Below are 113,875 nucleotides of genomic sequence, written 5' to 3' on the forward strand. Positions count from 1 at the left end.
TGCGAGCTTTGATAAAGTCGTTAAAAAATCAAGCTACTACTCGTTGGTTGATAGCAGAGAAGAGGTGGCTTCGCTTTTAAATTTCTATGACGGATACCGAGCCAAAAAGATGAGCGGTAGTAAAGGCGTAGACGAGAAATACCAAGAGGATAATCCGGAATTCTATAAATTTCTAGTTCCTAAAAACGATAAAGACGCAAAGCTTATAAACGGAGCTCTTAGAAAGCTATCAACCGGAAGAAATAAAATTTTAAGAGAGCAAAAAAACGACAAGATAGAAAGCTCGTTACTTGGCATGGCTGGTCGTGCACTTGAGCCTATATCACAGTTTGCGGGATTCGACTGGAAGATAAACGTAGCCTTTTTAAGCTCATTTGCAGCACGCGAATCAGCAGTCGCAACGCTTGGAAGTATATATGAGTCAAACAAAGACTCAAGCTCAATAGCAACCGTAAGTGACGATAGCAATACAACCAGCTCAACGATAGCCGATGAAAGCAGCTTAAGACCTGAAGAAATGATGGCTAAAAACAGCGGTTACACACCGCTTCATGCGGCTTCTATCATTATCTTTATGCTTTTAACGCCTCCTTGTATCGCAACCATGATTGTGGTTAAAATGCAAACAAACAGCTGGGCATGGATGTGTTTTGGGATATTCTTCCCGTTTGGCCTAGCTCTAGCCGTAGCCTCGCTCTTTTTTACCGTTTCAAGCATATTTGGCATTAGTGGTTTAGAGGCGATTAGCTGGTATTATTTCACGCTTTTATTTGCAGTTTTAGTGCTTTGGTTTTTACCTGAAAAGAGGAAAAACTGGAGTGGCGGCATAGTAAAAAATAGATAATAAATTTTAAAAAGGAGAGAGAATGAAAAAACTTTTATTTTCATCATTTTTAGTTGCTCTTATGAGCCAAGCAGCCCTTGCACATACGGCTCTTATGAGTTGTTTTGACAACGGAGACGGCACCATCACTTGCGAGGGTGGTTTTAGCGACGGCTCAAGCGCGGCTGGAGTTGAATTTAAAGCTATTCAAGGCGATAAAGTAGTTGCAGAGGGCAAATTTGATAAAGATAGTGCTTTTACTTTTAAAAAACCAGAGGGCGAGTATAAGGCTAGAATGTTTGCCGGCGAGGGTCACGAGGTTGTTATAAATTCAAAAGACATAGCAGAGTAAATTTCAAATCAATTCATCAAAAGGATAAAAATGAAAAAAATTCTTACTTCTTCGGTAGTTGCGGGGTTATTGGCTAGTTCGGCATTTGCGCACTTTCAAATGCTTTACACTCCAGAGTCGGCTCTTGAAAAAGGTACAAATTTAAATTTGAAATTAGTTTTCACTCATCCATTTGCAGATGAACACACCATGGATATGGGTCTTCAAGAAGATAAAAGCAGAGCTAATGTAGTTGACTTTTATGTAGTCCATAAAGAGAAAAAAACCGACCTAAAAGACAAATTAAAAGAGATAAAATTTAAAGGTAGCCACAACGAAGGTATAGGTTATGAGGCGGCTTACCAGGCAAGAGGCATGGGAGACCATGTGTTTGCGCTAACTCCTGCACCGTATTTTGAAGCCAACGAGGGCTCTTACATACAACAAATTACAAAAGCGGTAGTAAACGTTGCAGGACTTCCTACCAACTGGGATGCAGAACTAGGTCTAAAAGCCGAGATCGTGCCTTTAACAAAACCTTACTCTATCTGGGCTGGAAGCACTTTTACAGGTATCGTTAAGTCAGAGGGCAAGCCTGTTCCTTTTGCAGAAATAGAAGTTGAATACCTAAACCACGATATAGACGTTAAGAAAAACATGACAAACAAGACTGCAAACGTAGAAGCTCCTCAAGATAGCTTTGTAACACTTGGTATCAAAGCCGACGCTAACGGGGTGTTTACATTTGGTATCCCGAAAGCCGGTTGGTGGGGATTTGCAGCGCTTGGAGTAGGTCCTGATAACGAGTATAAAGGCAAAGAATTAAGCCAAGATGCTGTTATTTGGGTTCAAGCCAAGGATATGAAGTAAAATTTATCGGGCGAGCTTTCTCGTCCGAATTTAACCAAAAGGACAAAAGATGGCATGGTATGAATCAGTTATCTTAATAACAATCGCCGTAGCCGCAGGGTATTATCTTTACATAAAAGAATTTAAAAAAAGAGACTGTGGATGCGGAAATGGTAAAAACTGCCAAACTAAAACTAAAAAATACGACTAAATTTCACACTTATTTCATTCAAATTTAGGAGCGTTTAGCTTCTAAATTTATATTTATTTGTCTATAAATTTTATAAATAAAAACAAATTCACATTACAAAACGGTTCTTATCAAAAAGAAATAAAAATGATAAATGTTATCTTTAAAATCTATGAAATTTACTATAAATTTTATAGTTAGTAGGTTAAATTTACTGCTGGATGGTTAAAGAAATTTTGACAAGGTTAAACGACTTTTATCGCCTAACCCGTCAAATTTATATATTACAGACCAAAACCTGTGTTTCTTGTTAGAACACGTTTACGATAAACGTTTGAAACTTCGGTTGCGTCACCTACCAAAAGTGCATTTGTCGCACATATGGCAGCGCACATAGGCACTTTACCCTCTGCTATGCGGTTTTGTCCGTATAGTTCAAGCTCTTCATGAGAGAAAGTCTCCTCAGGACCACCAGCACACATTGTGCATTTATCCATCTCGCCCTTGATGCCAAAAGCGCCGTCTCTTGGAAACTGTGGCGCTCCAAAAGGACAAGCATAAAGACAGTAACCACAACCTATACACTTGTTTTTATCATGAAGCACGATACCGTCTTCGCGGATATAAAAGCAGTCCACCGGACAAACTTGCTCACAAGGTGCGTCCGTGCAGTGCTGACAGGCTATGGAAGTAGAGATCTCTTTGCCATGCACTCCGTCAAAGAGTGTAATAACCTTACGGCGGAAAATCCCTACCGGAACTTCGTGAGCCGAAGAACAAGCGACTTGACAACCAAAACAGCTTATACATCTGTTATTATCTACGTAAAATTTCATTCTTGCCATTGCTTGCTCCTTACTTTGCTATCTCATCTAAGAAATTTGTCTTAAAGCCCATTGCATCGGCTTTTTCTATACGACAAAGTCCCGCGTTAAACTCTGAAATTTGAGTAACAGGGTCAAAACCGTAGTTTACGATCGTATTTGAAGATTCGCCTATGACATACGGCTTAGTGCCTTCAGGATAGCGGTCGCTTATATCCACACCTTGCATGATACCGGCAAAGTTATACGGAAGACAAATTCTATCCGGTGTAACAGTCTCGTTGTGGTAGCATTTTACTTTTATCTTAGTGCCTTGCGGGCTGTGTATCCACATCATATCGCCGTCATTTATGCCTTTATCCATCGCAAGCTCAGGATGAACATACGCAAACATTTCAGGCGTTATCGCAGAAAGATATTTGCTCGTTCTTTCTATCATACCTGCGCCGCTTAAATTTACTAAGCGCATAGAGCTGATGATAGTAGGGAAATTTTTACTCCAGTCTTCTTTTTGCTGTTCACCTTTAAATTTAACCTCGACACGGAAATTTCTCTCCTGATCATCGATAGCAGGGTATTTTTGAACTAGATCCCAACGCGGTGAGTGGATAGGCTCGCGGTGTTTTGGAATTTGATCTATAAATTCCCAAACGATCGCTCTTGCTCTTGCATTTCCGTAAGGTGCAACTCCTGCTTCACGACATTTTGCAAGGATTATACCGCTGTAGTCTGTCGTCCAGTCATCACCCATTTTAGCCTTTTCCTCTTCGCTTAGAGTTATGCCAAGAACAGCCTCAATGTTTGCTTTAGTAATCTGCGGATATCCGCCCTCTACCTTAGCTCCTTTTATGGTTACGGTTTCATCAGCAAGCTGACTTACGCCGTTATGCTCGAGCCCAAAGCGATTTCTAAATCCGCTTCCGCCCTCCGTATACGGCACATCAGGACGATAAAGGATAGGAGTTCCAGGGTGTTTTTCATCCCAGCACGGCCATGGAAGTGAGTAATACTCGCCTTTGACATCCCCACCTATACCCTTAAGCGTATCTGGATCGAAATTCTCCCAGTTAGCTTGGTGACGTTTTAAGCGCTCAGGCTGCCAGCCTGTAAGTCCGATAGAGCGACCCATCCTAGCCATTTCACGAGTTGCGTCCTCAGGCCATTCAAATTTATCTTTTACTACTTTTAGTTCCCCGTCAACAACATCCATCATTAGTGACTTCGTATACTCTTCGTAAAAGCCCCATTTTTTAGCAAAAGCGAACATAACTTCATGGTCGGGCTTACTTTCAAATAACGGATCAACCACCTTGCTTCTCCATTGACCGCTTCTGTTTGTTGCTACGACCGTTCCGCTATTTTCAAACTGCGTTGCAACAGGCAGGATATAAACACCGTCTTTTCTATCGCTTAGTATCGCGACTTCGTTTACAAACGGCTCTGCAACAACTAGCAGATCAAGCTTATCAACGGCTTCTTGAATTTTTGTTAGATGGGCCATCGATGTTATACCTGTTCCTTGCACCCAAAGAACTTTAAGCTCACCACTTGAGAAAGTTTTCTCCTCTTTCAAGACGCCTTGCCACCATTTTGATAGTGACCAACCTTTTTCATTTCTCCAATTTCTATCTTCAGGATTTTTTGGGTTATGATAAAAATACTCTGTAAATTTTGTTCCTTTTACAGGTGCTCCGCCTTGTTTTGGCTCTTTAACAGATACCGCAAAGCGTTTTGTAAATTCATCAAAATCAACACCCCAGCCTTTACAGAAATATCTCCATGCTTTATCGCCAAGACCGTAATAAGTAGAAAGCGTATCGGCTAGGTTACCCATATCGGTTGCGCCTTGGACATTATCGTGTCCACGGATTATCTGGCAACCGCCACCAGGTTTTCCCATATTTCCTAATACCAACTGTAAAATAGATAAAATTCTTGTATTTGAACTACCTACAGAGTGTTGTGTGATACCCAAAGACCAAGCTATACAAGCAGGCTTTGTAGTAGCAAAAAGTTTTGTTACCTGTATAAGCTGCTCAGCCGGAACTCCCGTAACATCCTCAACCTCCTCAGGTGTCCACTTTGCCGCTTCTTCGCGGATCTCATCAACACCATAAGATCTGTGTTTTAAAAATTCTTTATCTTCCCATCCGTTTTTAAATATCAGATGAAGCATACCGTAAACAAAAGCTATATCCGTTCCCGGACGAAGACGCACATAATGATCGGCTTTTGCCGCTGTTTTTGTAAATATCGGATCCACGACTATAAGTTGTGCGTTGTTTCTATCTTTTGCTTGTATGAAGTGTTTCATGCCACCTACTGGATTTGCAACCGCAGGATTTGCTCCAAAAACCATTATAGCTTTTGAATTTGCCGCCACGTCTCCAAAGTGGTTTGTCATCGCGCCATAACCCCAAGTATTCGCCGCTCCGGCGACTGATGCGCTATGTCAAATACGTGCAACGTGGTCTATATTGTTTGAACCCCAAAATGCTGCAAATTTTCTAAAATACCAAGCTTGTTCGTTGCTAAATTTAGCCGAACCTAAAAACTCAACGCTATCTGGACCATGCTCTTTACGAATTTCAAGCATCTTGTCGCCGATCTCATTTACGGCAGTCTCCCAGCTTATGCGTTCCCATTTGCCGTTTACCTTTTTCATCGGGTATTTTATGCGTTGTTTGCTTTTTGTAAGATCGATCTGATCTATACCTTTACAGCAGTGGCTTCCTTGTGAAATCGGGTGTGCAACCGCCATATCCTGGCGCAACCAAACACCGTCTTTAACCTCGGCTTCTATACCACAGCCAGCCGAACATATCGAGCATATCGTTCTAACTCGTTTTGAGCCGGGATATTGCTCGCTTAAGCCGTCTGCTTTTTTAAGAGTATCATTCTGTGCTCCAAACGCCATAGTGCTACCGGCACCAAGGGCTGCGAGCTTTAAGAATGAACGTCTTGCGACTCTTACATTACTCATCTCATCTCCTAGTAAGCGACTTTATAGTATTGTTCCCACATTTGGGTTTTGCGGTAAAGAACTTCTTTTTTATTTGATTTTCCTTTTACCACGCCGTTGCCATCTGCATCATTTGGCATTTTTGAACTTGCTATAAGCGAAGTAGCCGTAAGTGCAGTAGCTGCCGTTGTTGCTTTTAAGGTTTTTTTGAGAAATTCTCTTCTGTTTTGTTTCATCTAAACAACCTTTCTAAATGAATTATGTAAATTTTGCATATTTTATGATTTGCCTCAGCGCATACACAAACATAAATATATAAAGCTACATAACAACAAGCCCTTGTTTTAGGGCAACTCCATTATTTTAGATATTTTATTTCAATATGCTAAAATTCCATATATGCAAATTTAGCATAATAAGTAGAAAAGTAAATTGATAATTATTAATTAGATATTATTTTTTATATTATTTTAATGATATTTGATCTACTTTGTATAAAATTTATACCAAAATATCGACTTTTGATAAAATTTATCCTTTAAATTTACTCAGGTTATAAAAGTGAAAGATGTTTGTAAATTTTCTGACAAAGTAATCAAAAAAGTATCAAATCCAATTTGAGACAGTCTTAAACCTTAAAAGGCATTATAAAGAATTTAAAAATGGAGACGAGGCTTAAATTTAAGCCCCTTTTCTCCTAAAAGGCAAGTGCTAAATGGTACTAAATTCTTCCCAATGTATTTTAGACTTAACTGTAGGCATTTTAGTTTTATACGGCTTGCGTCCAAGTGCCGCTTGTGCGGGAGTTTGCACGCTTTGGTCTATCACAGGAGCTTCTACGCCTTGCATGGAGCGCTCTAAAGCCATAAATGTCTCTAAGATCACAGCAAAAAATTTAAAGAATTTAGCCTTTTCATGCTCTAATATCATCTGTGTAAATTCATCTACAAAGCCGTTTATCACGCGCACAAAAAGTTCATCAGCAAAACTCTCTTTGTTGCTACTATCAGCTTCATCGCGTAAAAATGTCATCATAAGGAAAAATACAAATCCAACAAAATCCTCACTATCAGGGCATCTTAAAAGATCGCGTCTATACTCGCTTTTCTTTAAAATTTCTATCACTCTAAGTCTAGCAGCACCCTCATCCCTGCCCTCTTCATAAAAGCTAACGCTTAAAGGCACGTTTACATAACTTAGGTCAAAAAGTACTGAATTTTGCTCGTCCTTAAATTCATCAAAGCTTATCTTTTTTAGCTCATTAAATGCGTCTTCACACTCTTTTGAGAGTGGATTTTTAGCTAGTTCATTTAGCTGCTCTTGCCAAATTTTAAATTTCTTATCGTTTTCATAGAAAAAAAACGGCATAGCAAAAAATTCGTAGTAATACGACCTAGCTTTTAAGATATCTATGTTTTTATTCATAAATTTTTCCTTCGTGGGCTGCTGCGATCTGCGCTTTTATCATCACTTTAGCTTTACAGTCGCTACAGCAATAAAGCGTCTTTATCTTGTCGGGTTGATTAGCAAAACGTGGGGTCATAAGCGCTGCGATCTTCTCAACTGCTTTTTTAGTAGCAAATTCTTTACCGCACTCTACACACTTAAATAGCTCATCCTTTGCAAGCTCACTATACTCAAAGGTTTTTGGCGCAAGCTCGATCTTGCCACGTTTTAGCACGATAGTGTCCTTTTCGGCACAGCTTACCTCGCAATACCCGCAAGCCGTGCAAATGCTTGGGTTAAATTTTATAGAGTTATCAGATTTATCGGCGATAAGCGCATTTACGTTACAAGCGCCTACACAACTTAGACAAAGCGTGCACGTATCGCGGTTTATCTCGACAGCACCATACTCTATCGCATCATCGGCATATACCGTGCCTAAAGTATCCTCGCCTACTAAAGCTTGCAGACGATTAGCAAAAATTTCACGTTTAGCAAGAGCGTATTCGCTTACGCTTTGCTCGCTACCTTGGATAAATTTCGCCTTTTCTAAAGCGCTTTTTAACTCATCTTGGTTTTTAGCTACATAAACGGCTTTTTCTTTAAATTTTAGCTCGTAAATTTGGTTTAGCATGTCAACCGCAGAATTTAACGCCCTACTTCTTACGTTTGAGTAGATTATCAAATTTGCTCCGCTTTCTTGAAGCAGGGTTAAAAGATGTGTATGACTTAAGAATTTATCCGCTTCTACGGCAAACGGAACTACGTTTTGCGGTAGTGATATGTTTAAATTTTCAAGTAACATAGAGCGAGGGATGATTAAGGGAATTTTACCTTTATACATGCGAGCTAGCTCTATAAACGCCATGCGTGGCATAACAGAGTAGTCGATAGCGCCACTAGGGCATATACTCACACACTCTCCGCAGTTTGTGCAGTCGATATGTGAAAACACGAGATGTTTTTTCTCGTCCTCTTTTAGTATCGCTACCGTTGGACAGGCGTCGGCACATTTGGCGCAAATTTCAGATCTTCTCTCATGATACTGACATATACTTGAGTCGTAGTTTATAAAGCTTTTGTAAGGATAGTTTGGTGTGTGTGAAGTAAGAAAGTCTAAAATTTCATCATCGTTTTTACCTGATATCTCCATACAGCCACTTTGCTTAAGCATGTAGTCACGGGCATTTTCTACTAAGAAAAAGTCGCACTCTATATCAAACTCTCCCTCTTCTTTAAGCACGATAGCATTTAGTTCTCCAACCGCACCATATACAAATTTGATCTCAAAATGTGCAAGTTCGATAACCTTAAAGTCATTTTGTCTTAGTTTATTTGCCAGAGCTTCGCGTCCTGCGTTGCTTACGATTATGACGTTTTTACCGACTTTTTTGTCATAGTCGATATCCTTTGCCATATCAAAACAAGTCGCTCTAGCCTCATAAAGCATAAGTGTGTTTTTAGCCTTATCAAGCACACTATCGGTTGAATTTTTTATATAAAAGTCTATCTCGGGTGCGATTATATCGGCGTTTAGCCTTGATGAATTTGCTACTAAAAAGTGAGCATTTTCGTCTTTTGTGATCTCAATCTGCTCATTTAGCATAATACTTTCGTCTGTTTGGTTATAAAAACCGAATTCTTTCATGTTTTCGCCTTAAAATTTGAAAATTATCAAAATACTACTCTTTTTGTCTTTAAATAACAGTTAAGTTCAGAATTTAAAAATTTGATTTGATTTTATGAGGATAATGGCAATATCTGATATGATATAATTATCAAAACAAAAGGACAACCATGCAAACTACAAAAGAGAATATCCTAGAATATTTAAAAGAATTAAAGCCTACACTAGCAAAAGACGGTATAAAAAAAATAGGGCTTTTTGGAAGCTACGCAAAAGATGAAGTAGAAACAAACTCAGATATTGACATAGTTGTGCTTGTAAATAAACAAATGTTAGTTAAAAAGGGCGCATTTAAAACAGCTGGATATTTTAATGCCCTAAAAGATAAAATCTCAAATAAATTTAACAAATCAGTTGATCTATGTAGCATTTTTTCTCAAGAAAATTTGGATAGAAATAAGGATTTTTTCAAAGGAGCCATCTATGTATGACAAAACTATAAGACGCCTAAATAAAATCATATAAACGATAGAGCATATATGTAAACTATGTTATGTGATGAAAAAGTAGCATAATAAACGCTCTTGAGGACGAGTATCTATATCGCCCCGCCATTATGAAGCTTTTTGACTATATGTATGAGATAGCCGACAAGATCAGTAAAACAAACGATTATCAAATATTAAACGAGCTTTTAAAGGATGATATCAAAGGATTACGCGATGTAAGAAATTTCTCTGCTCATGATTATGAAGGCATAGATCTGTTTTTGATAGAGCATACCATAAAAGATGATCTGCCAAGATTTAAGAAAAACATAAAAGAAAGTATAAAAAAGCTAGGATAAAAGAGATATCCCCCGCGGGTGCGAGGGATATGGGAGCGCCTAAAATTATTGAAGTAATTTAAGCACGTTTTGTTGAACGCTGTTTGCTTGGCTCATAGCGTAAGCGCCTGATTGTGCCAAGATGTTGTATTTAGAGAAGTTTGCACTCTCTGCAGCGAAGTCAACGTCTCTGATCTGGCTTTCTGCTGATTTAACGTTTACTTGAGTTACTGTGATGTTATTTACAGTAGATACAAGTTGGTTTTGAACAGAACCAAGGTCAGAGCGGATAAGGTCAAGTGTTTTTTGAGCACTTTCAGCGATATCCATAACAGCCATAGCACCGCGTAAAGTCATAACGCCTGCTGCTTGGTTAGATGTTAGAGCGTTGCCAGACATTCTGTGAAAGCCCATAGCGGCAGCTATAGTTTTATCTATCTGACCGCGAACATCACGTAGAGCGACAGAGGCTTGAGCACCACCATTACTATTTGGCTTGCCTGCACTATAAGCAACAGATAGACCTAGCATTGTGCCAGCACCTGCAGCGCTTTTTAGGTTAATATCTCTACCGTCAAGTTTAACAAGGTTTAGTCTTCCAACAAACATAGTTGATAAGGCAGAGCCAGCTTTTGCTGCATCTTCGCCTTTACCACCATAACCAAATACAGTAGATATATTATTTGCAGCAGTTGTCTCATCTTTTGCATATTCAACTTTCATAGCACGACCGTCACGGCTTGTTAAAACAAGTTTGCCTTTATCTAGTGAGGCCTCTACGCCTGTTTGGTCTTTTACGGCATTGATAGCATTTATCAAAGTGCCGTTAGCATCGTTTGCTTGAACAGTCAAGTCGCCTATAATGATACCATTTATCTTAAGGTCTTTTAAAGATCCGGCAGCTACAGCAGTCTTGCCATTCCATGTAGTATCATAAGTAGCGCGAACGCCTGTTTGGTCTGATACTTTGTTGATGTTTTCAGCTAGAGCGCCAAGACCTTTACCTATGCCAGTAGAGATAATGGCAGACTGAACTTTTACGTTATTTACACCATCAACATTTACGAAAGTTATACTTACAGCACCTGCTCCTGTAGCAGAAAGAAGTTTAGAGCTCTCAAAGCGAGTTAGGCCTATCTTGTCAGATGTAGTAGCACCGATACTTGCTTTAACGGTTTGGTTAGAGTAAGCGCCTATTTGGAATTCTTTGTTAGAGAATGTTCCGTTTAGAAGCTGTTGACCGTTGAAAGAAGTTGTGTTGCCGATGTTATCTAGCTCTTCCATAAGGCGAACGATATCAGCTTGTAGTGCTTGACGAGACTGAGTAGTTTGACCGTCTTGAGCTGACTGAGTAGCTTTAACTTTGATAGTGTCAAGAATTTTTAGCTGCTCGTCCATAGCTTTATCAGCTACTTGGATGATACCGATAGCGTCGTTACCGTTTGCGATAGCTTGACCAAGGGCGCTAGCTTGGCTTCTAAGGCTGTCTGCGATAGCAAGACCTGAAGCGTCGTCAGCTGCTGTTTGGATCCTAAGACCGGAACTTAGCTTGCCTAAAGAGCCTGAAAGGTCTCTGTTGTTGCTAACTGCATTTGCGTGCGAATTTAACGCGTTGATGTTAGTGTTAATACGAAAACTCATTGTAAATCCTTTTGTTTTATTTAACGACATCATGTCGTATGAAAACTATATCGGAAGAAGTAAAAAAAAGTTTAGGGGTAAAAAGTAAAAAATAAAATTTCATATAAATTTGAGATCTTTTATCTTTACATATTAGTATAGTGTTAAATTTTTCTGCTACAATTACGTCAAAAATTTTCAAAAAAGGCTACAAATGAAAAATCTAATCATTGTAGAGTCACCCGCAAAAGCAAGAACTATAAAGAATTTTTTAGGCAAAGACTACGATGTTATCGCTTCAAAAGGACATATAAGAGATCTTCCTAAAACAAGCTTTGGCATAAAGATAGAAAATGATGAATTTAAACCAGAATACCGTGTAAGCATGGATCACTCAAAGATAGTAAAAGAGATAAAAGAACTAGCCAAAAATGCCGATAAGATATATCTAGCAACGGATGAGGATAGAGAGGGAGAGGCGATCGCCTTTCATATCGCAAACGCTATCGGCAAAGAGGCGACTTCACTACCTCGCATAGTCTTTCACGAGATAACTAAAAGTGCGATAGATACGGCACTGGCAAATCCAAGAACTATAAACATGGACAGTGTAAATGCGCAACAAACCAGACGTCTTTTAGACCGTATAGTCGGATACAAGCTAAGTCCTCTTTTAAATTTAAAGATACAAAAAGGGCTAAGCGCGGGTCGCGTGCAAAGTGCCGCACTTAAAATCATAGTCGATAGAGAAAGAGAGATAAGAGCATTTAAGCCCGTAGAATACTACAGCATAGATACGATGTTTAAAAAAGATCTTGAAGCGGAACTGATCAAATTTGAAGACCAAAAGATCGAAAAACTAACCATAACAAACCCGGATCGCGCAAAATACATAGTGCAAAATTTAGCAAATGAAAAATTTAGCGTAAGAAATATAGAAAGCAAAGACAGAAAAACGCAACCAAGTCCGCCGTTCATGACCTCAACACTTCAACAAAGCGCATCAAACGCACTTGGCTTTAGCCCTAAAAAAACAATGATGATAGCGCAAAATTTATACGAGGGTGTGCAAACTCATGAGGGCTTTATGGGTGCGATAACCTACATGAGAACAGACAGCCTAAACCTTGCAAAAGAGGCTATAGAGGCCGCAAGAGAGAGGATAATAAGCGAATACGGAGAAAAATATCTGCCAAGCAAGCCCGTGCTTTACGCAACAAGCTCAAAGGGAGCACAAGAGGCTCACGAGGCGATAAGACCTACAAATTTAGACTTTACACCGCAAATCGCAGCGAAATTTCTTGAAAAAGACGCGCTTAGGCTTTATACACTTATATACAACCGCTTCTTGGCGTGTCAGATGAGCGCTTGCATAAGCCAAACACAAAACATATACGTCGCAAGCCAAAAAGGGGAATTTAAGATAAGCGGAAGAAAGGTGCTTTTTGATGGATTTTATAAAGCTTACGGCGACATGGATAAGGATAAAATTTTACCAAACGTAAATGTCGGCGATGAGATGAGCTTGCAAAGCATAAAAGAGGAGCAGCACTTTACTGAGCCTCCCGCAAGATACTCTGAAGCTGGACTTATCAAAAAGCTTGAAAGCCTTGGCATAGGAAGACCAAGTACCTATGCGCCGACCATATCACTACTAACATCGCGCGAATACGTAAAGATCGAGAAAAAACAACTCGTACCTTGTGAAGTGGCGTTTAGTATGATAGGTGTTTTAGAGGAGCATTTTAGCAATATCGTAGATAGTGAATTTACTTCTCAACTAGAAGAAAAGCTTGACAAAATAGCCGAAAACGAAGCCGACTGGCAAAGAGTGCTAAGCGAGTTTTATCATCCTTTTATGGATAAAATTTCAAGCGGTAAAACAAATATAAAGAGCCTAAAAGTAACTGTCGCTATCGGAGAAAAATGCCCAGAGTGCGGTGGAGAGCTGGTAAAACGCAAAGGACGATACGGAGAGTTTATCGCGTGCGGAAATTTCCCAAAATGCAAATATTCAAGAAATATAAAAACACAAACAACCAATGAACAAACGACTAATGATCAAAAGCCAAAAAGAGAGCTTAAAAAGCTTGAAGTCCCATGTCCAAAATGCGGCGGCGAAATAGTCGAGAGATTTTCAAGGCGAGGGAAATTTTACGGATGTGGCAACTATCCAAAATGCGACTTTATAAGCAACTATGAGCCAGTAGCTCAAAAATGCGACGAGTGCGGCGGAGATATGGTAAAAAAAGAGCTCAAAAAAGGGACTTTTCACGAATGCACAAAATGCAAAAAAAAGGTGCAAGTATCAGACGCAGAGTGAAAATTCTATTTATAAAATGATAAAAGTCGGTATCATTTCAGACACTCACCAAAAAAGTAAAATCGCCCGTGAGGCGATAGAAATTTTAAAAACGCAAGGTGCTAGCTTGTTGCTTCACGCAGGAGATATCGAACAGATACAAACGCTTGAAGATATGAGGGATAGCAAAGTTAAATACATAGCAGTTTTAGGAAACAACGACTGGCATTTAAAATCCGAGTGCGATAAATTTGAGCTTTTTAACGAGCCGTATAAATTTGAATTTAAAGGCATAAATTTTAAGCTCATGCACCATCCTAGGTTTTTAGAAGCTGATAGCGATGTGATAGTATTTGGTCATACGCATAGCTTTACGATAGGGACTAAAGACGGTTGTCTTTTTATAAATCCCGGTGAAATTTGTGGAAGAAAATTTGAAAATTTTACATTTGCAATGTTGGAATTTAAAGATAATAGTCCAAAGGTATATAAATTTATAAAAGCGCCAAACGAGGCGGAATTTAAAAAGATAGAGGTTACAATTCAAGAGTTTTGACAGATCAAAAAACTCAAGATAAGTTATAAAAAGGGGAATTTGATGAAAACTATAATGCTATGCGCTATCTGCTCGGTAAGCTCGGGCAACTGCTCCGAGGACTGTGCCTACTGCACCCAAAGTGCAAAAATAGACGCAAGTATAGAAAAATACAAGATAAAAACAGTTGAGCAAGTCGTAACGGAAGCTAAAATGGCAGCAGCAAATCACGCGCTTGGCTTTTGTTTAGTAACCAGCGGTGCTAGGCTAAATGATAAAAAAACCGAAGAGATCGCGCGTATTGCAAGAGCCGTTAGCAAGGAAGTGCCACAACTCATGCTTATAGCTTGCAACGGCATGGCAAGCCTAGATCAGCTTAAAGAACTTAAAAATGCCGGCGTTTTTAGCTATAACCACAACCTTGAAACATCGCGTGAATTTTTTCCAAAAATTTGCTCTACACATAGCTGGGACGAGAGATGGCAGACAAATTTATATGCCAAAGAGGCTGGACTTGAGCTATGCACGGGAGGAATTTACGGTATCGGCGAAAGCCAAGAGGATAGAACAAGCTTTAGAAAAAGTTTGTGTGAGCTTAAGCCTTTTTCAAGTCCGATAAATTTCTTCATACAAAACGAGGCACTAAAGATAAAACAACCGCGTCTTAGCGTAGAAGAGGCACTAAAGATAGTTGACGACACGGTAAAGGCACTCCCTGGAGTTCGCATAATGATAGCCGGAGGAAGAGAGGCGGTTTTAGGCGATAGACAATATGAAATTTTTGATCACGGCGTATCGGCTGTAGTCATAGGCGACTATCTAACAACAAAAGGCGAAGTCGCAAGTCGCGATATCGAAAAATTCAAAAAAATGGGCTTTAGCTTCGCTACAAAATGCCATTAAATTTAGGAACTATACTTGCAAACAGACGGAACAAATGAGCTTGGCATACTTGTAACTTTAGCTTTTATTATATTTGCCTCGCCGTATTTTTCAAGAATTTTACGCATACCTATAGCACCTATAGAGATCACGCTTGGCGCCGTGGTTGGGTATTTTGGATTTATCGGGGAGAATGAAATTTTTAAGCTCATCAGCGAGGTCGGCTTTTTCTTTTTGATGTTTTTAGCAGGTATGGAGATCGATCTTAGAATGCTTATAAACGCAGATAGAAAAATTTTAAAACTAGGGATGATCTATATCTCTTTGCTTTATATCTTCTCTGCGATACTGACATTTAGTTTTAACCTAACTCCGCTTTTTATCATCATAATCCCACTCATGGCGGTCGGCATGATATTTACACTCTTTAAAGAGTATGGCAAGGATAGGGAGTGGCTAAATTTAAGCATGCTTATCGCCGCTATCGGGGAGTTAGTAAGTATCGTGCTTTTAACCTTTGCGGCGGCTTATTTGCAGTTTGGTGCAGGTCTTGAGCTTTGGGTAACGATATCATATCTTATAATATTTCTTGTGCTTAGCGTGCTTGGCTTTAAATTTCTTAATGTTTTATTTTGGTGGTATCCAAGCATAAAACTCCTACTTATGCCACACTACGATAAGGACGAGAAGGACATACGTTTAAGTATCGCGGTGTTTTTTGTGATGATAGCGCTTATGGTCTATCTACATCTTGAAGTTGCCTTTGGCGCATTTATAGCGGGTATGTTTATCACGACATTTTTTGACCATAAGAAGGATCTGCCACATAAATTAGCAAGCTTTGGATTTGGGTTTTTAGTGCCTACATTTTTTGTGTATATAGGCTCGACGTTTAAGCTAAACAACCTTTTTATCCCAGAAGTGATAAACAACGCCGCTTTCATCGTTGTTTCGATGATAGGCTGCAGGCTTTTGGCTAGTTTAGTGTTTTTAAATATCTTAAAACTTAAAAACACCGTCCTTTACGCACTTAGTCACTCGATGCCGCTAACACTTTTAATCGCAGTTGCTACCATAGCATACAAAACAGGCAATATAGATAAAAATTTTTACTCCTCTTTCATACTAGCAAGCCTAACACAAGCTATAATATCACTCATAAGTATTAAAATTTTAATCAACATAAAACCTAAATTTAAAAAGGATAGATGATGGCAAATACAGCAACACTGACCGATAACCGCAATGGAAAAAGTTATGAGTTTCCTATCTTACAAGGAACAATGGGTCCGGATGTGATAGATATATCGACCCTTTTTTCTGACACGGGCATGTTTACCTTTGACCGTGGATACACCTCAACGGCGATGTGCAGATCGCAAATAACTTACATAGACGGTCTTAAGGGCGAGTTGATGTATAGAGGCTATGATATAGCGTATCTAGCCGAGCAAAAGACATTTCTTGATGTAGCTTATCTGCTTTTAAACAAAGAGCTTCCTAATCCCGATCAATACGCGGCTTTCAAACTAGAACTTAAAAAACGCTCGTTTATCCACGAGGGTATGTTAAAAATTTTTGACGCATTTCCTGACAAAGCACATCCGATGGCTATACTTCAGGCTTCAGTTTCGGCTCTATCGGCATTTTATTCAGACCACCTAAACATGGATAAACCTGAAGAGTATCACGAAATGGCTATGCGTATTATCGCTAAAATTCCGACTATCGCAGCATTTAGCTATCGCTACTCACGCGGTCTTCCTATCATATATCCAAATTTAGATCGCGGATTTACAGAGAATTTCTTGTATATGATGAGAAGCTACCCTTACGAGCACGTCGATCTAAAACCGATAGAAGTTAAAGCACTTGATACGGTGTTTAGCCTTCATGCTGACCACGAGCAAAATGCGTCTACTACGACAGTGCGAACTGTCGGATCAACCCATGCGCACCCTTATGCTTGTATCGCAGCCGGTATTGGCGCTCTATGGGGCTGGGCTCACGGGGGAGCAAATGAAGGTGTTATACGCCAACTTGAAGAGATAGGATCGGTTGATAAGGTAGATCACTATATCGCAAGAGCTAAAGACAAAAACGATCCATTTAGGCTTATGGGATTTGGGCACAGGGTGTATAAAAACTTCGATCCAAGAGCAAAGGTGCTTAAAAAGATGCGAGACCAGCTAATTGATGAGATCGGTATCAACTCAGAGCTCATCAAGGTCGCAAACCGCATAGAAGAGATAGCTCTAAATGATGATTACTTCGTATCTCGCAACCTATATCCAAATGTTGATTTTCACTCAGGACTGATCCTAAAAGCACTTGGAATTCCAAATGATATGTTTGCAGTTATCTTTGTCATCGGCAGAACTCCTGGTTGGATAAGTCAGTGGATAGAACTAAAAGAGCAAGACACGATAAAAATAGTTCGTCCAAGACAACTTTATGTCGGGGAGACAAACCGAACTCCAAAATGCTAGAAAATTTAATAACCCTAGCCAAAAAAGCGGCACTTGCGGGCGGAGCGGAAATTTTAAAACACTATGACGACTTTAGCGTCAGTATCAAATCCGACAACTCTCCAGTAACAAGTGCCGACTTAGCTTCAAACGAAATAATATGCAAAATTTTAGGTGAAAGCGACTTGCCGATATGCTCCGAAGAAAACGAGCTAAAAGATACCGACTTAAAGAAATTTTGGCTTATAGATCCACTTGACGGAACAAAAGAATTTATCGATAAAAACGGCAACTTTTGCGTATGTATCGCACTTATCGAAAATTTACGACCCTCTATCGGGGTTATTTATATACCAACTAGCGATGAACTTTTTTACGCAAGCAGACTGGGAGCTTTTAAGCAAACAAAAAACGGAGTAGTAAATTTAAACAAAGAGCGTCAAAATGGCGGCGATCTAGTGCTTTTTAACACTCGCAACCAAAACAAAGCTCTAACAACCGTCATCTCAAAGCTAAATTTAAAAAGCAAGGATGTCGGCTCCGCGATAAAATTTTGTCGTCTTGCAGAAGGCAGCGCTGGAGTTTATATGAGATTTAGCCCATGTAGTATTTGGGATATAGCCGCAGGAGACGCACTGATAGAATTTAGCGGTGGGGTGATGTGCCAAGCCTATGACGGCAAAGATATAAAATACAACCTAAACAGCCTATCAAGTCCCCACTTTATCGCCCTTAGCAAAGAAAAAGCCCCTATCCTACAAAAGACACTTAGTATCATAGAAAACGAGAAAAAGTAACAACTCGCCACCTAGTCTGTGATATTATGATAAAATCACATAAAACTTTTGTGGGAGCATTCATGATACCTTACAGCAGACAACAAATCACAAGCGATGACATCACCGCAGTTACCGAAGCGCTAAAAGGCGACTTTCTAACAGGCGGGGCAAGAGTAGATGAGTTTGAGACGGCACTTCAAAACTACACTGGAATTAAGCATGTTATCGTGATGAATTCCGCTACTTCCGCACTTCACGTGGGGTATTTGGCTCTTGGACTAAAGGCGGGCGATGAAGTGATAACTACGCCTATAACATTTGCGGCAACAGCAAATGCGTCACTAATGTGCGGTGCAAACGTGAAATTTTGCGATGTGAAATTTGACGGAAATATCGATGAGAAAAAATTATCAGAGCTAATCAGCCCAAAGACGAAAGTGATAACGCCTGTTGATTTTGGTGGAAACGGCGTAGAGATAGAAGAGATAATTAAAATCGCCAAAAAGCACGGTATAAAGGTGCTTGACGACGCTTCACACGCACTAGGGAGCCAGATAAATGGCGTAAAAATAGGCAATCACGCAGACGCGACCGTCTTTAGCTTCCACGCTATTAAGCCCATAACCACCTTTGAAGGCGGCGCACTAGCCACAAACGATGATGAGATCGCACGTCTTGCTAGGCTTTACCGCTCACACGGTATCAGCAAAAAGCGCCTTTGGGATAGCGATATGAGCCATCTTGGATACAACTATCGCCTAAGCGACGTTGCGTGCGCCTTGGGCACGAGCCAGCTAAAAAGGCTTGACGAGATGATAGAGGTGCGTGAGAAGATCGCTAAATTTTACGATGAGAAATTTGAGAAAAACCCGTATTTTAGCACGATTAAGATCGCCGAAAACAAAAAGAGCGCACGCCACCTTTATCCGATTTTGCTATTTTCAAATTTTTGGTGCGCTAAAGAGGATATTTTTGAGGAGCTTCACAGGCGCGGTATCGGCGTGCAGGTGCATTACAAGCCGACATATCAGTTTAGCTTCTATAAGCAAATTTACGGCGAAATGGCTCTAAAAGTTGCGGAGGACTTTTATAGAGCAGAGCTTAGCTTGCCGTGCCACCAATCGATGAGTATGCAAGATGCCCGATTCGTCGCTACAAATTTGCTCGAAGTTCTAGCCAAATTTGACACTTCAAAAGAGTGTGGAGTTTAAAATGAAAAGCCTTTGTGTCATCCCGGCTCGCGGCGGAAGCAAGCGAATCCCGCATAAAAATATCAAGGTTTTTCTAGGCAAACCGCTCATCGCATACAGCATCGAAGCGGCGATAAATTCGGGCGTTTTTGATGAGATAATAGTAAGCACCGATGATGAAGCTATTGCCAAAGTCGCAAGGGAATTTGGCGCAAAGACGCCATTTATGAGAGAGCCAAAACTTAGCGACGACTACGCAACAACAAGTGCGGTGATAAAAGACGCTTGTATGAAAATGGGTGAAGAATTTAAGTGCATTTGCTGTCTTTACGCTACAGCTCCGCTTTTAACGGGTGAAATTTTAAAGCAAGCGCACACAAAATTTATAGGCGAAAATCCGGAGTTTTTATTCTCGGCTTGTGAGTTTTCCTTTCCTATCCAGCGCGCGATAAAGCTTGATGAAAATGGACGCGTGAGTATGTTTTATCCGCAGCACCTAAAAACTCGCTCGCAAGACTTAGAGCGTGCTTATCACGATGCGGGGCAGTTTTACTTCGGGCGGCGTGAGGCGTGGCTGGAAGATAAGGCGATATTTGCACCGCATTCACAGGCGTTTGTTTTAGAGCGAAATTTAGTCTGCGATATCGATACGATGGATGATTTTGAATTTGCTAAAAAGCTTTATAAAATAAACTATGTTTGAAAAACTCTCACACCTAAAAACACTTATTAGAGCCGATAGTAGCGCTGCTATCGGGCACGGGCACATTAGACGCGATTTGGTGCTGGCAAGCCATTTTAAGAATATTAGCTTCGCATGCGTGCGACTAAATGGCGATATCTTTGATGAGATAAATTGCCCCAAATTTGAGCTTGAAAGTCCTGATATAAAACACCTTATAAATTTAATAAATGAGCAAAAATTTAAGCTTCTTATCATCGACCACTACGGCATAAACGCAAAAGATGAGAAGCAAATAAAAGAGCAAACGGGAGTTAAAATTTTAAGCTTTGACGATGAGTACAAGGAGCATTTTTGCGATATTTTACTAAATGTTAATACTTTTGCCGACCCACAAAGATACGAAGCTCTCGTGCCAAGGGAGTGTGAAATTTGTTGCGGTGAAAATTTTATGCTTGTTCGTGATGAATTCTACAAGGAGCGTGAAATAAAACGTGAGAAAAAATTTGACTTTTTCATCGCATTTGGTGGAAGCGACGTGATGGATCTTAGCTTTAAAACCGCTCAAATTTTGCTTAATAAAGGGCGCAAAATTGCCGTTATCACGACATCTGCAAATCCAAATTTAAACGCACTTAAAGAGCTAGCTAAAAAAAACTCAAATTTAAGCCTTTTTATAAATTCAAAGCAGATCGCAAGGTTTATGAATGAAAGCCATGAACTAATAATTTCGGCAAGCTCTTTTGTCAATGAGGCCTTAGTTTTGGGCGCAAAATTTAGCGCCGTAAAGGTCGCCCAAAATCAAGATGAGATCTACAAATGGCTCGTTAAAAAAGGCTTTAAAGCTTTTAGCGGAGAAGAGATATGCAAGAAATTAGCCTGATAAATTTTACCGATCTAAATGAGCAAGAAAGGATGATGATCCTAGCTTGGCGAAACGATGAGCGAGTGGCTAAATTTATGAAAAACAGAAGCGTTAGCCAAGAGGAACATTTGAAATTTATAGAAAGCTTAAAAGAACGCGGGGATAAGCGGTATTTTTTGGTAAAAGAGGGTGAAATTTATATCGGCGTGATAGATTTCATAGATATCACAAAAGACTCTTGCGAATTTGGAATTTACGCCAACCCCAAGCTTAAAGGCAAGGGTCAAATTTTAATGCAAACTATTATAGATTACGCCACCAAAGCACTTAAAATCAAAGAGCTAAAATCGTGCGCTTACAACGAAAATGAAAAGGCGACTAATCTATACCGCAAATTTGGCTTTGAAATTTATGATAAAGATGAGCAAATGAGCTATATGTCGCTATATTTAAATTTGGCGTAAATTTACCACATAAACTCATATGCTCTGATCAAAACGAGCTAGCGCATTTGGTAGCCGTCGCTTGTTTAATACCTATATCTTAAGCTCAAACGAACTTGTTGTGCACTTTTTACAGCTCCAGGAGTTTTATCTACATCCATAGGCGTTCCCGTCCATCCAAAAAATGTGTCGCTACCGGTGTAGTCATAGTCTATGTAAGCATAACTAAGCCCTGCGACCAGGTTTTTGCCTGCGATCGGTTTTGTGTAATATGCCTCATACGCATTACCTCTAGCTGCAAGCTTAGAGCCTATCAAAGTATCTTCACCGTAAGTAAAGCTTCTCCAGTATTTACTTCCGCGGTTATACTCTAAGCCAAAGCGATCACCTTCAAAAATTCCGGGAGTTTGTAAGCCTAGATATATAGATGAGCCAAATTTACTATCTTGTGATCCCAACATCCCAGACATCGGACTTATGGTTCCCATAGGAGTTATAACGCCTAGTTTATTTGAGTTAGGGTCTGTTTTGCTAAACGCATAAGATGCGAAAAATATCGTATCATCTAAAAAGTCGCTCCAGCCATCGCCTATGCCATTTACTTGAAGAGATAGCGCACCGCCACTCATGTCGCCGACATCACTAAATTTAAAGTTTGGACCAGTAAGACCCATGCCGGTAATATCCATATCCATCAAATTCTTAGCTATGAAGTAATTACCCATGAGTTTATACTGTCCGTTATCATAAAGCTGTAAGATCAAGCCTGCTAAGTCCATGTTTGGATTTTGGTCTGCATTGATATAGCCAGGATTAAAGCCCATAATGCTCATGTTCATAGAGTATGCACCCGTGGTATCCGAAAAACCTCTACCTAGACACAATTTCGCATAAAAGCCGGGGATACCGGTTATCTTATCAAGATCAAATTTAAAGCTAGCGCCGTCAAATTCCATATTGATATTATGCCCTATAGGAGATTTTGGCTCAGCATTATCGGCACGTAAATTTGTTAAAAAACCATCCGTTGACGGGCGCCTTCCAAAGCTAACCGTATAAGGCATATCCCCGACTTCGTTCATATATAAAAAATACGCCTCTCTTAAACGAATGGCATTATCGCTTGGTTTTTGAGTACCATACCAGTCAAAATTCTGAAAATATGAATTTTGAGCCACGTTATTTTGCCCATAAATTTTATAAGCACCCAACGCCCCTCTAAACACTAAGTTATCTATCGGAGAAGCCGACATTCCCAGTATTAGCTTGTTTGTCCAAACTCCGTTATGCTTATCTCCTACACCATTTATCTTGTAGTCGAGATTATCGTAAGCTGTTCTAAAGTCGATATCCCATTTGACATTATCTCCTGCCGTATGTTTTTTGATATCGCCTACTTGTTTTTTTAGTAACGTTATATCATCGGCATTTTTCGTAACACTAACCTCTTTACCATCACCCATAGTAGAATTTGATAAAGATGCTTGCAAAGTACTAATCTTGTCTTGATTTGCCTTTAGAGCTTCTATCTGCGCTTGAAGCTGTTTTACTTGGAGCTCTAAAGTCTTGAGCGCGTCTGTATCGCTTTGCGCGAAAGATACAGAAAATACCGCTCCCAAAAGTAACGGATGGATGAATTTCATTTTATCTCCTTATGGTGTTAGCAAGAAGGGACTTTACCGCTATCAACGGCGTATTCGATACAAAAATCCTTAATATGGGTCATAGACTTTGGAAATTTGTCACTTTTTAGAAAATCTTGCAAAGCTGGATACTCTTTTGAGTATTTTTCTACAAACTTAGTCGCATCGCCCTCAAAAAGCTCTTGCCAGCCTGCTTGCGTTTGAAGACGAGCAAACTCGGCACCATTCATACCTGTGGCAGGTTTCATGAATTTAAGGTAGTATTTTTGACCTTTGGCGGCGTCCGCAAATGCGTTAGTGCTCACAAGGTTAAGCATTAAAAATGCACCTAAAACAAAAGAAAGTAACTTTCTCATATTAATCTCCTTTAAAATAGAATTGTAATTTTATATTTTAAGTTTCGAATTATAGTTAGTAATCTATCTTCTGTCTGCAACAAAGTCACATTTGTATTTATAAAAAGAAATAGCGTAAAAATACAAAAAATTATAAATCATACAAAGCTTAAACATCGCAAGACTATTTTTAAACGCAAACCTGCTATAATATGGCTAAATTTAAAAGGGCTTTTATGCAAGATATCACACAAGCCATAGTGATAAGCAGCGATGGAAGTTTTATGACTAAACGTGCATTAAAAGCCGTGTCACGTCATATCATATTTGGTTGATAAGAGCCTGGTTTTGATATTAGAAATTTATAAAGAAAACATTTGGATAATTTATGAAAATAGCAAATTTTGACACAAGCAAAAATGTCTTTATCATCGCCGAACTTTCCGCAAACCACTCTGGAAGTTTAGAAACCGCGATTAAAACCATAAAAGCGGCAAAACGTGCAGGAGCAAACGCCATCAAGCTTCAGACATACACTCCAGATAGTCTTACGCTAAACTCACGCAAGGAAGACTTTATGATACGTGGCGGACTTTGGGACGGAGCGAATTTATATGAACTCTACCAAGAAGCGCTAACTCCAAGAGAGTGGCACGCAGAGCTTTTTAGAGTCGTGCACGAAGAGGGACTCATCTGCTTTTCAAGCCCGTTTTGCAAAGACGATGTGGACTTTTTAGAGCAGTTTAACCCGCCAGCATACAAGATCGCAAGCTTTGAAGCGAACGATCCTGAATTTATCCGCTACGTGGCGAGCAAAAACAAGCCAATGATAATCTCAACAGGCATAATCACCGAAGATGAAATTTACGCTGCGGTATACGCTTGCAAAGTAGAAAACAACCATGATGTCGCGCTTTTAAAATGCACCTCAAGCTATCCCGCACCACTAAATGAGATGAATTTACAAACAATTGCGGCGATGAGAAATAAATTTAGCGCAGAAGTTGGCTTCTCCGATCACACGCTTGGTATCGTTGCGCCCGTGGTTGCCGTTAGCCTTGGCGCACGCATAATCGAAAAGCACTTTATCTTAGATAAAAGCGTGCGAAGTGTCGATGAGGCGTTTAGCCTTGATGAAAGAGAATTTAGTGAGATGGTAAAAGCGGTAAGAGATGCCGAAGCACTATTGGGCGAAGCAAAATTTGAGCTAAATCAAAAAGAGATAAAAAACCACAAATTCGCCCGCTCACTATACGCAAGTGCGGATATAAAAAAAGGCGAAAAATTCACGGAGCAAAACATAAGAAGCGTCCGCCCCGGATACGGCTTGCACCCTAAATTTAAGGCTGATCTAATAGGCAAAACAGCCAAACGCGATATAGAATTTGCAGATAAAATAACAAAAGAGGATTTTTAAAAGGAGAAAAAATGGCTAAAAAAACAGATACGCAAATCAATTCTTCAGCACTAGACGAAGTTCAAAACCCGATTTTTCGTAAAAATTTACAAGCTCTATTTAAGCAAGATGAAATTCTAGCCGTTCGGCTTTTAACATTAGGCGAGCAAAAGCAATACGAAGTTTTTGTCGGCAAAGACCCCATAGACATAAATATGATCGATAAAAATAGTTTTGAATACATATACGAAAAGCCTGCACGCGACACAGAACAGCTGCTCTCCACGATAGGTAATGAGAGCAAAAGATATCCTGTGATGTTTTTCTACGGTCTTGGCAATGGGGTGTTTTATAAAGCCATGTTACATAATCAAACCCATAAACACATAATTGTCATAGAGCCAGAGCTTGAAATTTTATATATTACTCTAAATTTAATTGATTTATCAGAAGAGCTTGCAAACGAACGACTTATACTTTTTTATTCTGATTTTGTTACGTATTCACAAATTTATCATCTAATGGTAAGACAAGTTTTTATGGTATATGCCAAAACATACACACTGCATATACACACGCCTTTTTATGATAAATTTGCAGATGACTACGCTAAAATAAATAAACACTTTACGCGCGCTATCGCCCAAGTGGTCGCCTCTCATGGCAATAGCGTAGCCGATATGCTTCAAGGTATCGATCAGCACATTAGAAATTTACCACAAACGATAAAAGGCTATGTTTATTTTGATCTAATCAAAAAACGTAAAGATCTAATGAAAACAGCAGTTATTGTAGCTACCGGACCAAGTCTTGATAAACAACTTGAAGCGCTTAAAAAATTTGCCCCTTATGTTACCGTAATAAGTCTTGATGCTTCATATCCGATACTAGCCAAGCACGGCATTAAGCCTGACTATGTCACATCAATAGAACGTGTTGTAGAAACTTCAAGCTTTTTTAAAAAAAGATACGGTGAATTTGATAAAGATATATATTTCGTCGTAGCATCGCTAACTCATTCACAAACTGTAAAAAACATATTGCCACGTCGCCTTATTCTTACCATACGTCCACAAGCCGAAAAATCTTTTAAGCTAGATAAGCACGGCTATCTTGGTCTTGGGCTAAGCACGGCAAATCAGGCGTTTCAACTAGCAAATGCCTTGGGTCATACAAACATAGTTCTTATAGGACAAGATTTGGCATTTGCATCAGACGGTAAGTCTCATGCTACAGGACACGCCTTTGTCCAGCAAGACGAGTATATCTACACTACTGCTTACGGCGGTAAAGGCGAAGTTCGCACAACATATGTTTGGGATAAATTTAAAAACCAATACGAATCAGACATCGAATCATTTAATAAAAAAGGCATAAAAACATTTAACTGCACAGAGGGTGGAGCCATGATCAAAGGAGCCATAGAACGACCTTTTATAGAAGTAATGACGGAACTTAGCCAAAATGCGGAAATTAAAAATTTACCACATATTGCTCTTCCAAAAGATCGTGTCGTTGAGAAAGAATTATTGCAATCTTATAATTTTATAGAGCGCAAATTAAAAGTCTTAAATCTTGTAAAAAACAAAATAGAAGAAGTATTCTTGGATGTTGTAGACGATATAGATAAAATGATCAAAATCCGCAATGAAGGCAATGTTAGCGAGAAATTATTTAAAAAATTAGTTGCCATTACAAACAAAATAGATAAAGCTAAAATGTTTGCAGGAAAAAAAGAATTTAGACTTTATATAGAATACATCCTATCCATTTCTGTTTATTATCAAGAACTTGAACTTGCTAAAATTTCAGTCGCCCCAAGTGAAACAACACTAGAAAAAACAAATAAATTAATAGAATGGGTCGAGATGCATAAATATTGGCTATTTTCCCTTGCCGGCGGCATAAATGCAGAGATCGAAACAACTAAAAAAGCTTCTAAGAATTTAATAAACGAAATGAAAAAAAGAAATTTACTTCCTATCAAATAACAAAAGAGACGAGAAATCGTCTCTAAAACTATCAGCCTATCATATCCAAAAGACCGTTTCTGTCAAGCCAAATTTTGTTCTTATCCGAACTATATTCAAATTCTTTTTCGACCGACTTGCCTTTTTCACCGATAGAATTTACCGCAAAATTTTGAGCCGTAGTAAATTGGATCGACGGGCTAATCACATAATGATCGTCAAATTCGTAAGTCAAATGCGCATCATCTTTGCCAACCATCACTTCATGCATCTTTTCGCCAGGACGTATCCCTATGATCTTTATGCCAAGTTCTGGCGCTAAAGCACGAGCTAGATCCATCATGGTCATGGATGGAATTTTAGGAATGAAGATCTCTCCGCCTTTCATTCGCTCGAAATTCTTAAGCACGAAATTTACGCCTTGTTCTAACGTGATCCAAAATCGCGTCATATCAGCATGCGTTATCGGAAGCTCTTTTGCGCCCTCTGCTATCAAGCGTTTAAACAGTGGCACCACCGATCCGCGAGAGCCAACGACATTGCCGTATCTTACGACACTAAAGCGAGTTTTTTTACTACCTGCGATGTTGTTTGCCGCGACAAAAAGTTTATCGCTAGCTAACTTTGTAGCACCATATAAATTTACAGGGTTGCAGGCCTTGTCAGTTGACAGCGCAATGACTTTATCTACTCCACACTCAAACGCCGCATCAATGACGTTTTGCGCACCGTTTATATTAGTTTTTATGCACTCCATAGGATTGTATTCTGCGATCGGCACATGCTTCATAGCAGCCGCGTGTATTACATAATCAACGCCGTTCATGGCAGTTTTTAATCTTTTCTCATCTCTTACATCTCCGATGAAGTAACGCATCGCTGCAGCATTAAAAACCTGAGCCATCTCGTATTGTTTTAGTTCATCGCGAGAGTATATGATGAGACGTTTTGGATTAAATTTCTTAAGTAGGATTTCTGTGTATTTTTTACCAAAACTTCCCGTTCCACCGGTGATCAAAATGTTTTTGCCGTTAAACATCGTCTTTATCCTTATTTGTGGCTTCTATTTTCCGCTATACTGCGTTGACAATTCGCTCATCTGCGGTCATTACCTATATGACAACTCCCTTGCTTTACTCATTTTCGCCTTGTCTTGCAAAAAACAGTTCGCCTTTTTATATTATTTTTAAAATTTAAGCAAAAAATATACCAAATTTAATAACAAGAAAAACAATAACAGAGAGATTGCGAAGTATTTAATAAAGATAAAGAAAACGTAAAACGCGAAGTATCGCAAAGTTAGACTAGGCGAAATTTAACAATCAAACGGAGTGTATATGTAATACGTGAGTATTGATTTTTAAATTTCAACAAAGTATAACAAAGCGAGACAAGCTACTTTAATATTCTAGGAAGTGTTATCCCCTCCTGTGCTTGATACTTGCCTTTTTTATCCGCATAAGTTACCTCACATGGCTCATCACCCTCAATAAAGAGCACCTGCGCGATACCTTCATTTGCATAAATTTTAGCAGGAAGCGGCGTCGTGTTTGAGATCTCTATCGTTATGTGCCCCTTAAATCCCGGCTCAAACGGCGTTACGTTTACGATGATACCGCATCTTGCATATGTGCTTTTACCCAGACAAATTGCCAGCACGTTATCAGGCATATTGAAATACTCAACCGTTCTAGCTAGTGCAAATGAATTCGGCGGCACAATACAAACATCGCCCACAAAATCCACCACGTTTTTCTCATCAAAATTCTTTGGATCGACTACCGTTCCGCCGATATTTGTAAAAATTTTAAACTCGTTTCCGACCCTGATGTCATAGCCATAGCTTGACACACCATAGCTTACTACGCCCTTGCCTACTTGTTCTTCTGCAAAAGGCACTATCATTTTTTCGTTTAAGCTCTTTTCTCGTATCCATTTATCGCTTTTTAAACCCATTTTTCATCCTTTTAAATTTTGGGCCAAATTTTAGCTAAAATAGGCTGAAATTTAAAAGGAGTGAAAATGCCTATCATAAAAGTAACAATGACAAAAGAGGATGGCGGACTAAGCGTAGAGCAAAAGGAGGCTTTGGCTAAAAAGCTAACCGATAGCTTCGTAGAAGTCGTAGGCCGAGGCGAAAAAACCTGTGTCGTTACCATAGACGAAATTTCGACCGACAACTATGCAATAGGCGGAAAAACAGTAAGTAAAATCAGACAAGAAAAGTAGCTAAATATAAAAAAATATCTTTTATAAATATATAAGAATATATTTAATATCATTTGCCAACATTAAATTTAAAAGGATAGATGATGAAAAAGATAGTTCTTTTGTTATTTACTACGGTTTTTATGCTAAGTGCCGATAGCTTGCTAGTAGGCGCCGGCGGTGGATATAAAAAGCCAATTAGCGCCGTGATAGATAATCTTAAAAAAGAAGGCGCAAACATCGACGGTGCCTTTGCAAATTTAGGACAGATAACTATCCAAGCCAAGGAAGGTAAGATGGCGATAATCGTTGGCGACGAGGCATTTTTAAACAAAACCAACCTTGATATCAAAGGATATGAGCGTATCGGAAAAGGTGCTTTGGTGCTTGTAACTCCCAAAAACAAGACTATAAAAGACGTTAACGATCTTAAAAATTTAAACCGTATCGCCATGCCTGACCCCAAAAAGGCTATTTATGGAATTCGTGCAACCGAGTTTTTACAAAACGCGAATTTAAAGAACAATCTTAGCGCTAAAATCTTACCCGTTGCAGGTGTGCCGCAAATAGTTGCTTACGTGATCAACAACGAAGTTGATGCAGGTTTTATCAACCCAACTGAAGCAAAAGCCAAAAAGGACGAATTTGGCTCGATTATTTACATTAACGAAAGTCTTTATAATTATGTTTATATCTCTGCCGCAAAGCTAAAAGCTTGCGAGAACAATGCCCTGTGTGAGAAATTTATAAACGAACTAAAAAGCGATCGTTCTAAAGAAATTTTTGCCAAATTCGGACTTAAGTAGTTAAATTTGAACGAGCTAAATTGGCTTATCCATCCGCTTATCTTAAGCACCAAAACGCTTGGGACAAGCTTTTTGCTTTTTATCCTTATAGGCACACCAATCGCTTATTTGTTGGCATTTTACAATGGTAAATTTAAAGCCTTTTTTGAAACGATAGTCATGTTTCCGCTTATTTTCCCTCCTATTGCAACTGGGTTTTTGCTGCTTTATCTACTTGGACGAAACGGGATCATCGGAAAAGCTCTAAATTTAGAGATCGCCTTTAGCTTTAATGCCCTTATCTTGGCTTCTTTTTTGGCTGGATTGCCGTTATTTGTAAAGCCCGTTGCAGCCGCACTTGAAAACTTTCCCAAAACTCTCATCGAAGCCGCACAAAGCCTTGGTAAAAACAGAGCCCATATCGCCTTTTTTGTAATGTTTCCAAATATTTTTAAAAGCGTTTTAGCTGCTCTTATCTTAGCTCTTGCACGCGGACTTGGAGAGGTTGGCATAACGCTAATGCTAGGCGGAAACATTGTCGGTAAAACAGATACCGTTTCACTTGCGATATTTAACGCTGTGTATGACGGTGAGAATGAGCAAGCGTTAATCCTAAGCCTTATTTTGGTAATTTTAAGCATTATAATGTTTGGTATAATAAATTTTTTAAACAGCCGCCGAAAGTAATTTGGCTGTTTATTAGTAAAATTTTGATACAATATAAATTATTTAAAATTTTTAGGAGAATTTTATGAAAAAAGAAGACATCAAGGAATTGATTGAATTTTTCAACGAAATGGATATGAATAAGATCAAGATAAAAGATGGGGATTTCGAGATCGAACTTGAGAAATTTGCAGACTGCTGCGAACTACCTAAGCCAACCCCTGCTCCAATAGCTCCGGCTCCAACTCCGGTAAATGTTGTAGTAAGCTCTGAAGTAAAAACATCTAATACACCTAAAAATACGATAAATTCACCTATGGTAGGTACATTTTACGCAGCTCCAAGTCCAGGCGCAGCTCCATTTGTAAAAGTCGGACAAAGAGTTCGCAAAGGTGATGTCATCGGTATAATCGAAGCAATGAAGATCATGAATGAGATAGAGGCTGAATTTGATTGTCAAATAACAGAAGCACTTGTTGCAGACGGACAGCCTATCGAATTTGCTATGCCGTTATTTGGCGTGGAGAAGATTTAATGCAAATCAAAAAAGTTTTAATCGCAAACCGAGGCGAAATCGCACTCAGAGCTTTGCGAACGATAAAGGAGATGGGCAAAGAGGCGATCGTGGTTCACTCAACCGCCGATCAAGACGCACTTTATGTTAAATACGCAGATGCTTCAATTTGCATCGGTGCACCTCGATCAAGCGACAGCTATTTAAACATACCTGCGATTATTTCAGCTGCCGAAATTAGCGGAGCAGACGCGATATTTCCTGGATATGGCTTCTTAAGTGAAAACCAAAATTTCGTTGAAATTTGCTCACATCATAAAATAAAATTTATAGGACCAAGCGTTGAGGCTATGGCCTTAATGAGTGATAAAAGTAAAGCAAAACAGATGATGCAACGCGCAGGCGTGCCTGTTATCCCTGGATCTGACGGTGCTATCAAAGATATAAAATTTGCCAAAGATTTAGCTAAAAAGATCGGCTATCCTGTTATACTAAAAGCAGCTGCGGGCGGTGGCGGTCGCGGAATGCGCGTGGTCGAAAAAGAAGAAGATCTTGAAAAGGCATTTTGGTCTGCCGAAAGCGAGGCAATGAGTGCATTTGGTGATGGAACGATGTATATGGAAAAATACATCCTAAATCCACGCCACATTGAAGTTCAGATCATCGGCGATAGCCATGGTAATGTCCTACACATCGGCGAGCGCGACTGCTCTATGCAACGCCGCCATCAAAAGCTAATAGAAGAAAGCCCCGCGATCTTACTTAGCGACGAGATACGAAAAAAACTTCACGAAACCGCCATTCGCGCAGCAAAAGCGATAGGATACGAGGGTGCGGGAACGTTTGAATTTTTAGTAGATAAAAATTTGGATTTTTACTTTATCGAAATGAACACACGCTTGCAAGTTGAACACTGCGTAAGTGAGATGGTAAGCGGACTTGATATTATTGAATGGATGATAAGAGTAGCGCAAGGCGAGGCACTACCTAGCCAAGACAGCATACAGTTAAGAGGTCATGCGATCGAATGCCGTATAACAGCCGAAGATCCAAACAGCTTTACTCCATGTCCAGGCAAGATCACAAAATACGTCTGCCCAGGTGGACGCAATGTGCGCATGGATAGTCATATCTATCAAGACTACTCTATACCGCCGTTTTATGACAGTATGATAGGCAAGCTTATAGTTTGGGATGAGGATAGAAATAGAGCCATCCATAAGATGAAAGTAGCGCTTGAGCAACTTGTTATCCAAGGGATAAAAACAACTCGTGATTTCCACATCGCAATGATGGATAACCCAGACTTCATAAACAACAACTACGACACAAACTATCTTTCAAGACATTAATATGTCACTTATGGGCTAAATTTGAATTTAGCCCATAAAAAATTTATCTGATTATATTGATTTTTGCTTTTGCGCGAAGTTTTTCAAAGTAGTCTTGCATAACTTTTTGTTGTTCAGACTCGTAGAGAGAGTTCATGATCTGCTCTTGAATTTGCTCAAAGCTTGGAGTGTATTCGCCAATTTTGTTTTCAACCAAAAACATGTCAAAGCCACCTTGTCTGGCTAAAATTTGAGTATATTGACCAACTTGTGTATTGGCGATTATTGCTGCTAAGCGCGGATCTATCCTTGAGTAATCAAAAGAAATTTTTTGTGCCTCTACGCCTTTTAGTGTCTTTTTGCTGCTTTGCTGATCTTGCAGTTGTTTTTCGCTATTTGCTCTAAATATCGTAACTTCTGCATTTTGAAATACGCTAAATTGATGTTTATTTGCCTCATAATACGCTCTTGCTTGCTCAGGTGTTAAATTTTTACCTACTTCAGAAGATATGCGCTTATAAAGCTTTTCTTGTAAAAGCTTCTTTTCTATATCATTTTTAAAGTCGCTATAGCTTATGCCTTCTGCAGCAAGTGAGTTTAAAAATTGCGAATTTGTCATTTTGTTTTGAGCGATAATAGCGTCGATTCTCTCTTTTATCTCAAATGCCGAGGCGCCAATTGATAAATTTTTTATCTCTGCTTGCTCCAAACGGTCTCTAATAAGTAAATTTAAAGCCTGTCTTTCATCGGTATTAAACTGCTCTTTTATCTTATAAACTTCAAAGAGCGTTATCGGCTCGTTTTCTACGATAGCTGCGATACCGTTAACCATCTGCGCATTTAGGCAAATTCCACACACTAAAGAAGCAAAAATAGCTCTTTTAAACATGACAAAACCTTTGTTTAAGTAATTAATAAATATAATTTTATCCAATTATAACATAAAAATTTTTTAAGGTAAAACGATGATAGTTACTAGATTTGCGCCCTCTCCGACAGGGTATTTGCATATCGGTGGTCTTCGAACGGCGCTTTATAGTTATTTGTATGCCAGAGCTAACGGTGGTAAATTTTTACTTCGCATAGAAGATACCGACCTAAAACGCAACTCCGAAGAAGCAACGATCGCCATACGCGAGGCGTTTGACTGGTGTGGGCTTGATTATGACGGCGAGGTTGCATATCAGTCAAAGCGCTTTGATGTATACAAGGAGTATGTTAAAAAGCTACTTGATGAAGGCAAGGCGTATAAATGCTATATGAGCAAGGAAGAACTTGATGAGCTACGCGCCCAGCAAGAAGCTCGTAAAGAACGCCCAAAATACGACAACCGCTACCGCGACTTTACAGGAACTCCACCCGCCGGAATTGAGCCTGTTATTCGCATAAAAGCTCCTATGGAGGGAGAAATAGTTATAAAAGACGGCATCAAAGGAGAGGTGAAATTTAAAGTCGAAGATATACTTGACGACTTTATCATCGCCAGAAGCGACGGCACGCCAACATATAATTTTACAGTTGTCATAGATGATGCTTTAATGGGTGTAACTCACGTTATACGCGGCGATGATCACCTTTCAAATACACCAAAACAAATCGTTCTTTACGACGCTCTTGGCTTTAAAAAACCGGAATTTTTCCATGTAGCTATGATAAACGGAGAAGACGGCAAAAAACTAAGCAAGCGCCACGGTGCAACCGACGTAATGGAATACAAACGCATGGGTTATCTGCCTGAAGCGCTTTTAAATTTCCTTGTGCGTCTTGGTTGGAGTCACGGCGATGATGAAATTTTTAACATGGACGATATGCTTAAATTTTTCGATCCGCATGATATAAATAAATCATCAAGCACATATAACGCCCAAAAACTTGACTGGCTAAACGCGCATTATATTAAGACATTGCCTTACGAGCGCTTAGCTAAAGAAATGAAAGAATTTGGCGTTGATTTTAACTCTCACGCAAAAGGCGAATTGTTGCTAAACATCCTAAGAGAGCGTTCAAAAACCCTAATAGACATGTCAAAAGCGGCGAATTCTATCATAAATGCACCAACAGAATATGATCAAAAAGCTTATGATAAATTTATAACCGTGCAAACAAAAGAGATACTGACTAAATTTAGTGAAATTTTGACATTAAATTTAGACGCAAAAGGCTATGAAACGCTAACAAACGAGTTCTTGCAAGCTAACGAGGTAAAACTAAAAGACCTAGCACAAGCACTTAGAGTGGCACTAACAGGTAATAGCGTGAGTCCCGGTATATTTGAAGTATTAGAAGTGCTTGGAAGTACCGAAACAAAAAACAGAATAACAAAAATTTTAAATTAAGGAGAAAAAATGAGTAAAGTTACAAAAGAAGAAGCATTAGCATACCACTTAGGCGGTAAGATCGCTATTAGCGTTAAGACACCTTGCAAAAGCGCACGCGATCTATCTATGGCATACACACCGGGTGTTGCCGAGCCATGCCGCGAGATAGAAGCTGATAACGAATTAGCTTACAAATACACAAACAAAGGCAATCTTGTAGCCGTTATCACAGACGGAACAGCAGTTCTTGGTCTTGGTGACATAGGAGCAGTAGCAGGCAAGCCTGTAATGGAAGGTAAAGCTGTTTTATTTAAAAAATTTGCAAATGTCGATGCTTTTGATATCGAGCTTGATGAAAACGATCCGGATAAAATCGTCGAGATTTGTAAAGCACTTTCACCGACATTTGGCGGTATAAATTTAGAAGACATGCGCGCTCCAAAATGTTTTGAGATAGAGCGTAAACTTCAAGAAGCGGTTGATATCCCTGTAATGCACGACGATCAACACGGAACCGCGATGATAACAAGTGCAGGCATGATAAATGCTATGGAAATTTCAGGCAAAGATATTTCTAAAATCAAGATCGTAGTTAGCGGTGCCGGAGCCGCAGGAATAGCTTGCGCTAAAATGTATAAAGCTCTTGGCGCAAAGCATATCGTAATGTGTGATAGCAAGGGTGTTATCCATAGCGAAAGAACCGATCTAACTCCTGAAAAGATAGAATTTGCACTAAAAACTGACGACAGAACACTTGCGGATGCAATGAGAGGCGCTGATATGTTTTTAGGTCTATCAAAACCGGGCGTACTTACAAAAGAGATGGTTGCCTCTATGAATGCAGAGCCGATAATATTTGCTCTTGCCAACCCTACTCCTGAAATTTTCCCTGAAGAAGTTGCAGAGGTTAGAAGTGATGTCATGATGGGAACAGGAAGAAGCGACTATCCAAACCAAGTAAACAATGTCCTTGGCTTTCCATTTATCTTCCGTGGCGCGCTTGACGTGAGAGCTAAAAAGATCACCGAAAACATGAAAATGGCAGCCGCAAAAGCACTTGCTAATCTAGCAAAAGAGCCTGTTCCTGCTGATGTTTGCGCTGCATTTGGTGTAAAAGAGCTAAAATTTGGTAAAGACTACATCATACCAAAACCTTTTGATAAGCGCGTTTTAACAGCCGTTGCTCCAGCAGTAGCACAAGCTGCCGTAAATGACGGAGTAGCAAGAGTTAAAGACTTTGACGTAAAAGCTTATACTAAAAAACTTGCAGAAGGTATATTTTAATGTAAATTTTACGGGGCGTAAAAGCTCCGTAAAAACCAAATAAGGAAAGCAAATGGCTCATCAAATAGATAAAAATAACATCAAACTTATATCTCACCCGCTAATCGAGCACAAACTATCAATATTACGAGATAAAAAAACTGAACCATTTCAATTTCGTATGATAGTTGATGAGATTAGCCACCTAATGATCTTTGAAGCAACAAGAGATCTTGCTTTACGCGAGATCGAGGTGCAAACACCGGTTGCAAAGACAAAAGCTAAAAAACTAGCCACTAAGATCATGATATGCCCTATCTTGCGTGCAGCACTTGGCATGCTTGATAGCGTATTTACCATCATCCCGGATGCTGCGGTAGGTTTTTTGGGATTTCAAAGAAACGAAGAAACCGCGCAAGCCGAATTCTTCTACGCAAAGCTTCCGCCTGACGCATCTTCACGCATGGCTATTATCATAGATCCGATGTTTGCCACAGGTGGCACAGCGATAGATGCTGTCAAATTTCTAAAAGATAAGGGTGTAAAAAATATAAAATTTATATCCATCATAGCGGCTCCCGAGGGCTTAGCTCGTTTTAATGAAATTTATCCTGACGTCGAGGTTTATACGGCTGCAATTGACGAGAGATTAAACGAGAAAAACTACATAGTTCCTGGGCTTGGCGATGCCGGAGATAGAGTATTTAACACACTTTCGTAATTAAAAATTTAAAGCTTTTCGTTTTTTATAAATCAGAAAGCTTTAAATTTACAAACTCAATATCTTACTAAAACCTACCAAATATTACCAACCGCTCGAATTTAAGGTGTTTAAGTTTAAATTCACTGTATAATTACTAAAACCACAAAAGGAGAGTGCAATGAAAACACTTATCATAGCTTCACACCCGTATTTTGAAAATTCAAAAGCCAATAAATTTCTACTAAATGCAGCAAAAGAGGTGCCTGACGTAAAAATTCGTCATCTTGAGGATATCTACGGCACTAATACCAGAAATTTTGATGTTGCCCTTGAGCACTCTTTAATAGAGGAAGCGGATCGTATTGTGCTTCAGTTTCCTATGTTTTGGTTTAGTGTTCCGCCTCTTTTAAAAGCATATATTGACGAAATTTTCACTCACGGCTGGGCTTATGGTTCTGACGGCAACGCTCTTGTAGGCAAAGAGCTTCAAATCGTCGTAAGCACGGGAAGTTCGATAGACAAATACTCAAGAGAAGGCAGCATAAAACACTCGGTAGAAGAAATTTTATTACCTCTTAACCTAACCGCGAATTACTGCGGCATGGTGTTTAATAAAGTCTTTATCGTCGATGATGTTTTATCGAATATAGATAGTGAGAAATTTGGATTTTTAGCGCAAAAATACATAAAACTACTCAAAAATGAAATAGACGAAGAGGAAGAGTAGAATTTGATATTTGGCAAGATCGACTATCTTAATTTACTACCATTTCATGTCTTTTTAAAACGTAGCCCGCTTAAGAGCTACGTAAAAAAAAGTATAGAATTTAAAAAAGGTGTGCCAAGTAAGCTAAACTTGGCACTTCGTAAGAACCGCATAGATGCAGCTGTGATCTCAAGCGTAGAGAGCCGAAGAAAAATTTATAAAAAACTAGACCTAGGCATAGTTGCCAAAAATGATGTTAAAAGCGTTTTAGTGCGCAAAAATAGCACCTCAAGCCTTGACAATGCCAGTGCTAGCTCAAACATGCTAAGTAAGGTTTTAGGACTACAAGGCGAGGTGATCATAGGGGATCGTGCACTAAAAGCCTATCTAAACGAAGGTGAAGATAAATTTCACGACATGGCTAGCGCATGGCACAAAAAGACCAACCTGCCGTTTGTATTTGCTCGTTTTTGCTATAGAAAAGATGGCAAGATGTATGAAAAACTTACCAAGAATTTCTTACGCCAAAAGGTTAAAATTCCAAACTATATATTAGCCCAATATGCAAAAACAAGAGAAATTAGCCAAAACGATATAAAGTGGTATTTAAATTTTATAAGTTATAAGATCGGCGCAAAAGAGAAAAAAGCTCTTTTTATCTTTTTAAATCGCGCCGCAAAATTAAATTTCAAGCCTTAAAACAAGGCTTGAGTGTTATTTTTTAGTAAGTGCTGCTTCGTCTATATAAAACGGAACGCTTCTAAGTCCTGCACTTAAGTATTTTTTCCTTAGTTCGTCCATTTTTGCAACCTGCTCGTCAGTTACGCTTTTTGCAGGAACTTCAAATTTTTCGGCGAAGTATTTTCTTAGGATTTTAACCTTTTCGCTATCGCTTTTTGCTGTTTTTGTATCCTTATAAGCTAGATAACTTTTCTCAAGCGCGCTTCTATCATGCACAGGAGTTAGGATGATTTTTAAATTTTCTTTTTCAAGGACTTTCTCTATATTTGCAAGCTCATTTCTACAGTAAGGGCACTCAGGATCACTAAATACAACCTTTGTAGGCTTTTTGCTATCGTTGCCGATTTTTATGATATTTTCGCTCTTTTCAGAGTTATAAACTTCAGCAAGTTTGCCAACTAGCATCTTCTCTTTAAAGTCGTTTTTATAGCTTTTACCTGTCTTTAGGTCAAGAACGTCGGGCAAAAGCAGATCGCCTTGAGTAAACACTATCTCATTTTCGCTTACTTTTCCGTCGCTTAGTTTTATAATAACGCCTTCAAAGTCGGGGTGATTTTCAAGCTTTTCGCGAGAAACTATCTCAGCGCTTACTCCTTGTGGGATGATTTGGTTGTAAAAACCTAAAATTTGATCATTTGTAACAGCAAACATCGAACTTGCCGCAATAACGCTTGTAAGTATTATCTTTTTCATTTCTATCCTTAAAATTGATTTCTTGCGATTATATAAAAATATTTTCAAACAATAGTTAAATCATGACTTTAACATGCGGTTCATGCCATCTTTTATGATATCGTTTGAACGATCAAGATGTTCAAGATATGCGATGATGTATTTTCTGCTTAGTCCTAGCCTATCTTTTGCATTTTGAACATTAACAAGACCTTGCTCTTTGATTATATCTCTAAGTTTAACCTCAGCTTCTTCAAGTGCTTTTGTTGTGACAAAAAGATTATGCGCTAAACGCGTAACACGACCTTGCGAGGTTAGTTTTTTTAAGGCATTATCACCGCTTACTCTATCAACTTCGAGCTCATCGTAAATATTATAAGGAGCATCGGGGGCAAGCTTGGCGCTATCTAAAATTTTATAAATTTCATCCTCTAGCCTGACTTTTAACTCACTAAGATCAACTCCTGTTTTTGTATAAACACCGTCATTTTTTGTTATAAGCCTAGCCTCTTCAAGCTCGTTTAAAGCCGTAACCACGAGCTTCTCGCTCGCCCAACCGAGCTTAAGCGATATACTAGCCGGAGAAAATATCGCAAATTGGTTTTTCTCAAGGATAAATTTTGTAAAGCCTTTTACACGCTCTATTGCCGATATATCATAGATATTTAACATAGCCTCATCGACAAATGCGTTTTTTAAACTCTTTGCGATATTTATCGCCTCTTCGTGTGTTAGTCCAAAGCGCTGAAATGCGCTTATGATACCAAAGCCGTTTTTATGCGTATCTTTTAAAATTTCAAATGCGGTTTTAAAGTCAAATTTATTTAAAGCATTTAAAAAGAGAACTTTACCTTGCTTTTTCATAGGCTCGCTGATAGGGTTTAACACACGTCCACCACCTATAACACGCGCATTTGCTATCAAAACAAACGGCTCATTAAATTTCAAAAACATCTCTTTATCAAATTTAAATGTAGCAAATATACTTCCGTTTTCTTTACTTAAGATAAGTGCTTTTGCGGCACATTGTTTGCTTCCTACGCAAAAAGTTACATTTTCATTATGCGATAAGCTTTCGCTAAAAACTACAGCATCTACCTCTAAAAATCCCCTAAAAAAGCCCTTTTTGCTTAACAACTGTCCCTTTTTAAGCTCACTTAGCTCTGCACCCGTTAAATTTAACGCCACACGGTTGCTAGCTTGCGCACTCTCTACAAAGCTGTCATGCACTTGCACACTTCTTACCGTAAGCTCTTTGCCAAAATCGTAGTTAAAGACCTTTTCGTTCTTATGCACGCTTCCTTCGATAACACTTCCTGTTACAACAGACCCAACGCCTTTTATACTAAAAACACGGTCTATATAGTAGCGAAAAACACCGTCTGCGGGGCGAATTTTTGGCTTTATATTAAAGAGATAATTTCTAAGTTCATTTATGCTATTTTCATCTTTTATGCTTGTGTGAAAAACTTCAAGAATTTGTAAATTTTTAAACCCGGCTATATACTCATGAATTTCATGTTCACGTTCCAAAAGCTCGGTCCTACTTACAAGATCACTCTTGCTAATTGCAACAACAATGGAATTTACGCCAAGTAAATTTAAGACATTTATGTGTTCTTTGGTTTGCGGCATTATACCGTCATTCGCAGCTACTACAAGCAAGCACGCATCAAAGCCAAACGCACCACTTATCATGGTTTTAACCAAGTTTTCGTGTCCCGGAACATCGATAAAAGCGATATTTTCATCGCCTCTTTTTAAATTTGAAAAGCTGAGATCTATCGTGATACCTCGCTCTTTTTCTTGCTTCATTCTATCGCCTTCAAAACCGTTTAAAGCCTTGATGAGAGCTGTTTTACCGTGGTCAATATGTCCTGCGGTGCCAATTATCACGCTCATTTTGCTACCTCGTTTATTATTTTGATTAGTCTATTAACATCCTTATCTAAAACACTTCTAAGATCAAGTATAAATTTATCATTTTCTATACGTCCTATCACGCGTTTAGCACGAAATCTAGCCTCATTTTGCATGGCATCACCCTCAAAACACAAAGCAACGCTAGGTATGTTTTTATTTGGCATAGTTCCGCCGCCCACAAAGGTACTTGTGTGATAAATTTCAAGCTCTTTTTTCAAGCTTTTATTTATAACATTTGCTAAAATTTCAAGCTCATGAGTGCTTTTATAAAGTTGATTTACGGTAGGGATTAGGGTAAATTCTTTATTTATATAAGCCTTTATGCTTTCACAAAGCAAAGAGATGATGACTTTATCCACGCGAAGCATTCTTAAAAGCTGGTTTTTACGAAGTTTTGCGATAAGCTCCTTTTTACCCAAGATCACGCCGCACTGAACTGAGCCAAAAAGCTTATCCCCGCTAAAGCTCACAAGACTAACTCCGCTTTGCAAGACCTTACTCACATTTGGCTCATTTTTGCCAAGATTATAAGGCAGCTCGCCCACATATCCACTTCCAAGATCGTAATAATCAAGCAAATTTTTCTCGCGTGCAAGCCTAGCTATCTCATCTATGCCAACATCTTCGCTAAAACCCACTATATCAAAATTTGAGCGATGGACTTTTAAAAGCATTTTTGTGTTTTCGTTTAAGGCATTTTCATAATCACTCAGCTTTGTTTTGTTTGTAGTGCCGATCTCTTTTAGGCTAGTTCCAGAAGCGCTCATCACGTCAGGCACTCTAAAACTTCCGCCTATCTCTACTAATTCACCTCTGCTAACTACCGTTTCGCCACCCTTTGCAAACGTGTTAAGCACCAAAAAAACAGCACTCGCGTTGTTATTTACTATAAGCGCGTCTTCGCTGTTAAAAAGCGCCGATAAAAGGCGACTTATGTGGTCGTAGCGGTTGCCTCTTTGGCCTAAATTTAAGTTATATTCCAAGCTTGAATAAGAGCAAACAAGCTCTTTTGCCCGGTCGTAAATTTGCTCATCTATAACGCTTCTTCCTAAATTTGTATGTATAACGACACCTGTTGCGTTTATAACGCCTACAAAGCCGGTTTGTTCGTATTCGCGGTATTTTTGTGCTATTTTTTCGATTATCTCATCTTTACTTAGACAAGACGAAGTCTGCCTTAAAAGTTCCCTTTGTTCATTTAAAATTTCTCTTGAAATTTCACTTAGTATCGGTTTTACGGCGTCATGAAAGCGCTCTAAATTTAATATCTTATCAACTTGTGGCAGATTTTGAAAGCTCATATTGTTCTCCAAGCAATTTTGTTTTACTTTTTATATTTTAACACAAAATTTTTACATTTGAATTTACTTTACCTGCTTGGAGTATTTGGCTTTACAACAAACAACGACGACGGTTATAAAGCCAAATTTATAAGAAGCTATTAGCGGTTTAAATTTTTGATGAACTCAAGAGTTGTTTGTGCGTCGTTTGCGACGTCTGTTACGATTTTTTGACTTATTATCTCGCCATTTTTTATAACAAAAGTTTGGCGAAAGTAAAATTTCTTACCATCAGGAGCGTAGAAGCTTTTAAGTCCTAAAGCCTCCTCTAGCATGAAATTTTCATCATTTAAAAACAGATAACTAGCCTCTATCTCGCTCTTAAATTTAGCCTGTTCGTCTGCGCCGTGTGTTCCGATGCCGATAAGACTAAAGCCTAAAAGCTCAAATTCATCCTTCAAGCACTCATACGCCTTGCCCTGAGGTGTGCAGCCCACAAGTCCGTTTGTGTTTTTATACTCCTCTTCAAGAGCCTTGCCACTTTGACCCATTTTTGGATAAAAGATCAAAACACAATCGTTTAGCTCGCAGAATCTAGAAAGCTCGAATTCTTGATTTTGGTGAGTTTTTAGCGTGATGTTTTGTGGAAATTTACTCATACCTATCCTTTAAATTTTAACCATTATAGCCTATTTTAGCGTGTTTTGCATTTAAATAATAAACCATAAAAAGCACACAAAAACTAACAGCCAACATGAGCGCGGCGTATACATGCGCCTTTATATAATCAAGCATTTCAACCGCCTCAAATATCGCTATACTAGCGACCTTTGTTTCACCCTGCACGCTTCCACCGATAAGCAAAACCACGCCAAACTCGCCCATCGTATGCGCAAAGCTAACCACGATAGCTGTTAGTAAATTTGGCTTTATATTTGGCAAAGCCACATGAAAAAGCGTTGAAATTTTACCCTTGCCAAGGGAGTAACTTGCCTCAAAAAGACTAGGCTTTAAGCTATTAAAGCCTGCATAAAGCGGCGAAAACATAAACGGAAGCGAGTAGATACAGCTAGCAACAACAAGCCCCGTGAAGTTAAACACAAGTCTAACATCAAAAACACGCTCGATAAAGCCTCCAAGCGGAGAATAAGGCGATAAAAATATCAAAAGATAAAAGCCCAACACACTTGGCGGAAGCACTAGCGGAAGCGATACAAGTCCTTCTAAGAGCGGTTTTGTTTTAAATTTAACCCTGCTCATCACATAAGAGAGTGGAAGCGTGATAAAAAAGAGGATGATAGTCGAAACAAAGGCTAGTTTAAGCGATAGAACAAACGGCTCAAAATCGATATCAAACATCTTTTACCTTTTTTAAATTTATACCAAAAGCCTTCGCGCTTACGATAACCTCATCAGCGACTTTTAAATTTAATGCCTCTGCGTCACTTAAAACCACTTCGCAAAGCTGTCCTGCGACCAAAACCAAAACCACGAATATCGCATCTTGACGCTTTATATCCAAAACTTTACCACTAAATGCAAATTTTTGCGAACCGCTTTGTCTTAAAAATATCTCCGCACTGCTTCCGCTTGAGATGATTTTGCCCTTTTCAAGCACGAAAACTTTCGAGCAAAGCTTGTAAATTTCACCCACGTCATGACTTACAAGCACCACGCTCATGCCAAATTCCTCGTGAAATTTCAACAAATAATCCTGAAGCTTTACTCGCATATCGTTATCAAGCGCACTTAATGGCTCGTCAAGCAGTAAAATTTCAGGCTCTCTCATAACAGCACGAGCCAGAGCTACGCGTTGCTTTTGTCCGCCCGAAAGCGAAGAGATGGAGGCATTTTCAAGCCCTTTAAGCTCGCAAATTTCTAAAAGTTTGCTAGCTAAAGCGTGGTCGTTTTTAGCAAAAAGTAGATTTTTAACTACATTCATATTGTCAAAAAGCGCGTAGTCTTGAAACAAAAAGCCGATATTTCTCTTTTGAGCGGCCAAATTTATATCCCCATCAAAGAACGTCCGACCCCCGACCTTGATAAAGCCGCTATCTGGCGTTTCAAACCCTGCAAGCATACGCAATATCGTGGTCTTACCGCTTCCACTTTTGCCATAAAGTGCGACAAATTCGCCCTTTTGTATGTTTAAATTTACATCCAGCAAGAACTTTCCATTTGCACCGTTAAGCTCCTTTTTACACGAAATTTCTATCATATTACCTCGCTTATATGAAGTGAGGTTGACTTAACATAAGCAAAAACTCGCTCACCAACCTTTAAATTTAGATCTTTACAAGAGCCGGCGGTAATGATACTTTCAAACTCAAATTTATCAAATTTCAAATGAATCACGCTTAAGATTTCTCCCGCTGAAATTTTAGTGACAAGGGCTGGAATTTTGTTTTTAACCGAACAAGCTTCAAGCTCTTTTGTGGCGATTATCACGTCAGAACTCTTAAAATTTAACATCACATCCCTACCCTCAAAAACTCCATCTATCCTATCAAGAGAGAGCATAAAAAGACAAATTTGAGCTGCTTGAAATTTATACAGGCTAACTCCATTTTTGGTTGTTATGTTTAAAATTTTAGCTTTTATCATTTCTTTGGCACGTTATAACCGAATTTCTTAAAGATATCCGCACCGTTCTTGCTTAACACAAAGTCGTAAAAAGCCCTTGCTTCGTCGTTATTTTCGGCACGCTTAGTTATAACGATGCCTTGGTCGATCGGCGTATATAAAGACGGATCAACAAAAGCGTAGTTTACGCCCTCTTTATACTTTGACATCTTTACATCATAAAGCGCGCTAGCCGCGATAAAACCAACATCGGCAGCACTAAGTGCTTGAGAAAGAGTTTCTGAAATTTTTTGTGTGTAGACTATGCTTTTTTCTACCTTATCAAATAAATTTGCATTTTTTAAAGCCTCTATGCTCGCCTTGCCGTAAGGAGCGGTGTTTGGATTTGCTATAGAGATTGATTTTAGGTTGCTAAGCGCATTTAAACCCTTTGAGAAATCAACATCTCTAATGCTAAACATCGCTAAAGCACCTTGCGCGTAAACAACCGGTCTAGTCGCACTAAAACCGCTCTCATCAAGCTTTCTTGCAAAGTCCATATCTGCAGCCATGAACACATCGGCAGGAGCCGAGTTTTGTATCTGCGTTACAAGAGCTCCACTAGCCCCAAGTGTTACGCTGATCTTGGTTTTAGGATTTGCCTTGTTAAACTCGGCTATAAGCTCAGGAAAGGCATAAGTCGTATTTGCCGCAGCAAATACATTTACCTCACCGCCAAACAGCGCGCTTGCTAACACCGCACTAAGTGTTAATGAAGAGAGAAATTTCATTTTAAACTCCTATTATGATTTGTGATGATTTTATTACAGCATTAAATTCATCTCCGACACCTACCTTAAGCTCCATAGCACTATCTTTTGAGATGAGAGCGGTTATGGTTTGCCCCATCGAGATGTCCATAGTTATCTCGGCATTTACGGCTCCGATCTTAGCCGATACAACCTTGCCTTTTAGCAAATTCGTCTCACTTAGCTTTAGCTCATCATCAAGACTACAAAGCATGACCGAAGGCGCTTTAAATATAAAAATAACCCTCTTGCCGACCTTTAAATTTAAATTTTTCTCGCTTTCGCAAGTTATACTTGCATGTAGTTTTTTTCCGCTATTTAAGCGAGCTACGACCTCGGTGTTTACCGCACCTGTGTTTATCTCTACGATCTCGCAAGAAAGCTGGTTTCTAGCGCTAAGGCTCATACTCATGTGCCCTAGATTTACGATATCAAGCTCTTCTATATCCATGCTTTGGCAAATTTTGTTTAGATACTCTTTTTGAGTATTAAGCAGCGTTTCAAAAAGCTCGATCATCTTATGACCGTATTGACTTAACTCCGAGCCACTGTTTTTCTTCTTGCCGTCAGCACGGATAACTAGCGGCTTATGACTTTTGTTATTTATAACATCAAGGCTATCCCATGCGTTTTTGTATGAAATTCCAACCACCTGTGCAGCTTTTGTGATGCTTTTAGTATCGCGTATCGCCTTTAGCAGCTCAATATGCTTTGCTAAAATTTGAATGTCATTTCCCAAAAACAGCTCTAAACTAATATCTGCCCTCATAAATTCCCTTAAAATAAATAATATATAAAAAAATAATTTCACAAGTATATTAAATAATACATATACTTTAGCTTAAACCCAAACAACGAAATTTAATTTTTTCAAAGTTATAAAAGAGTAAAATCAAAGGTTTTACATTTAATATCTAGGGCGTTTTATGAGATTTATTTTAGCTATTTTTTTTAGTGCTGCGTTACTTTTTGCAAATACAAATCAAAGCGAAACTGACGAATTTGATGTCGAATTTGGCACGCAAACAACGACATTTGACCCTCTTAGCGGATATAACCGTGTTATGACAAGCTTTAACGACTTTGTCTATGTAAACATGCTAACCCCGGCAGCCAGAGGCTATGCCTATGTCGTGCCAAAAACCACTAGAACGGTTATTTCAAATTTCTTTGATAACCTCATGTTTCCTATCCGTTTTGTAAATAATTTACTCCAATTTAAATTTAAAAATGCCGGCGAAGAGACGCTTAGGTTTTTAGCAAATACAATAATCGGCTTTGGCGGACTAACGGACGGCGCAAAATACTACGGTCTTGAAAAACACGACGAGGACTTTGGGCAAACACTTGGGACTTGGGGTATCGCGAGCGGTTTTCATGTGGTTTTACCGCTTCTTGGACCGTCAAATTTAAGAGATATGGCAGGTATGGCGGGGGATTATTTTGCTAATCCTATAAGCTACATCGAAGATGACTGGACGGCTTTTGGCATCAAGACGTTTGCTTACTTTAATGAGTTTTCCCACGATCCTTTGGCTTATGAAAATCTCAAAAAAGACGCAGTCGAGCTATATCCGTTTTTGCGTGACGCATACGAACAAAGACGCGAACATCTAATAAAGGAATAAAATGAAATTTTATAAAATTTTACTTGGAATTTGTCTATTTTTAAACTCGGCTTTTGGAATTAACGAAAACGAGATAAAAGACGAAGTTATCAAAAAAACAAATTTGGCTATAGAGGTTTTAAAAAACAGCGAACTTGACAATGAAACAAAGTCAAAAGAGCTATTTAAAATTTTTGATCCACTCTTTGACTATAAACAAATGGCAAAAATCAGCCTTGCAAAGCGCTATAACTCGTTAAGCAAAGAGGAGCAAGAGAAATTTAATATCGCTTTTGAGCAAAAACTTAAAAATTCATACATCGATAAACTCCTAAGCTACACAAACCAAGAGGTCATCATACAAGACGCAACAAAACCGCAACCCACAAGATATTGGCTAAATTCACAGCTCATAAGCGATGGTAAAACGTATGATTTCGTATATAAATTTTATGACGCAAAAGAGCGTGGCTGGTTGATTTATGACCTTGATATCATCGGAGTTAGCGTCATACAAACTTACCGCAGTCAGTTTGGCGATATGCTTGATAATGCTGACTTTGAGACACTTTTAACAAAGCTAAATCAAGCAAATTTACCAAGCCAAGACGATAAATAGCATTAATGCGCCGAGTTTTTAAATTTATACTAAATTTCAACAAGCTTGTCATCGCCTCGGTGATGATAGCTTGTCTTGCGTTTGCGTATCTTAGCACCAAGCTTAGCATAGATGCTTCGGCCGAAACCCTGCTTATCGAAAACGATCCCGATCTTGACGCATGGCGTAAAATTTCACAGCGTTACATTTCGCCGAATTTCCTTGTCATCGCCTACACTCCAAAAACCGATCTTTTTGATAAACAAAATTTAGAGCTGATCAAAAATTTAAGCGACGAGCTAAAGCAAAACAGCATGATAGATGGAGTTTTATCCATACTTACCGTGCCATTACTTCAAAGCGTAGAGGGCGGTCTTAGCGGGATTTTAAAACACACGCCGACACTAGCGGATAAGGATATAAATTTAACCAAAGTAAAGCAAGAATTTCAAACAAGTCCGCTTTATAGTAAAAATTTAATCAGCCAAGACCTAAAAACAACCGCCATAGTTTTACATCTAAAAGACGATGAAAAATTTAACTCGCTTTTAGGCAAAAGAAATGATTTTTTAATAAAAGAAAAGGAAGTCGGTTTAAACCCAAAAGAACTTCAAGAATTTGAAAGGATAAAAGGCGAATTTAAAAGATACAGAGATGAACTTCGTATCAAAGAGCATGAAAATTTAGAGCAGATAAAAGCAACGATAGCCAAATTTCACAGTGATGAGCACAAGTTATTTTTAGGCGGAGCAAACATGATCGCTGACGATATGATAAGCTTTGTGCGCTCAGACCTTTACATATACGGCATAAGTGTGGCGTTGCTACTAACCTTTAGCCTATGGATGTTTTTTAGACAAATTCGCTGGGTTGTCTTACCTGTATTTATATGTGTCATAAGCGTTATCTTTACGACAGGTATATTTGGACTTTTTGGCTGGGAAGTAACAGTGATAAGCTCAAACTACGTTGCCCTTCAGCTTATCATAACCATATCGACTGTCATACACCTCATCGTAAGTTATAGGGAATTTTTCATAAAACATCCGAATTTTAGTCAAAAGCAGCTTGTATATCTTACCTTAAGAGATAAATTTAGCCCATCTTTTTGGGCGATATTTACGACGATAGTCGGCTTTAGTTCGTTAATGAGTGCAGAGATAAAGCCTGTTATCATGCTTGGTGTGATGATGAGTTCCGGTATCGCCATCTCGCTTGTGGTTGCGTTTTTGTTATTTGGCTCAGTTGTCGTAAATTTGAGCAAATTGCCTCCCGTTAGGACATTTGAAAACAAATTTCATCTTACAAAACAGTGTGCCTCTTTAGCCATAAACTCACGCAAAGCGGTATATCTTATATGTGCTTTTATCATTATTTTTGGACTTATAGGCATAAGCAAACTACGAGTAGAAAATAGCTTTATCGGGTATTTTAAAAAAGATACGCAGATATATCAAGGCATGGAAGTCATAGACACACAGCTTGGAGGCACGATACCTGTTGATGTTATAGTTACATTTAACGAAGCCAAAGAGGAGACAAAAAATGACGAAAAAGAGGAAAAAGACGAATTTGAAGATGAATTTAGCCAGCAGGCAAATGATGCAAAATACTGGTTTAACAGCTATCACACGCGTATAGCCCAGAAGGTACATGCGCATTTGTTAGAACAAAATTTCATCGGCCATGTAAGCTCTCTTGGAACTCTTATAAAAGTCATGAAAGACCTAAACAACGGCACTCTTGATGACTTTTTGCTATCTGCGATGTATAGCGAGCTCCCTGATAAATACAAAAACATCCTGTTAAGCCCTTATGTTAATGTCGAGCACAACCAGCTTAGGTTTAGCATGAGAGTTGTTGATAGCGATAAAAATTTACACCGCGATGAATTTTTAAAAGAGCTTGAAAGCGGTGTTAAAGAGCTTGTTAAAAACGACAATGTAACAGTGCAAGTCGTTGGCATGATGGTGCTTTATAACAACATGCTTCAAAATTTAATAAGCTCGCAAGTGGATACATTTGCACTTACCATACTTTTGCTATTTTTAGTATTTTGCTTTATATTTAAAAGCATAAAACTTGCAATGATAGCCATTACGGCAAATTTAATCCCCCTTTGCACGCTTTTTGGCGTAATGGGAACACTTGGTGTACCGCTTGATGTCATGAGTATAACCATAGCAGCGATTAGTATCGGTATCGGTGTTGATGATATCATACACTACGTCCACCGTCTTCGCGAAGAACTAGTGACAAAGCCGATCATACAAAGCATAAAAGCAAGCCATGCAAGCATAGGATATGCGATGTATTACACCTCTTTTACGGTATTTTTGGGCTTTAGCGTAATGACAACAAGCAACTTTATCCCGACTATTTATTTTGGTCTGCTAACAGACCTAGTGATGGCGTTTATGCTACTTGGGGCATTAGTGATACTACCAAGCCTTGTTATAAGCTTTAGCAAGAAAGGTTAGCGAGAAAGTTTTAAAAACGAATACACATCGGCAACTCCGTCGATGTGTTTTGCATACCAAATAGCGTGTTTTTCTTGCTCCATACTACTTACAACTCCACTAAATACGACATCGCAACCAACAACGCTAACTCTAACGTTTGTGCCCTCCACCACACTATCTTTAAATAAATTTGTCTTTAAATCACTAAAAATTTTAAGACTATCGCAGTTATATTTATCTTGTTTTATCTTTATATATGTGTAAATTTTACTTACGCCATCGGTGTTTTTAGCGATATTAATAAGCTTTTGTCTCATATTTTCATCAGCAACTACGCCGATGAGATAAACTTCGCCGTAAAAGCACTCGATCTCTATATCAACCACGCTAAGTCCGCTCGCAAATAAAATTTTACTTTGGATTTTACTTTGGATAAATTTATCTTTTGTTATGGAAGATATGTCGCGTTCATCTCGCGAGATCGAATATGCATCATATACGTTTAACACACCAGTAGCCGGCGTAAGCCCGCCAACACAGCCTGCAAATACAAAAACAAACAGACAAATCACAAACGGCTTAAGTATCACACATCCTTATAATTTTTATCGATTTTAATAAATTAGCACTAAAATTCATATAAATTTTGATATAATGAGTTATTCACGCGGAGGATAAAGTAATCTGGTGGTGCTCACGGACTTCAAATCCGATGGCGGGGCGGTTGACCGTCTTGCGGGGAGTTCGATTCTCTCATCCTCTCGCCAACTTTCAACCTTGAAATTTAAGCCCTATCTATCTCGCTTCTAGGTTTTATCATCAGTTCGTTGTGTTTTACAAATTCACCTCTTAGGTATTTTTCTCGTCCGACGCGAGCTATCATAGCGGCATTGTCCGAGCAAAATTTAAGCGGCGCTAAAAGCAGCTCACACTCGTGTTTTTGACACAGTTTTTCTATGCGTGAGCGAAGATTTAAATTTGCGCTAGCTCCACCCACTATGCCAAATCTCTTAAATTTATGCGCCTCAAACACTTTTGTAAGTTTGTCCATTATATGCAAGCATGCAGTGTTTTCAAAAGCATAGCAAATATCAGCCATATCATCTTCATTTAAATTTGCAAGCTTTGAAATTTCAACTCTAACTTGATTTTTTAACCCCGAAAAGCTATACTCAAGCCTTTTGTCATGAAGCAATGGCACGGTAAATTTAAATCTCACTTTGTTTTGTGATCTTAGAGCCAGCTCTTGCACGACCGCACCGCCTGGATAGCCAAGCCCTAGCATCTTTGCAACCTTGTCAAAACTCTCGCCAAAGCTATCATCACCGGTGCTTAAAAGCAAATTTATCTTAGCGCTCTCGTCTATATCAAGAACCATCGTATGTCCGCCACTCACCAGCAAAACCCCAAGCGGAAATTTCGCCTCCTCGTTTAAAAACAGCGAATAAATATGGCCTATTAGATGATTTACAGCCATTAATGGCACCTTAAGTGCGATACTTAGCGCCTTTGCCATGCTAACACCACCTATTAGGCTAACACTAAGCCCAGGCTCGTTTGTCACGGCGATAGCTTTTATCTCTTTAAATTTGGGTTTTATCTCCTCTAAAAGCATAGGCAAAGCCTTTGTATGAAGGCGAGCTGCAAGCTCTGGCACAACTCCGCCATACAAGCTATGTTCCATCTCTTGCGAAATTTTTTTGTGATAGATAAGTTCTAAATTTTTGATATCCAAAAGTGCGACCGAACTATCATCGCAGCTACTTTCTATGCCTAAAATCATCTAAATTCCACCAATATCATACCGGCAAATTTATCTTTGCCCTCTTGTTTTTTATAAAATTCCACACGATAAACATTACCTTCTTTATCTATGGAAAAACTTTTTAGCATGCGATTTTTTGTGATATTTTCACCGGCTTCATCGATATTTTTTGAGTTATAACCGATGACGTTTGTGCGAATTTCGCTCTGTTTTGCGATGTTAAAACTATTTTTTACACCTATCTTATCTCCGCTTTTGGCATTTAAATTTTTGCCGTCCACAATCAAGCTAATATCTTTTAAAGGTTCAACATGTTCAAAATACTGCGGATTTAAACGCGTGACAAAGCGGTTGCCGTATTGGACTTTATAACCGTTTTGCTCTTTTATAACGGCGATTAGCGGGTTGGACGAGGAGTAATTTATCTCGCTTTTTTTTAAAGGAACGAAATTTAGTGCTCCTTTTAGGTTATGGATATTAAGCACAAAAGCATCATCATAAAAACTTAGGCGAATTTCCTTTTCTATGGCCTTTTTTACATCCTGAACGGTTAGCTTAAACGGACGCGTAAACTCAATCCCTACAACACGCATATACTCTTCAATCGCCAAAAGGTGATAATACGTTCTTTGCTCGGCGTTTAAATTTTTACTAGCTTCGTTTGCAAAGGCAGACTTATCTTGTGTAACGGCGTAGTAGGTAAGACTTTTTAGCATCTCCAAGTCACCCTTTGCCGTTTGCGTGTTTTTGATAAAATACGTATGTTTTTGGTTTAAAATATTCTCATTTATCTTATCTTTAACGCGAGTTGCTATAGCGTTTAAGTCCGGATATTTCGCACCTTCAAGACGTTCTTGGTCTATTATGCAAGTATTTCCCCATTTGCGCGGATTTTCATCTTCGTTTATGTAGTTTGGTCTATAAAAACCGCTTCCATCATGTAAATTTAGCACAAGCGAAACATTTTGATCAGCGATTACTTTTTTAATATTAGTTACGGCTTTAAAGTCAGGATCATCTTGGTCTATATGCCCAAATTTACGGTTCATATCGCCTTTTGTGCCGCGATTTCTCTGGATAATGCTTGGAAAATTTAAGTTAGGAACGACCCAAAGGCTACCCTTTGTGATGTTATAGTCAGTCGCCACTATCGACGCAGCCAAAAATCCGCCCGGCTCATCTCCTTGGATACCGCCTATGACAAGCATGGTATTATCGTCTTGAATACCTTTTTTAATAAGAACGTATTCTAAATTTGAACCAAAGGTTAAAACTACAAAAAACGGTAAAATTTTAAAAATTTTAATCAAAAATTTCAAGCCTAATATCCCTCGTAATGCTTAGCGCGAGGAAGCAGTAAATTTAAGACTATACCGACTATTGCACCAAGTCCTATACCCGAAAAACTAACAACACCAAAGTCAAGCACCATGCCGCCTATAGCAAATACAAATATCAAAGCAACGATTATCATATTTCTAGGGTTTGCAAGGTCTACGTGATGTTTTACCAAGGTCTCCATACCCACGCTTGCGATTATGCCAAAAAGTAGCAACATGATACCGCCGATAACGGGAGCCGGTATAGTAGAAAGCACAGCGCCTAGCTTTCCGACAAAAGCAAGCACGATAGCTGTTATCGCAGTCCAGGTCATGATGGCCGGGTTGTAAGCTTTTGTGATACTAACCGCGCCCGTTACTTCAGAGTAGGTTGTGTTTGGAGGTCCGCCAAAACAAGCGGCAAATGAAGTTGCGATGCCATCACCTAAAAGTGTATTTTTAAGACCGGGGTTTTTAAGGAAATTTTCTTTGGTAACATTTGAGATGGCAAGCATATCGCCTATATGCTCTATTGCAGGAGCAATCGCGATAGGTACCATATAAAGTATTGGATCTAGCTCAAAAACAGGAGTCTTAAATGCCGGGGTCTTAAACCATGGAGCGTCCATTATAGGAGCAAAGTCTATCATACCAAAAAAATAAGACGTAATATAGCCGACTAATATACCGCACAAAATAGGTATCAAACGAAACATTCCTCGACCTAACATCATAACCAAGATCGTAGCTACAAGCGATACGCCTGCTACAAGCATAGCTTCATTTTGAGTATAGGCGGTGACATTTTTACCCATAGCCATATTTACGGCAGCAGGAGAGAGTATCAAACCTATAGTCATGATAACAGGTCCCACGATAACTGGCGGTAACATCTTATGTAAAAAGTTCTCTCCTTTTACCCTAACAATAAAGGATAAAACAACATAAAAAAGTCCGGCAAATACAAGCCCGCCCATAGTAGCGGCGATCCCCCACTCTTTTACACCAAAACTAATAGGCGCGATAAACGCAAAACTACTAGCTAAAAATATCGGCGGAACATTTTTACGCGTGATGAGCTGAAAAAGTAGCGTACCTGCACCTGCGGTAAAAAGTGCAACATTTGCGTCAAGCCCTGTAAGTAGTGGCACAAGCACAAGCGCACCAAAAGCTACGAACAAAAACTGAACGCCTACAAGACTCTCTTTAAAGCCAAATTTATAACCTTCATATTTTTGCATTTAACTCCCTTTTTGCAAACTCTCTAACCTCTTTATCAAGTTTAAAAATTTCATCTTCGTTTAGAATTTTAGCATCCCTAAATTTCTTAGCAGCCTTCAAAACTATACGTGAAATATCTAAAAATCCGCATTCATTCTTTAAAAAAGCAAAAACTCCAACTTCATTTGCGGCATTTATTACAACGCCGATATCAGGCGTATCTAAAACCTGCTCTTTCAAGGAAAAGATCGGATATTTTTTTAAGCTTATGTTATGAAATTTTATACTTTTTAGCTCTAGCAAATTTGTATGAGATATAATTGTTTCATCTACGTTTTCAAGTACGGCATGAGAGATAGCTAGCTTCATGTCAGCACGCGAGATATGCGCACTCGTTGAACCATCCACAAATTCAACAAGCGCGTGGATCATCGAAGTAGGCTCTATGAGTGCTTCTATGTGTTTTATACCGTAAAGCCAATACGCCTCCATAACTTCAAAAAGTTTGTTTGCCATAGTTGCGCTGTCTATAGTTATCTTTGCGCCCATGCTCCAGTTGGGATGTTTTAGTGCGTCTTTTGCCGTTGCCATTTTTAAGGATTTAAGAGGTGTTTTATAAAAAGCTCCGCCGCTAGCGGTGATTATTAGACGGCTTGGCTTTGTTTTATTTTCAAGTAAAAATTTAAGCCCAAAGTGTTCGCTATCTATCGGTAAAATTTTACTCGTATCTAAAAATTTACCGCCTACAACCAAGCTTTCTTTGTTGGCAAGTGCTAGCTTTTTACCTAGCTTTTGTGTTTTTAAACTAGGTCTAAGTCCCGCAAAACCAACCAAAGAATTTACTACTTTTTTACTATTTGAGACCTCAAGCATATCAAGCAACCCCTCTTGCCCTATAAAAATTTTATCTTTTGATATGCCTTTTACTTCGCCTCTTAGCTTCTCGTCCCCAACGCAAACGAATTTAGGGCTGAAATTTGATATTTGTTCATTTAAAAGTTCGACATTTTTACCGCAACTTATCGCTTCGACATTGATATTATGTCGCTTGCAAAGCAAGAGTGTATTTGTTCCGATACTACCTGTCGAGCCTAATACTACCACGAAAGCGTCCAAAGAAGAGCTACAACGCCAAACAAGTATCCGTCAACACGGTCTAACATACCGCCGTGTCCGGGAAAGATATTGCCGCTATCTTTGACATCGGCAGAGCGTTTTAGATAACTCTCAAACAAATCTCCCCATACGCCAAATATGCTTAAAAGAAAACTCGCGCAAATTATCTGCAAAAATCCTTCCATAACAAAACTTCCGCAAACTATGCCAACAGCCGTTCCCGCGGCTATACCGCCTGCAACGCCTTCAAGAGTTTTGTTTGGCGAAGCGATAGAAAATTTCCTCTTACCTATGGCTTTACCGACAAAATACGCCGCGGTATCACTAGCTGCAACACCAAATATCAACCAAACCAAAAAGCCGATACCGTATTCAGAGTAAAGCATCCACATCATAAATATCGGAGTTGCAGGATATATAAACGGCAACACCATGCGAAGATCAGGGCTTTTAATGTGAGCCAAAACAGAAGCAACCAGCATAATAGCAAGTATGGCTATGAAGATTGGATTTGTAAAAAATGTCAAAACATAAAACACAAGCGCAACATAAACAAGCTTGTCGTGTTCGATATTATAAAGCTTTAAAGACTCATTAAACGCAAAATAAAGCACGGCGCCTAGCAAAATAAAGTTAAAAATATAATTGTTGATAAAAAACACAACCAAAAGCACGGCGATCATAAGAACTCCGGTAACGATACGTGCACCCATCTTCTCCCCTTTAAATTTCAAGTTCAAATGTTGATTTTATCTAAATTTTGCTTATATTTGTATATTTAGACGATGTCCTGGCTCTCCCTCAAGAGGTTTTTGCTCCTCTTTATCGTCATCGTCTTTTACGAAAGGCTTGCCTGGCTCACTTTGAGCATTTTGCTCTTCGCCCTTTTGTCTTTCGTGTTCGTGTTCGGGGTCGATCTTGTAGCTCTCTTCTGTCGGCCTAACTTCGGCTACTTCGTTTGCGTCATCGTCTAAAACGGTAGAAGCTAAAGCACTTTGCATATCAAAACGAGCTTGCTGGTTAGCACTAACAAATGATGCGACCGGCGCATTTTGGTTGATAAAATTTACATTTCCCAGAGGCGTTACAGACATTTTAACTCCTTTACTTTACAACTACTATCGTCCTAAAATCAATATAATTTACATTTGCACCGTTTGAAATTTTGACATTTTGCCTTTTTGTGTAATCAACCTCATATCGCCCTGCTCCGCTAACGCTGAAATTTACACAAATTTTAGCTGCAAAATTTAAAATTTCCTCATCTAGTTTGGTTTTGTTTGTTTTTATTATCACATGGGCACTAGGAATATCTTTTAAATGCAACCAAATATCATCTTTTTTGGAATTTTTTAGCAGCTCGATATTGCCTTTTTCGTTTCGCCCTATTGAAATTTTAAACTCTTTGATATAAAAATTTTGTATATTTTCGCTCTCGTTTTTTTGAGTCTTTTGGATATTTGCACGTTTTGGATACAAAATTTCAAGCTCATTAAGGCTTTTTGCATTTTCAAGCATCTCCTCTAAGCTAAGATAAAATTTTATCTTTTCGTTTAAATTTTCTCTCTCAAGCTTAACTCCATGTGCCTTTTGTGTTAAACGCTTAGCCTTTGTAAAATACAAATTTGCACTGACTTTAGGAGTATCTTCAAGGGTAAAATTTATCTTTTGACCACCAAAATCACTAAGCTCAAACTCTCTTTGAAACTCATCTAAATTTGATAAATTTGCAAGTAAAACTCCTGCCTTTTTACGAAGGTCTTCGCTCTGAGATTTTAAACTTTCTTCGCTCTCAAGCGCCTCTAAGCTAGCTTGCAATGCTTGCAACTTCTTTTGAACTTGAGCCATTTTAACGGCTCTTAAATTTTCTAAATTTTGCCTATTAAGCCTATTAAATTCACTTTTAAAAAACTCGTTAAAGTCCAAAATCTCATCGCACGGCTTTTCTTTTATAGCAATCGCCTCAAGCTGTTTTAACACTCTGCCAGGTTTTATCTGCCTAAAATTATTTTCGATATGTCTAAGTGCATCTATTATTACGCCGTTTTCATCCGTGATGATCGCATTAGTAAAGCGTCCCGTAAATTCGAGATAAAGCTCACTTTTTATACTTTTATACGAACCGTCAAACGAGGTTGAAATTTGTAAAATTCTATTATTTTCAAGACATTTTATTTCTAAAATTTTTGAACTTTTTAGACGCTTTTTAAGCGCGTTATCAAATGGAGCGTTATACGTTTTTATCGCTTTAAATTCGCTGTTTTGATATATCGCCGAGCCCGATTTTGCAAGGTCGAAAAATATATCGTTACCGTCAAAATTTATAAGCAAAAGCATATCGCCGACTCTTTTAATGTCATTTATCTTTTTAAATTTAGAAAAGTATTTTGCCAATGTTTGTAAGTGTGCGTATTTCATGAGCGGTATTATACTTTAAATTTATTTATTTTTTCGTGTGCTAACCCGACTTGCTTTAAATATTTCGCCTAAAAACTTGACTTTAAAACGTAAAATATTATTAAAATATTATTGTTATGTTTGTTAATAATCTCTATAATCACATCAAATTTAAACACAAGGAAAAAAATGAAAAAACTTAAATTTTCACTAGCACTCGCACTTCTTGCGACTTTTGCAAATGCCGCAGTTTACGAGCTAGACCCCATTCACTCAAGCACAAGCTTTAAGATAAAGCACCTTAGCATAAGTAACGTCGTGGGAAGTTTTAAGTCATTCAAAGCAACTGCCGATATGGACGGCGAAAAGTTAAAAAGTCTAAGTGCAACCATCAAAACCGACTCTATCTTTACCGATAATGACGCTCGCGATAAACACCTTCGTTCGGCTGATTTTTTCGAAGTAGAAAAATATCCTGAGATAAAATTTGAGATGACAGGCATTAGCGGCGATGATATAAAAGGAAATTTAACCATCAAAAACGTAACAAAACCTGTAATACTTGAGTATGAATTTGGCGGAAAAACAGTCGGCCAAGACGGTAAAGCAAAGGTTGGTTTTAGCCTTGAGGGCGAGATAAAAAGAAGCGACTTTGACTTTGCCCCTAGCACATCAACAGTAACCTTAGGAGATAAGATAAAGATAGATATTGAAGTTGAGGCGGTAGCAAAATAACTTAAAGGCTCGACTTTGAGCCTTTTACAAATTTACTTCACTTAAATACATTTTCGCTTACATTTTTTACTAAAAATAAAGATTTTATATATTTTTTGTTAAAATCAGACAAATTTCAATCCAAAAGGCAAAAGATGAAGCAGACTATAACAGAAAAGATTTTTTCCGCTCACACAGGCGAAGAGGTAAGCGCGGGTCAGATAGTGCAAAGCCCTATAGATATGGTTATCGGCAACGATATAACAACGCCGATTTCAATTAAACAATTTGAAAGAAGCGGAGCACAAAAGCTAGCTAATCCCGACGGTTTTGCCATCGTAATGGACCACTACATCCCGGCAAAAGATATCTTAAGCGCAAATCAAGCCAAAATTTCACGCGACTTTGCATACAAACACGATCTTAAAAACTACTTTGATGAAAAAGATATGGGCATAGAGCACGCCTTGCTTCCTGAAAAAGGACTTGTTATCCCAGGTGATGTCATCATCGGTGCAGACAGTCATACCTGTACGCACGGCGCTCTTGGAGCGTTTGCGACAGGCATGGGCTCTACCGACCTTGCTTATGCAATGATAACAGGCAAAAACTGGTTTAAAGTGCCTCAAACCATAAAAGTAGTCTTTAACGGAAAATTTGGCGAGCACATATACGGAAAAGACTTGATACTTGAGGTTATTCGCCGTATAGGTGTGGACGGGGCACTATATAAAGCGCTTGAATTTACGGGAGAGGCGATAAGCTCACTTGACATGGACGGACGCTTTAGTCTTTGTAACATGGCGATAGAAGCCGGCGGTAAAAGCGGTATCGTAGCGTATGACGACATAACAAAAGAATTTTTAAAAGGTAAGAATTTACGCTCAAAACCTGTAATCCACTACTCAGATGAAGGCGCAAAATATGAAAGCATTTTAGAGATAGATGTTAGCAAGCTTGATCCTGTTGTCGCTTATCCATTCTTACCAAGCAACGGCAAAAGCGTAAGAGAGGCCGTAAAAGACGATATCGCGATAGATCAAGTATTTATCGGCTCTTGCACCAACGGACGCTTAAGCGACCTTAGGATCGCCGCTGAAATTCTAAAAGGAAAACGTGTATCCAAAAAAACACGCCTTATCATCACTCCTGCAACGCAAAAGATCGCAAGAGAGGCTGAAAAAGAGGGTCTGATAGAAATTTTCATCGAAGCCGGAGCAGTCGTAAGCAACCCTACATGTGGCGCATGTCTTGGCGGATATATGGGAATTTTAGGCAAGGGCGAAAGATGTGTAAGCACAACAAATAGAAACTTTGTCGGCAGAATGGGTGATAGAACGAGTGAAATTTACCTTGCAAGCTCTGCAGTAGCGGCGGCAAGCGCGATAGCTGGAAAGATAGCTGATCCAAGAGATCTATAAATTTAAAAGCATTTTAGGGGATTAAAAGAAATTTAAACCTCTTTTATCCCCAAAAACACAAAGGATAAAATTTGAAAACCTGCGTTATCTTAGCCGGAGGAAAAAGCTCTCGCATGGGGCAAGACAAGACGCTTTTGCCCTTTGGAGAGTTTAACACACTTACGCATTTTCAATTCAATAAATTTAGTAAAATTTTTACTAATGTTTTTATAAGCTCCAAATTTGATAAATTTATACCCCCTCTTCCGCTGCTAAAAGATATTTCACAAGACTATTCGCCTATGCTAGCTCTTGCTAGCGTGCTAGCAAATTTTAAAGATGAAAAAATTTTTATAATCCCCGCCGACATGCCATTTGTAAGCAAAGAATGCGTAACAAAACTTTACGAATACAGCGATAAATTTGATATCACCATAGCACAAGATGAGGAATTTAGCCATTCGCTTTGTGGCTTTTTTAACTCAAATATCAGCAAAAAGGCGCTTGAGCTTTACCAAAACGGCGAACATAAAATCGGGCTTTTGCAAAATTTTTATAACGTCAAAAAGGTTAAATTTGACAATGCCGAGCAATTTTTTAACGTAAACGACCCATCTCAATACCAAATCGCCCTTAAAATGAAGCAGATATGAAAAAATTTCTCGTTTTTGTATTTTGCTTTCAAATTTTACTCCAGGCCAATGAAACGAGTGAACTTTTTAAAAAAGCTCAAGAATTTGAAAATATCGGCGATACGGTAAATGCTATGAGGCTCTACAAACAAATCGCCCAAAATTCGCTTAATCAGCAAAACCAAATTTTAAACAACAATGATACAAACACAACAGTTGCCATAGTTAAACCCGAACAAAATTTAGAAAAACTTATCTTGCAAAACTCGCAAGAGCCAAAAGATGACGAGATACAAAATATCCTTGGTTTACGACTTTATCACCTAAACTATCTTTTACCTGTTTCATACTCGCAAAACAGACCCACAAACGGCAAGAGTAGATTTGAAACCAAATTTCAATTTAGCGTTCAAAAGCCGCTTATGACAAATGCGTTTAAGCTAAACGAAACATTAGGAATTGCCTACACTCAAACATCTTGGTGGCAAACCTCAAGCGACTCTGCGCCTTTTAGAGAAAGCAACTATAAGCCTGAAATTTACATAGACTTCGACACTCAAAATAGCCTAAAAATGCTAAATATCTCCAATATAAGAGCCGGACTTTTGCATGAGTCAAACGGCAAAGACAAAGAGAATTCAAGGAGCTGGAACAGGCTTTATGCGCAGGCTAGATTTGACCTTGGAACACTTAGCGTGACACCTAGAATTTGGAGTATCGTAGGCGACACCAATGATAATAAAAACATAGAAAACTACATCGGAGTTGGCGACGTAAATTTCTCTTTTGCATTTAAGGATCACATATTAAACACAATGATAAGAAACAACCTGCACTTTGACAAAACAAATCGCGGCGCAGCCCAGTTTGACTGGCTTTTTCCTATATTTTCTACTGGGATTTACGGTTATGTTCAGTTTTTTACAGGATATGGCGAAAGCTTAATTGATTATAATAAACACACAAATAAGATAGCAGTCGGTTTTACCCTACTTAGATAGGCAAATTTCGCTGTTTTCGTTAAAAATTTAGATTTTTAGTAATTAGTATTATTTTTTAAGATTTTATAAGGAAAATTTGTTAATATATCCCTAAAAAACTTTAATCTAAGGAGCTTTTTATGAGCGGTATTTCTTTGATTATTAGTTTTGTAATCGCCATAGTCATAATGATATGGATGATCTCAAAGCTAAAGGTTCATCCGTTTTTGGCATTGATGAGTATATCTCTTATCCTTGCTATCGTTGCAGGAATTGATCTTGCTAAAATCCCAAGCATTATCGGTAACGGCTTTAGCGGTATATTTAAAAGTATCGGTATCGTTATTATCTTTGGTGCACTTATCGGAACAATCCTCGAAAAGACCGGTGCAGCGCTAAAGTTAGCCGACATGGTCGTAAACTGCGTTGGTCAAAAACGCCCTGAGCTTGCTATGCTTATCATGGGCTGGGTAGTAGGCATACCTGTGTTTTGCGATAGTGGTTTTGTTGTATTAAACCCTATCCGTGAAGCACTTCGCAAAAAGATCTCGGCAAATCCGGTAGGCATGGCTGTAGCGCTTAGTGGCGGTCTTTATGCAGCTCACGTGTTTATACCGCCTACTCCTGGACCTATCGCGGCTGCAGGAGCACTAGGACTTGGAGGGAATTTATTGCTTGTTATCGGCATGGGTGTAGTTGTTTCTATACCTGTTTTGATCGGTGTTTATATGTTTGCTAGACGCATAGGCGATGAAGTTAGCATAAGCGACGAGGAAGCAAATGCTATCATATCTCAAAGCTACGAAGATCTAATCAAACAATACGGCAAACTTCCTGGTGGATTTTTAAGTGTTGCACCTATTTTCATGCCGATTTTATTCATGGCTCTTGGCTCTATCGCTAAAATTTTAGGCATAAGCGGAGCATTTGGCAACCTGCTTGCTTTCCTAGGTAATCCTATCATGGCTCTTGCTATCGGCGTTGTTTTTGGCATATTGCTACTTGCTGATACAAACAAACTACCTGCATTTAACGACATGACAAATGAAACGCTAAAAATAGTAGGCCCGATACTATTTATCACAGCCGCGGGTGGTGTTTTAGGCCAAGTTATAACATCTGCCGGCTTTGTTGACTATATAAAAGAAAATGCAGCAGTCATTAGCGCAGCGGGAATTTTCTTCCCATTCTTGATCTCAGCTATACTAAAAACAGCACAAGGAAGCTCAACTGTAGCCATTATCACTACAGCTTCTATCATGGGTGCATTTAATGCCGACAACTCACTAATGATGGCTCTTGGGCTAACTAGCGAGATAGCTGCTGCCCTATGCGTCATGGCGATCGCTGCGGGTGCAATGTGCGTATCACATGCTAATGACAGCTACTTCTGGGTCGTTACTAACTTTAGCAAAATGACACCTCAACAAGGTTACCGAACACAAACCATGATGACATTTATCATGGGTATCGTTGGCATTGCTAGCGTTTATATCTTGTCATTGGTTCTACTATGAAGGTATTAGTCGCGATTGACTCTTTTAAAGGATCGCTAAGTTCGCTTGAAGCGGGCCTAGCGGTCAAAGAAGGCATAAAAGATCTTTGTGAAGTTGTAGTAAAGCCTGTTGCAGACGGTGGTGAGGGTAGCGTAGAAGCGCTTTGCGATGCTCTTGGGGGAAGATACATCGACATCATGGCTCAAAATCCACTCGGCATACAAATTTTAGCCAGATACGCTATAGCAAATGATCTGGCAATAATGGAGATGGCTAGCACTTCAGGTCTAACGCTGATCCAAAAAGAGCAACGAGATCCTTTAAAAACAAGCACTTATGGTTTTGGCACTATGATAAAAGATGCTATAAATAAAGGTGCGCGTAAATTTATAATCGGTATCGGCGGTAGCGCAACCAACGATGCCGGCACCGGTATGCTAAGTGCACTTGGCTTTGAATTTTATGACGAGAGTGGAAATTTATTAAAAGGTGTTGGCGAGGATCTTATAAAGATCTCTAAAATTTCAACAAAAAATGCCATGCCTACACTAAAAGAGTGTGAATTTCTAATAGCTTGTGATGTTGATAACCCACTATATGGTAAAAACGGTGCAGCCTATGTTTATGGTCCACAAAAAGGAGCCGATGGCAAAACAGTCAAAAAGCTAGATGAGGGATTAATAAATTTCGCAAATGTCGTCTCAAAAGAATTTGGATATGACTTTAGCGCGCTAGAGGGCGCCGGGGCTGCCGGCGGTCTTGGATTTGGTTTTGTGAGCTTTTTAAGTGCCACTCTAAAATCAGGCATACACATCATCACAGAAGAGATAGGCCTTGAAGAAGAGATCAAAAAAGCCGACCTGATCATAACAGGCGAGGGTAAAATGGACTTTCAAAGCTCAATGGGCAAAACCCCTACAGGCGTAGCAAAGTTAGCCAAAAAATACAACAAGCCCGTTATCGCTTTTGCAGGTAGTGTATCTCCGTGTGCAAAAGAGTGCAACAGTAACGGCATAGATGCTTTCTTTGGGATACTGGGCGAGCCTATAAGCCTTGAAGAAGCAATGAGAAAAGACATAGCATCACAAAATTTAAAGCTAACGAGCAACCAAGCTGTTAGGCTTTTCATGTTAGCACAAGCTAAATAAAATTAAGACGGTTTGGCTAAAAGCTTTGCCGTCTTTTATAGTTTAAATTATTTGATCAAATTTGCACGCAGAAATTTATATAATGAAGACTTCAAGTCAAAGCATATTTGACGCTATTAGCTAAATTTATTATCATTTAACTCTAAGCTCATAGCCTTGCATAACTTTGCCGATACTATATGTTCGTTTTTTATCAAGCTCTACAACAACTCGGTAGAAGTCGTCATGCCAGCCCACGGTTATGTTTTTAAATACCGCAGAATTTACTTTTATATATTTTGTTCTAAAACTTTTTGGAGGATTATCAAAGTCAAGAACTATCTTGCTATTTTCATGACTAAAATATTTTATATTTTTGTCTTTTGTTATGATTTTTAGGATATTTTTAGAGCTATCTATCTCAAACATATCCGCAAATTTCAGCGAGCTTGGCTGCTTTTTTGGCTGAATTTTTGGTTTATTGGTTGTGACTTGTTTGCTTTTTGGTTGTGTTTTAGCTTTTACAGACAAACCTACTTTGCTCTTGTTGGTATCTAAATTTATAGTCGTTACGGCAGGTAAAGTCGTTATAGCCTGCTCTTGCCTTGTAGATTTAACGCTTTTGCTTTGCGTAGTTGTATTTGTGTCATTTTTATCGTGACTTATAGTTTGTATTATTGTTTTAGCTGTAGGATTTGGCATGGTTACTGAAACATCAAGCTTTTGTGTAGTTAAAGGCTCTGGATTTTTTAACTTTAAGATAGCATACTCTTCTTGCCAACTGATAGTTTTATTTATATCGCTTAGCACCTTTTCTTTTATACTGCCATCTCCTGCGCGATATCTAACGGTAACGCCCAACAACAACCTAGCGTCGCTTGGAAATTTAATATCTTGCGTATCAAATTCGCCAAATTCCTCTTTTAAATTTGTCGTCATTACGCTTGCATTTAGTTCACCAATAGGCGTAAATGGGTTTTCTCTAGCATAAAGCACGCTTGCCATCAAACAAAATATAATACAAATTTTTTTCATTTTAGCTACTTTTTACCGGTATCGGGCTCAAGTTCTTTCAGCTCGAAATACTCTTTTTGAAGTTTTGCGTTACGTTTTTTTAAAATTTCCACATCTTCGGCAAGGCGTTCTTTTTTGCTCTGTAGACTGAGCATAACATCCAAAGAACGCTTGCCAAACATCATATTGCCGATATAGATCGCAAACGCAATTACACATACTATAACGACAGTATGTCTGAAAAATGATTTAAAAAAGTATGATCTTTTTGATTTTTTATCATACTCTTCTAAAATTTCACTCAAATACTATCCCCTAAAAACTCACCGGCCTCAAGCTCTATCTCAAGCAGACGGTTGTATTTGGCATTTCTTTCGCTTCTGCTTGTGGCTCCGGTTTTTATCTCGCCCGTATTTAAAGCAACTGCAAAGTCTGCTATAAAAGCATCTTCACTCTCGCCACTTCTATGACTCATAACGCAGCGATAGCCGTTTCTTTGAGCAAGGCGAACTGTTTGCATAGTTTGACTAACAGAGCCGATTTGATTTGGTTTAATCAAAATAGCATTACCAATGCCTTTTTCAATACCTTCACGTAAAATTTTCTCATTTGTAACAAAAAGATCGTCGCCTACTAGCTGAACCTTATCACCAAGACGCTGTGTTAAGCTCTTCCAACCATCCCAGTCATCTTCACTAAGTCCGTCCTCTATAGAAAATATCGGATACTTATCGCAAAGTTGCGCGTAGCGCTCTATAAGTTCTTCCGAGCTAAATTTTTTGCCCTCAAGCTCGTATTTGCCATCCTCATAAAGCTCACTAGCCGCTACGTCAAGAGCTAGTTTGATCTGAGAACCGGCCTCATATCCTGCTAATTTTATCGCCTCCATAATAAGCTTTAGCGGCTCTTCATTGTCTTTTAAATTTGGAGCAAAACCACCCTCGTCACCAACGGCAGTACTATGTCCTGCTTTGTTTAAAATCTCTTTTAGTTTATGATAAATTTCCGTTGCTGCTCTTAATGCATCGCTAAAATTATCAAATCCAAAAGGCATTATCATAAATTCTTGAAAGTCTACACTGTTGTTTGCATGCGCTCCGCCGTTTATAATATTAAACATCGGAACAGGTAAGATACTAGCATTTGCCCCACCCAAATAGCGATATAGAGGAATTTTAAGGCTATTTGCCGCAGCTCTAGCAACAGCCATCGAAACACCAAGAACGGCATTTGCACCTAAATTTGAGTAGTTGTTTGTGCCGTCTAACTCAAGCATCTCATCATCAACGGCTTTTTGGTTATACGCATCAAGTCCGATAATGGCTTCTGCTATGCGCTCATTTACGTTTGCAACAGCTTTTAAAACACCTTTGCCTGCATATCTAGCATCTTTATCACGTAGCTCAAGAGCCTCACGCTTACCGGTACTTGCACCACTTGGTACGATAGCACTTGCCATTGTGCCGTCGCTTAAAGTTACAACTGCGCGAACGGTCGGGTTACCCCTACTATCAAGAACCTCATGAGCTACAACATCTTCAATATAAACCATTACTCTTCTCCTGATTTGTCGTTATTTTTATCATCGTCGTCTTTGTCGTTACTTAAAATTCCAACAACGCCCATTGAGCCTTTTATCGTCGCGATAATCTCATCCGCAACATCTTTATGCTCTTTCAAATAAGCTTTTGAATTTTCTCTACCTTGTCCGAGTTTACTAGCTTTATAGCTAAACCATGCACCGCTTTTGTCGATAACATCAAGCTTTACGCCATAGTCGATTATCTCACCCTCTTTGCTTATGCCCTCGCCAAACATCACGTCAAATTCTGCGACCCTAAACGGAGGAGCTACCTTATTTTTAACAACTTTGACTTTAACGCGATTACCAATGCTCTCTTCGTTTTGTTTAAGAGTAGCTATACGGCGAACATCTATACGCACAGACGCATAAAATTTAAGGGCATTACCGCCTGTTGTAGTCTCAGGCGTGCCATATCCAGTCGCGCCTATCTTCATACGAATTTGGTTGATAAATATAATCGTCGTGCCCATTTTATGCACAACGCCCGTGAGCTTACGAAGTGCTTGACTCATAAGTCTTGCTTGAAGTCCAACATGTTGGTCGCCCATATCGCCTTCTATCTCACTTTTTGGAGTAAGAGCAGCGACGCTGTCTACTACGATAAGATCGACCGCACCGCTTCTAGCTAATGTCTCTACCATATCAAGTGCTTGCTCGCCAAAGTCAGGCTGAGAAACGTAAAGATTATCCGTATCAACACCTAAATTTGAAGCATATTTCACATCAAGTGCGTGCTCGGCGTCGACAAACGCACAAATTCCGCCAGCCTTTTGGCACTCGGCAATAATGTGAAGCGTAAGTGTTGTTTTACCTGAGCTTTCGGGGCCGTAAACCTCTATAATCCTACCTTTTGGCACACCACCTATACCAAGAGCAAGATCAAGTCCGATCGAGCCAGTAGGGATGCTATCTATCGGCTCGACTTGCTTGTCGCCAAGCCTTATCATCGCGCCCTTGCCGAAGTCCTTTGTGATCTGTTTTAAAGCCAGATCAAGGGCTTTTTGCTTTTCTGCGTTCATATACTACCTTATTTGAAAATTTTCTGATTTTATCAAAAAATGTGTGAATTTTACTTTAATCACTCACGCCGTTATCACACAAAATGATATTTTTATTTAGCTTATCAGCCAAATTTACAAGTCCTAAAATTCTATTCTCATCTTCTAAAAACAACACATACGTATCACCGCAAAGTGCATAAATTCCCATAGCAAGAGCGCTGTTTAAATTTAATGCACACGATGTTAGAAATGTAGCATCTACGCTGCCCTCATCTGCTTTTGGCTCATTTTTTAGCTTAGGTTTTATAGCCTGTAAAAACTCGGTTTTAGTTGTTGATTTACTAAATTTATATAGTAAATTTTTACTTGCTAAATATTCACAAAGTTCGTTAAATTCTTTGATATCGCTAGGTTTTACCTCATCGAATTTAAGAGCAAATTCTTTAAGTAAATTCTCTTTTATGTTTGCGTTTGGCTCTAGCTCTTTTTGCTTTTTTCTGGCATAAAACCAGATACATATAAAAACAATCGCCATGGCTAAAATTTCGTTTAAAAACTCTCTCATTTTACACCTTAAAGTATGACAACTTCAGTCTTTAGTTCTATGCCAAAGCTCTCAGAAACACGTCTTTTGGCCAACTCTATAAGCTCGGTTGCATCAAAAAATGTCGCATTATTAAAATTTATCAAGAAATTTGCATGTTTTTCGCTAAATTTTGCTCCGCCGATAGCATGTCCTTTTAATCCAACCGCCTCAATCAACCGTCCCGCAAAGTCACCTTGTGGATTAGTAAAGCAGCTTCCAAAGCTAGCCCCTTTTGGTTGATTAGATCGTTTCTTGTTTATCTCGTCGGCAAAACTTTGCAAAAAACCTTTTTTGACCTTAAATTTAGCCCCAAATATCGGCTCGTTAATACCGCTATGGCGATACGAGAAGTCTATCTCACTCTTTGGCACCCAGCCTCTAGCCAGTAAAACGTGAGTAAGGCTATCACTTATACTAAGCCCCAAAAGTCCTGCATTCATAAAGACTAATCCACCAAGAGTGCCAGGTATATTTTGCAGGATTTCAAATCCGGCGATATTGTGCTTTTTGGCAAAACTAAAGATCTTACCGCTCTTGCTGGCACCGCCTATCTCAAGCTCATCACCGTTTAAATTTATATAGTCAAATTTCTTTGAAAGTATCGCCATTTTTGGAGGATTTGGCGAGATTAAAATGTTGTTTGCGCCACCTATCAAAACAGCATCTCTGACATCATCATCTATGCTATCTACAACCGTAACCTCATGCTCTCCGCCTATCTTTACGGAGCTAAATTTGGCAAAATTTATAATGCGCTTCACTGGACAAATTCCGGGATATAATCAATCATACGCGTGGTAAATTCAACCATCATCGAAACCATCCACGGCATAAGAAAGATAATAACGACAACAACAAGAATGATCTTAGGAACAAAGCTTAGCGTTGTCTCGTTTATCTGTGTAGTCGCTTGAAATATCGATATAAGCAAACCCGCGATAAGCCCACAAAGTAGCATAGGCAAACTTAGATAAAGCGCTATCTTAAAAGTCTCTATGCCAAGTGCAACCAGAGTGCTTTGCATTAGCTAAACCTTGCCTCGTTGTATTCTTTAGGGATAAGATAGTCGTGTGCGTCGATGATTTGCGGATAAAAACCGTGCTTATAGCCTATCTCAAACAGTTTATTTAAAGAATTTAAAGCCACCTCGTCCATGCTTACAGAACTTTCATTTGCATATAAATTTAGATATGTTTTTAGCTTCTCTTTATCGACACGTATCAAATTTCTTTCCATCAACATGTGCGATAAAAACGGTTTATGTGCGGTCGCTATACGAACAGCCTCAGTTAAAACCCGCTCGCACTCTATCGCGCCTGTTAAAGGTAAGCTTCGGCGAACCGCCATGCCTCCAAGCGGTAGTGGTATCTCTTCTTTTGCAAACTCACACCAGATATCCCAAATTTCACGTTCAACTTCTAGCTCACTACTAAAATCAAGAATGCTTTCATGTATAAGCACTCCCGCATCAACCTCTCCGCTAACAACAGCACTTTCGATCTCTAAGAAATTTTTATAAACAATGCGAGCATTAGGATATGCTATGCGAAACAAAAGTGCGTTGCTCGTATGTGCTCCACTTAATGCCACCTTGAAATTTCGCTTTAAGCTCACGCCTTTTTTCTTCACCAACTTTGGCCCATAACCGTTACCAAAACTAACGGCAGTTCGCAAGAGAGCGTATTCGTCTTTTATGAGAGGATAAAGTGCAAAGCTTATCGCTGTCGCGTCATAAGTGCCTTTTAGGGCCTCTTCGTTTAATGTCTGAATGTCAAGAGCGGTATTTGAAAAACGTAAATTCACACTACTTATCCAGCCGAATTTTACCGCCATATACATAAATATATCATCGGCGTCGGGCGAGTGAGCGACGCTTATTAGCTTGTAATTTTTCAAAATTTATCCTTTTGTTTATTGGCGATTGTATCTAAAAATGGTTTAAAGAATAAATTTTTTACCTTTTGTTGTGTTTTTTGTTACCCACGCAACCTGTATTGCAGCAAAAATGACAAAAATAATCTACGCAAGAAGAACCAATGAACGATACACCGGTAGTTTTGACTGGATTAAAAGCCGTCATACGTTTTCGTTTGCAAACTATTTTGATCGTGATTTTATGGGGTTTTTCGCACTTCGCGTTATAAATGACGACATCATCGCTTCACACCGAGGCGTTGGTGCGCACCCACATGAAAATATGGAAATTTCTAACATACATCTTAAGCGGTGTCGTTACTCACACTGACAGCATGGGCAACAAAAAAGCTAAGCAAAGGCGAATTTCAAATAATAAGTGCCGGAACAGGTATTGTTCACTCTGAGATGAACGAGGAAGATGAAGAGCTTCACCTTTATCAAATTTGGATCAAACCAAACATAAAAGGCGTAAAACCGCGCTACGAGCAAAGAAAATTTAACGACGAAAAACACACGCTAGTGCTTTCGCCAAACGGTGATAACGGCTCATTTAAAATTCATCAGGACATGTGGCTGCATAGATATTTTTTACAAAACGAAGAGCTTAATATCACTCTTAATAGCGCCCGCAATTACTGGCTACAAGTCGTAAACGGTAAACTAAATTTACACGAACACGAGCTTGGCAAGGCTGACGGCGTTGCCATAAATGATGAAATACTTTTAAAGATAAAGTGTGAAAAGAAAGCAGAGTTTTTGCTATTTGATCTACCGTAAAACAAATCGAGTGCATAAATTTACGCACTCGCGAAATGATAAATTTTTAGCCGATATTTGCAAAGTGTTTAAGCCGGCATAAATTTAGATACTAAATTTATAAATTTGGCGTAAATTCTACCTCTTGCAAGCGACTTGAGACAACTTCGCCACGTCCAAATTTAGCCTCCTCTTTGCCGTTAAGCTCAACCAGATCTCCGGTAAATCCGCAAATATCGTTTTTTACGGTAAAACTTCCTACTCCGTAAATATCAACCGGAGTATTTGCCTCTTCAAAATCGGCTATTTTTTGCGGAGTAAATCCTGAGCTAACAACGATCTTAACGTGCTTAAAGTCATTTTCATCAAGCGCCTTTCTAAGCGCAAAAATAAGCTCTTTACACACTCCGTGCGGATCAAATTTACTCGTATCCTTGCTCTCAAAATACTTATCGATCAAATTTTTAGAGGTATCGACCCTAACTGCACCAAGTTTCGCCCCCATCGCGTGTGCTGCCGCAAGAGCGTCCGTTATGACGTCGTTATTATAGTCTACTAATGCAGTTACTAGCTCATCAGGAAATGTTTTGGCATAAATTTTACACGCTTTTACCACATCTCCTTGGCACATCTGAATAAGCGCATGAGGCATGGTGCCCATACCGCTTCCTCCCCACCAAAACCCTTGAGCGTCAGTTGAAACTCTATTAACCCCGGCGATAAAGGTGGCATATCCATCGCCGATTTGCGTAGATATATCATCTTGACGATCCGCCATAGAAAAGACGATCTTGCCGCCACCAGCCTTTAAGGCATTTGCCACGTTTGTCGCAACGCAACTTCTGCGAGTCAATGTCGCGTCAATGATATTTTCTAAAAATCCAAAATTCTCATACGCACCGCTAATTTTTAAAACAGGCTCTCCCGCACAAACGACATCGCCGTCGTTTAAAGCATAAATTTTAAGCTTACCCGGCTCTTTTGCAAAGGTATGAATGAGCGAAACAACCTCATCTATACCACATAAGACGATATCATCGGTTCGCTGAAAAAACTGCATGGTAACATGCTGGTTTGGCAAATTCTCTTTTATGATTTTGTTGATTTTCAAAAAATATCTTGCCGTATAAAACCCATCTGCTATACGCGGATCAAATTTAAACGTTTTATTTGTTAAACGCGCTATTTTCCCCTGTTTTTTTAGCTCTATTTCGTTCATTTTGGACCTTTATTATTTTTGTGTTGCTATAACTTCTATCTCAACAAGTCCATTTTTAGGTAAAGTTTTGATAGCTACCGTGCTTCGCGCAGGAAAGTCTCCACTAAAATAGCTAGCATAAATTTCATTTACCGTAGCAAAATCATTAATGTCGGCTAAAAATATAGTAGTTTTTACAACATTCGTAAAGTCTAAATCCGCTGCAGAAAGTATCGCTTTGATATTTTCCATGCTTTGTCTTGCTTGCGACTTTACATCAACACCGACAAATTCGCCGGCCGCTGTTACTCCAAGCTGACCTGAAATAAATAAAAAACCGTTTGCCATAACGGCTTGAGAGTATGGTCCGATAGCTTGTGGGGCATTGTTTGTGTGTATGATTTTTTTCATGTGTCGTCCTTGGATGTAAAATTTTAAAAATCTTACACTTTTTTAATTATTTATGTCAATAAAAAAGCGATACCGCACCTACTTTTTATGCTAAAATGTTAAAAACCAATACTTGCGTGAGAAAAATGAAACTAATCCTAGCACCAAATGAATTTTTAGATGAGTATATCTTGGGCGCAGAATTTGCGATAAATGCTCAAATTTCATCAAACGCATATCTATTTTGGAAAGGTGCCATCTCGGCTAAATTTGAAAACTCGCGAGTAGTTTTTTTGCATAAAAAGACAATACCTGATAAATTTAAAGACGTCGCTAAAAAATGCACACCGCTAAACGGACTTGTGTTAACAAGCGCATTTTGCTCATTTACCGCACTAGCGCCGTCACACCTTGTAAGCTCGAACAAATCAAAATTTTACGAGCTTGTCGAGCTACATCAAATTTGTGGGATAAAATTTATAAATTTAAAGAAATTTTATGATGATTTGGGGCTTGGTTATGATTTAAGAATTTACATCGAAAAGTGCAAATTTTTCTCTCCTACACCCTTTGAAAAACGGATCAAACTAACCGAAACTCTATGTTTGGGATATTATTAAATTTCTTTCATAAATTTGGGATTTAAGTCGCAAAGTTAAATTTTATAAAACAACTTTGCGACTTTGTATCTTAGAATAAATTTCATACAAAACAGACAAATGATAGGTTTTAAGCATGAAATTTTAAAATTTAGATCTTTCTATAAGGTGCTTGACCTGCTTCGTAGAAGTTATTTCCTTCGCTATCTATCGCAACCATCGCAGGGAAATCCTCGACAGTAAGTCTTGCAACCGCTTCAGGTCCAAGCTCAGGGTAAGCTAGTACTTCGTATTTTTTAATACTTTGGCTAATTAAAGCACCTGCTCCGCCGATAGCTACCATATAAACACAACCTGATTTTTTCATAGCATCTACGACCGCTTCGCTACGATAGCCTTTACCGATCATGCCGTTTATGCCGACTTCGTTTATCATAGTCGGAGTGTATTTGTCCATTCTGCCACTAGTTGTAGGGCCTGCAGCACCGATAGCTTGACTCTCTTTTGCAGGCGTTGGTCCAACATAATATATAGTCTCGCCTCTTAGATCCACAGGAAGCGCTTCTCCGCGAGCTAAAGTTTCTGTAAGAGCCTTGTGGGCCGCATCTCTAGCTGCTATGATAGTGCCTGATATTAGTACATTATCGCCTGCTTTTAAGCTTTTTACCACCTCTTTATCAAATGGTGCGGTTATTCTTTTGATTTCTGACATTTTAACTCCTTAAATTTCAGCGTCTGCGTGGCGAGCAGCATGGCAGTTGATATTTACAGCTACAGGAAGACCCGCGATATGAGTTGGATACCATTCGACATTGACTTTAACAGCGGTATTATCGCCACCCATACCTTGTGGCCCCACTCCTGTTTGTCTAGCCATCTCAAGAAGCTCGTCTTCTAGTTTTGCGTATCTTTCGTCAGGGTTTCTGCTATCTACTGAACGAACGGCTGCAAGTTTTGAAAGAAGCGCTGCTTTGTCCATTGTTCCACCGATACCTACGCCTACTACCATAGGAGGACAGGCGTTTGGACCAGCTAGTTTAACAGCTTCTAAAAATACCCTTTTAACACCTTCGATCCCATCTGCTGGAACTAACATTTTAAGGATTGATTTGTTTTCGCTACCAAAGCCTTTTGGAGCAACTTTGATCTTAAGTTTATCTCCTGGAACGATGCGTGTATTTATAACCGCAGGAGTGTTATTTGCCGTGTTTTTGCGCTCAAAAAGTGGCTCTGCAACCACAGACTTACGTAAGTAACCACCAACATATCCGTCTGCTACGCCTGCATTTATAGCATCTTCAAGGTAACCACCCTCTATATGAACATCTTGTCCTATTTCTACAAAAACAACGGTCATACCTGTATCTTGACATATCGGAGCAACGCCTTTTTCGGCTAGATCGGCATTTTGTAAAATTTTGCCTATGATGTCTTTACCAAGCGGTGAACTCTCATTTGCTTGTGCTTTTTTAAAAGCTGCTCTCATATCATCAGTAACGACATAACAAGCTTTTTTGCAAAGTTCGCTAACAACTTTTGTTATCTCGTCTGCTTGAACTACTCTCATTTTTCCTCCTTATAGTTCGGTATTGAAATTATACAATTAAAATTAAAATTTCAGTTTAAATATGATTTTTTTTAAGCAAAAGGAGTAAAAAAGAGTAAAATCGTAAATTTTATCAATTTTAAGTAAAATTATCGTATAAATTTTTATATTTAGAAAAAAGAGGAGAGACTACTCTTCCTCTTGTCAAGTTTTCCTACGAATTTTTACACGCAAGATACTAGTGCCGTCCATTTTTCGCACCTCATAGAAGAAATTCTCATCCTCAGTGCGGTCTCCCACAACAGGCAACCGACCGATTAGGTTAAACACATAGCCACCTATGGTAACTTGCTCAGTAGCTTCGTCAAATGTTATACCAAACATCTCTTCGATACTTTCAAGCTCGAACCTACCGCTAAATTCGTAAATATCATCATTTATTTTCTTATACTGTTCGCTGGCATCGTCATGCTCGTCATTCATATCGCCAAGGACTTCTTCCATAATATCTTCCATGGTTAAAATTCCTGAAGTTCCACCATATTCATCAACAACAAGCGCGGCTGATTTTTGCTCTTTGTTCATAAGCAGTATAACCTTGGATATGGAGAGGCTTTCCGGCACGATAAGAAATTCCCTAACTATACCATCAAAATTCCTCTCCTTATCACCAAAGTGTATCTCAAGGATATCGCGAATATGTATCATGCCAAGCACAACGTCTTTGCTTCCGTCTATATAAGGATAGCGGGTGTATTTTGAATCAAAAACTATCTTTAAATTTTCCTCAAAGCCTCTTTGCTTATTTATGCAAACCATATCGCGACGAGGTGTCATTATCTCTTTTGCGACCGTGTCACTAAAGTCGACGGCATTTTTTATGATCTCGGTTTCAAAACTATCAAGAACTCCGCCTTTTAGACTCTCTCCGACTATGATCTTTATCTCCTCTTCAGAGTGCGCAAGGTCGTTTTCTTTAGCCGGTTTTATGCCTAAAATTTTAAGACCCAAGATGGCTAGAGCGTCAAATGTTTTAATCACAGGAGAAAATATAACCCAAAAAACATGAAGAGGTTTTGCTATCCTTAGCACCGATACTTCGGCTTTTGCTATAGCTATAGACTTTGGTATCAGCTCACCCACTACAACATGAAGTAGTGTGATGATAGTAAAAGCTATCGCAAAACCAACCGTGCTAATGAGCAAATCACTCATATCCAAATATTTTTTAAGCGGTCCCTCTATCACTCTAGCAACGGCAGGCTCACCGATCCAGCCAAGAGCCAGCGAGCTAAGTGTTATGCCAAGTTGCGTTGCGCTTAGATAGGTATCAAGCTGGTTTGACATATCAAAAGCAAGCTGAGCGTTTGGAGTTTTTTCTTTTATGAGCTCTTCAAGGCGAGTTTTGCGTATCTTGACAAGAGAAAATTCTGAAAGAACAAAGAAGGCATTTAATAAAATAAATACAACTGCGAGGAATATCATCAAAAGCGAACTGTCGCTACTGGGGTGCAATTATGATCCTTAATGGTTAAAATTTAAAAGCCACATTATAGCAAAAAGTATTTAAATTTCAAAAAATGGTGGCATAAAACCTCTCTTTTGTATTAAATTGCGTAAAACCGTGTATTTATAAAATTCCTCTAAATGCAGTTTTAGCATTTATGATGTCATTTGTGTCAGGATGCAAGGCTGCTTCTTTCCATCTAGCTTCACGTGAAGAGGTGATCTTATAGTGCTTTTTATTGCTAGTTTTTAAAGCCACAACTCTTATCTCGTCTATAAATTTCTGACTTATTGCCCCTTGGGAGATAAATTCTCTAATCACACTATTTTGTCCATCTTCAAGTAGTTTCTTGCCATCCTTTAACGCTTTTGCGGCATGCTCGCTATCAGCTCTAGCTCCAAGAGTTATAAAAAGCCCGACATTTTTACCTTTTATATTTTCTTGTATAAAACGTTTAAAATTCGTATCTATAGTGCCTTTATAGATATAGTAACCAACCGCGATAAAATCAAAATCATCCAAATTTTTAGCTGCTTCGTCACTATAGCACACAGCCTTACAACCAAGCTCACCTGCTATAGCCTTGGCAACTTTCTTTGTGTTGCCGGTTAATGACGAATACACAACTATCTTTTTCATTAAAATATCCCCTTAGCTATCTTTACTATGATCACTTAAATTTACCTGCTTTCGTGCGGATACATTTCTTGCAAGCCTTTTATAACTTTTAAACCAAGGGTATCGTAAGCCGCGCCAAATCCTCTTACAAAACGCCCTTGTTTTAAACTAGCTTTTACGACATAAAAATCTTTCATGTTTTTTATATAAACAAATGCGCTTTCGTTTGGATTTTTTGCGGCTAACTTATCAAAATACTCATCTCTTTTTGCCTCGTCTTTTATAAAATCAACCTCGCATTTTATGCTTAGCCTAACTCTTGCTAAAATAGTCTTTGCAGTACTTTCATCTTCTAAAAATAGCAACGAAGCTTTATTTGGACTAGCTTTTAGTGAAGAGTAGTGCTCGGCAATAGAACTTAGACAAAGGTAAATTTCATCGCCCTCTCTTACAAAGGGGGCATACGAGCTCACGCACTGCCCTTTTGAGTTAAGGCTTGAGATGATGACGGTTTTTAGGCTATCTACAAATTTAAAAACGCTGTCTTGAATTTTATCGAGTGGTTTTTCATTAATTTGCGCGTGCATATTTTTCTCCTATATTAAATTTATCTAGTTAATGATGATTTTGTAAGTTATATTATAGAGTAAAATAAAAATTTAAGTGCAAATTTTTGCACTTAAATTTCTTTTAGAAGTTATTGTATCTTTTTGCTTCCGATATATGTAGCAAAAATTTCTCTTGTGCCGTCTTGTTTGAATAATACGATATCGTATTTATCAGGCTCGCTTCCTTGCTCCATACCTGGACTTTCTAGCGGCATTCCAGGCGCACTTATGCCTATAACGCCCTCTGGTTTTATCTCAAGTAGTTTTTTTATCTCTGCCGCAGGAACATGTCCCTCTACTACATATCCGCTAATAATCGCCGTATGGCAACTTGAAAGCTCGAGCGGAACGTTAAATTTTTTCTTTAGGGCAACCGTATTTTGCACCTTATACTCAATTGTCTCAAAACCGTCTTTTTGCATAACCGCTTCCCACCTAGAACAGCAACCGCAAGTAGGCGATTTATAAACCTCAAGCAAATTCGAACCAAAAGACGAAACCGCAACTAGCGACGCAACTGTCGCAACTTTAACTAAAAATTTCATTTTACTCCTTCGTATTGTAAAATTTTAGTAAATTCTACAAAATAGTTTTAAATTTAAACCAAATAATATACCAAAACTCCTTTACCTGTTTTTTGATATAATTTGCCAAAAATTTGTAAGGGAATTTATGTTTGTTTCATTTTTTAGATCCAAACAATGGTTGTTGTGGGCTTACGGTGGAGCAGCTTTTATCATCGCTTTACTTGTTTACCAAACGCACCTAAATGTCGCCATAAACGAATGGTATAAAAATTTTTACGACATCATGCAAAATATCAAAGATCATACGATAGATGACTTTTGGCGAGAAATTTTTAACTTTATTTATATAGCCATGCCTTATGTTTTGACATATATGGTGATATCGTTTTTCGCAAGCCACTGGGTATTTCGCTGGAGAGAAGCGATGACTTTTAGCTATCTTAAATTTTGGCAAAAATGCGAATACGACGTCGAAGGCAGCTCGCAACGTATACAAGAAGACATTTATCGCTTCGCAAAGATAATGGAAAGTCTGGGTGTTGATGTGCTTCGCGCCATCATGACACTTGTTGCGTTTACACCAGTTCTTTGGGGGCTTAGCTCCAAGGTTGATCTACCATACATCAAAGACATACCCGGCTCACTTGTATGGATAGCACTTGGAGTAAGCATAGGAGGTCTTATCATATCTTGGTTTGTCGGCATTAAGCTTCCTCATCTTGAGTATAATAACCAAAAAGTAGAAGCCGCCTTTAGAAAAGAGCTTGTTTTTGCCGAAAACGACAAGGTTAATTACGCTAGATCAGAGACTATCGTCGAGCTTTTTACGGGGCTTAAATTTAACTACTACCGTTTGTTTTTGCATTATGGCTACTTTAATATCTGGCTTATTTCATTTTCACAAATTTTAGTTATAGTGCCATATATGATAATGGGAAGCGGGCTTTTTACGGGGATGATAACTCTTGGCATACTTGTGCAAGTTAGCAACGCATTTTCACAGGTGCGTAGCAGTTTTTCGGTATTTATATCAAACTGGACAACTATAACCGAACTTAGATCGATATACAAACGTCTAAAAGAATTTGAAGAAAACATCGGCTACAAATAAAAGGAGAACACGATGAGAAAAATTTTACTTACTTTATGTGCAGTTTTAACGCTTTTTACAGGCTGTTTTACAAGCTCTACAGGCGCTGGCACAGTTGGAGCAGACCGAAAACAACTGCTTTTAATATCAGCTGCGGTTATGGACGAGAGTGCGGCGCAAGCTTACGTTAAAACCTTAAGCAGTGCAAAAACAAAAGGAACTTTAAACATAGACCCGGTTCTAACAAAACGTGTTCAAAATATCTCAAAAAGACTAATCGCCCAAACAGGCGTGTTTAGACAAGACGCGTTAAAATGGAACTGGCAAGCAAACGTCATAAACGAAGACACACTAAACGCATGGTGTATGCCCGGGGGTCGCATAGTGGTTTATAGCGGACTTATCACAAAACTAAGTCTAAATGACGCACAAATCGCAGCCGTAGTCGGACACGAGATAGCTCATGCCCTACGAGAACACAGTCGTGAGCAAGCAAGCCACGATCAACTTAAAAATATAGGAATTTTTGCCATATCGCAAGCCGCAGGGCTTGGTGACGTTGGAGCACAAGCTCTAAATATCGCAACACAATACACTATAACACTACCTTTTTCTCGCTCTCACGAAACCGAAGCCGACCATATAGGCACGGAACTAATGGCAAGAGCCGGATATGATCCAAATGAAGCAGTTAAAGTCTGGGAAAAGATGAGCAAGATAGGCGCTTCAGGAGGCGTGCCTGAAATTTTAAGCACTCACCCGTCAAACGAAAGTCGTATAAAAGACTTGCAAGAGATAGCCAAAAAACTAGAGCCTTTATATCTTGCAAGTAGTAAAAAATAAGCCAAAAGGCGGACTTTACCGCCTTACTCTTTATCTTTTTTGATATTAGACAAAAAGTCTTTAGCCGCCTTGTAAGCTCTATCTCCAAATTTCTTAGCCTCGGCTTTTATGTCCATTTGCTTTAGCTCTTCAAATTTCTCATTTGCCTTTTTCTCAAAGTCGGCTATCTTTTCGCCACTATCAAATTCGCTTTTAAATTTCTTACTTCGCTCGTTAAATTCGTTTTTAATATCGTTAAATTTCTCATTTGCCGCGTTTACAAGCGAGGTAATGTTTGGATTTGACTTGATCTCTTCGATACGGTTTCTTATCTCTTCGCTTGCTTGCTCACTCATGCGTTTAAGCCTTGCGAAATTTGTATCAAGTTCGGTATTTAAAATGTTATAAATTTCATTTTTAGCCGAACCGTCTGAAATATCGTCTATATGCCTAAGCATGGCGATAAAGTCCTCATCGATCTTATCAAGCTGCGCTAGTTCACTGTTTAGTTTTAGCTCATCAGGGGCAAATTTGTTTTCATCTTTTAGCTTTTCTATAGCTTTTAAAATTCCCTCCTTTGCGCCATTTACCGAGCCGTCAACCAACTCTTTTGAAAATATATGACCCTCGTTTGCGACTTCACAAGCTGCAACGATGATGGTTTTTGAAATTTCAAGCATTCTGTTTTTGCTAAATTCACCGCCCAATATAGCAACATAAGTCATATTTTTAGCTATTTGCAAGATGGTATCATTTACGTCCTCTGCTCTTTCTATCGTCGTTAAAAATGCACTTTGAGCGCTTTCTTTTAAAATTCCAAGCATTCTAGTTTCGCGGATTATCGCGTTATTTAATAAATTTAATATCTCTTCTTTGCCCTCAAAATCATTTTTAGCAACTACCTCTTCGGCAGTTTCAAAAGATAATTTCAAAGTATTTTTTATCTCTTCTTGTTTTAATTTTATAGCATTTAAAATTTCATCCCTTTTATCATAAAGCGCAAAAAGCTCATCTTCTTTATCGCCAACAAGAGCTTGATTTAGCCCTTCCATGGCATTTTTTAAATTTTTAGCGCTTGCTAAATTTTCCTCTTGCAAGCTTAACAAAACTTCACTCATCTTTGTTTGCAAAGCGTCTTTTAGCTCTCCGCTTTTAACCCCTTTAACGTCTTTGCAGTATTCAAAAGCAAGGGATTTCATACTTGTTAATAGCCCATCGCTGTCTTTATAAATTTTTAAATTACTTTTTAGTTTTTCGATCATTTTTTGCTCCTATAAAACAAATTTTGCACTATGTTTTAGTGCTGAAAATATCTCAAGTCTTTCCTCATCGCCAAAAACAAGAACATTTACGTTATAGCTTGCGTATTTTTTATCTTTGCTAAATTTAGAAAAAACGAGCTTGTGTTCCCTGTTGCCAACTATATCCAAAACTCTCTTTTTCACATCATCTTTTGCGTCAAATATAACCTTGTATTCCCAAAATACAGGATAACTTATGGTTGGTTTTTGATTATTAATGTCGCATATACTCGCCACTTTTACCTCCGCTCTTACTCTCAAGCACGATATCTGTTATTTGCATCGTTTTATCTATCGCCTTTATCATGTCATATATCGCAAGAAGTCCTATGCTAACACCGGTAAGTGCTTCCATCTCAACACCGGTTTTGCCGTTTATCTTCACGCTAACATATAATTTAAATGCATTTATGTCGCCAAGCTCTTCTATGTCACAGTCGATCCCGCTTATAAGCAGAGGATGACACATCGGTATAAGCTCACTTGTCTTTTTCGCACCCATTATAGCGGCGATAACGGCAGTTTGAAGCACTGGACCTTTTTTGCCGGTATTTTCTTTAACGGCGTCAAAAGCCTCTTTGCTCATTTTTATGACGCCGCTTGCTTTTGCTATCCTAAGAGTCGGCTCTTTTGGACTAACATCAACCATTTTTGGACGATTTTTCTCATCTAAATGTGTAAGCATTGTTATCCTTAATTTAGTTTTTGGAATTATAACAAAGAAAGTTAAAAAGAGGGTATAAAAGCAAAAGCCCCCTTGGGGGAAATGGGGGCTTAATTGCTACAAAAAGGAGGTTTTCTTATTCGGACAAGGAAATAATACTATCTTGGTCTAAATTTAAAAACAACTTATTGTTAATAAAACATAATATGTCCGATTTTACTTTTGAAATTTCCAATTTATCCATCGCATTCATGTTTGTAAATTTATCTCTTTAAATTTTCATCTAAAAATTTAATGATGATATTTGAAATTTCATCCTGCACCCACTCGACTCCACCGTGATCCGCGCCCTTTATGATATAAAGCTTGCTTTGCACTCCTGCTTTTAGCAAAGCTTCATGCATGAGTTCTGACTGATTTGGCGACACACGCCTATCTTTATCTCCGACCATTATAAGAAAAGGCGGTGTGTTTTTATTTATATAAGTTATTGGATTAGCAGCGGTTGCGCGTTTAGGATATTGAAGTATACTGCCGCTGGTTCTTGAATTTGTAGCCATACCGTTTAGCCATATAGCCTCAGGTGCGCTGGCTGAGTAATGCTCTTCTTCAAGCTCTTTTTCATATCCGTATCCGATTTTATTAAGGTCAGATAAGCCGTATATATCAATAACCGCTTTAACATCACTTTTTTGATCTAAATTTTCGCCATCTTCAAATTCTTTTAGTCCATTTGTAGTGCCGGTTATCGCGGCTAAATATCCACCCGCAGAATTGCCCATAACAGCTATATGCTCCGGATCTATGCCAAAACACTTGTGGTTCGCTCGTAAAAACCTAATAGCGCTTTTCACATCCATCAATGGCTTGGGAAATGTTACTTCTGGGGCAACGCGATACTCGATACTTGCCACAACATATCCTGCCTCGGCTAATGCCATACGGTTTTGCAAAAATTTAGATTTGTTTGAAGACACAAACCCGCCTCCCGGCACAAACACAACAGTCGGTAAAAGCTCCTTACTAACAGGCTTAATTATATCCATCTCGAGAGCTTTGTTCTTATATCCGTAAATCGGAGGCTGTGCATAAACTAAATTTGATATCATTTCAATTTCTGATTTTTCTATCTTAACATCTATAACTTCGGTATCTTTGTGATTTATGGATAGCGTTTGCGCATTAAGTGACAAACAAGGCATCATCACAACAAACAACATTAAACATTTTAAATACGACTTCATTTCATCTCCTTACATTAAATTATATTTATGTTTATCTTTTTAGCTAAACCTTTTTACTATATAACCAAATTTACTTAACCCACCCCACAAACCATAAAAATACCTAAACTATATATCTGTCTTATTTGTTTTATCCCCCCCCCCACATAACCCATAAGAGAAATACCTTTTTACCGTCTCTCTTATAATCTCTCTTATAATCTTGCCTCTTTCTAATCTCTTTATAATTACGCACTTGCTCATAACTACATAGCATATAGCCATTAAAAGCCTTAGACTTCTAGCACATCTAAAAATACTTAATGCCATTGTTAAACCCAGGTAAATATCTTGCGCAAATAAATAAAAACAAGGATAAATAAATTTAGACCCTCTTTTTATTTATTTATTTATTTAAGTGTAAAGCCTTATTTACTTTGATGATATATGGTATTGACTTCATGATTAAATTTATTAAACTATAAAAACCTTACATATGCCATCTCTAGTAACTAGGCACTGTTTATTAAGCGGTATTTTTTAAAGACTAGTGATATAAAAGAGAAACATAAAGATTAGCACTAAAAAAGCAAAGAGCTAAGCAATTTATGATTTTTCCTGCTTTTATTTATCTCTTGCTTTTGTCCTACTTTAAATTTCTCTATTTTATTATAATGTTTTGTGTATTTATTTTACTCTTAATCTACTTATTTTGTTTAAGCTTTATGCTCTTACTTACTTATTTCCTCTTTGGCCTTCTCTTTTACCTTATCCTTGGCACTGCTTTTAATATCTTTTATCTCACTGCCTTTCTTGCTTGCATTATCTTTTGTCTTACCGGTTTTATTGTTAATATCCTCTTTTAGCTCTTTAGTCTTTTTGGCTGACTTATCTTTTATCTCTTTTACCTTAGGTTGCACTGTCGTCTTACCAGATACTGATATATCATCTTTTAAATTCTCATATGTCTTATCGCCTATGCCACTAATGTTTTTAATATCCTCTATAGAGTTAAATTTATTAGCCTTTCTATACTCTATAATAGCCTCGGCCTTACTCTCGCCTATACCGTTTAAACTCATTAGTTCATCTTTGGTGGCCGTATTTAAATTTATAACGGCAAATGCCTGAGTAGCTAGTAGCGCTAAAGATAGTAGAGTTGATTTAAAAGATAGTTTCATTGTTTTCCTTTGATTTAAGATTGAATTTGATTATAACTTAGTAGGGTAAACGCTTGTTTTACAATACATATAAAGAATAAATTTAATATAAAAAATATGAATATCTAAGATGGGAAATTTATGTTTACCACACCGCTCTTTTAGTTTTGAAAAAGCTCTCACTTATCTATATTTACCGCTAAATTTAACTAGATACTTTTTAGCATTTGTTTGCCGTTAAAATTCTTATTTGTTTAAAATATATACACAAGCTTACTTTTGGATTTATATTATTTATGATATTTTACCTGTCTTTATATTTATACAAATATATTTCAATTTTCTCTAAATTTAGCCTCTAAAATTCCACGAGGTATTATATACTTATTTTTAACTTCACTGCGTTAGTTGCTTTTAGAGAACATAAGTAAAACCATAAATTAAAACTCATTGTTTAGAGCTTAAGTTAAATTAAGCCTAATTTTATACACAAGAAGAAAAACATACACGAAAAATAAAAACAAGCTATCTATTTATCACACCATAGCTTTGGATAACTCCTGTCACATCTAAAGAAGAGTATATAGCATTCATTAAGACCGCCAAGGTTAAATTTATAAGAGCAAAAGATAGTAGACACAAAAGTAATCCGTCTATCACAATAAAACAAAGATAACAATAAAGATAATAAAGAGAAAGAAAAACCACAATAAATAAAAAGCAGTATCATAAAAGATATAAAGCATTAAAGATAGATGTTTTAATTATATGTTTATATAAGTTAAAATCTTAGTTGGTTTAGATCTAATATTAGGTAGTTTAAGATTTTGTATTTGGATAATAAGTAGTAGAATAATTAACAAAGCTCGCAGCGACTTACTTTCCCGACATCCCAGTAAGGGAGAGTATCATCAGCCAGGACGAGCTTAGCTTCTTGGTTCGAGATGGAGCAAGGCGTTTCCTCGTCTGTATAGCCACGAGCAGTGTTAAATAAAGGATTAGTGATTAATCTCTTATTTAACACTGTAGTGATATTTTGTTAAGAGTAAAGCATGTTTATAAAAACATTCTTCTTACTAAGGTTTTATCCTTAACAAGGAAGTGATGCTTAAAAGATAAGCAAACGAGCTATTAGTACTGGTCAGCTAAATGACTTTCATCAATTACACACCCAGCCTATCAAACTAGTAGTCTACTAGAGCTCTTAAAAGAAGATTCATCTTGGAGTTGGCTTCGAGCTTAGATGCTTTCAGCTCTTATCACATCCCAACGTAGCTACTGAGCGATGCCCTTGGCAGGACAACTCATACACCAGTGGTTGGTTCAACCCGGTCCTCTCGTACTAGGGTCAACTCTCCTCAATCTTCTTACGCCCACGGCAGATAGGGACCGAACTGTCTCACGACGTTCTGAACCCAGCTCGCGTACCGCTTTAAATGGCGAACAGCCATACCCTTGGGACCTGCTCCAGCCCCAGGATGCGATGAGCCGACATCGAGGTGCCAAACCTCCCCGTCGATGTGAGCTCTTGGGGGAGATCAGCCTGTTATCCCCGGGGTACCTTTTATCCTTTGAGCGATGGCCCTTCCACACAGAACCACCGGATCACTAAGACCGACTTTCGTCTCTGCTTGACATGTATGTCTCGCAGTTAAGCTGGCTTATACCTTTATACTCTACGAACGATTTCCAACCGTTCTGAGCCAACCTTTGTAAGCCTCCGTTACATTTTGGGAGGCGACCGCCCCAGTCAAACTACCCACCAGACATTGTCCTACTTACGGATAACGTAAGCTAGTTAGCTATCAGAATAAAGAAGAGTGGTATCTCAACAATGGCTCATATACAACTGGCGTCATATACTCAAAGCCTCCCACCTATCCTGCACATCTTTATCCCAATAGCAGTGTCAAGCTGTAGTAAAGGTCCACGGGGTCTTTCCGTCTTGCCGCGGGTAGGAGGAATTTTCACCTCCACTACAATTTCACTGGATCCCTCTTCGAGACAGCTCCCATCTCGTTACGCCATTCATGCAGGTCGGTATTTAACCGACAAGGAATTTCGCTACCTTAGGACCGTTATAGTTACGGCCGCCGTTTACTCGGGCTTCGATCAAATGCTTCGATTGCTCTAACATCATCAATTAACCTTCGAGCACCGGGCAGGCGTCACACCCTATACATCCTCTTACGAGTTAGCAGAGTGCTGTGTTTTTGGTAAACAGTCGGGAGGGACTCTTTGTTGTAACCTTCAATGCTTACGGAGTAAATCCTTCACAAAGTTAGGCACACCTTATACCGAAGATACGGTGCTATTTTGCAGAGTTCCTTGAAGAGAGTTCTTCCACGCGCCTTAGAATACTCATCCCACCCACCTGTGTCGGTTTACGGTACGGGCAACATTATCTAAACTTAGAAACTTTTCTTGGCTCGACAGTATCAGCAATTCACACGCTGTTCCGAAGAACTTTGTGTGCCTGTAGGGTCTCGGCTTAAAAAGATCCGGATTTGCCTGGATCTTAACCTACACCTTTCGACTAGCACTTCCATCCGCTAGCTTGCTTAACTCTAAGCGTCCTTCCATCGCACAATAATGTTGGCATTGGAATATTAACCAATTTTCCATCGCATACCCCTTTCGGACTTTGCTTAGGACCCGGCTAACCCTACGATGACGAGCATCGCGTAGGAAACCTTGGGTTTACGGCGTTGGGGATTCTCACCCCAATTATCGCTACTCATGCCTGCATGCTCACTTGCATCCGCTCCAGTACTCCTTACCGGTATACCTTCAACGCTGAATGCAACGCTCTCCTACCACTTAGTAAAACTAAGTCTAAAGCTTCGGTACTCATTTTAGCCCCGTTATATTTTCCGCGCAGAATCACTAGACCAGTGAGCTATTACGCTTTCTTTAAAGGATGGCTGCTTCTAAGCCAACCTCCTGGTTGTTTCAGTAACTCCACATCGTTTTCCACTTAAATGAGATTTAGGGACCTTAGCTGTTAGTCTGGGTTGTTCCCCTCTCGACGACGGATTTTATCACTCGCCGCCTGACTGCCATGATTACACACTAGGTATTCGGAGTTTGATAGGGTTTGGTACATTGGTGTATGCCCTAGCCCATTCAGTGCTCTACCCCCTAGTGTTACTACATGACGCTATACCTAAATATATTTCGGAGAGAACCAGCTATCACGATGTTTGATTGGCCTTTCACCCCTATCCACAAGTCATCCCATAGCTTTTCAACGCTAGCGGGTTCGGTCCTCCACTGGTTCTTACACCAGTTTCAACCTGCTCATGGATAGATCACATCGTTTCGGGTCTGCAACATCTGACTAAACGCCCTATTAAGACTCGCTTTCGCTACGGCTCCGGGTTTCCTTAACCTCGCCAGACATCACAACTCGCAGGCTCATTATGCAAAAGGCAGTCCATCACCCTGATAAATCATAGGGCTCTGAATGATTGTAAGTAAATGGTTTCAGGTTCTATTTCACTCTGATCACCTCAGTTCTTTTCACCTTTCCCTCACGGTACTTGTGCGCTATCGGTCTAGTAGTAGTATTTAGGGTTGGATCGTGGTCGACCCAGCTTCAGACAGGATATCACGTGTCCCGCCCTACTCAGGATACTGCTAAGTAAAACAAAGTTTTCATATACGGGGGTATCACCCTCTACGCCTAAGCTTTCCAGCTTATTCTATTAACTAAGTTTAGTCTATGTTGCAGTCCTACAACCCCGTTAGTAAACTAACGGTTTGCCCTCTTACGCGTTCGCTCGCCGCTACTAGCGTAATCTCTATTGATTTCTCTTCCTGTTGGTACTAAGATGTTTCAATTCCCAACGTTCGCTCCATTATATGGTAACTGACATCGCTATCAGTTGGGTTGCCCCATTCGGAAATACCCGGATCAAAGCCCCTTGACGGCTCCCCGAGTCTTATCGCAGCCTGGCACGTCCTTCGTCGCCTCTACTAGCCAAGGCATCCACCACTTACTCTTAGTAGCTTACCTTTTTTAGTATATATTATATTCTAATTCGCATCACTTCCTTGCTAAAGATAACCACCTATACTTCGCAAAGTAGCAAAGCTACTTTTTACGACAAGGAGTATAAATACTCCCTTGACCCACCTAAAGCACACCGCTTCTTACTGAAGCGCCGTAAATTTAGAATCAAGCTTTATAGTTTTTAGTTATTACATCTAGTATCTTAAACTCCAAGACGGAAAGCATTGACAGATAGTATAGATAAGTTTTAAATCCTATAGTATCTTGTGATGTCAAACTTCTGCAATTTAATGCAATGAGTTTAGATATCTAAATCTTTAACAAGTCCTGTAAAATTGTTTTTATTAAAACTTGCTTGTGACTCTTAACAATAATAAATAAAAGAACATTAGATTAAAAAATCTAAATCAAATTTTTGAAATTTAAAAACTTGATTTAGATTTCATAAGCCGATAAACTATTTAAGCACAATCTATTAAATTGGGGATGTGATTATAGCTAATAAATCTTATAATAATCTTTATGGTGGGCCTAACAAGACTTGAACTTGTGACCTCACCCTTATCAGGGGTGCACTCTAACCAGCTGAGCTATAGGCCCTCTTTAATAAAAAATCTGGTGGAGAATAGCGGGATCGAACCGCTGACCTCCTGCGTGCAAAGCAGGCGCTCTCCCAGCTGAGCTAATTCCCCATATTATCTATCTAATCTAAAACTAGAAAGATAAATCTTTATTAGCCGTCAATCTTTCAAAACTAAACAAGGATCGATTGAGTAAATACTAAGGTTAGTTAGTATTTAAATTTTCCTTTGATGAATATCTTGTGAGAGAATATTCATTGTACTCTAGAAAGGAGGTGATCCAACCGCAGGTTCTCCTACGGTTACCTTGTTACGACTTCACCCCAGTCGCTGATTCCACTGTGGGCGGTAGCTAGTTTAGCATTCCGACTTCGAGTGAAATCAACTCCCATGGTGTGACGGGCGGTGAGTACAAGACCCGGGAACGTATTCACCGTAGCATGGCTGATCTACGATTACTAGCGATTCCGGCTTCATGGAGTCGAGTTGCAGACTCCAATCCGAACTGGGACATATTTTATAGATTTGCTCCATCTCGCGATATTGCTTCTCATTGTATACGCCATTGTAGCACGTGTGTCGCCCCGGACATAAGGGCCATGATGACTTGACGTCGTCCACACCTTCCTCCTCCTTGCGAAGGCAGTCTCATTAGAGTGCTCGGCCGAGCCGTTAGCAACTAATGACGTGGGTTGCGCTCGTTGCGGGACTTAACCCAACATCTCACGACACGAGCTGACGACAGCCGTGCAGCACCTGTCTTAACATTTCTGCAAGCAGACACTCTTCCATCTCTGGATGATTTGTTAGATATCAAGTCCGGGTAAGGTTCTTCGCGTATCTTCGAATTAAACCACATGCTCCACCGCTTGTGCGGGTCCCCGTCTATTCCTTTGAGTTTTAATCTTGCGACCGTACTCCCCAGGCGGTATACTTAATCCGTTAGGTGCATTACTGCCATGACTAGCATAGCAACAACTAGTATACATCGTTTAGGGCGTGGACTACCAGGGTATCTAATCCTGTTTGCTCCCCACGCTTTCACGCCTTAGCGTCAGTTGAGTTCCAGCAGATCGCCTTCGCAATGGGTATTCCTGGTGATCTCTACGGATTTTACCCCTACACCACCAATTCCATCTGCCTCTCCCTCACTCTAGATTATCAGTTTCCCAAGCAGTTCTATGGTTAAGCCATAGGATTTCACAAAAGACTTGATAATCCGCCTACGCGTCCTTTACGCCCAGTGATTCCGAGTAACGCTTGCACCCCCCGTATTACCGCGGCTGCTGGCACGGAGTTAGCCGGTGCTTATTCGTTAGGTACCGTCATGGTTCTTCCCTAACAAAAGGAGTTTACGCTCCGAAAAGTGTCATCCTCCACGCGGCGTTGCTGCTTCAGGGTTTCCCCCATTGAGCAATATTCCCTACTGCTGCCTCCCGTAGGAGTCTGGACCGTGTCTCAGTTCCAGTGTGACTGATCATCCTCTCAGACCAGTTATGCGTCATAGCCTTGGTGAGCCATTACCTCACCAACTAGCTGATACAATATAGCCTCATCCCTTAGCGAAAAACTTTCCCGACTTAACTTATATTAAGAAGGAGTATAGAGTATTAGCAGTCATTTCTAACTGTTGTCCTCTACTAAGGGGCAGATTAGCTATACATTACTCACCCGTGCGCCACTAAGATTAAATAGCAAGCTACTTAATCTCCGTTCGACTTGCATGTATTAGGCACGCCGCCAGCGTTCACTCTGAGCCAGGATCAAACTCTCCATATAATTTATATGAAGTTTTTAATCTAAAAACTTTTGTTTTTTATTTATTAGTTTTAGTTTGCTAAGATAGCAAACTGGCTCAATCGATCACTTGTTTAGATTTCAAAGATTGACTAATAGTTTAACATTAATAATTTAAAAGAACAACGATAAAAAGGAAAGCTTTATTAACTCAAGAAGGTTAAAAGTGGTTTCTCTCAACTCGTGAGCTGGAATTATACAGGCATGATGCTTAAAGAAAGATTAAAAAGAGAGGGGAGATTGAAAAAAGTTGGGAAAAATTTAGAATGGGAAATTTTAGAGGAAAGATAGTGGGGTGTGCTTACATTATTATAGTGTAATTTCCATTCATATTACAAAAACCATTACATAATAATCATAAATCATCAAACAATTGACGTTTAAACCTCAAAAACATTAACTCTTAACACAAACCAACAATAAATATTGAGAAAGAAATATAAGAAAAGAATAAATCACTGGCGGATAGAGAGAGATTCGAACTCTCGGTGAGTTGCCCCACACACGCGTTCCAGGCGTGCTCCTTAAACCGCTCGGACATCTACCCTTATTTGAAGAGATGTATTATATCAAATTTTATAAGCAAAATGTTGTCTTAAAATCGATTTCATATATTTTTATATTTAAAATGAAACTAATTTTTGTTTAAACTAGATATATCCATAATGTATTAATTATAAATATTTCAACAAGATCGGTATTTAATATGAAAATAAAGTAATAAGTTTGTAAATAAAAATATTTTTTAATTAAATAAATGTTATAATCACTTTCAAAAATATTTAGGGAAAAATTTGCATTCTACTATTATTCTTGCTCTTTTACTTATTATACTTGGTATTTTTTCATTATTTGTCGGCGTGCTTGATGTGCAAATAGAAGGGATTTTAAAAGGTGATACGCAGCAGATACATACTCTGTTAGCATCACGCCTACCACGTCTTTTAGCCATAGTTTGCACCGGAGTTGGTTTGAGTGTAGCAGGTCTTATCATGCAGCAACTTTGCATGAATAAATTCGTCTCTCCGACCACTGGCGGCACGATCGCCTCGGCACAACTTGGGATATTGATAGCCCTTATCTTTATGCCGGACTCCACGCTTTACTCAAGAGCATTTTTTGCATTTTTAACCGCAATGGTAGGAACATGGATATATGTGGCTTTTATACAAACTATCAAATTTAAAGATACCGTTATGGTGGCACTTGTGGGAATAATGTTTAGCTACGTAATAGGTGGTATCACAAATTTTATCGCCTTTAAATACGATATGGTGCAAGTGCTTTCTACCTGGCTTACGGGTAGTTTTTCCCTCATACTTAGAGGCAGGTACGAGATAGTTTATATGGTAGTTCCGCTTGTCTTTGTGGCGTTTTTATTTGCAAACCACTTTAATATCGTCGGCATGGGAAGGGATTTCTCTAAAAATTTAGGCGTTCCTTATAATGTTGTGCTGTTTTTTGGACTAAGCATAGCTTCGATGCTTACCGCTTGTATCGTGGTGGTTGTGGGCACTATCTCATATATCGGTTTAATTGTGCCAAATTTGGTAACGATGTTTAAGGGCGATAAACTTCAAGGAACTCTGCTTGATACTGCTCTTTTTGGAGCTGTCTTTGTGCTTATTTGCGATCTCATCGGACGCGCACTTATCTCACCCTACGAACTTCCCATAGAGCTTATTGCCGGGATTGTAGGAAGTGCGATATTTATCGGACTTTTGATCTTTAAACTAAAAACTCCAAGAAAGCGTGTAAGACTAGCTGCAGGCAAAACACAAGAAAGTTGCCAAAAATGAAAGCTCTAGCTCATAAAAAACGCATTTTAATTCTTGTCCTGGCTACGATGATCTTTTGGGCATTTTATTTATTTTATGATATAAATTTTAAATTTTTTGAATACTATATGAGTATACGACTGCCAAAATTGGGTGCTATCCTGATTACTGCATTTTGCATAGGTGCAGCAACTCTTGTTTTTCAAACTATCATTAACAACACGATAGTAACACCTTGTCTACTTGGGATGAACTCACTTTATCTTGTCATCCATACCACGATTGTGTTTTTTCTTGGTTCGACAAGCGTCTTTGCAAGTAACAAATACATAAGCTTTTTTTGCGACCTTGTGCTTATGGGCACTATGGCTACGATAATTTATAGCTATTTGTTTCGCGTAACTAAATTTAATGTTTTATACGTTTTACTTGCAGGAACCGTTATGGCGACCTTTTTTCTATCGCTTCAAAGCACGATGGTTCGCATAATGGATCCAAACGAATACGAAACGCTTTTGGCGACCTTGGTTGCTAGTTTTAGCCACGTAAATGCCGACATTTTAGGCATTGCTTTTATTTTGGTTGTTTTTCTAACGCTTTTTTACAAAAAAGAGCTTGAGGTACTTGACGTGATAGCTCTAGGCAAAGAGCGAGCCATAAATTTAGGCGTTGACTACGACCGCGTCATATCAAAATTACTACTTGGCGTTACGCTCTTTATAGCTATAGCTACTGCTCTTGTCGGACCTATATCATTCTTAGGTCTTATAATCGCAAATTTAGCAAGACAAATTTTAAAAACATATAAACACTCCTATCTAACTCTAGCTGCGGCGCTTGTGGGCATGATAGTTTTGGTTTGTGGGCAGTTGATAGTTGAGCGAATTTTTGACCTTGCGATACCGATCTCGGTATTTGTAAATATCGCGGGAGGAATTTATTTCTTATATCTTTTACTGGCAAACAAAGGAAATCAATGAAAATCAGAAATTTAATCAAAAAATACGGCGATACGAGCGTCGTAGACGATGTTAGCCTTGATATACATCGCGGCAAGATAACATCTTTTATAGGTCCAAATGGTGCCGGTAAATCAACCATAATGCACATGATCTCACGTCTTATACCAAGCGACGGAGGAGAAATTTTACTTGACGGCAAAAATTTAAGTCACTATAAAAGCAAAGAGCTGGCTAAACACTTGGCGATATTAACGCAAAGCAACAATTTAGCGATGAAACTTACAGTTAGAGAGCTTGTGAGCTTCGGGAGATTTCCATATAGTGGCTCAAAACTAACCAAACAAGATATAGATATCGTAGATGACGCACTTTTAAAAATGCAATTAATGGAATTTGAAGATAGGTTTTTAGACGAACTTTCCGGAGGACAGCGCCAACGAGCCTTTATAGCTATGATAATTGCACAAGATACAGAATTTGTCTTGCTTGACGAGCCGACAAACAACCTTGACATCTATCACTCGATCCAGATGATGAAAAATATCAAATTTTTATCTACAAATTTAGGCAAAACAGTGATCATCGTGCTTCACGAGCTAAATTTAGCGGCGTTTTATTCGGATTATATCTGCGCTTTTAAAGACGGCAAGCTGGTCAAACATGCCCCGACAAATGAGATCATCACAAAAGAGAATTTGGCTGAAATTTATAACGTGGACTTTGAAATTTTAGACATCCACGGCAAACCGTTATCGATTTATTTTTAATTTTTTAAGGAGTATGTATGAGAAAATTTTTACTTAGTTTCGCCATTATCGGCGCTATAACAGCACTTTTTAGTGCGGATTTAGTGGAAATAAATACACTAAATGCAAAAAAGCAAAGCATAAACATAAAAGTTCCGTTAAAACCAAAACGCGTAGCAGTAATTGATCTTGCTACGCTTGATACGATCGATGCGCTCGGTTTTGGCAAAAATGTCGTTGCAATGCCAAAAGCACAAAAGATAGATTATCTATCGCGATACACAAACGATAAAAATATCATAAACATCGGCACAGCAAAAGAGATAAATATGGAAAAGCTGATGTCCGCACAGCCAGATATTATATTTATAGGTGGCAGACTACAGCCAAAATTTGACGAGCTTTCTAAGATCGCACCGGTGGTATTTTTGGAGATAAATTACGAAAAAGGTAGCTTTGAGAGCATAAAAAACAACATTTCTACGATAGCTAAAATTTTTGATGCAGATGAAAAAGCAAAAGAGAAAATTTTAGAATACGAAGCTAGACTAAATAAGATCAAAGAGCTTGCAAATGGCAAAAATGCCATCATCGGGCTGGTTACAAGCTCAAGCTTTCATACCTTAGGCAACTCGAAACGTTGCTCACTTATCACAACGGATGGAGGATTTACAAATTTGGCAAATGATATTAGTTCAACTCACGGCAACGAGTCCTCTTTTGAGCTTTTAGTAAAGCTTAACCCGCAATATCTTTTCGTGCTCGATAGAGATAGTGCCATATCAAAACCGGGCGCAAAAGTCGCTCAAGAGGTTATGGATAATGAACTTGTAAGAAAAACAAAGGCATTTAATAACGGTAAAATTTTCTATCTTTCGCCTGCACCTTGGTATCTTAGCGAGGGCGGCATAAGAGCCACTGATATCATGCTAAGCGATATCGAAAAAGCATTAAAATAATAAATTTAAGCCGGCAAAGTATCTCCTGCCGGCTCACTTATATAAAAACATAAAACAAAAACACACCCAACATCAAGCGATACACCACAAACGGCACCATGCTTGCACGAGAGATAAGCCCCATAAATAACTTCACGCAGATATACGCACTAACGGCACTTAAAACAAAGGCCAGGCCAAGATCTGTCCACTCGTAAGTTGTATTTGATTTAATAAGTTTTATCGTTTCAAGTCCTCCCGCAAGAAGTATGATAGGAATTGACATCAAAAACGAAAAATTTGCACTTGTGATTCTATTAAAACCTAAAAACAAAGCAGCCGTTATGGTAATACCCGAGCGAGAAACACCCGGGATTAAAGCTAAAGCTTGAGCTACACCTATGATAAGCGCGATTTTTATCGTGATATTTGCTTCGCTTTTAAGCCCGGGCGATTTATCGGCAAGATAGAGCATGATACCAAAAATAATAGTCGTAGTGGCTATAACAAAACCGCTTCTTGCGTATTGCTCTATCAAGTCCCCACATGCAAGACCAAAAATTCCAGCAGGTATGGTCGCAAAACCTACCGCATACACAAGCATGCTTTCGCCAACCATTTTGCGCTGTCTTATAGATGATAAAAAGTCGCTCAAAAGCTTAAAAATTCTATCTTTAAAATAAAAAAGTATAGCCACAAGCGTGCCTACATGCACAGCAACGTCAAAAGCCAAGCCCTGATCTTGCCAGCCAAATAGTTTTGGCACAAGCACAAGATGAGCGGAGCTTGATATAGGCAAAAATTCGCTTATGCCCTGCACAAGCGAAAGGATTACGATCTGAACAATGTCCATGAAACGCCTTTTAGTTTAAGCATTAATTCAACACATCTTTTACAAAGTCAGTAAGCTTCTCCGGTGTAAATCCAAAATGCTCAAACAAGGCTTCTGCCTTACCTGAAGCGCCAAAGCTCTTCATGCCGTAAACATGATCGGCAAATTTATACCACTCAAGACCGCTTGAAGCTTCAACGGCTATAACGGTTGTATTTTGATCTAAAATTTTATTTATGTATTCGCGAGGTTGTTCGCAAAGCAGGTCAAAACAAGGAGCTGAAACAACATTTACCCCGATGCCTTGCGCACATAAATCTTCGGCAGCTTTTAAACAAAGTCCTACCTCACTACCGCTTGCAATAAACGTGATCTTTGGGTCTTGTGAGTTCTTAAGTAGGTAAGCGCCATTTTTTACTTCGCCATACACACTTTTTTCAAGCGCCACAAGAGCTTGACGAGATAAGACAAATGCACTTGGGGCATTTAAATTTAAAGCTGTTTTCCAGCAAGCCACGTTTTCAACGCCGTCGGCAGGACGAAATGTATAAAAATTCGGCATAGCTCTAAACTGGCTAAGCTGTTCTATAGGCTGATGTGTAGGTCCATCTTCACCAACGCCGATACTGTCATGCGTAAATACAAAATAATGCTTTAGACTCATAAGTGCAGCAAGTCTTGCGCTCGGCTTTAGGTAGTCGCTAAATATAAAAAATGTCGCACTAAAAGGCAAGAAAAGACCATATCTTGCAAATGCGTTATTTATCGCCGCCATCGAGTGCTCACGGATACCAAAATGGATATTTTTACCGTATGGGAAATCCCCCATGCCTTTTAATTCAGTTTTGTTTGACGGAGCAAGGTCGGCGCTACCACCAATAAACCCCGCAATGGAATTTGCAATAGCATTTAAAATTTGACCGTTACTATCTCTTGTCGCCATTTTTTTACCACTAAAATCAGGGTAATTAATAGTACTAAAATCAGGCTTTAAAAGTTCATTTAAAATTTTAGCCTTATCGTCATCGAGGCTTAAAAGCTGCTTGTTCCACTCAGCTTGCGCTAAATCGCCCTTTTCAACAGCCCCTCTAAATCTCAAAAGTACATCTTCATCAACGTGAAATTTAAGTTCAGGATTAAATCCTGCGGCAATTTTTGCGGATTTGATTATCTCTTCGCCAAGTGGAGCGCCGTGGCTATGGTGGCTTCCTTCGAGTTCACCGGCTCCTTTTGCTATGCGAGTATTTGCGATGATAAGATACGGCTTGTCTTTGTTTTGAGCTTCACTAAGCGCAAATTCGATCTCGTCGTAATCATGCCCGTTAATACGCGCTACTTCAAAGCCTTGTGCTTCAAAACGAACTTTTACATCCTCGTTCCATGCTATAGCGGTATCGCCTTCGATAGTTATTGAATTTGAGTCATATATTATTACTAGGTTATCAAGACAAAGTCTGCCGGCTAGCGCACATGCCTCATAGCTTATACCTTCTTCTAAGTCGCCATCCCCGCAAAGACAGTAGACTTTATGGTTGATTATCTCATTTTGGGGCGTATTTAACACGTTTGCAGCGTATTTAGCAGCCATTGCAAAACCTACGGCATTTGCCACACCTTGACCAAGAGGACCTGTTGCCACTTCAACACCCGGAGTATGAATTTCAGGGTGTCCTGCCGTTTGTGAGCCCAATTGGCGGAAATTCTTAAGATCTTCTAGGCTAACATCATATCCGCTAAGATATAAAAAGCTATAAACCAAACTGCTTGCATGCCCGCCGCTAAAGACCAATCTATCGCGGTTTAGCCAAGTTGGATCTTTTGGGTTGTGCTTTAGATGTTTTGAAAGCACGCTCATAATATCAGCAAGCCCCATAGGCGCGCCTGGGTGTCCGCTGTTTGCCGCTTGAACCATATCGGCACATAAAAATCTTATCGTATCAGCTTGTTTTTGTAACATATTTTAACCTTTCAAATGCTTGTTTATCAAATTTTCTATCACGTCTTTTATGCCTGCTTTAAGTGACCGCAAGTCCTCTTCAACCCGCCGTATTAGCTCATTTTTACTCTCTATAGCGCCCTTGACACCGAGCAAATTTGTAAATGAATTTTTATCCGTATCATTGTTTACAGGCTTGCCTGCTTCATTCTCATCGCTTATCACATCTATGATGTCATCTTGTATCTGAAATGCAAGTCCCAAATCAAGCCCGATATTATAAATTTTTTCGCATTCAGTCTCACTTAGCTCTGCTATAACTGCAGCCATTTTTAAGCTAGCGGCGATAAGCTTTGCGGTCTTGTGTATGTGAAGAAATTTTAGTTCGTCAAGACTTAGTTTTTTATCCGTTAGACCTAGTCTTTGTTTTGCAGCTACTATGTCCTTCTTGTCGGTATTTTCATAAAAACAATCCAACGCCTGACCAAGCACCATGCCGTTAGCTCCGGCATTTTGACTTAAAATTTCAACACATTTTATCCTAACTTCGGGACTTAAATTTGAACGTGAAATTTCATAGAAAGCGTGCGTATTTAACGCATCTCCGGCAAGTATCGCCGTAACTTCGTCATACATTATGTGAAGGGTAGGTTTTCCGCGTCTTAAAGCGGCATTGTCCATAGACGGCAGATCGTCGTGTATGAGCGAATACGTATGCATCATCTCAAGCCCTAAAGCAACCCTCATAGCCTCTTGTGTTAGCTCCGGACGCAAAGCATTAACCGTGCCCAAAAGCAGCTGTGCCCTAAAATGCTTACCGCCAGCCTTTAGCATCTGCGCTAAAGCCTCTTCATAATAAGGATGAAAGCTAGGGGCTTTTGGCAAATTTTCATTTAAAAAATTTATAAAATCATCAAGCAAACTCACTTTGGCACTCTCGCAAAAAATTCAAAGTCATCTCTTGTAAAAAGCAGAAGAAAGTTTTGTTTTTCTCCTATTTTTTGTAGTAATTCGCCTCTATTTTTCACCATATCTTTATCTACTTGAAGAATTCTATCTTTTACTTTTATGCCAAAAATTTGGGCGTTTGAGTCTGGAGTAACGTGTGTTACAACCAAATTTGCATTAACCCTTATGCCATAGTCGGTTAAAATTTTATCATCACCATAAAGCTCTATATTTTCAGGCATGGCGTTTAAATTTTTTAATTTTTGACTATCTGGGATAAGAGCCTCTAAACTTTGACTAAATTTTAAATTACCAGAAACAGGAACTTCAAAAAAATACTGAGCGCCTTCGCGTTTTACTACGATATTTAGTTTTGAGCCTTTTGGCGCAAAAAGTATCATTTCATTTACTTCTCTTAGACTTTTGGGACTAACTCCGTTTATACTCACGAGCTCATCATTTACCATGAGTGCCTTTGCGCGACCGATAGGATCAACCTTTTGCACGTAAAATTTACCATCTCTTGGCTCAAAAGTCGCCCCGATATCACCATAATATACATCATCATATGCAGCGAAATGCTTTAAATACCTGTTTGGTATAAATTTGTCGGCACCAACCGTTATACCAAGCATCTTGCAGCAAGCAGTATTTAGCTCATCTGTGGCATTATGCTCAAAACTCATCGTATCAAAATCTCCCAAATTTACACCAAGAGCCTTGATGTGTCCCATTTTGCTGTTGTTGTTATCGCTTAAAACTCCTATCCATGTGCTTTTCTTAACGCGCTCATCATTTGTTTCATCAGCCATACTCGCAGGAGATAAAGTCTTGTCCGAGCGAACAAGATAAAGCTGTAAATAAGGGTCAAATTTCACATAGTTGTTTATCGGAGCCTCGCCATTTTTAGGAACAGCGATAAGATCTTTCGTGATAGCTACACCAAAGTGTTTATTCACAGAGACTATCGAGTCTTTGTTTTTTTCATAACAAGCGTTAAAGTCCTCTTGAGTAGGACGAGGATCGGCAAAGGCTACGATAGATAATACAAAAAATAAAATAAATGTTTTCAAATTTTTTACCTTATAGCTTAAGTCCGCCTAGACCGCCAAGCATCCTGCCAGCCATCGCCTTTTTATCGTCTTCTGTCATTTTTATGACGTCGTTTATGGCACTTATGAGTAAAATTTGCAAGCTCTCTTTATCCTCAAGCAAACTATCATCAATACTAATATCTAAAATTTCGCCTTTGCCGTTTGCTTTTACACTTACAAGCCCACCGCCACTCTTTGCTCCAAATTCACGTGCGCTGCTCTCGTCTTCAAATTCTTTTGCCTTTTTCTGAACTTCTTCAAGCATCGCACCCATTTTTGAAAAATCAAGACCCTCAAACATAAATTTTCCTTTTAATTTTGCCCGATTATATCAAATTTGAGCTTATATAAATTTATTTTTAAGTTTATAACGGCAATAAAATGTAAAAATTTAAACTCCTAAACTATCTCGTTTTTAGCATTGACATGAACAATGGTTGGTTTAAAATCCTTAGCCTTTTTAGCCTTTATGCTAGCGTAAGCTACGATGATAACAGTATCCCCAACACAAACTTTGCGGGCTGCTGCACCATTTAGGCATATCTCTCCATCCTTGCCGCCTGCTATCACATATGTGCTAAAGCGCTCGCCGTTATTTACGTTTAAAATTTCAACCTTTTGGAACTCACACAAATTTGCAGCCTCTATAAGCTTATCATCTATAGTTATCGAACCGACATAATTTAAATTTGCGTCGGTAACAGTAGCGCGGTGTATTTTACTAGACATTACTTCTATTCTCAATTTTAATTCCTTGTTTAAATTTTAAGCAGCTCTAAAACCGTCTCTTTATCACTAAAATGATGTTTTACGCCGTTTATCTCCTGATAGTCCTCATCGCCTTTACCAAGTATAACTAACGTATCATCTTTGTCAAGAAGATCAAGCCCGAGCTTGATGGCTTTTTTGCGATCGCTTTCAAGAATGACAGTGTTGTTCATGTTCATTCCTGCACAAATTTCATCTATGATCGTCTCGGGTTCTTCGCTACGCGGATTATCACTTGTTACGATAGAAATTTTAGCGTATTGTTGCGCTATTTTCCCCATTTTAGGTCGTTTTGTCCTATCCCTATCGCCTCCAGCACCAAAAATTACAATCAAATTTAAATGTCTAAGCGCATTTAAAACCTTTTGCATGCCGTCTGGCGTATGCGCAAAATCAACAATAACAAGCGGCTTTTGGCTAACAACTTCCATGCGACCTGCAACGCCTTTAAATTTATAAATAGCTTCTTTAAGGGATGGTATTTTTACATCCTCAAGTAGCAAAATAGCTCCGATAGCCGCCGTTAAGTTATAGAGGTTAAACTCTCCTTGGAGTGACGAAGCTAGCTCAAATTCGCCTTTTGGAGTTTTCATAAGAGCTTTTATGCCGTCTTTAAGATCGTATTTTAATGAGGCAAAATCCGAGTCTTTTTTAAGAGAGTATGTGTATGAATTTATAGGGTTAAACTCTATACCGCCCTCATCATCGATGTTTATTAGCTTTAAACTATCGTCACTTAAAAATTTACTCTTAACTTTGGCGTATTCTTGCATGCTTTTATGATAGTCAAGATGGTCTTGAGTTAAATTTGTAAAAATTTTAAGAGCAAACTTTAACCCCTCGACGCGATCTTGATCGATAGCGTGAGAGCTCACTTCCATTACAAAATACTTACAACCAAACTCATTGGCTTGCTTTAAATACTCAAGCGTTTGCAAAACCGGACTTGTTGTTAATGACTTTGCATCTATACGCTTTGAATGCAAAAATGCACCGCAAGTGCCAGAAAGCGCGGACTTGTATCCAAGTTGCATAAGTGTTTCATAGATGGCCCATGCGGTCGTAGTTTTACCATTCGTACCGGTTATGCCTATTATTTTTATATTTTCATCGATACCTAAAAGCTTTTTACACTCATCTACGCTAATAATCTTTGCGCCGTTACTTTGAGCGCTCTCTTTAAATTTAGCATTTGATTTTGTAAGCACAAAAAAACAACCACTCTCGCACTCGTTTGAATTATCGGTTACATAGCTATTTGCTAGAGAAATTTTCATTATCTTGTCTCTTTTGTATCTCTTTTAAAAGTGCACCTATGCGCTCATCTCCGCCAAACATCACTGTGGCACTCTCAAGGTAGTTCATACTCATCTCAAGAAAATTATTTTTTATCAAATTTTCTAAAAAATCCAAAAAATCATCTTTGTTTGATATTATAACCTTGGTTGAAAACATTATATTTTCAAAAACTTTTTTAAAATTTCCTTCACGCCAAACCGCTTCCATAAAATCCTCATAGCTTATGGCATCTTGCTCTTCAATATCAAAATCTGGCTCTATCTTAGACTCTAAAACTTCCAATATCTCGTCAAAATTTTCATTTGTCTTACCTAAGATATCCTTACCCATGAAATATTCAAAAAGCATTTTTGCCTCATCAGGGCGTTCGCTCGCAAGTGAGCAAAGCTGGATAAGATATAACAAGCTTTCATCTTTAGTTTGCGCATATCCAAGCGAAAAATAAGTCATCGCGTCTTCAAATTTTGACTTCTTAAAATTTTTAATCCCTAACTTTTTATAATCAATCAAATTTTACCTCTTCCCCAATAGGTATATTGACAACCTCGAGTTCAGGATGAATATCTATGCGAAGTTGGCGTTCTACACCGTATTTTAAAGTAGTTCCGCTCGCGGCACAACCATGGCAGTGTCCGGTTAGTCTTACATAAACTTTGCCATTTTTTATACCTAAAAGCTCCATACCACCGCCATCGGCTTCAAGCATAGGTAAAACTTTTTGCAAACTTATGCCAACTGGTTTTAATAATTCTTCGTCTGTAAATGGTATCATTTTAATCCTTCTATTTTTTAGATATTATACACAAAATATGAAAAATAAATTTTAAAAGAGTTGATTTTGTGGGTATTTAAGAGCAAATTATCACTTAAATTTGATATATCAAAGATGGGTTTTATATTTATTACTACAAGAAATTTAGATGATGAATTATATAAAAATTAAACTATAAATTTATAAATTGAAAGTTGTTTTTTGGATATTAAAAGATGTTTTGTAAAGGATATGAAAGAAGAGGGACGAGCCCTCTAGATATTACTCGCTAACTAGCTCTATATAAGCCATTTCGGCAGCATCGCCACGTCTAACACGAGTTTTAATTATTCTTGTATAGCCACCGTTTCTACCAACGTATTTTGGAGCTATTTCTACAACTAATTTATTTGTAGTTTCTTTATCTTGCAAGCTTGCAAAGACAGCTCTATGAGCATTAAAATCACCTTTTCTTGCTCTTGTGATAAGCTTTTCAATATAACTTCTAAGCTCTTTTGCTTTTGGTAGAGTTGTTTCTATCTTACCGCTTTTTATGATTGCAATTGCTAGATTTTTAAGCAATGCAGCGCGATGAGATGAAGTACGACCCAATTTTCTATATCCGTGTTTGTGTCTCATTTATCTATCCTTGTTTTTTTATACGCTCATTTGCGATTTTAGCTCAGCAATTTTCTTTTTGAGCTGCTCTTTACTATCTTTTAAGATATCAGTTCCAACAGGATAACCGATCTCTTCCATAACGGCTTTTATCTCTTCAAGAGATTTTTTGCCGAGGTTTTTTAGCTCTTTAAGTTCGTTTTCATCCATCAAGGCAAGTTCGCCAATGTATCTAATTTCAGCTTTATCTAGGCAGTTAAAACTTCTAGCACTTAAATTTAGCTCTTCAACATTTGAAAGCAATTTACCGTGCTCACCGCCTACACTTGAGTTAGAAACAGGCATATTTACATCAATATCTAAAACACCCTTAAATACAGACATTTGCTGATACATAGCCTCTAAGCAGTGTTTAAATGCCTCAATAGGCCCAACTTGTCCATCTGTAGTGATTGTAAAAACAATCTTTTCAAAATCAGGATTATCTTCAACCAAAACGCTCTCGATGTCGTATACAGCCTTTTTAACAGGAGTAAAAAACGCATCAAGCGCTATATAGTCTTCTTCCATCTCGTCGCGAATTTCTTCGCTAGGAACATATCCTATACCCTTTTGAATAATAACACTGAAATTTAATTCAGCATCTTCGTTTATGGTTGCAAGATAAGCATCTGGATTAACTATCTCAACTATATCATTGTTAAGATCGGCTCCAGTTATCTCTTTTGGCCCCTTAAAGCTATACTCGATAACTTCTCTATCAGAGTCATTTTTAAGCTTAAAGCGTATCTTTTTTAAATTTATAATAAAAAAGGCAACATCCTCAAGCATACCGCGCATGCTATCAAATTCATGACTTACGCCCTTTATTTTAACACCTGTAGGCGCAAAACCTACGGTGCTTGTATAAAGAAGACGACGAAGCGGATGAGCAAGAGTTACTGCATAACCCGCCTCAAACGGATATGCGGTAATCTTAGCCACATTTTCACTTACACTTTCAACTTTTATCTCAGTAGGCATATAAGCTGATGTAGTAATTTTTCTCATCATTATATCCTTTATTATTTTGAGTAAAGCTCTACTATGAATCTTTCCTCGATTGGAATGATAACCTCTTCTCTTTCAGGGTTTCTTGTAAAAATTCCAAATTTTTTATCTTTTTCAACATCAACCCAACCAACTATACCAGTTTGAGCTGTAAGGTCAATCGCACGAACGATTTGTGGGTTGTTTTTAGATTTTTCAGCGATCTCTACTTTTGCACCCGGTTCAACTCTGTAAGACGGGATATCAACTCTCTTGCCATTAACAAGAATGTGACCATGGGTTACAAGCTGACGAGCAAAACGACGAGTTGTCGCGAAGCCCATTCTGTAAACTACGTTATCAAGTCTTTGCTCTAATAATTGAACAAGAAGTGCACCTGTGTTGCCTTCTCTGCGAGCAGCTTCGCTAAATAGACGGTGGAATTGTTTTTCGCTAACACCATACATAAATTTAGCTTTTTGTTTTTCACGGAGTTGTAAACCATATTCGCTTATTTTTGCTCTTCTTTGTCCATGCTGTCCCGGTGCAAATGGACGCTTATCAAGCGCGCTTTTACCGGCAAGTCTCCTCTCGCCTTTAAGAGCAAGAGAAACACCTAGACGTCTTTCTAATTTTTCAACTGGTCCTCTATATCTAGCCATAATAATTTCTCCTAATTCTCTATATCATTAGACGCGGCGGCGTTTTGGTGGTCTGCAACCATTGTGTGCAAGTGGGGTTATGTCTTTTAAGAATGTTACTTTAATACCCTCAACCGCTCCTACGCTCTTAACAGCAGTTTCACGACCGCTACCAGGACCTTGAACCTTTATACCAACCTCTTTTATACCGTGTTCTTTTGCTTTGTTTAGTGCGTCTTCAACAGCTTGTTGTGCTGCATAAGGAGTTGATTTTTTGCTTCCTTTAAAACCTAAACCACCGGCACTACTCCATGCGATAGCATTTCCCATCTCATCGGTTACGGTAACCATTGTATTGTTAAAAGTAGCGCTAATATAAACGATACCTTTGGCTATACTTTTTCTAACGATTTTTTTCTTAACGATTTTTCTTTTTGCCATTGTCTATCCTTACTTAGTCGCTGCGCCGACAGTTTTACGCTTACCTTTTCTGGTGCGTGCATTTGTCTTAGTTTTTTGACCACGAACCGGAAGACCTTTTCTGTGGCGAAGACCACGATAGCTTCCAAGATCCATAAGTGCTTTTATATCCATAGCAACTTGTTTTCTAAGATCACCCTCAACGATATGGTGCTCTTGAATCTCTTTACGGATAGCTGCAGCCTCATCTTCACTTAGCTCATGAACTCTCTTGTCGTAAGAGATGTTTACTGCGTCAAGAATTTGACGTGACTTGTAAAGACCTATGCCATAGATGTATGTTAAGCCATACTCTATTCTTTTTTTATTTGGTAAATCTACACCTGCTATACGTGCCATCTTTTATCCTTGTCTTTGTTTATGTTTTGGATTTTCACAGATAACGCGTACGATTCCGCTACGTTTGACAATTTTGCATTTGTCACACATCTTCTTTACAGAAGGACGAACTTTCATCTTAGTCTCCTAAAAATTTATTCCACTTTTTTAGGGGCTGCATCAGGTTTAAAGAAAATTTTAAACCAACTATTTTCAAAATAAGTGGGGACTTTGAAAATAATTCTTCATACAGCTTATTGCAAAACTTAGATTTTATCCAAATCAAGCTTTAATTTCACTTAGCACTAATATAAAAACAAGTTTTATTTGTATCTATATGTTATGCGACCTTTATCTAGGCTATATGGTGTAAGCTCGACTTTTACACGATCTCCTGGCATTATTTTTATGTAATGCATTCTCATTTTTCCAGCGATATGACATAAAATCACATGCTTATTATCAAGCTCAACCTTAAATGTAGCATTAGGTAAAGCTTCGACTACGTTACCGTCGATTTCTATAACATCATCTTTTGCCACTCATACCTCCATTAAATTTTCAAATTTCTGACTTACTTAAAATTTCAGCTTTGCCGTTTACGATAGCTACACAATGCTCGTAGTGACTCGTTCTAAGGCCATCTTTGCTTGTTACCTTCCATTTGTCAGCACCTATTATCGGAGTACCGTCTTTTTGACAAATCATAGGCTCAATGCAAAACGTCATTCCGTTTTTTATCTTTGGTCCGGCTTTTGGATTATTTCCTTCAAGGTAATTAGGAACTTCAGGCTCTTCATGAGGACGTTTGCCTATGCCGTGTCCACAAAATCCTCTAAGAGGAACAAAGCCACGTGCAAGAATAAATTTTTCTATCTCATAGCAAACTTCTTTAAAATGCATACCAGCTTCAATGAAATCAATAGCAAAATAAAGAGAGTCTTTACTGCAATCTATAAGCGCCTTATCTTGTTTTGAAATTTCCCCCACGCCAAATGTTCTAGCACTATCGCCAAAATATCCGTTTAAATTCGAACCGATATCAACACTTACGATATCGCCCTTTTTTAAAACGTATTCGTTTGGGATTCCGTGTATAACAACTTCATTTACACTTATGCAAGCAGCATTTGGAAATCCATAAAGTCCTTTAAAAGCAGGTTTTGCCCCCGCACTTCTTATCATGTCTTCACAGATTTTATCTATCTCAAGTAGAGAAATTCCTGGTTTTATGATAGTAGAAATATAATCAAGCGTTCGAGCGACGATCATATTCGCCGCTCTCATATTTTCAATCTCAGCCGGTCTTTTTAACGAAATAGCCATTTTGTTATAGCCCGACCGCACTTAGCGTTTGATACTTGTTCATATAAATTTGCGCTTCTATTCTTCTCATTGTATCAAGAGCGACCGAAACAACGATAAGTACAGAAGTACCACCAAAATAAAATGGAACACCCATGGTTTTAACCAAAACCCAAGGTAGAGTTGAGATCAGACCAAGATATATAGCGCCGCTAAACGTTAGTCTTCCAGCAACTTCGTTTAGATAGTTAGCCGTATTTTCACCGGGTCTAACACCTGGTATAAAACCACCTTGTCTTTTTAAATTTTCACTTATATCTTTTGTATTAAATACGATAGAGGCATAAAAATATGCAAAAAAGATAACAAATAAAAACGTTAAAAAGTTAAACATATAACCATTTGGATTTAAAAAATCATTAATAGCTTGTATGTATGGGTTTGTGCTTGCCTGTAGTATAGTACTTGGAAACATAAGTATCGCAGAGGCAAAAATCGGAGGTATAACGCCGCTTAAATTTACTTTAATCGGAATATAATTCATTATACGTTTATTTTGATTTTGCATAACAACCTTACGAGAATACGAAATCGGAATACGTCTTTCGCCCATTTCTACAAAGATGATCGCTCCGATAGTAGCAAGTATCACAAGTAAAATTCCTATAACAACAAGGAAGTTCATCTCGCTTGTATTTACTAGATTTATCGTACCGCTAATCGCACTCGGGATACCTGAAACAATACCTGCGAAAATGATAAGACTGATGCCGTTACCGATACCGCGCTGAGTAATCTGTTCACCGATCCACATAAGCAGCATCGTTCCTGTTAGCATAGAAACAGCAGAAATCGCTATAAATAAATTCATATCTATCATAATAGCCTGCTCACCGCCACGTCCAGTAAGACTTTGAAGTCCTATACTAACACCGATTGATTGGATCAAAGTGATAATTATCGTAGCGTAGCGGATGATTTGCATGTATTTTTGCATGCCGTCGCGTTCTTTTTTCATCTTACCCAAATTTGGGAATGTAGCAGCTAAAAGCTCCATGATGATAGAAGCAGTAATGTAAGGCATAATACCAAGAGAGATAATACTAAGACGCTCAGCGGCGTTACCGCTAAACATATTGAATAAACCTAAAGCGTTGTTGTTGTTCGAGCTAAAAAATTCCTTAATAACATCGACATTAACGCCAGGAACCGGCACATATGCCAGTATCCTGTATGCGAACAAAAATGCCAACGTGATTAATATCTTGTTGACGAGTGTTTTATTCATTATTTTTGTCCAGTTACGCTAACGTTACTATCTTTTATCTTTGACACAAGTTCTTTAGCGCTTGATCCGATAAGTTTTATTTTTGTTACGCTCTTTGAAATTTTATGAACTGTTGCGATTGATGCTATAGTTATTTCGTTAAGCTCTTTTACCGCAACGATCTTTTCTACGTTAATAATATAAGGTTTTTCAAATTTAGAAGCAAAACCTACTTTTGGTAGACGTCTTTGAAGCGGTTGTTGTCCACCCTCAAAACCACGCTTCTCATTGTAGCCTTTTCTTGCTCTTTGACCTTTGTTACCTTTTCCTGCAGTTTTACCGTTACCGCTACCTTGACCGCGACCTATTCTCTTTATAGAGTGCGTTGAGCCAGGAGCCGGAGTTAAATTTTCTAGTGCCATTTACTTTCCTTTCTCTTAGCTTTTTAGCATACTAAGTGCTTTTATAGTAGCACGAACGACGTTTGCCGAGTTGTTTGAACCAAGTGATTTTGTAAGGATATCCTTAATACCTGCAAGCTCTATAATAGGGCGTGCACTACCACCGGCGATAACACCTGTACCTTCGCTAGCTGGGCGAAGTAAAACACGACTTGCATTATACTTAACTTCGATATCGTGAGGTATAGTTGTACCTTTAATTTTAACTTCGATGATATTTTTAAACGCATCGTCAACAGCTTTTCTCATCGCATCAGGAACTTCCTTAGCCTTACCGTAACCAAAGCCGACAAGACCTTTTCTGTTTCCAACTACAACAAGAGCTGTAAACCTAAATCTACGACCACCTTTAACAACCTTTGTAACCCTGCCGATATCGACCATTACTTCTTCAAATTCTTCTCTATTATACTTTTCCATCGATTTTCCTTTGGGTTATAGTTTGATGCCATTTTCGCGTAGAGCATCGGCAAATGCAGCAACTACACCGTGGTACAGGTAGCCATTTCTATCAAATACCGCTACTTCAATACCTTTAGCTTTTAAAGAAGCCGCAAATTCTTTAGCTAAAACAGCAGCACCGTCTTTATTTGCTTTTATACCCAATTTGCGTCCATCTGCAGCAGCTAATGTTGTAGCCGTAACATCGTCGATAGCTTGAGCGTAAATAGTTCTATTTGATTTAAAAATAGATACTCTAGGGCAGCTGGCAACACCTGAAATTTTACCTCTAACTCTTTTTTTTCTCTTTAATCTAAGAGCTAGTTTTCTTTTTAATACTTTTGCTGTCATAACCTATCCCTTACTTCTTAGATGTCTTGCCCGCTTTGCGGATTATGCGCTCTTCAACGTATTTAACACCTTTACCTTTGTATGGCTCTGGCGGTCTAAATCCTCTAACTTGAGCAGCAACTTGACCGATAACTTGTTTATCGCTACCTTTTAGGGTAATTACGTTTCTCTCAACCGTAGCCTCGATGCCTTCTGGAAGCTCATAGTTAATTAGGTGTGAAAAGCCTAAAGTTAACTCTAAAATTTTACCTTTAACAGCCGCTTTATAACCAACACCGTTGATTTCTAATTGGCGAGTAAAACCTGCAGTAAGACCTATAACTATATTGTTAGCTAAAGCTCTATATGTACCCCAGAATGCTCTGCTTTGGCGATCTTCGCCTTTTGCAGCAAAAACTATTGAACCATTTTCGATTTTGACATCAACATTGCCTTTTGTGTCAAGCTCTTTTGTTAAGTTGCCCTTTTTAAATTTTAGGACATTATTATCAACACTGACTTCTACACCAGCAGGTATAGCTATCGGTTGTTTTCCAATACGTGACATTTATTTCCTTTACTTGTCTAGGGTGCTTTTACAATCTTGAATCAGCACCACAATGCCGTAAATTTTAATGCTTTCGCAAAAACTAACCTAAATTTTTAAGGCATTAAGCCTTAAAAATTACCAAACTGTACAAAGAATTTCACCGCCAACACCAGCTTTGTGTGCGTCTTCGTTGCTTAAAACGCCTTTGCTTGTGCTAACGATAATCGTTCCGTAACCGTTTTTGAAACGCTTGATGTCGTCTTTACCTTGGTAAACACGGCGACCTGGTTTTGAAACTCTTTTTAGTTCGTTTATAACGCTTTGTCCGCGCTCGTCGTATTTAAGAACAACATTAATGAATTTTTTGTTATTCTCTTCTACAACATTAAAGCTCTCTATGTAGCCTTTTGCAGCAAGGATAGAAAGAGTAGCCTCAACAACATTTGAATGTAGAAGCTTTGTTGTCTCAAGCTTTCTCATGCTTGCATTTCTGATACGGGTTAGTCCGTCTGATATTAAGTCATTTAACATATCTTTTCCTTACCAACTTGCTTTTTTAAGACCAGGGATTAGTCCTTCGTTAGCCATTTTTCTTAGGCAGACACGGCAAATTCCAAAGTCTTGATACACAGAGTGCGGACGTCCGCAAATTTGGCATCTTGTATAGCCGCGAACCGCAAATTTAGGTTTGCGTGCAGCTTTTGCTATCATTGATTTTTTAGCCATATTACTTTCCTTTTGCAAACGGCAAACCAAATAGCTCTAGCAATTTGAATGCCTCTTTGTCATTGTTAGCCGTTGTAGCGATAGTTATGTTCATACCGTGAGTACGTAAAATTTTATCATACTCAACCTCTGGGAACATTAGCTGCTCAGTTAAACCAAAGTTGTAATTACCGCGTCCGTCAAAGCCATTTCTTGGTAAACCACGGAAGTCTTTAACTCTTGGAAGCGCAACACTTATAAGTTTATCTAAGAACGCATACATTTGCTCTTTTCTTAAAGTAACTTTTATACCGACAGGGAAACCTTCACGCACTTTAAAGCCTGCAACTGATTTTTTAGCATTTGTTATAATTGCTTTTTGACCAGCGATTAGCGAAATAGTGTCTGCCATGTTTTGAAGAACTTTTTGATCCTTTGCAGAATCATTTGCTCCAACGCTAATAACAATCTTTTCAAGTGCCGGAATAAGCATCGGGTTTTTAATATCAAATTCTTTAACTAAAGCAGGTTTAATGCTCTCGTTAAATTTATCTTTTAATCTACTCATGCTCTTACTCCTCAACTTTCGCAACATTTGAGATGTCTATCGGCATTTCTTTGTTAATATGACCGCCGTTTGGAGTCTTCTCGCTTGGTTTTATAGCCTTCTTAGCTACTTTGCAGCCTTCAACTATAACTTGACCTTTTTTTGCAAGAACAGATAAAACTTTACCAGTTTTACCTTTGTCATCTCCGGTGATTATCTTTACGGTATCACCTTTTTTGATCTTAAATTTAACGTTTGCCATTATAGAACCTCCGGTGCTAGTGAAACGATCTTCATAAAGTTAGCATATCTAACTTCACGACCAACTGGTCCAAAGATACGTGTTCCTACTGGCTCTCTTTTGTTATCAAGGATAACGGCTGCGTTCTCGTCAAAACGAATCAACGAACCATTGTCTCTTTGAACTTCTTTTTTAGTTCTAACAACTACAGCTTTTACAACTTGACCTTTTTTGATCTTACCGTTTGGAAGAGCCTTTTTAACAGAACAAATAATGATATCGCCAAGTGTTGCGTATCTTCTTTTGCTGCCGCCTAAAACCTTAATACACATTAATTCTTTTGCGCCGCTATTATCAGCAACTGCTAGTCTTGTAAAACTTTGAATCATTACTCAACTCCCTTTGCTAAAACAGCTTTTAAGCGAAAGCTTTTACGTGCAGAAAGCGGTCTGCACTCAACTGCGATAACCGTATCTCCTGCGTTTAGTTCATTTTTCTCATCATGAACCAAATATTTCTTAAAACGTTTTACAAATTTATGATATCTTGGGTGCATAACGCGTCTTTCTACCAAGATAGTAGCTGTTTTATCACCGGCTTTTTGTAAAACTACGCCTTGAATTTCTCTTTTTAATGCCATATTTCACCCCTTACTTTGTAGCACTAATTGCAGTGTTGATCTGTGCTATCTCTTTTTTAACAGCACTAATCTCATTAGGGTTGCTTAACTGCATAGTTTTTAACTTTTGTTTTAGTGTAAATAAAAGCACCTTTTTCTCTTTTAACAATGCGTTTAGTTCTGCAACGCTTTTGTCTTTAATCTCAGTATATTTCATTTTCACTCTCTCGCGTTACAAATTTTGTCTTAAACGGCAACTTGTGCATAGCTAGAGTTAACGCTTCACGTGCAAGCTCTTCACTAACACCTGCCATTTCATAGATGATACGACCAGGTTTGATATTCATAACCCACTCTTCAACACCTGCCTTACCTTTACCCATACGAGTTTGTAGAGGCTTTTTAGTTAGCGGTTTATCAGGGAAAACTCTAATCCAAATTTTAGCCTGTCTTTTAACATGACGAGTTAGAGCTTGACGAGCAGCTTCTATTTGGCGTGAATTTACACGTCCAGCTTCAACTGCTTTAATAGCAAATTCGCCTGTTGATAAAGATGCACCGCGAGTTGCATAGCCGCGATTGCGACCTTTCATTTGCTTACGAAATTTCGTTCTTTTAGGCATCAACATAATTATTTACCTCTTCTTGCTCTGCGTGGTTTTCTATCAGCTTTTTCTTCTTCGTTACGCTCTACTTGAACGCCTTTTTGAAGAACTTCACCTTTAAATATCCACACTTTAATACCTATGTTACCATAAGTTGTGTGTGCTTCTGCAACACCGTAATCAATCTTCGCTCTAAGTGTATGGAGTGGAACACGTCCCTCAAGATACCATTCAGTTCTTGCCATCTCGGCACCACCAAGACGTCCTGCAACTGAAATTTTAATACCTTTTGCACCTGACTTTTGAGCACCTTGGATAACTTTTTTCATCGCGCGGCGGAAAGCAACACGTTTTTCTAGTTGCATAGCAACGTTTTCGGCTGCAAGTTGAGCAGAAGCTTGAGCTTTTCTTTCCTCTTTAATGTTAATGTTCACATCTTTGCCGATTAGTTTTGCAACATCGTTTTTAAGAACTTCAACATCTTGACCTTTTTTGCCGATGATAATACCAGGGCGAGCTGCAACTACTGTTACACGTAGTTTTTTAGCTGTTCTTTCGATTAAAATTTGGCTTATTCCCGCATAATAAAGTTTTTTCTTTAAAAATGCACGAATTTTATAGTCCTCGCCGATGTTTTGTGCAAGGCTATCTTTAGAAGGAAACCAGCGTGATTCCCAGTTGCGGTTTATACCTAGTCTAAGACCTATCGGATTTACTTTTTGTCCCATATTATGCTTCCTTCTTTTCAGGTTTAGATACTTCTACCATTACATGAGAAGTTGGTTTGCGAATTCTACTCGCAGTTCCTCTTGCTCTTGGTCTAAATCTCTTTAACACAGGACCAGCATCCACGCGACA

Annotated in this window: 127 protein-coding genes, 4 tRNA genes and 3 rRNA genes (2 of these 134 only partly in view); 47 read left to right on the forward strand and 87 right to left on the reverse strand. The window is 38.7% G+C overall.

Annotation, left to right across the window (positions count from 1 at the left end; genetic code table 11):
* The 4 genes in view from feoB to CCAL_RS08015 are tightly spaced (at most 49 nt apart) and all read left to right on the forward strand, a layout consistent with a single transcriptional unit that may run on beyond the window.
* A protein-coding gene (gene feoB, locus CCAL_RS08000; protein WP_170015864.1) for a ferrous iron transport protein B crosses the window boundary here: on the forward strand, positions 1-844 show its 3' portion. It extends 1,676 nt beyond the left edge of the window; the window shows 844 of its 2,520 coding nt (coding positions 1,677-2,520); the start codon falls outside the window, past its left edge; its stop codon occupies positions 842-844.
* Between the two features lie 22 nt (positions 845-866).
* Positions 867-1,175: a hypothetical protein gene (locus CCAL_RS08005; RefSeq protein ID WP_169936802.1), complete on the forward strand. Its 309-nt coding sequence runs from the start codon at positions 867-869 to the stop codon at positions 1,173-1,175.
* Between the two features lie 30 nt (positions 1,176-1,205).
* Positions 1,206-2,024, forward strand: a complete 819-nt coding sequence (locus CCAL_RS08010; protein WP_169936804.1) for a DUF4198 domain-containing protein — start codon at positions 1,206-1,208, stop codon at positions 2,022-2,024.
* 49 nt (positions 2,025-2,073) lie between these two features.
* On the forward strand, positions 2,074-2,214 hold the full coding sequence (locus CCAL_RS08015; protein WP_170015867.1) for a FeoB-associated Cys-rich membrane protein: 141 nt from the start codon (positions 2,074-2,076) through the stop codon (positions 2,212-2,214).
* Positions 2,215-2,477: 263 nt separating this feature from the next.
* Here the strand turns inward: CCAL_RS08015 and fdh3B are convergent, their stop codons facing one another.
* From fdh3B to CCAL_RS08040, 5 genes are all read right to left on the reverse strand, one after another.
* Positions 2,478-3,038: a formate dehydrogenase FDH3 subunit beta gene (gene fdh3B / locus CCAL_RS08020; RefSeq protein WP_170015869.1), complete on the reverse strand. Its 561-nt coding sequence runs from the start codon at positions 3,036-3,038 to the stop codon at positions 2,478-2,480.
* A 10-nt stretch (positions 3,039-3,048) separates the two neighbouring features.
* Positions 3,049-6,000, reverse strand: coding sequence for a formate dehydrogenase subunit alpha (locus CCAL_RS08025; RefSeq protein ID WP_172285144.1), 2,952 nt, complete (start codon positions 5,998-6,000; stop codon positions 3,049-3,051).
* Between the two features lie 8 nt (positions 6,001-6,008).
* On the reverse strand, positions 6,009-6,215 hold the full coding sequence (locus tag CCAL_RS08030) for a twin-arginine translocation signal domain-containing protein (RefSeq protein WP_169936813.1): 207 nt from the start codon (positions 6,213-6,215) through the stop codon (positions 6,009-6,011).
* Between the two features lie 475 nt (positions 6,216-6,690).
* Positions 6,691-7,404 (reverse strand): formate dehydrogenase-specific chaperone, encoded by a 714-nt coding sequence (locus CCAL_RS08035; protein ID WP_170015873.1) that lies wholly within the window; start codon positions 7,402-7,404, stop codon positions 6,691-6,693.
* Positions 7,397-9,073 carry a 4Fe-4S binding protein gene (locus CCAL_RS08040; RefSeq protein ID WP_170015875.1) on the reverse strand — a complete coding sequence of 559 codons (1,677 nt, stop codon included), beginning with the start codon at positions 9,071-9,073 and terminating at the stop codon, positions 7,397-7,399. Before CCAL_RS08040 ends, CCAL_RS08035 begins: the two co-directional genes overlap by 8 nt.
* A 149-nt stretch (positions 9,074-9,222) precedes the next feature.
* Here CCAL_RS08040 and CCAL_RS08045 point away from each other — a divergent pair, with 149 nt between their 5' ends.
* Together CCAL_RS08045 and CCAL_RS08050 are read left to right on the forward strand one after the other, a co-directional pair.
* The gene (locus CCAL_RS08045; RefSeq protein WP_170015877.1) at positions 9,223-9,543 is read left to right on the forward strand and encodes a nucleotidyltransferase family protein; all 321 of its coding nucleotides are present in this window, start codon (positions 9,223-9,225) and stop codon (positions 9,541-9,543) included.
* A gap of 122 nt (positions 9,544-9,665) precedes the next feature.
* Complete coding sequence (locus CCAL_RS08050) at positions 9,666-9,899, forward strand: HepT-like ribonuclease domain-containing protein (RefSeq protein WP_257792173.1); 234 nt, start codon at positions 9,666-9,668, stop codon at positions 9,897-9,899.
* Positions 9,900-9,944: 45 nt separating this feature from the next.
* Here the strand turns inward: CCAL_RS08050 and CCAL_RS08055 are convergent, their stop codons facing one another.
* On the reverse strand, positions 9,945-11,519 hold the full coding sequence (locus CCAL_RS08055) for a flagellin B (RefSeq protein WP_172285145.1): 1,575 nt from the start codon (positions 11,517-11,519) through the stop codon (positions 9,945-9,947).
* Positions 11,520-11,712: 193 nt separating this feature from the next.
* Between CCAL_RS08055 and topA the strand changes: the two genes are divergently transcribed.
* From topA to pseH, 10 genes are all read left to right on the forward strand, one after another.
* Positions 11,713-13,821 (forward strand): type I DNA topoisomerase, encoded by a 2,109-nt coding sequence (gene topA / locus CCAL_RS08060; protein ID WP_170015883.1) that lies wholly within the window; start codon positions 11,713-11,715, stop codon positions 13,819-13,821.
* Positions 13,822-13,837: 16 nt separating this feature from the next.
* Positions 13,838-14,356, forward strand: a complete 519-nt coding sequence (locus CCAL_RS08065; RefSeq protein ID WP_169936822.1) for a YfcE family phosphodiesterase — start codon at positions 13,838-13,840, stop codon at positions 14,354-14,356.
* A 42-nt stretch (positions 14,357-14,398) separates the two neighbouring features.
* Positions 14,399-15,238 carry a biotin synthase gene (locus CCAL_RS08070; protein WP_170015886.1) on the forward strand — a complete coding sequence of 280 codons (840 nt, stop codon included), beginning with the start codon at positions 14,399-14,401 and terminating at the stop codon, positions 15,236-15,238.
* A 15-nt stretch (positions 15,239-15,253) separates the two neighbouring features.
* Positions 15,254-16,429: a cation:proton antiporter gene (locus tag CCAL_RS08075; protein ID WP_170015888.1), complete on the forward strand. Its 1,176-nt coding sequence runs from the start codon at positions 15,254-15,256 to the stop codon at positions 16,427-16,429.
* On the forward strand, positions 16,429-17,706 hold the full coding sequence (locus tag CCAL_RS08080) for a citrate synthase (RefSeq protein ID WP_169936828.1): 1,278 nt from the start codon (positions 16,429-16,431) through the stop codon (positions 17,704-17,706). The genes CCAL_RS08075 and CCAL_RS08080 overlap by 1 nt, the downstream gene beginning before the upstream one ends.
* A complete protein-coding gene (locus CCAL_RS08085) occupies positions 17,700-18,482 on the forward strand; it encodes a 3'(2'),5'-bisphosphate nucleotidase CysQ family protein (RefSeq protein WP_170015890.1) in 783 nt (260 codons plus the stop codon). The genes CCAL_RS08080 and CCAL_RS08085 overlap by 7 nt, the downstream gene beginning before the upstream one ends.
* A 62-nt stretch (positions 18,483-18,544) precedes the next feature.
* Positions 18,545-19,675, forward strand: coding sequence for a UDP-4-amino-4,6-dideoxy-N-acetyl-beta-L-altrosamine transaminase (gene pseC, locus CCAL_RS08090; RefSeq protein WP_170015892.1), 1,131 nt, complete (start codon positions 18,545-18,547; stop codon positions 19,673-19,675).
* Between the two features lies 1 nt (position 19,676).
* Positions 19,677-20,357 (forward strand): pseudaminic acid cytidylyltransferase, encoded by a 681-nt coding sequence (gene pseF, locus CCAL_RS08095; RefSeq protein ID WP_170015894.1) that lies wholly within the window; start codon positions 19,677-19,679, stop codon positions 20,355-20,357.
* Positions 20,350-21,219, forward strand: coding sequence for a UDP-2,4-diacetamido-2,4,6-trideoxy-beta-L-altropyranose hydrolase (pseG, locus tag CCAL_RS08100; protein ID WP_170015896.1), 870 nt, complete (start codon positions 20,350-20,352; stop codon positions 21,217-21,219). The genes pseF and pseG overlap by 8 nt, the downstream gene beginning before the upstream one ends.
* Complete coding sequence (pseH, locus tag CCAL_RS08105; RefSeq protein WP_169936838.1) at positions 21,201-21,665, forward strand: UDP-4-amino-4,6-dideoxy-N-acetyl-beta-L-altrosamine N-acetyltransferase; 465 nt, start codon at positions 21,201-21,203, stop codon at positions 21,663-21,665. The genes pseG and pseH overlap by 19 nt, the downstream gene beginning before the upstream one ends.
* Before the next feature lie 65 nt (positions 21,666-21,730).
* Here the strand turns inward: pseH and CCAL_RS08110 are convergent, their stop codons facing one another.
* Together CCAL_RS08110 and CCAL_RS08115 are read right to left on the reverse strand one after the other, a co-directional pair.
* Positions 21,731-23,287 (reverse strand): DUF3373 family protein, encoded by a 1,557-nt coding sequence (locus tag CCAL_RS08110; RefSeq protein ID WP_170015897.1) that lies wholly within the window; start codon positions 23,285-23,287, stop codon positions 21,731-21,733.
* Between the two features lie 17 nt (positions 23,288-23,304).
* Entirely contained in the window at positions 23,305-23,643 is a 339-nt protein-coding gene (locus CCAL_RS08115; protein ID WP_169936842.1) for a hypothetical protein, read from the reverse strand.
* A gap of 367 nt (positions 23,644-24,010) precedes the next feature.
* On the opposite strand from CCAL_RS08115, the gene pseI reads away from it, so the two are divergent.
* Positions 24,011-25,039 (forward strand): pseudaminic acid synthase, encoded by a 1,029-nt coding sequence (gene pseI, locus CCAL_RS08120; protein WP_170015899.1) that lies wholly within the window; start codon positions 24,011-24,013, stop codon positions 25,037-25,039.
* An 11-nt stretch (positions 25,040-25,050) separates the two neighbouring features.
* Positions 25,051-27,009 (forward strand): motility associated factor glycosyltransferase family protein, encoded by a 1,959-nt coding sequence (locus CCAL_RS08125; RefSeq protein WP_170015901.1) that lies wholly within the window; start codon positions 25,051-25,053, stop codon positions 27,007-27,009.
* Positions 27,010-27,040: 31 nt separating this feature from the next.
* On the opposite strand, the gene pseB is transcribed toward CCAL_RS08125, so the two are convergent.
* Both pseB and dcd read right to left on the reverse strand, forming a co-directional pair.
* Positions 27,041-28,027, reverse strand: a complete 987-nt coding sequence (gene pseB / locus CCAL_RS08130; protein WP_170015903.1) for a UDP-N-acetylglucosamine 4,6-dehydratase (inverting) — start codon at positions 28,025-28,027, stop codon at positions 27,041-27,043.
* A gap of 356 nt (positions 28,028-28,383) precedes the next feature.
* A complete protein-coding gene (dcd, locus tag CCAL_RS08135; protein ID WP_169936850.1) occupies positions 28,384-28,944 on the reverse strand; it encodes a dCTP deaminase in 561 nt (186 codons plus the stop codon).
* Positions 28,945-29,010: 66 nt separating this feature from the next.
* Between dcd and CCAL_RS08140 the strand changes: the two genes are divergently transcribed.
* The 5 genes from CCAL_RS08140 to CCAL_RS08160 all read left to right on the forward strand — a co-directional run bounded on the left by CCAL_RS08140 (position 29,011) and on the right by CCAL_RS08160 (position 32,513).
* Entirely contained in the window at positions 29,011-29,217 is a 207-nt protein-coding gene (locus CCAL_RS08140; RefSeq protein ID WP_170015905.1) for a tautomerase family protein, read from the forward strand.
* An 83-nt stretch (positions 29,218-29,300) separates the two neighbouring features.
* Positions 29,301-30,002: a molybdate ABC transporter substrate-binding protein gene (modA, locus tag CCAL_RS08145; protein WP_170015907.1), complete on the forward strand. Its 702-nt coding sequence runs from the start codon at positions 29,301-29,303 to the stop codon at positions 30,000-30,002.
* 6 nt (positions 30,003-30,008) lie between these two features.
* Entirely contained in the window at positions 30,009-30,668 is a 660-nt protein-coding gene (locus CCAL_RS08150) for a molybdate ABC transporter permease subunit (protein ID WP_170015909.1), read from the forward strand.
* A 64-nt stretch (positions 30,669-30,732) separates the two neighbouring features.
* Positions 30,733-31,182 carry an acetyl-CoA carboxylase biotin carboxyl carrier protein gene (accB, locus tag CCAL_RS08155; RefSeq protein WP_170015911.1) on the forward strand — a complete coding sequence of 150 codons (450 nt, stop codon included), beginning with the start codon at positions 30,733-30,735 and terminating at the stop codon, positions 31,180-31,182.
* Complete coding sequence (locus CCAL_RS08160; RefSeq protein WP_169936859.1) at positions 31,182-32,513, forward strand: acetyl-CoA carboxylase biotin carboxylase subunit; 1,332 nt, start codon at positions 31,182-31,184, stop codon at positions 32,511-32,513. Before accB ends, CCAL_RS08160 begins: the two co-directional genes overlap by 1 nt.
* Positions 32,514-32,556: 43 nt before the next feature.
* Here CCAL_RS08160 and CCAL_RS08165 read toward each other — a convergent pair whose 3' ends face one another.
* Positions 32,557-33,381: a peptidylprolyl isomerase gene (locus CCAL_RS08165; RefSeq protein WP_170015913.1), complete on the reverse strand. Its 825-nt coding sequence runs from the start codon at positions 33,379-33,381 to the stop codon at positions 32,557-32,559.
* 76 nt (positions 33,382-33,457) lie between these two features.
* On the opposite strand from CCAL_RS08165, the gene gltX reads away from it, so the two are divergent.
* The 5 genes from gltX to CCAL_RS08190 all read left to right on the forward strand — a co-directional run bounded on the left by gltX (position 33,458) and on the right by CCAL_RS08190 (position 38,181).
* Positions 33,458-34,828, forward strand: a complete 1,371-nt coding sequence (gltX, locus tag CCAL_RS08170; RefSeq protein ID WP_170015915.1) for a glutamate--tRNA ligase — start codon at positions 33,458-33,460, stop codon at positions 34,826-34,828.
* Between the two features lie 9 nt (positions 34,829-34,837).
* Positions 34,838-36,094, forward strand: coding sequence for a malic enzyme-like NAD(P)-binding protein (locus CCAL_RS08175; RefSeq protein ID WP_170015917.1), 1,257 nt, complete (start codon positions 34,838-34,840; stop codon positions 36,092-36,094).
* Between the two features lie 52 nt (positions 36,095-36,146).
* The gene (gene upp, locus CCAL_RS08180; protein ID WP_169936868.1) at positions 36,147-36,794 is read left to right on the forward strand and encodes a uracil phosphoribosyltransferase; all 648 of its coding nucleotides are present in this window, start codon (positions 36,147-36,149) and stop codon (positions 36,792-36,794) included.
* 160 nt (positions 36,795-36,954) lie between these two features.
* Positions 36,955-37,503, forward strand: a complete 549-nt coding sequence (locus tag CCAL_RS08185) for an NAD(P)H-dependent oxidoreductase (protein ID WP_169936870.1) — start codon at positions 36,955-36,957, stop codon at positions 37,501-37,503.
* A gap of 3 nt (positions 37,504-37,506) precedes the next feature.
* Positions 37,507-38,181, forward strand: coding sequence for an MqnA/MqnD/SBP family protein (locus tag CCAL_RS08190; RefSeq protein ID WP_169936872.1), 675 nt, complete (start codon positions 37,507-37,509; stop codon positions 38,179-38,181).
* 15 nt (positions 38,182-38,196) lie between these two features.
* On the opposite strand, the gene CCAL_RS08195 is transcribed toward CCAL_RS08190, so the two are convergent.
* The 9 genes from CCAL_RS08195 to CCAL_RS08235 form a co-directional block, all read right to left on the reverse strand.
* Entirely contained in the window at positions 38,197-38,916 is a 720-nt protein-coding gene (locus CCAL_RS08195; protein WP_169936874.1) for a thioredoxin domain-containing protein, read from the reverse strand.
* Positions 38,917-38,976: 60 nt separating this feature from the next.
* A complete protein-coding gene (selB, locus tag CCAL_RS08200; protein ID WP_170015919.1) occupies positions 38,977-40,797 on the reverse strand; it encodes a selenocysteine-specific translation elongation factor in 1,821 nt (606 codons plus the stop codon).
* Positions 40,794-42,119 carry an L-seryl-tRNA(Sec) selenium transferase gene (gene selA, locus CCAL_RS08205; RefSeq protein ID WP_170015921.1) on the reverse strand — a complete coding sequence of 442 codons (1,326 nt, stop codon included), beginning with the start codon at positions 42,117-42,119 and terminating at the stop codon, positions 40,794-40,796. The genes selB and selA overlap by 4 nt, the downstream gene beginning before the upstream one ends.
* A 140-nt stretch (positions 42,120-42,259) precedes the next feature.
* On the reverse strand, positions 42,260-42,757 hold the full coding sequence (locus CCAL_RS08210) for a redoxin domain-containing protein (RefSeq protein WP_170015923.1): 498 nt from the start codon (positions 42,755-42,757) through the stop codon (positions 42,260-42,262).
* Positions 42,758-42,773: 16 nt separating this feature from the next.
* A complete protein-coding gene (modB, locus tag CCAL_RS08215; protein ID WP_170015925.1) occupies positions 42,774-43,457 on the reverse strand; it encodes a molybdate ABC transporter permease subunit in 684 nt (227 codons plus the stop codon).
* Entirely contained in the window at positions 43,450-44,316 is an 867-nt protein-coding gene (locus CCAL_RS08220; protein WP_169972018.1) for a sulfate/molybdate ABC transporter ATP-binding protein, read from the reverse strand. The genes modB and CCAL_RS08220 overlap by 8 nt, the downstream gene beginning before the upstream one ends.
* Complete coding sequence (locus tag CCAL_RS08225; RefSeq protein ID WP_170015927.1) at positions 44,313-44,702, reverse strand: TOBE domain-containing protein; 390 nt, start codon at positions 44,700-44,702, stop codon at positions 44,313-44,315. The genes CCAL_RS08220 and CCAL_RS08225 overlap by 4 nt, the downstream gene beginning before the upstream one ends.
* Positions 44,699-45,451 (reverse strand): molybdate ABC transporter substrate-binding protein, encoded by a 753-nt coding sequence (modA, locus tag CCAL_RS08230; RefSeq protein WP_169999906.1) that lies wholly within the window; start codon positions 45,449-45,451, stop codon positions 44,699-44,701. Before modA (CCAL_RS08230) ends, CCAL_RS08225 begins: the two co-directional genes overlap by 4 nt.
* Before the next feature lies 1 nt (position 45,452).
* Entirely contained in the window at positions 45,453-46,238 is a 786-nt protein-coding gene (locus CCAL_RS08235) for a TOBE domain-containing protein (protein WP_169936891.1), read from the reverse strand.
* A gap of 157 nt (positions 46,239-46,395) precedes the next feature.
* Between CCAL_RS08235 and CCAL_RS08240 the strand changes: the two genes are divergently transcribed.
* Genes CCAL_RS08240 through CCAL_RS08250 form a run of 3 tightly spaced genes read left to right on the forward strand, consistent with a single transcriptional unit; the run spans position 46,396 to position 50,154 of the window.
* Positions 46,396-47,097 (forward strand): MlaA family lipoprotein, encoded by a 702-nt coding sequence (locus CCAL_RS08240; RefSeq protein ID WP_170015929.1) that lies wholly within the window; start codon positions 46,396-46,398, stop codon positions 47,095-47,097.
* 1 nt (position 47,098) lies between these two features.
* Positions 47,099-47,695, forward strand: a complete 597-nt coding sequence (locus CCAL_RS08245; protein ID WP_169936895.1) for an MlaC/ttg2D family ABC transporter substrate-binding protein — start codon at positions 47,099-47,101, stop codon at positions 47,693-47,695.
* A 5-nt stretch (positions 47,696-47,700) separates the two neighbouring features.
* Positions 47,701-50,154: an efflux RND transporter permease subunit gene (locus tag CCAL_RS08250; RefSeq protein ID WP_170015931.1), complete on the forward strand. Its 2,454-nt coding sequence runs from the start codon at positions 47,701-47,703 to the stop codon at positions 50,152-50,154.
* Here the strand turns inward: CCAL_RS08250 and CCAL_RS08255 are convergent.
* Positions 50,151-50,726: a BON domain-containing protein gene (locus tag CCAL_RS08255; RefSeq protein ID WP_236860484.1), complete on the reverse strand. Its 576-nt coding sequence runs from the start codon at positions 50,724-50,726 to the stop codon at positions 50,151-50,153. The genes CCAL_RS08250 and CCAL_RS08255 overlap by 4 nt on opposite strands.
* Before the next feature lie 79 nt (positions 50,727-50,805).
* Here CCAL_RS08255 and CCAL_RS08260 point away from each other — a divergent pair.
* Positions 50,806-50,903: transfer RNA gene (locus CCAL_RS08260), tRNA-Sec, on the forward strand.
* A 17-nt stretch (positions 50,904-50,920) separates the two neighbouring features.
* Here the strand turns inward: CCAL_RS08260 and tsaD are convergent.
* Genes tsaD through CCAL_RS08295 form a run of 7 tightly spaced genes read right to left on the reverse strand, consistent with a single transcriptional unit; the run spans position 50,921 to position 57,975 of the window.
* A complete protein-coding gene (gene tsaD, locus CCAL_RS08265; protein ID WP_169936899.1) occupies positions 50,921-51,919 on the reverse strand; it encodes a tRNA (adenosine(37)-N6)-threonylcarbamoyltransferase complex transferase subunit TsaD in 999 nt (332 codons plus the stop codon).
* Complete coding sequence (locus tag CCAL_RS08270) at positions 51,916-53,220, reverse strand: M99 family carboxypeptidase catalytic domain-containing protein (protein ID WP_228026732.1); 1,305 nt, start codon at positions 53,218-53,220, stop codon at positions 51,916-51,918. Before CCAL_RS08270 ends, tsaD begins: the two co-directional genes overlap by 4 nt.
* A 2-nt stretch (positions 53,221-53,222) precedes the next feature.
* Positions 53,223-54,461 (reverse strand): uracil-xanthine permease family protein, encoded by a 1,239-nt coding sequence (locus CCAL_RS08275; protein ID WP_170015933.1) that lies wholly within the window; start codon positions 54,459-54,461, stop codon positions 53,223-53,225.
* Positions 54,448-55,545 (reverse strand): 1-deoxy-D-xylulose-5-phosphate reductoisomerase, encoded by a 1,098-nt coding sequence (gene dxr, locus CCAL_RS08280; RefSeq protein WP_170015989.1) that lies wholly within the window; start codon positions 55,543-55,545, stop codon positions 54,448-54,450. The genes CCAL_RS08275 and dxr overlap by 14 nt, the downstream gene beginning before the upstream one ends.
* On the reverse strand, positions 55,539-56,270 hold the full coding sequence (locus CCAL_RS08285; RefSeq protein WP_169936903.1) for a phosphatidate cytidylyltransferase: 732 nt from the start codon (positions 56,268-56,270) through the stop codon (positions 55,539-55,541). The genes dxr and CCAL_RS08285 overlap by 7 nt, the downstream gene beginning before the upstream one ends.
* A gap of 51 nt (positions 56,271-56,321) precedes the next feature.
* Complete coding sequence (locus tag CCAL_RS08290) at positions 56,322-56,651, reverse strand: hypothetical protein (protein WP_170015935.1); 330 nt, start codon at positions 56,649-56,651, stop codon at positions 56,322-56,324.
* Between the two features lie 10 nt (positions 56,652-56,661).
* Complete coding sequence (locus tag CCAL_RS08295; RefSeq protein ID WP_170015937.1) at positions 56,662-57,975, reverse strand: NFACT RNA binding domain-containing protein; 1,314 nt, start codon at positions 57,973-57,975, stop codon at positions 56,662-56,664.
* A gap of 168 nt (positions 57,976-58,143) precedes the next feature.
* Between CCAL_RS08295 and CCAL_RS08300 the strand changes: the two genes are divergently transcribed.
* The 6 genes from CCAL_RS08300 to CCAL_RS08325 all read left to right on the forward strand — a co-directional run bounded on the left by CCAL_RS08300 (position 58,144) and on the right by CCAL_RS08325 (position 64,324).
* On the forward strand, positions 58,144-58,689 hold the full coding sequence (locus tag CCAL_RS08300) for a YceI family protein (RefSeq protein WP_170015939.1): 546 nt from the start codon (positions 58,144-58,146) through the stop codon (positions 58,687-58,689).
* 134 nt (positions 58,690-58,823) lie between these two features.
* Entirely contained in the window at positions 58,824-60,089 is a 1,266-nt protein-coding gene (gene leuC, locus CCAL_RS08305) for a 3-isopropylmalate dehydratase large subunit (protein WP_170015941.1), read from the forward strand.
* Positions 60,090-60,160: 71 nt separating this feature from the next.
* Positions 60,161-60,721 (forward strand): NTP transferase domain-containing protein, encoded by a 561-nt coding sequence (locus CCAL_RS08310; RefSeq protein ID WP_172285146.1) that lies wholly within the window; start codon positions 60,161-60,163, stop codon positions 60,719-60,721.
* Positions 60,718-61,701, forward strand: coding sequence for a phospholipase A (locus CCAL_RS08315; RefSeq protein ID WP_170015945.1), 984 nt, complete (start codon positions 60,718-60,720; stop codon positions 61,699-61,701). Before CCAL_RS08310 ends, CCAL_RS08315 begins: the two co-directional genes overlap by 4 nt.
* A 119-nt stretch (positions 61,702-61,820) precedes the next feature.
* Entirely contained in the window at positions 61,821-63,197 is a 1,377-nt protein-coding gene (locus CCAL_RS08320; RefSeq protein WP_170015947.1) for a GntP family permease, read from the forward strand.
* Positions 63,194-64,324, forward strand: coding sequence for a glycerate kinase family protein (locus tag CCAL_RS08325; RefSeq protein ID WP_169936919.1), 1,131 nt, complete (start codon positions 63,194-63,196; stop codon positions 64,322-64,324). The genes CCAL_RS08320 and CCAL_RS08325 overlap by 4 nt, the downstream gene beginning before the upstream one ends.
* Positions 64,325-64,456: 132 nt before the next feature.
* Here CCAL_RS08325 and CCAL_RS08330 read toward each other — a convergent pair whose 3' ends face one another.
* Genes CCAL_RS08330 through CCAL_RS08365 form a run of 8 tightly spaced genes read right to left on the reverse strand, consistent with a single transcriptional unit; the run spans position 64,457 to position 70,385 of the window.
* The gene (locus CCAL_RS08330; protein WP_169936921.1) at positions 64,457-65,338 is read right to left on the reverse strand and encodes an AMIN domain-containing protein; all 882 of its coding nucleotides are present in this window, start codon (positions 65,336-65,338) and stop codon (positions 64,457-64,459) included.
* Between the two features lie 5 nt (positions 65,339-65,343).
* Positions 65,344-65,622: a septum formation initiator gene (locus CCAL_RS08335; RefSeq protein ID WP_169936923.1), complete on the reverse strand. Its 279-nt coding sequence runs from the start codon at positions 65,620-65,622 to the stop codon at positions 65,344-65,346.
* A complete protein-coding gene (gene eno / locus CCAL_RS08340) occupies positions 65,619-66,869 on the reverse strand; it encodes a phosphopyruvate hydratase (protein ID WP_170015949.1) in 1,251 nt (416 codons plus the stop codon). Before eno ends, CCAL_RS08335 begins: the two co-directional genes overlap by 4 nt.
* Positions 66,869-67,921, reverse strand: coding sequence for a recombinase RecA (recA, locus tag CCAL_RS08345; protein ID WP_169936927.1), 1,053 nt, complete (start codon positions 67,919-67,921; stop codon positions 66,869-66,871). Before recA ends, eno begins: the two co-directional genes overlap by 1 nt.
* 55 nt (positions 67,922-67,976) lie before the next feature.
* Positions 67,977-68,468, reverse strand: a complete 492-nt coding sequence (locus CCAL_RS08350) for a hypothetical protein (protein WP_170015950.1) — start codon at positions 68,466-68,468, stop codon at positions 67,977-67,979.
* An 8-nt stretch (positions 68,469-68,476) separates the two neighbouring features.
* Positions 68,477-69,250, reverse strand: a complete 774-nt coding sequence (locus CCAL_RS08355; protein WP_170015952.1) for a UDP-N-acetylmuramate dehydrogenase — start codon at positions 69,248-69,250, stop codon at positions 68,477-68,479.
* Positions 69,247-69,513 carry a flagellar biosynthesis protein FliQ gene (fliQ, locus tag CCAL_RS08360; protein ID WP_169936933.1) on the reverse strand — a complete coding sequence of 89 codons (267 nt, stop codon included), beginning with the start codon at positions 69,511-69,513 and terminating at the stop codon, positions 69,247-69,249. The genes CCAL_RS08355 and fliQ overlap by 4 nt, the downstream gene beginning before the upstream one ends.
* Positions 69,513-70,385 carry a menaquinone biosynthesis family protein gene (locus tag CCAL_RS08365; protein WP_170015953.1) on the reverse strand — a complete coding sequence of 291 codons (873 nt, stop codon included), beginning with the start codon at positions 70,383-70,385 and terminating at the stop codon, positions 69,513-69,515. Before CCAL_RS08365 ends, fliQ begins: the two co-directional genes overlap by 1 nt.
* Before the next feature lie 109 nt (positions 70,386-70,494).
* Here CCAL_RS08365 and CCAL_RS09385 point away from each other — a divergent pair, with 109 nt between their 5' ends.
* Together CCAL_RS09385 and CCAL_RS09420 are read left to right on the forward strand one after the other, a co-directional pair.
* Complete coding sequence (locus CCAL_RS09385; protein ID WP_211436821.1) at positions 70,495-70,734, forward strand: pirin family protein; 240 nt, start codon at positions 70,495-70,497, stop codon at positions 70,732-70,734.
* A complete protein-coding gene (locus tag CCAL_RS09420; RefSeq protein WP_250645196.1) occupies positions 70,716-71,183 on the forward strand; it encodes a pirin family protein in 468 nt (155 codons plus the stop codon). Before CCAL_RS09385 ends, CCAL_RS09420 begins: the two co-directional genes overlap by 19 nt.
* Before the next feature lie 97 nt (positions 71,184-71,280).
* Here CCAL_RS09420 and CCAL_RS08375 read toward each other — a convergent pair whose 3' ends face one another.
* Positions 71,281-72,381, reverse strand: coding sequence for a nicotinate phosphoribosyltransferase (locus tag CCAL_RS08375; RefSeq protein ID WP_169936937.1), 1,101 nt, complete (start codon positions 72,379-72,381; stop codon positions 71,281-71,283).
* A gap of 12 nt (positions 72,382-72,393) precedes the next feature.
* On the reverse strand, positions 72,394-72,771 hold the full coding sequence (locus tag CCAL_RS08380) for a RidA family protein (RefSeq protein WP_169936939.1): 378 nt from the start codon (positions 72,769-72,771) through the stop codon (positions 72,394-72,396).
* A gap of 125 nt (positions 72,772-72,896) precedes the next feature.
* On the opposite strand from CCAL_RS08380, the gene CCAL_RS08385 reads away from it, so the two are divergent.
* Positions 72,897-73,370, forward strand: coding sequence for a cysteine permease (locus tag CCAL_RS08385; protein ID WP_170015955.1), 474 nt, complete (start codon positions 72,897-72,899; stop codon positions 73,368-73,370).
* Between the two features lie 130 nt (positions 73,371-73,500).
* On the opposite strand, the gene CCAL_RS08390 is transcribed toward CCAL_RS08385, so the two are convergent.
* From CCAL_RS08390 to CCAL_RS08415, 6 genes are all read right to left on the reverse strand, one after another.
* Positions 73,501-74,061 (reverse strand): Fe-S-containing hydro-lyase, encoded by a 561-nt coding sequence (locus tag CCAL_RS08390; protein ID WP_170015957.1) that lies wholly within the window; start codon positions 74,059-74,061, stop codon positions 73,501-73,503.
* 9 nt (positions 74,062-74,070) lie between these two features.
* Positions 74,071-74,916, reverse strand: a complete 846-nt coding sequence (locus CCAL_RS08395; RefSeq protein WP_170015959.1) for a fumarate hydratase — start codon at positions 74,914-74,916, stop codon at positions 74,071-74,073.
* Between the two features lie 183 nt (positions 74,917-75,099).
* Positions 75,100-76,410, reverse strand: a complete 1,311-nt coding sequence (locus CCAL_RS08400) for a hemolysin family protein (protein ID WP_170015961.1) — start codon at positions 76,408-76,410, stop codon at positions 75,100-75,102.
* Positions 76,411-76,525: 115 nt separating this feature from the next.
* The gene (locus CCAL_RS08405; protein ID WP_170015963.1) at positions 76,526-77,041 is read right to left on the reverse strand and encodes a flavodoxin family protein; all 516 of its coding nucleotides are present in this window, start codon (positions 77,039-77,041) and stop codon (positions 76,526-76,528) included.
* A gap of 41 nt (positions 77,042-77,082) precedes the next feature.
* Positions 77,083-77,607 carry a pyridoxamine 5'-phosphate oxidase family protein gene (locus tag CCAL_RS08410; protein WP_170015965.1) on the reverse strand — a complete coding sequence of 175 codons (525 nt, stop codon included), beginning with the start codon at positions 77,605-77,607 and terminating at the stop codon, positions 77,083-77,085.
* Positions 77,608-77,717: 110 nt separating this feature from the next.
* Positions 77,718-78,173, reverse strand: a complete 456-nt coding sequence (locus tag CCAL_RS08415) for a DUF411 domain-containing protein (RefSeq protein ID WP_170015967.1) — start codon at positions 78,171-78,173, stop codon at positions 77,718-77,720.
* Between the two features lie 127 nt (positions 78,174-78,300).
* Between CCAL_RS08415 and CCAL_RS08420 the strand changes: the two genes are divergently transcribed.
* Together CCAL_RS08420 and CCAL_RS08425 are read left to right on the forward strand one after the other, a co-directional pair.
* Complete coding sequence (locus CCAL_RS08420; RefSeq protein WP_170015969.1) at positions 78,301-79,266, forward strand: putative transporter; 966 nt, start codon at positions 78,301-78,303, stop codon at positions 79,264-79,266.
* A gap of 12 nt (positions 79,267-79,278) precedes the next feature.
* Positions 79,279-80,088, forward strand: a complete 810-nt coding sequence (locus tag CCAL_RS08425; RefSeq protein ID WP_170015971.1) for a M48 family metallopeptidase — start codon at positions 79,279-79,281, stop codon at positions 80,086-80,088.
* A 23-nt stretch (positions 80,089-80,111) separates the two neighbouring features.
* Here the strand turns inward: CCAL_RS08425 and CCAL_RS08430 are convergent, their stop codons facing one another.
* The 11 genes from CCAL_RS08430 to CCAL_RS08480 all read right to left on the reverse strand — a co-directional run bounded on the left by CCAL_RS08430 (position 80,112) and on the right by CCAL_RS08480 (position 91,355).
* Positions 80,112-81,329 carry a hypothetical protein gene (locus CCAL_RS08430; protein WP_170015973.1) on the reverse strand — a complete coding sequence of 406 codons (1,218 nt, stop codon included), beginning with the start codon at positions 81,327-81,329 and terminating at the stop codon, positions 80,112-80,114.
* A 9-nt stretch (positions 81,330-81,338) separates the two neighbouring features.
* Entirely contained in the window at positions 81,339-81,605 is a 267-nt protein-coding gene (locus CCAL_RS08435) for an HP0495 family protein (RefSeq protein WP_169972034.1), read from the reverse strand.
* Entirely contained in the window at positions 81,583-82,053 is a 471-nt protein-coding gene (moaC, locus tag CCAL_RS08440; protein ID WP_169972035.1) for a cyclic pyranopterin monophosphate synthase MoaC, read from the reverse strand. The genes CCAL_RS08435 and moaC overlap by 23 nt, the downstream gene beginning before the upstream one ends.
* A 242-nt stretch (positions 82,054-82,295) precedes the next feature.
* The gene (locus CCAL_RS08445; protein ID WP_172285147.1) at positions 82,296-83,276 is read right to left on the reverse strand and encodes an alpha/beta hydrolase; all 981 of its coding nucleotides are present in this window, start codon (positions 83,274-83,276) and stop codon (positions 82,296-82,298) included.
* A 710-nt stretch (positions 83,277-83,986) separates the two neighbouring features.
* The gene (locus CCAL_RS09590; RefSeq protein WP_169938844.1) at positions 83,987-84,436 is read right to left on the reverse strand and encodes a helix-hairpin-helix domain-containing protein; all 450 of its coding nucleotides are present in this window, start codon (positions 84,434-84,436) and stop codon (positions 83,987-83,989) included.
* Between the two features lie 842 nt (positions 84,437-85,278).
* Positions 85,279-85,397: ribosomal RNA gene (gene rrf, locus CCAL_RS08455) — 5S ribosomal RNA — on the reverse strand.
* A gap of 129 nt (positions 85,398-85,526) precedes the next feature.
* A 23S ribosomal RNA gene (locus CCAL_RS08460) occupies positions 85,527-88,433 on the reverse strand.
* Between the two features lie 520 nt (positions 88,434-88,953).
* Positions 88,954-89,030 (reverse strand) — tRNA-Ile (locus CCAL_RS08465).
* 16 nt (positions 89,031-89,046) lie between these two features.
* A tRNA-Ala gene (locus tag CCAL_RS08470) sits at positions 89,047-89,122 on the reverse strand.
* 157 nt (positions 89,123-89,279) lie between these two features.
* A 16S ribosomal RNA gene (locus CCAL_RS08475) occupies positions 89,280-90,790 on the reverse strand.
* Together the 16S, 23S and 5S rRNA genes with 3 tRNA genes alongside form the textbook arrangement of a ribosomal RNA operon.
* A 477-nt stretch (positions 90,791-91,267) precedes the next feature.
* A tRNA-Ser gene (locus CCAL_RS08480) sits at positions 91,268-91,355 on the reverse strand.
* Positions 91,356-91,602: 247 nt separating this feature from the next.
* Here CCAL_RS08480 and CCAL_RS08485 point away from each other — a divergent pair.
* From CCAL_RS08485 to CCAL_RS08500, 4 genes are read left to right on the forward strand one after another with little or no spacing between them, the layout of a single operon-like run.
* Positions 91,603-92,607, forward strand: a complete 1,005-nt coding sequence (locus CCAL_RS08485) for an ABC transporter permease (protein WP_170016430.1) — start codon at positions 91,603-91,605, stop codon at positions 92,605-92,607.
* Positions 92,604-93,566, forward strand: coding sequence for an iron chelate uptake ABC transporter family permease subunit (locus tag CCAL_RS08490; protein WP_170016428.1), 963 nt, complete (start codon positions 92,604-92,606; stop codon positions 93,564-93,566). The genes CCAL_RS08485 and CCAL_RS08490 overlap by 4 nt, the downstream gene beginning before the upstream one ends.
* Positions 93,563-94,315, forward strand: coding sequence for an iron ABC transporter ATP-binding protein (locus CCAL_RS08495; protein ID WP_170016426.1), 753 nt, complete (start codon positions 93,563-93,565; stop codon positions 94,313-94,315). Before CCAL_RS08490 ends, CCAL_RS08495 begins: the two co-directional genes overlap by 4 nt.
* Before the next feature lie 17 nt (positions 94,316-94,332).
* Entirely contained in the window at positions 94,333-95,253 is a 921-nt protein-coding gene (locus CCAL_RS08500) for a siderophore ABC transporter substrate-binding protein (RefSeq protein WP_170016425.1), read from the forward strand.
* Positions 95,254-95,290: 37 nt separating this feature from the next.
* Here the strand turns inward: CCAL_RS08500 and CCAL_RS08505 are convergent, their stop codons facing one another.
* From CCAL_RS08505 to rplV, 32 genes are all read right to left on the reverse strand, one after another.
* Positions 95,291-96,085 carry an undecaprenyl-diphosphate phosphatase gene (locus tag CCAL_RS08505; protein WP_169938210.1) on the reverse strand — a complete coding sequence of 265 codons (795 nt, stop codon included), beginning with the start codon at positions 96,083-96,085 and terminating at the stop codon, positions 95,291-95,293.
* A 22-nt stretch (positions 96,086-96,107) separates the two neighbouring features.
* Positions 96,108-98,021, reverse strand: coding sequence for a transketolase (tkt, locus tag CCAL_RS08510; RefSeq protein ID WP_170016423.1), 1,914 nt, complete (start codon positions 98,019-98,021; stop codon positions 96,108-96,110).
* Between the two features lie 3 nt (positions 98,022-98,024).
* Entirely contained in the window at positions 98,025-98,927 is a 903-nt protein-coding gene (locus tag CCAL_RS08515; RefSeq protein WP_170016421.1) for a polyprenyl synthetase family protein, read from the reverse strand.
* A complete protein-coding gene (locus CCAL_RS08520; RefSeq protein ID WP_170016419.1) occupies positions 98,924-100,021 on the reverse strand; it encodes a DUF7488 domain-containing protein in 1,098 nt (365 codons plus the stop codon). Before CCAL_RS08520 ends, CCAL_RS08515 begins: the two co-directional genes overlap by 4 nt.
* A 10-nt stretch (positions 100,022-100,031) precedes the next feature.
* A complete protein-coding gene (locus CCAL_RS08525) occupies positions 100,032-100,343 on the reverse strand; it encodes a YbaB/EbfC family nucleoid-associated protein (protein WP_170000428.1) in 312 nt (103 codons plus the stop codon).
* Between the two features lie 98 nt (positions 100,344-100,441).
* On the reverse strand, positions 100,442-100,786 hold the full coding sequence (panD, locus tag CCAL_RS08530; protein ID WP_170000429.1) for an aspartate 1-decarboxylase: 345 nt from the start codon (positions 100,784-100,786) through the stop codon (positions 100,442-100,444).
* Positions 100,787-100,800: 14 nt separating this feature from the next.
* On the reverse strand, positions 100,801-102,087 hold the full coding sequence (locus CCAL_RS08535; RefSeq protein ID WP_172285148.1) for a UDP-N-acetylmuramoyl-L-alanyl-D-glutamate--2,6-diaminopimelate ligase: 1,287 nt from the start codon (positions 102,085-102,087) through the stop codon (positions 100,801-100,803).
* Entirely contained in the window at positions 102,065-102,619 is a 555-nt protein-coding gene (locus CCAL_RS08540) for a histidine kinase (protein WP_170016415.1), read from the reverse strand. The genes CCAL_RS08535 and CCAL_RS08540 overlap by 23 nt, the downstream gene beginning before the upstream one ends.
* A complete protein-coding gene (locus CCAL_RS08545) occupies positions 102,612-102,881 on the reverse strand; it encodes a NifU family protein (RefSeq protein ID WP_169972369.1) in 270 nt (89 codons plus the stop codon). Before CCAL_RS08545 ends, CCAL_RS08540 begins: the two co-directional genes overlap by 8 nt.
* A 261-nt stretch (positions 102,882-103,142) precedes the next feature.
* Entirely contained in the window at positions 103,143-103,499 is a 357-nt protein-coding gene (gene rplQ / locus CCAL_RS08550; protein WP_169938228.1) for a 50S ribosomal protein L17, read from the reverse strand.
* An 18-nt stretch (positions 103,500-103,517) separates the two neighbouring features.
* Positions 103,518-104,528 (reverse strand): DNA-directed RNA polymerase subunit alpha, encoded by a 1,011-nt coding sequence (locus CCAL_RS08555; protein WP_169938230.1) that lies wholly within the window; start codon positions 104,526-104,528, stop codon positions 103,518-103,520.
* 14 nt (positions 104,529-104,542) lie between these two features.
* On the reverse strand, positions 104,543-105,169 hold the full coding sequence (gene rpsD / locus CCAL_RS08560; RefSeq protein WP_169938231.1) for a 30S ribosomal protein S4: 627 nt from the start codon (positions 105,167-105,169) through the stop codon (positions 104,543-104,545).
* A gap of 27 nt (positions 105,170-105,196) precedes the next feature.
* The gene (gene rpsK / locus CCAL_RS08565) at positions 105,197-105,589 is read right to left on the reverse strand and encodes a 30S ribosomal protein S11 (RefSeq protein ID WP_170016413.1); all 393 of its coding nucleotides are present in this window, start codon (positions 105,587-105,589) and stop codon (positions 105,197-105,199) included.
* 9 nt (positions 105,590-105,598) lie between these two features.
* A complete protein-coding gene (gene rpsM, locus CCAL_RS08570; RefSeq protein WP_169938235.1) occupies positions 105,599-105,967 on the reverse strand; it encodes a 30S ribosomal protein S13 in 369 nt (122 codons plus the stop codon).
* 3 nt (positions 105,968-105,970) lie between these two features.
* The gene (gene rpmJ, locus CCAL_RS08575; protein WP_169938237.1) at positions 105,971-106,084 is read right to left on the reverse strand and encodes a 50S ribosomal protein L36; all 114 of its coding nucleotides are present in this window, start codon (positions 106,082-106,084) and stop codon (positions 105,971-105,973) included.
* Between the two features lie 185 nt (positions 106,085-106,269).
* Complete coding sequence (gene infA, locus CCAL_RS08580) at positions 106,270-106,488, reverse strand: translation initiation factor IF-1 (RefSeq protein ID WP_009649712.1); 219 nt, start codon at positions 106,486-106,488, stop codon at positions 106,270-106,272.
* A gap of 19 nt (positions 106,489-106,507) precedes the next feature.
* Positions 106,508-107,272, reverse strand: a complete 765-nt coding sequence (gene map, locus CCAL_RS08585) for a type I methionyl aminopeptidase (protein ID WP_169938239.1) — start codon at positions 107,270-107,272, stop codon at positions 106,508-106,510.
* Positions 107,273-107,276: 4 nt separating this feature from the next.
* On the reverse strand, positions 107,277-108,539 hold the full coding sequence (secY, locus tag CCAL_RS08590; RefSeq protein ID WP_169938241.1) for a preprotein translocase subunit SecY: 1,263 nt from the start codon (positions 108,537-108,539) through the stop codon (positions 107,277-107,279).
* Positions 108,539-108,940 (reverse strand): 50S ribosomal protein L15, encoded by a 402-nt coding sequence (gene rplO / locus CCAL_RS08595; protein WP_170016411.1) that lies wholly within the window; start codon positions 108,938-108,940, stop codon positions 108,539-108,541. The genes secY and rplO overlap by 1 nt, the downstream gene beginning before the upstream one ends.
* A gap of 15 nt (positions 108,941-108,955) precedes the next feature.
* Complete coding sequence (gene rpsE / locus CCAL_RS08600) at positions 108,956-109,399, reverse strand: 30S ribosomal protein S5 (RefSeq protein ID WP_169938245.1); 444 nt, start codon at positions 109,397-109,399, stop codon at positions 108,956-108,958.
* 15 nt (positions 109,400-109,414) lie between these two features.
* Complete coding sequence (gene rplR / locus CCAL_RS08605; protein WP_169938247.1) at positions 109,415-109,771, reverse strand: 50S ribosomal protein L18; 357 nt, start codon at positions 109,769-109,771, stop codon at positions 109,415-109,417.
* Between the two features lie 10 nt (positions 109,772-109,781).
* The gene (gene rplF, locus CCAL_RS08610) at positions 109,782-110,318 is read right to left on the reverse strand and encodes a 50S ribosomal protein L6 (protein WP_169972372.1); all 537 of its coding nucleotides are present in this window, start codon (positions 110,316-110,318) and stop codon (positions 109,782-109,784) included.
* A gap of 117 nt (positions 110,319-110,435) precedes the next feature.
* A complete protein-coding gene (rpsH, locus tag CCAL_RS08615) occupies positions 110,436-110,831 on the reverse strand; it encodes a 30S ribosomal protein S8 (protein ID WP_169972373.1) in 396 nt (131 codons plus the stop codon).
* A 9-nt stretch (positions 110,832-110,840) separates the two neighbouring features.
* Positions 110,841-111,026 carry a type Z 30S ribosomal protein S14 gene (locus CCAL_RS08620; protein WP_034970020.1) on the reverse strand — a complete coding sequence of 62 codons (186 nt, stop codon included), beginning with the start codon at positions 111,024-111,026 and terminating at the stop codon, positions 110,841-110,843.
* Position 111,027: 1 nt separating this feature from the next.
* Positions 111,028-111,573, reverse strand: a complete 546-nt coding sequence (gene rplE / locus CCAL_RS08625; protein ID WP_169972374.1) for a 50S ribosomal protein L5 — start codon at positions 111,571-111,573, stop codon at positions 111,028-111,030.
* A 4-nt stretch (positions 111,574-111,577) separates the two neighbouring features.
* The gene (gene rplX / locus CCAL_RS08630) at positions 111,578-111,814 is read right to left on the reverse strand and encodes a 50S ribosomal protein L24 (RefSeq protein WP_169938254.1); all 237 of its coding nucleotides are present in this window, start codon (positions 111,812-111,814) and stop codon (positions 111,578-111,580) included.
* Positions 111,814-112,182 carry a 50S ribosomal protein L14 gene (gene rplN / locus CCAL_RS08635; protein WP_169938256.1) on the reverse strand — a complete coding sequence of 123 codons (369 nt, stop codon included), beginning with the start codon at positions 112,180-112,182 and terminating at the stop codon, positions 111,814-111,816. The genes rplX and rplN overlap by 1 nt, the downstream gene beginning before the upstream one ends.
* The gene (gene rpsQ, locus CCAL_RS08640; RefSeq protein ID WP_169938258.1) at positions 112,182-112,433 is read right to left on the reverse strand and encodes a 30S ribosomal protein S17; all 252 of its coding nucleotides are present in this window, start codon (positions 112,431-112,433) and stop codon (positions 112,182-112,184) included. The genes rplN and rpsQ overlap by 1 nt, the downstream gene beginning before the upstream one ends.
* A gap of 10 nt (positions 112,434-112,443) precedes the next feature.
* Positions 112,444-112,629 (reverse strand): 50S ribosomal protein L29, encoded by a 186-nt coding sequence (rpmC, locus tag CCAL_RS08645; protein ID WP_169938260.1) that lies wholly within the window; start codon positions 112,627-112,629, stop codon positions 112,444-112,446.
* Entirely contained in the window at positions 112,616-113,041 is a 426-nt protein-coding gene (gene rplP, locus CCAL_RS08650; protein WP_169938262.1) for a 50S ribosomal protein L16, read from the reverse strand. The genes rpmC and rplP overlap by 14 nt, the downstream gene beginning before the upstream one ends.
* A gap of 2 nt (positions 113,042-113,043) precedes the next feature.
* A complete protein-coding gene (gene rpsC, locus CCAL_RS08655) occupies positions 113,044-113,745 on the reverse strand; it encodes a 30S ribosomal protein S3 (protein ID WP_170016409.1) in 702 nt (233 codons plus the stop codon).
* Position 113,746: 1 nt separating this feature from the next.
* Positions 113,747-113,875 carry the 3' end of a 50S ribosomal protein L22 gene (gene rplV / locus CCAL_RS08660; protein ID WP_169938266.1) on the reverse strand. 204 nt of this gene lie beyond the right edge of the window, so 129 of the gene's 333 nt are visible here — the last part of the coding sequence; the start codon falls outside the window, past its right edge; the stop codon is at positions 113,747-113,749.

This window comes from Campylobacter sp. RM6914 (assembly GCF_004803835.1).
Lineage (GTDB): Bacteria > Campylobacterota > Campylobacteria > Campylobacterales > Campylobacteraceae > Campylobacter_A > Campylobacter_A californiensis.

Bases quoted from the DNA above. Each gene is read 5' to 3' on its own strand.
- rpsK (WP_170016413.1), bottom strand. From the start codon at position 105,589: ATGGCAAAAAGAAAAATCGTTAAGAAAAAAATCGTTAGAAAAAGTATA.
- CCAL_RS08545 (WP_169972369.1), bottom strand. From the start codon at position 102,881: ATGATACCATTTACAGACGAAGAATTATTAAAACCAGTTGGCATAAGT.
- CCAL_RS08300 (WP_170015939.1), top strand. From the start codon at position 58,144: ATGAAAAAACTTAAATTTTCACTAGCACTCGCACTTCTTGCGACTTTT.
- CCAL_RS08115 (WP_169936842.1), bottom strand. From the start codon at position 23,643: ATGAGAAAGTTACTTTCTTTTGTTTTAGGTGCATTTTTAATGCTTAAC.
- modA (WP_169999906.1), bottom strand. From the start codon at position 45,451: ATGAAATTTCTCTCTTCATTAACACTTAGTGCGGTGTTAGCAAGCGCG.
- CCAL_RS08620 (WP_034970020.1), bottom strand. From the start codon at position 111,026: ATGGCTAAAAAATCAATGATAGCAAAAGCTGCACGCAAACCTAAATTT.
- rplR (WP_169938247.1), bottom strand. From the start codon at position 109,771: ATGACAGCAAAAGTATTAAAAAGAAAACTAGCTCTTAGATTAAAGAGA.
- CCAL_RS09590 (WP_169938844.1), bottom strand. From the start codon at position 84,436: ATGAAACTATCTTTTAAATCAACTCTACTATCTTTAGCGCTACTAGCT.
- fdh3B (WP_170015869.1), bottom strand. From the start codon at position 3,038: ATGGCAAGAATGAAATTTTACGTAGATAATAACAGATGTATAAGCTGT.
- CCAL_RS08315 (WP_170015945.1), top strand. From the start codon at position 60,718: ATGAAAAAATTTCTCGTTTTTGTATTTTGCTTTCAAATTTTACTCCAG.
- CCAL_RS08320 (WP_170015947.1), top strand. From the start codon at position 61,821: ATGAGCGGTATTTCTTTGATTATTAGTTTTGTAATCGCCATAGTCATA.
- rplE (WP_169972374.1), bottom strand. From the start codon at position 111,573: ATGAGTAGATTAAAAGATAAATTTAACGAGAGCATTAAACCTGCTTTA.
- rpsE (WP_169938245.1), bottom strand. From the start codon at position 109,399: ATGGAAAAGTATAATAGAGAAGAATTTGAAGAAGTAATGGTCGATATC.
- CCAL_RS08195 (WP_169936874.1), bottom strand. From the start codon at position 38,916: ATGAAAAAGATAATACTTACAAGCGTTATTGCGGCAAGTTCGATGTTT.
- CCAL_RS08085 (WP_170015890.1), top strand. From the start codon at position 17,700: ATGCTAGAAAATTTAATAACCCTAGCCAAAAAAGCGGCACTTGCGGGC.
- CCAL_RS08290 (WP_170015935.1), bottom strand. From the start codon at position 56,651: ATGTCTGTAACGCCTCTGGGAAATGTAAATTTTATCAACCAAAATGCG.
- CCAL_RS08040 (WP_170015875.1), bottom strand. From the start codon at position 9,073: ATGAAAGAATTCGGTTTTTATAACCAAACAGACGAAAGTATTATGCTA.
- recA (WP_169936927.1), bottom strand. From the start codon at position 67,921: ATGAACGCAGAAAAGCAAAAAGCCCTTGATCTGGCTTTAAAACAGATC.
- CCAL_RS08110 (WP_170015897.1), bottom strand. From the start codon at position 23,287: ATGAAATTCATCCATCCGTTACTTTTGGGAGCGGTATTTTCTGTATCT.
- topA (WP_170015883.1), top strand. From the start codon at position 11,713: ATGAAAAATCTAATCATTGTAGAGTCACCCGCAAAAGCAAGAACTATA.
- gltX (WP_170015915.1), top strand. From the start codon at position 33,458: ATGATAGTTACTAGATTTGCGCCCTCTCCGACAGGGTATTTGCATATC.
- CCAL_RS08080 (WP_169936828.1), top strand. From the start codon at position 16,429: ATGGCAAATACAGCAACACTGACCGATAACCGCAATGGAAAAAGTTAT.
- CCAL_RS08030 (WP_169936813.1), bottom strand. From the start codon at position 6,215: ATGAAACAAAACAGAAGAGAATTTCTCAAAAAAACCTTAAAAGCAACA.
- CCAL_RS08555 (WP_169938230.1), bottom strand. From the start codon at position 104,528: ATGAGAAAAATTACTACATCAGCTTATATGCCTACTGAGATAAAAGTT.
- CCAL_RS08350 (WP_170015950.1), bottom strand. From the start codon at position 68,468: ATGAGAGAGTTTTTAAACGAAATTTTAGCCATGGCGATTGTTTTTATA.
- CCAL_RS08330 (WP_169936921.1), bottom strand. From the start codon at position 65,338: ATGAAAAAAATTTGTATTATATTTTGTTTGATGGCAAGCGTGCTTTAT.
- CCAL_RS08525 (WP_170000428.1), bottom strand. From the start codon at position 100,343: ATGTTTGAGGGTCTTGATTTTTCAAAAATGGGTGCGATGCTTGAAGAA.
- CCAL_RS08430 (WP_170015973.1), bottom strand. From the start codon at position 81,329: ATGATCGAAAAACTAAAAAGTAATTTAAAAATTTATAAAGACAGCGAT.
- pseB (WP_170015903.1), bottom strand. From the start codon at position 28,027: ATGTTTAACGGCAAAAACATTTTGATCACCGGTGGAACGGGAAGTTTT.
- CCAL_RS08250 (WP_170015931.1), top strand. From the start codon at position 47,701: ATGCGCCGAGTTTTTAAATTTATACTAAATTTCAACAAGCTTGTCATC.
- CCAL_RS08405 (WP_170015963.1), bottom strand. From the start codon at position 77,041: ATGAAAAAGATAGTTGTGTATTCGTCATTAACCGGCAACACAAAGAAA.
- tsaD (WP_169936899.1), bottom strand. From the start codon at position 51,919: ATGATTTTAGGCATAGAAAGTAGCTGCGATGATAGTTCGGTCGCACTT.
- CCAL_RS08245 (WP_169936895.1), top strand. From the start codon at position 47,099: ATGAAATTTTATAAAATTTTACTTGGAATTTGTCTATTTTTAAACTCG.
- CCAL_RS08165 (WP_170015913.1), bottom strand. From the start codon at position 33,381: ATGTTTAAAAGAGCTATTTTTGCTTCTTTAGTGTGTGGAATTTGCCTA.
- CCAL_RS08380 (WP_169936939.1), bottom strand. From the start codon at position 72,771: ATGAAAAAAATCATACACACAAACAATGCCCCACAAGCTATCGGACCA.
- CCAL_RS08010 (WP_169936804.1), top strand. From the start codon at position 1,206: ATGAAAAAAATTCTTACTTCTTCGGTAGTTGCGGGGTTATTGGCTAGT.
- selA (WP_170015921.1), bottom strand. From the start codon at position 42,119: ATGAGCTTTCAAAATCTGCCACAAGTTGATAAGATATTAAATTTAGAG.
- rplP (WP_169938262.1), bottom strand. From the start codon at position 113,041: ATGTTGATGCCTAAAAGAACGAAATTTCGTAAGCAAATGAAAGGTCGC.
- CCAL_RS08425 (WP_170015971.1), top strand. From the start codon at position 79,279: ATGAGAAAAATTTTACTTACTTTATGTGCAGTTTTAACGCTTTTTACA.
- rpsC (WP_170016409.1), bottom strand. From the start codon at position 113,745: ATGGGACAAAAAGTAAATCCGATAGGTCTTAGACTAGGTATAAACCGC.
- upp (WP_169936868.1), top strand. From the start codon at position 36,147: ATGGCTCATCAAATAGATAAAAATAACATCAAACTTATATCTCACCCG.
- leuC (WP_170015941.1), top strand. From the start codon at position 58,824: ATGAAGCAGACTATAACAGAAAAGATTTTTTCCGCTCACACAGGCGAA.
- CCAL_RS08445 (WP_172285147.1), bottom strand. From the start codon at position 83,276: ATGAAGTCGTATTTAAAATGTTTAATGTTGTTTGTTGTGATGATGCCT.
- CCAL_RS08240 (WP_170015929.1), top strand. From the start codon at position 46,396: ATGAGATTTATTTTAGCTATTTTTTTTAGTGCTGCGTTACTTTTTGCA.
- CCAL_RS08375 (WP_169936937.1), bottom strand. From the start codon at position 72,381: ATGAACGAAATAGAGCTAAAAAAACAGGGGAAAATAGCGCGTTTAACA.
- map (WP_169938239.1), bottom strand. From the start codon at position 107,272: ATGGCTATTTCGTTAAAAAGACCGGCTGAGATTGAAAATATGAGAGCG.
- rplF (WP_169972372.1), bottom strand. From the start codon at position 110,318: ATGTCACGTATTGGAAAACAACCGATAGCTATACCTGCTGGTGTAGAA.
- pseG (WP_170015896.1), top strand. From the start codon at position 20,350: ATGTTTGAAAAACTCTCACACCTAAAAACACTTATTAGAGCCGATAGT.
- secY (WP_169938241.1), bottom strand. From the start codon at position 108,539: ATGAATAAAACACTCGTCAACAAGATATTAATCACGTTGGCATTTTTG.
- rpsM (WP_169938235.1), bottom strand. From the start codon at position 105,967: ATGGCACGTATAGCAGGTGTAGATTTACCAAATAAAAAAAGAATAGAG.
- CCAL_RS08325 (WP_169936919.1), top strand. From the start codon at position 63,194: ATGAAGGTATTAGTCGCGATTGACTCTTTTAAAGGATCGCTAAGTTCG.
- modB (WP_170015925.1), bottom strand. From the start codon at position 43,457: ATGTTTGATATCGATTTTGAGCCGTTTGTTCTATCGCTTAAACTAGCC.
- rpmJ (WP_169938237.1), bottom strand. From the start codon at position 106,084: ATGAAAGTTCGTCCTTCTGTAAAGAAGATGTGTGACAAATGCAAAATT.
- CCAL_RS08490 (WP_170016428.1), top strand. From the start codon at position 92,604: ATGAAAGCTCTAGCTCATAAAAAACGCATTTTAATTCTTGTCCTGGCT.
- CCAL_RS08390 (WP_170015957.1), bottom strand. From the start codon at position 74,061: ATGTCAGAAATCAAAAGAATAACCGCACCATTTGATAAAGAGGTGGTA.
- CCAL_RS08005 (WP_169936802.1), top strand. From the start codon at position 867: ATGAAAAAACTTTTATTTTCATCATTTTTAGTTGCTCTTATGAGCCAA.
- CCAL_RS08220 (WP_169972018.1), bottom strand. From the start codon at position 44,316: ATGATAGAAATTTCGTGTAAAAAGGAGCTTAACGGTGCAAATGGAAAG.
- CCAL_RS08035 (WP_170015873.1), bottom strand. From the start codon at position 7,404: ATGAATAAAAACATAGATATCTTAAAAGCTAGGTCGTATTACTACGAA.
- CCAL_RS08210 (WP_170015923.1), bottom strand. From the start codon at position 42,757: ATGAGTAAATTTCCACAAAACATCACGCTAAAAACTCACCAAAATCAA.
- rpsQ (WP_169938258.1), bottom strand. From the start codon at position 112,433: ATGGCATTAAAAAGAGAAATTCAAGGCGTAGTTTTACAAAAAGCCGGT.
- CCAL_RS08410 (WP_170015965.1), bottom strand. From the start codon at position 77,607: ATGCACGCGCAAATTAATGAAAAACCACTCGATAAAATTCAAGACAGC.
- selB (WP_170015919.1), bottom strand. From the start codon at position 40,797: ATGAGCGTGATAATTGGCACCGCAGGACATATTGACCACGGTAAAACA.
- pseF (WP_170015894.1), top strand. From the start codon at position 19,677: ATGAAAAGCCTTTGTGTCATCCCGGCTCGCGGCGGAAGCAAGCGAATC.
- CCAL_RS08140 (WP_170015905.1), top strand. From the start codon at position 29,011: ATGCCTATCATAAAAGTAACAATGACAAAAGAGGATGGCGGACTAAGC.
- pseI (WP_170015899.1), top strand. From the start codon at position 24,011: ATGAAAATAGCAAATTTTGACACAAGCAAAAATGTCTTTATCATCGCC.
- CCAL_RS08495 (WP_170016426.1), top strand. From the start codon at position 93,563: ATGAAAATCAGAAATTTAATCAAAAAATACGGCGATACGAGCGTCGTA.
- CCAL_RS08505 (WP_169938210.1), bottom strand. From the start codon at position 96,085: ATGGACATTGTTCAGATCGTAATCCTTTCGCTTGTGCAGGGCATAAGC.
- accB (WP_170015911.1), top strand. From the start codon at position 30,733: ATGAAAAAAGAAGACATCAAGGAATTGATTGAATTTTTCAACGAAATG.
- CCAL_RS08285 (WP_169936903.1), bottom strand. From the start codon at position 56,270: ATGGGTGCACGTATCGTTACCGGAGTTCTTATGATCGCCGTGCTTTTG.
- tkt (WP_170016423.1), bottom strand. From the start codon at position 98,021: ATGTTACAAAAACAAGCTGATACGATAAGATTTTTATGTGCCGATATG.
- rpmC (WP_169938260.1), bottom strand. From the start codon at position 112,629: ATGAAATATACTGAGATTAAAGACAAAAGCGTTGCAGAACTAAACGCA.
- CCAL_RS08415 (WP_170015967.1), bottom strand. From the start codon at position 78,173: ATGAAATTTTTAGTTAAAGTTGCGACAGTTGCGTCGCTAGTTGCGGTT.
- rplX (WP_169938254.1), bottom strand. From the start codon at position 111,814: ATGGCAAACGTTAAATTTAAGATCAAAAAAGGTGATACCGTAAAGATA.
- CCAL_RS08295 (WP_170015937.1), bottom strand. From the start codon at position 57,975: ATGAAATACGCACACTTACAAACATTGGCAAAATACTTTTCTAAATTT.
- CCAL_RS08185 (WP_169936870.1), top strand. From the start codon at position 36,955: ATGAAAACACTTATCATAGCTTCACACCCGTATTTTGAAAATTCAAAA.
- rplO (WP_170016411.1), bottom strand. From the start codon at position 108,940: ATGGCACTAGAAAATTTAACTCCGGCTCCTGGCTCAACGCACTCTATA.
- rpsD (WP_169938231.1), bottom strand. From the start codon at position 105,169: ATGGCTAGATATAGAGGACCAGTTGAAAAATTAGAAAGACGTCTAGGT.
- rplN (WP_169938256.1), bottom strand. From the start codon at position 112,182: ATGATTCAAAGTTTTACAAGACTAGCAGTTGCTGATAATAGCGGCGCA.
- CCAL_RS08535 (WP_172285148.1), bottom strand. From the start codon at position 102,087: ATGAAAATTTCTCTAGCAAATAGCTATGTAACCGATAATTCAAACGAG.
- CCAL_RS09385 (WP_211436821.1), top strand. From the start codon at position 70,495: ATGACAAAAATAATCTACGCAAGAAGAACCAATGAACGATACACCGGT.
- CCAL_RS08125 (WP_170015901.1), top strand. From the start codon at position 25,051: ATGGCTAAAAAAACAGATACGCAAATCAATTCTTCAGCACTAGACGAA.
- CCAL_RS08070 (WP_170015886.1), top strand. From the start codon at position 14,399: ATGAAAACTATAATGCTATGCGCTATCTGCTCGGTAAGCTCGGGCAAC.
- moaC (WP_169972035.1), bottom strand. From the start codon at position 82,053: ATGCTTACACATTTAGATGAGAAAAATCGTCCAAAAATGGTTGATGTT.
- CCAL_RS08045 (WP_170015877.1), top strand. From the start codon at position 9,223: ATGCAAACTACAAAAGAGAATATCCTAGAATATTTAAAAGAATTAAAG.
- rplQ (WP_169938228.1), bottom strand. From the start codon at position 103,499: ATGAGACACAAACACGGATATAGAAAATTGGGTCGTACTTCATCTCAT.
- CCAL_RS08420 (WP_170015969.1), top strand. From the start codon at position 78,301: ATGTTTGTTTCATTTTTTAGATCCAAACAATGGTTGTTGTGGGCTTAC.
- CCAL_RS08385 (WP_170015955.1), top strand. From the start codon at position 72,897: ATGAAACTAATCCTAGCACCAAATGAATTTTTAGATGAGTATATCTTG.
- CCAL_RS08065 (WP_169936822.1), top strand. From the start codon at position 13,838: ATGATAAAAGTCGGTATCATTTCAGACACTCACCAAAAAAGTAAAATC.
- rpsH (WP_169972373.1), bottom strand. From the start codon at position 110,831: ATGTTAAATGACTTAATATCAGACGGACTAACCCGTATCAGAAATGCA.
- dcd (WP_169936850.1), bottom strand. From the start codon at position 28,944: ATGGGTTTAAAAAGCGATAAATGGATACGAGAAAAGAGCTTAAACGAA.
- fliQ (WP_169936933.1), bottom strand. From the start codon at position 69,513: ATGCAAAGCACTCTGGTTGCACTTGGCATAGAGACTTTTAAGATAGCG.
- CCAL_RS08225 (WP_170015927.1), bottom strand. From the start codon at position 44,702: ATGATAAAAGCTAAAATTTTAAACATAACAACCAAAAATGGAGTTAGC.
- modA (WP_170015907.1), top strand. From the start codon at position 29,301: ATGAAAAAGATAGTTCTTTTGTTATTTACTACGGTTTTTATGCTAAGT.
- pseC (WP_170015892.1), top strand. From the start codon at position 18,545: ATGATACCTTACAGCAGACAACAAATCACAAGCGATGACATCACCGCA.
- CCAL_RS08015 (WP_170015867.1), top strand. From the start codon at position 2,074: ATGGCATGGTATGAATCAGTTATCTTAATAACAATCGCCGTAGCCGCA.
- CCAL_RS08055 (WP_172285145.1), bottom strand. From the start codon at position 11,519: ATGAGTTTTCGTATTAACACTAACATCAACGCGTTAAATTCGCACGCA.
- pseH (WP_169936838.1), top strand. From the start codon at position 21,201: ATGCAAGAAATTAGCCTGATAAATTTTACCGATCTAAATGAGCAAGAA.
- CCAL_RS08175 (WP_170015917.1), top strand. From the start codon at position 34,838: ATGAGTAAAGTTACAAAAGAAGAAGCATTAGCATACCACTTAGGCGGT.
- CCAL_RS08500 (WP_170016425.1), top strand. From the start codon at position 94,333: ATGAGAAAATTTTTACTTAGTTTCGCCATTATCGGCGCTATAACAGCA.
- eno (WP_170015949.1), bottom strand. From the start codon at position 66,869: ATGGTTTATATTGAAGATGTTGTAGCTCATGAGGTTCTTGATAGTAGG.
- CCAL_RS08160 (WP_169936859.1), top strand. From the start codon at position 31,182: ATGCAAATCAAAAAAGTTTTAATCGCAAACCGAGGCGAAATCGCACTC.
- CCAL_RS08395 (WP_170015959.1), bottom strand. From the start codon at position 74,916: ATGAGAGTAGTTCAAGCAGACGAGATAACAAAAGTTGTTAGCGAACTT.
- CCAL_RS08235 (WP_169936891.1), bottom strand. From the start codon at position 46,238: ATGAGGGCAGATATTAGTTTAGAGCTGTTTTTGGGAAATGACATTCAA.
- CCAL_RS08275 (WP_170015933.1), bottom strand. From the start codon at position 54,461: ATGCAAAAATATGAAGGTTATAAATTTGGCTTTAAAGAGAGTCTTGTA.